Annotated in this window: 103 protein-coding genes and 1 pseudogene (1 of these 104 running past the window's edge); 49 read left to right on the forward strand and 55 right to left on the reverse strand. The window is 62.0% G+C overall.

Going from position 1 to position 111,908, the window contains the following annotated elements; genetic code table 11:
* The 3 genes from O9Z63_RS06410 to O9Z63_RS06420 all read left to right on the forward strand — a co-directional run.
* On the forward strand, positions 1–214 hold the 3' portion of the coding sequence (locus O9Z63_RS06410) for a S8 family serine peptidase (protein WP_270128483.1). 1,559 nt of this gene lie to the left of the window's left edge; 214 of the gene's 1,773 nt are visible here — the last part of the coding sequence; its start codon lies beyond the left edge, outside the window; it ends in the stop codon at positions 212–214.
* Positions 211–927: a hypothetical protein gene (locus O9Z63_RS06415; protein ID WP_270128484.1), complete on the forward strand. Its 717-nt coding sequence runs from the start codon at positions 211–213 to the stop codon at positions 925–927. The genes O9Z63_RS06410 and O9Z63_RS06415 overlap by 4 nt, the downstream gene beginning before the upstream one ends.
* Before the next feature lie 256 nt (positions 928–1,183).
* The gene (locus O9Z63_RS06420; RefSeq protein ID WP_270128485.1) at positions 1,184–1,783 is read left to right on the forward strand and encodes a hypothetical protein; all 600 of its coding nucleotides are present in this window, start codon (positions 1,184–1,186) and stop codon (positions 1,781–1,783) included.
* A gap of 326 nt (positions 1,784–2,109) precedes the next feature.
* Here the strand turns inward: O9Z63_RS06420 and O9Z63_RS06425 are convergent, their stop codons facing one another.
* Positions 2,110–3,453 carry a M23 family metallopeptidase gene (locus O9Z63_RS06425; protein WP_270128486.1) on the reverse strand — a complete coding sequence of 448 codons (1,344 nt, stop codon included), beginning with the start codon at positions 3,451–3,453 and terminating at the stop codon, positions 2,110–2,112.
* A 131-nt stretch (positions 3,454–3,584) separates the two neighbouring features.
* Between O9Z63_RS06425 and O9Z63_RS06430 the strand changes: the two genes are divergently transcribed.
* The 6 genes from O9Z63_RS06430 to O9Z63_RS06455 all read left to right on the forward strand — a co-directional run bounded on the left by O9Z63_RS06430 (position 3,585) and on the right by O9Z63_RS06455 (position 8,566).
* Positions 3,585–4,340 carry a helix-turn-helix domain-containing protein gene (locus O9Z63_RS06430; protein WP_270128488.1) on the forward strand — a complete coding sequence of 252 codons (756 nt, stop codon included), beginning with the start codon at positions 3,585–3,587 and terminating at the stop codon, positions 4,338–4,340.
* 248 nt (positions 4,341–4,588) lie between these two features.
* Positions 4,589–5,533 carry a hypothetical protein gene (locus O9Z63_RS06435; protein WP_270128489.1) on the forward strand — a complete coding sequence of 315 codons (945 nt, stop codon included), beginning with the start codon at positions 4,589–4,591 and terminating at the stop codon, positions 5,531–5,533.
* A gap of 81 nt (positions 5,534–5,614) precedes the next feature.
* Positions 5,615–6,466, forward strand: a complete 852-nt coding sequence (locus O9Z63_RS06440) for a hydroxymethylglutaryl-CoA lyase (protein WP_270128490.1) — start codon at positions 5,615–5,617, stop codon at positions 6,464–6,466.
* A 14-nt stretch (positions 6,467–6,480) separates the two neighbouring features.
* Positions 6,481–6,996 (forward strand): hypothetical protein, encoded by a 516-nt coding sequence (locus tag O9Z63_RS06445; RefSeq protein ID WP_270128491.1) that lies wholly within the window; start codon positions 6,481–6,483, stop codon positions 6,994–6,996.
* 19 nt (positions 6,997–7,015) lie between these two features.
* Complete coding sequence (locus tag O9Z63_RS06450) at positions 7,016–7,750, forward strand: (Fe-S)-binding protein (RefSeq protein ID WP_270128492.1); 735 nt, start codon at positions 7,016–7,018, stop codon at positions 7,748–7,750.
* A gap of 48 nt (positions 7,751–7,798) precedes the next feature.
* The gene (locus O9Z63_RS06455) at positions 7,799–8,566 is read left to right on the forward strand and encodes a hypothetical protein (RefSeq protein ID WP_270128493.1); all 768 of its coding nucleotides are present in this window, start codon (positions 7,799–7,801) and stop codon (positions 8,564–8,566) included.
* A 218-nt stretch (positions 8,567–8,784) separates the two neighbouring features.
* Here the strand turns inward: O9Z63_RS06455 and dapA are convergent, their stop codons facing one another.
* On the reverse strand, positions 8,785–9,651 hold the full coding sequence (gene dapA / locus O9Z63_RS06460) for a 4-hydroxy-tetrahydrodipicolinate synthase (RefSeq protein ID WP_270128494.1): 867 nt from the start codon (positions 9,649–9,651) through the stop codon (positions 8,785–8,787).
* A 124-nt stretch (positions 9,652–9,775) separates the two neighbouring features.
* Between dapA and O9Z63_RS06465 the strand changes: the two genes are divergently transcribed.
* The gene (locus O9Z63_RS06465) at positions 9,776–10,699 is read left to right on the forward strand and encodes a polysaccharide deacetylase family protein (RefSeq protein ID WP_270128495.1); all 924 of its coding nucleotides are present in this window, start codon (positions 9,776–9,778) and stop codon (positions 10,697–10,699) included.
* Between the two features lie 135 nt (positions 10,700–10,834).
* Here the strand turns inward: O9Z63_RS06465 and O9Z63_RS06470 are convergent, their stop codons facing one another.
* The 4 genes from O9Z63_RS06470 to O9Z63_RS06485 form a co-directional block, all read right to left on the reverse strand.
* Positions 10,835–11,224: a rhodanese-like domain-containing protein gene (locus O9Z63_RS06470; protein ID WP_270128496.1), complete on the reverse strand. Its 390-nt coding sequence runs from the start codon at positions 11,222–11,224 to the stop codon at positions 10,835–10,837.
* 160 nt (positions 11,225–11,384) lie between these two features.
* A complete protein-coding gene (ligA, locus tag O9Z63_RS06475; RefSeq protein ID WP_270128497.1) occupies positions 11,385–13,523 on the reverse strand; it encodes an NAD-dependent DNA ligase LigA in 2,139 nt (712 codons plus the stop codon).
* A gap of 184 nt (positions 13,524–13,707) precedes the next feature.
* Positions 13,708–14,226: a DUF4920 domain-containing protein gene (locus O9Z63_RS06480; protein ID WP_270128498.1), complete on the reverse strand. Its 519-nt coding sequence runs from the start codon at positions 14,224–14,226 to the stop codon at positions 13,708–13,710.
* A 34-nt stretch (positions 14,227–14,260) separates the two neighbouring features.
* Positions 14,261–15,079 carry a TapB family protein gene (locus O9Z63_RS06485; RefSeq protein WP_270128499.1) on the reverse strand — a complete coding sequence of 273 codons (819 nt, stop codon included), beginning with the start codon at positions 15,077–15,079 and terminating at the stop codon, positions 14,261–14,263.
* Positions 15,080–15,303: 224 nt separating this feature from the next.
* Here O9Z63_RS06485 and O9Z63_RS06490 point away from each other — a divergent pair, with 224 nt between their 5' ends.
* From O9Z63_RS06490 to O9Z63_RS06500, 3 genes are all read left to right on the forward strand, one after another.
* Positions 15,304–15,549 (forward strand): hypothetical protein, encoded by a 246-nt coding sequence (locus tag O9Z63_RS06490; RefSeq protein ID WP_270128500.1) that lies wholly within the window; start codon positions 15,304–15,306, stop codon positions 15,547–15,549.
* The gene (locus tag O9Z63_RS06495) at positions 15,542–15,880 is read left to right on the forward strand and encodes a hypothetical protein (protein WP_270128501.1); all 339 of its coding nucleotides are present in this window, start codon (positions 15,542–15,544) and stop codon (positions 15,878–15,880) included. Before O9Z63_RS06490 ends, O9Z63_RS06495 begins: the two co-directional genes overlap by 8 nt.
* Positions 15,881–16,119: 239 nt before the next feature.
* Positions 16,120–16,764 (forward strand): cytochrome c oxidase subunit 3, encoded by a 645-nt coding sequence (locus O9Z63_RS06500; protein ID WP_270128502.1) that lies wholly within the window; start codon positions 16,120–16,122, stop codon positions 16,762–16,764.
* 212 nt (positions 16,765–16,976) lie between these two features.
* Here O9Z63_RS06500 and O9Z63_RS06505 read toward each other — a convergent pair whose 3' ends face one another.
* Positions 16,977–19,244 carry a T9SS type B sorting domain-containing protein gene (locus tag O9Z63_RS06505; protein ID WP_270128503.1) on the reverse strand — a complete coding sequence of 756 codons (2,268 nt, stop codon included), beginning with the start codon at positions 19,242–19,244 and terminating at the stop codon, positions 16,977–16,979.
* Positions 19,245–19,394: 150 nt separating this feature from the next.
* Between O9Z63_RS06505 and O9Z63_RS06510 the strand changes: the two genes are divergently transcribed.
* Entirely contained in the window at positions 19,395–21,398 is a 2,004-nt protein-coding gene (locus O9Z63_RS06510; protein WP_270128504.1) for a M1 family aminopeptidase, read from the forward strand.
* An 84-nt stretch (positions 21,399–21,482) separates the two neighbouring features.
* On the opposite strand, the gene O9Z63_RS06515 is transcribed toward O9Z63_RS06510, so the two are convergent.
* From O9Z63_RS06515 to O9Z63_RS06530, 4 genes are all read right to left on the reverse strand, one after another.
* The gene (locus O9Z63_RS06515; RefSeq protein WP_270128505.1) at positions 21,483–22,115 is read right to left on the reverse strand and encodes a hypothetical protein; all 633 of its coding nucleotides are present in this window, start codon (positions 22,113–22,115) and stop codon (positions 21,483–21,485) included.
* 156 nt (positions 22,116–22,271) lie between these two features.
* Positions 22,272–22,706 (reverse strand): DUF2147 domain-containing protein, encoded by a 435-nt coding sequence (locus O9Z63_RS06520; protein WP_270128506.1) that lies wholly within the window; start codon positions 22,704–22,706, stop codon positions 22,272–22,274.
* A 134-nt stretch (positions 22,707–22,840) separates the two neighbouring features.
* Entirely contained in the window at positions 22,841–23,281 is a 441-nt protein-coding gene (locus tag O9Z63_RS06525) for a DUF2147 domain-containing protein (RefSeq protein WP_270128507.1), read from the reverse strand.
* Positions 23,282–24,046: 765 nt separating this feature from the next.
* A complete protein-coding gene (locus O9Z63_RS06530) occupies positions 24,047–24,592 on the reverse strand; it encodes a C40 family peptidase (protein WP_270128508.1) in 546 nt (181 codons plus the stop codon).
* A gap of 138 nt (positions 24,593–24,730) precedes the next feature.
* On the opposite strand from O9Z63_RS06530, the gene O9Z63_RS06535 reads away from it, so the two are divergent.
* A complete protein-coding gene (locus O9Z63_RS06535) occupies positions 24,731–26,530 on the forward strand; it encodes a M61 family metallopeptidase (protein WP_270128509.1) in 1,800 nt (599 codons plus the stop codon).
* A gap of 78 nt (positions 26,531–26,608) precedes the next feature.
* Here the strand turns inward: O9Z63_RS06535 and O9Z63_RS06540 are convergent, their stop codons facing one another.
* From O9Z63_RS06540 to O9Z63_RS06570, 7 genes are all read right to left on the reverse strand, one after another.
* The gene (locus O9Z63_RS06540) at positions 26,609–28,174 is read right to left on the reverse strand and encodes a S8 family peptidase (RefSeq protein ID WP_270128510.1); all 1,566 of its coding nucleotides are present in this window, start codon (positions 28,172–28,174) and stop codon (positions 26,609–26,611) included.
* 188 nt (positions 28,175–28,362) lie between these two features.
* On the reverse strand, positions 28,363–30,297 hold the full coding sequence (locus tag O9Z63_RS06545; RefSeq protein ID WP_270128511.1) for a KUP/HAK/KT family potassium transporter: 1,935 nt from the start codon (positions 30,295–30,297) through the stop codon (positions 28,363–28,365).
* A 122-nt stretch (positions 30,298–30,419) separates the two neighbouring features.
* Positions 30,420–30,974 (reverse strand): hypothetical protein, encoded by a 555-nt coding sequence (locus O9Z63_RS06550; RefSeq protein ID WP_270128512.1) that lies wholly within the window; start codon positions 30,972–30,974, stop codon positions 30,420–30,422.
* A gap of 96 nt (positions 30,975–31,070) precedes the next feature.
* Positions 31,071–31,703: an FKBP-type peptidyl-prolyl cis-trans isomerase gene (locus O9Z63_RS06555; protein ID WP_270128513.1), complete on the reverse strand. Its 633-nt coding sequence runs from the start codon at positions 31,701–31,703 to the stop codon at positions 31,071–31,073.
* Positions 31,704–31,959: 256 nt separating this feature from the next.
* Entirely contained in the window at positions 31,960–32,094 is a 135-nt protein-coding gene (locus O9Z63_RS06560) for a hypothetical protein (RefSeq protein WP_270128514.1), read from the reverse strand.
* Between the two features lie 156 nt (positions 32,095–32,250).
* Positions 32,251–33,249, reverse strand: a complete 999-nt coding sequence (locus O9Z63_RS06565; protein ID WP_270128515.1) for an alpha/beta hydrolase — start codon at positions 33,247–33,249, stop codon at positions 32,251–32,253.
* Between the two features lie 93 nt (positions 33,250–33,342).
* Positions 33,343–33,516 (reverse strand): hypothetical protein, encoded by a 174-nt coding sequence (locus tag O9Z63_RS06570; RefSeq protein WP_270128516.1) that lies wholly within the window; start codon positions 33,514–33,516, stop codon positions 33,343–33,345.
* Between the two features lie 6 nt (positions 33,517–33,522).
* On the opposite strand from O9Z63_RS06570, the gene O9Z63_RS06575 reads away from it, so the two are divergent.
* Positions 33,523–34,020 carry a hypothetical protein gene (locus O9Z63_RS06575; protein ID WP_270128517.1) on the forward strand — a complete coding sequence of 166 codons (498 nt, stop codon included), beginning with the start codon at positions 33,523–33,525 and terminating at the stop codon, positions 34,018–34,020.
* A 115-nt stretch (positions 34,021–34,135) separates the two neighbouring features.
* On the opposite strand, the gene O9Z63_RS06580 is transcribed toward O9Z63_RS06575, so the two are convergent.
* From O9Z63_RS06580 to O9Z63_RS06590, 3 genes are all read right to left on the reverse strand, one after another.
* The gene (locus O9Z63_RS06580; protein ID WP_270128518.1) at positions 34,136–35,197 is read right to left on the reverse strand and encodes an OmpA family protein; all 1,062 of its coding nucleotides are present in this window, start codon (positions 35,195–35,197) and stop codon (positions 34,136–34,138) included.
* A gap of 67 nt (positions 35,198–35,264) precedes the next feature.
* Positions 35,265–36,140 carry an aldo/keto reductase gene (locus O9Z63_RS06585; RefSeq protein WP_270128519.1) on the reverse strand — a complete coding sequence of 292 codons (876 nt, stop codon included), beginning with the start codon at positions 36,138–36,140 and terminating at the stop codon, positions 35,265–35,267.
* 120 nt (positions 36,141–36,260) lie between these two features.
* Positions 36,261–37,331, reverse strand: a complete 1,071-nt coding sequence (locus tag O9Z63_RS06590) for a serine hydrolase domain-containing protein (RefSeq protein WP_270128520.1) — start codon at positions 37,329–37,331, stop codon at positions 36,261–36,263.
* Positions 37,332–37,558: 227 nt separating this feature from the next.
* Between O9Z63_RS06590 and O9Z63_RS06595 the strand changes: the two genes are divergently transcribed.
* A complete protein-coding gene (locus O9Z63_RS06595; protein ID WP_270128521.1) occupies positions 37,559–38,437 on the forward strand; it encodes a DoxX family protein in 879 nt (292 codons plus the stop codon).
* A gap of 302 nt (positions 38,438–38,739) precedes the next feature.
* On the opposite strand, the gene O9Z63_RS06600 is transcribed toward O9Z63_RS06595, so the two are convergent.
* The 5 genes from O9Z63_RS06600 to O9Z63_RS06620 all read right to left on the reverse strand — a co-directional run bounded on the left by O9Z63_RS06600 (position 38,740) and on the right by O9Z63_RS06620 (position 46,162).
* Positions 38,740–41,082 (reverse strand): amylo-alpha-1,6-glucosidase, encoded by a 2,343-nt coding sequence (locus O9Z63_RS06600; protein ID WP_270128522.1) that lies wholly within the window; start codon positions 41,080–41,082, stop codon positions 38,740–38,742.
* A 433-nt stretch (positions 41,083–41,515) separates the two neighbouring features.
* On the reverse strand, positions 41,516–43,339 hold the full coding sequence (locus tag O9Z63_RS06605; RefSeq protein WP_270128523.1) for a peptidoglycan D,D-transpeptidase FtsI family protein: 1,824 nt from the start codon (positions 43,337–43,339) through the stop codon (positions 41,516–41,518).
* A gap of 125 nt (positions 43,340–43,464) precedes the next feature.
* A complete protein-coding gene (locus tag O9Z63_RS06610) occupies positions 43,465–44,565 on the reverse strand; it encodes a hypothetical protein (protein ID WP_270128524.1) in 1,101 nt (366 codons plus the stop codon).
* A 17-nt stretch (positions 44,566–44,582) separates the two neighbouring features.
* The gene (locus O9Z63_RS06615; RefSeq protein ID WP_270128525.1) at positions 44,583–45,218 is read right to left on the reverse strand and encodes an ABC transporter ATP-binding protein; all 636 of its coding nucleotides are present in this window, start codon (positions 45,216–45,218) and stop codon (positions 44,583–44,585) included.
* A 374-nt stretch (positions 45,219–45,592) separates the two neighbouring features.
* Positions 45,593–46,162 carry a transposase gene (locus O9Z63_RS06620; RefSeq protein WP_270128526.1) on the reverse strand — a complete coding sequence of 190 codons (570 nt, stop codon included), beginning with the start codon at positions 46,160–46,162 and terminating at the stop codon, positions 45,593–45,595.
* Positions 46,163–46,566: 404 nt separating this feature from the next.
* Here O9Z63_RS06620 and O9Z63_RS06625 point away from each other — a divergent pair, with 404 nt between their 5' ends.
* The gene (locus O9Z63_RS06625; protein WP_270128527.1) at positions 46,567–46,710 is read left to right on the forward strand and encodes a hypothetical protein; all 144 of its coding nucleotides are present in this window, start codon (positions 46,567–46,569) and stop codon (positions 46,708–46,710) included.
* 130 nt (positions 46,711–46,840) lie between these two features.
* Here O9Z63_RS06625 and O9Z63_RS06630 read toward each other — a convergent pair whose 3' ends face one another.
* From O9Z63_RS06630 to O9Z63_RS06655, 6 genes are all read right to left on the reverse strand, one after another.
* The gene (locus O9Z63_RS06630; RefSeq protein ID WP_270128528.1) at positions 46,841–50,314 is read right to left on the reverse strand and encodes a methylmalonyl-CoA mutase family protein; all 3,474 of its coding nucleotides are present in this window, start codon (positions 50,312–50,314) and stop codon (positions 46,841–46,843) included.
* Between the two features lie 141 nt (positions 50,315–50,455).
* Positions 50,456–51,331, reverse strand: a complete 876-nt coding sequence (locus tag O9Z63_RS06635; protein ID WP_333490336.1) for a carboxypeptidase-like regulatory domain-containing protein — start codon at positions 51,329–51,331, stop codon at positions 50,456–50,458.
* A 79-nt stretch (positions 51,332–51,410) separates the two neighbouring features.
* A complete protein-coding gene (locus O9Z63_RS06640) occupies positions 51,411–52,238 on the reverse strand; it encodes a carboxypeptidase-like regulatory domain-containing protein (RefSeq protein WP_270128530.1) in 828 nt (275 codons plus the stop codon).
* A gap of 123 nt (positions 52,239–52,361) precedes the next feature.
* Positions 52,362–53,213, reverse strand: a complete 852-nt coding sequence (locus tag O9Z63_RS06645) for a hypothetical protein (RefSeq protein WP_270128531.1) — start codon at positions 53,211–53,213, stop codon at positions 52,362–52,364.
* A gap of 130 nt (positions 53,214–53,343) precedes the next feature.
* Positions 53,344–54,576, reverse strand: a complete 1,233-nt coding sequence (gene fdhA / locus O9Z63_RS06650) for a formaldehyde dehydrogenase, glutathione-independent (RefSeq protein WP_270128532.1) — start codon at positions 54,574–54,576, stop codon at positions 53,344–53,346.
* Positions 54,577–54,645: 69 nt separating this feature from the next.
* A complete protein-coding gene (locus tag O9Z63_RS06655; protein ID WP_044017777.1) occupies positions 54,646–55,053 on the reverse strand; it encodes a GlcG/HbpS family heme-binding protein in 408 nt (135 codons plus the stop codon).
* A 278-nt stretch (positions 55,054–55,331) separates the two neighbouring features.
* On the opposite strand from O9Z63_RS06655, the gene lepA reads away from it, so the two are divergent.
* The 7 genes from lepA to O9Z63_RS06690 all read left to right on the forward strand — a co-directional run bounded on the left by lepA (position 55,332) and on the right by O9Z63_RS06690 (position 62,569).
* On the forward strand, positions 55,332–57,119 hold the full coding sequence (gene lepA, locus O9Z63_RS06660; protein WP_270128533.1) for a translation elongation factor 4: 1,788 nt from the start codon (positions 55,332–55,334) through the stop codon (positions 57,117–57,119).
* Between the two features lie 113 nt (positions 57,120–57,232).
* On the forward strand, positions 57,233–57,424 hold the full coding sequence (locus tag O9Z63_RS06665; RefSeq protein ID WP_270128534.1) for a hypothetical protein: 192 nt from the start codon (positions 57,233–57,235) through the stop codon (positions 57,422–57,424).
* Between the two features lie 13 nt (positions 57,425–57,437).
* Positions 57,438–58,349 carry a bifunctional 5,10-methylenetetrahydrofolate dehydrogenase/5,10-methenyltetrahydrofolate cyclohydrolase gene (locus O9Z63_RS06670; protein WP_270128535.1) on the forward strand — a complete coding sequence of 304 codons (912 nt, stop codon included), beginning with the start codon at positions 57,438–57,440 and terminating at the stop codon, positions 58,347–58,349.
* Positions 58,350–58,704: 355 nt separating this feature from the next.
* Entirely contained in the window at positions 58,705–59,286 is a 582-nt protein-coding gene (locus O9Z63_RS06675) for a 7-carboxy-7-deazaguanine synthase QueE (protein ID WP_270128536.1), read from the forward strand.
* Positions 59,287–59,297: 11 nt separating this feature from the next.
* Positions 59,298–61,238, forward strand: coding sequence for an OmpA family protein (locus O9Z63_RS06680; protein WP_270128537.1), 1,941 nt, complete (start codon positions 59,298–59,300; stop codon positions 61,236–61,238).
* A 304-nt stretch (positions 61,239–61,542) separates the two neighbouring features.
* A complete protein-coding gene (locus O9Z63_RS06685; RefSeq protein WP_270128538.1) occupies positions 61,543–61,905 on the forward strand; it encodes a hypothetical protein in 363 nt (120 codons plus the stop codon).
* A gap of 304 nt (positions 61,906–62,209) precedes the next feature.
* Positions 62,210–62,569, forward strand: coding sequence for a hypothetical protein (locus O9Z63_RS06690; RefSeq protein ID WP_270128539.1), 360 nt, complete (start codon positions 62,210–62,212; stop codon positions 62,567–62,569).
* A gap of 84 nt (positions 62,570–62,653) precedes the next feature.
* Here O9Z63_RS06690 and O9Z63_RS06695 read toward each other — a convergent pair whose 3' ends face one another.
* From O9Z63_RS06695 to O9Z63_RS06715, 5 genes are all read right to left on the reverse strand, one after another.
* The gene (locus O9Z63_RS06695; RefSeq protein WP_044017767.1) at positions 62,654–63,943 is read right to left on the reverse strand and encodes a citrate synthase; all 1,290 of its coding nucleotides are present in this window, start codon (positions 63,941–63,943) and stop codon (positions 62,654–62,656) included.
* 232 nt (positions 63,944–64,175) lie between these two features.
* Complete coding sequence (gene mnmE, locus O9Z63_RS06700; RefSeq protein WP_270128540.1) at positions 64,176–65,567, reverse strand: tRNA uridine-5-carboxymethylaminomethyl(34) synthesis GTPase MnmE; 1,392 nt, start codon at positions 65,565–65,567, stop codon at positions 64,176–64,178.
* Positions 65,568–65,659: 92 nt separating this feature from the next.
* The gene (locus tag O9Z63_RS06705) at positions 65,660–66,319 is read right to left on the reverse strand and encodes a metal-dependent transcriptional regulator (protein ID WP_270128541.1); all 660 of its coding nucleotides are present in this window, start codon (positions 66,317–66,319) and stop codon (positions 65,660–65,662) included.
* Between the two features lie 121 nt (positions 66,320–66,440).
* Complete coding sequence (locus tag O9Z63_RS06710) at positions 66,441–67,451, reverse strand: 3-oxoacyl-ACP synthase III family protein (protein WP_270128542.1); 1,011 nt, start codon at positions 67,449–67,451, stop codon at positions 66,441–66,443.
* A 94-nt stretch (positions 67,452–67,545) separates the two neighbouring features.
* Positions 67,546–68,649: a glycosyltransferase family protein gene (locus O9Z63_RS06715; RefSeq protein ID WP_270128543.1), complete on the reverse strand. Its 1,104-nt coding sequence runs from the start codon at positions 68,647–68,649 to the stop codon at positions 67,546–67,548.
* A gap of 183 nt (positions 68,650–68,832) precedes the next feature.
* Between O9Z63_RS06715 and O9Z63_RS06720 the strand changes: the two genes are divergently transcribed.
* On the forward strand, positions 68,833–69,657 hold the full coding sequence (locus O9Z63_RS06720; protein WP_270128544.1) for a 2,3,4,5-tetrahydropyridine-2,6-dicarboxylate N-succinyltransferase: 825 nt from the start codon (positions 68,833–68,835) through the stop codon (positions 69,655–69,657).
* 139 nt (positions 69,658–69,796) lie between these two features.
* Complete coding sequence (locus O9Z63_RS06725; RefSeq protein WP_270128545.1) at positions 69,797–70,588, forward strand: hypothetical protein; 792 nt, start codon at positions 69,797–69,799, stop codon at positions 70,586–70,588.
* A 94-nt stretch (positions 70,589–70,682) separates the two neighbouring features.
* On the opposite strand, the gene msrA is transcribed toward O9Z63_RS06725, so the two are convergent.
* Positions 70,683–71,225 (reverse strand): peptide-methionine (S)-S-oxide reductase MsrA, encoded by a 543-nt coding sequence (gene msrA, locus O9Z63_RS06730; RefSeq protein WP_270128546.1) that lies wholly within the window; start codon positions 71,223–71,225, stop codon positions 70,683–70,685.
* A 237-nt stretch (positions 71,226–71,462) separates the two neighbouring features.
* Entirely contained in the window at positions 71,463–72,353 is an 891-nt protein-coding gene (locus O9Z63_RS06735; protein ID WP_270128547.1) for a 3-hydroxybutyryl-CoA dehydrogenase, read from the reverse strand.
* A gap of 356 nt (positions 72,354–72,709) precedes the next feature.
* On the opposite strand from O9Z63_RS06735, the gene O9Z63_RS06740 reads away from it, so the two are divergent.
* Positions 72,710–72,880 (forward strand): lmo0937 family membrane protein, encoded by a 171-nt coding sequence (locus O9Z63_RS06740; protein ID WP_269560959.1) that lies wholly within the window; start codon positions 72,710–72,712, stop codon positions 72,878–72,880.
* 113 nt (positions 72,881–72,993) lie between these two features.
* Here the strand turns inward: O9Z63_RS06740 and O9Z63_RS06745 are convergent, their stop codons facing one another.
* Positions 72,994–73,827: a hypothetical protein gene (locus tag O9Z63_RS06745; RefSeq protein ID WP_270128548.1), complete on the reverse strand. Its 834-nt coding sequence runs from the start codon at positions 73,825–73,827 to the stop codon at positions 72,994–72,996.
* A 17-nt stretch (positions 73,828–73,844) separates the two neighbouring features.
* A complete protein-coding gene (locus O9Z63_RS06750; protein WP_270128549.1) occupies positions 73,845–75,467 on the reverse strand; it encodes an ABC-F family ATP-binding cassette domain-containing protein in 1,623 nt (540 codons plus the stop codon).
* Positions 75,468–75,824: 357 nt separating this feature from the next.
* Here O9Z63_RS06750 and O9Z63_RS06755 point away from each other — a divergent pair, with 357 nt between their 5' ends.
* Positions 75,825–76,229, forward strand: coding sequence for a hypothetical protein (locus O9Z63_RS06755; protein ID WP_270128550.1), 405 nt, complete (start codon positions 75,825–75,827; stop codon positions 76,227–76,229).
* Positions 76,230–76,503: 274 nt separating this feature from the next.
* Positions 76,504–76,908 (forward strand): hypothetical protein, encoded by a 405-nt coding sequence (locus O9Z63_RS06760; protein ID WP_270128551.1) that lies wholly within the window; start codon positions 76,504–76,506, stop codon positions 76,906–76,908.
* 149 nt (positions 76,909–77,057) lie between these two features.
* On the opposite strand, the gene O9Z63_RS06765 is transcribed toward O9Z63_RS06760, so the two are convergent.
* A complete protein-coding gene (locus O9Z63_RS06765; protein ID WP_270128552.1) occupies positions 77,058–77,450 on the reverse strand; it encodes a hypothetical protein in 393 nt (130 codons plus the stop codon).
* 208 nt (positions 77,451–77,658) lie between these two features.
* Here O9Z63_RS06765 and O9Z63_RS06770 point away from each other — a divergent pair, with 208 nt between their 5' ends.
* Positions 77,659–78,381: a murein L,D-transpeptidase catalytic domain family protein gene (locus tag O9Z63_RS06770; protein ID WP_270128553.1), complete on the forward strand. Its 723-nt coding sequence runs from the start codon at positions 77,659–77,661 to the stop codon at positions 78,379–78,381.
* Between the two features lie 80 nt (positions 78,382–78,461).
* Here O9Z63_RS06770 and O9Z63_RS06775 read toward each other — a convergent pair whose 3' ends face one another.
* Positions 78,462–78,656 carry a hypothetical protein gene (locus tag O9Z63_RS06775; RefSeq protein ID WP_044017754.1) on the reverse strand — a complete coding sequence of 65 codons (195 nt, stop codon included), beginning with the start codon at positions 78,654–78,656 and terminating at the stop codon, positions 78,462–78,464.
* A 191-nt stretch (positions 78,657–78,847) separates the two neighbouring features.
* Here O9Z63_RS06775 and O9Z63_RS06780 point away from each other — a divergent pair, with 191 nt between their 5' ends.
* Positions 78,848–79,657 carry a M48 family metallopeptidase gene (locus O9Z63_RS06780; RefSeq protein ID WP_270128554.1) on the forward strand — a complete coding sequence of 270 codons (810 nt, stop codon included), beginning with the start codon at positions 78,848–78,850 and terminating at the stop codon, positions 79,655–79,657.
* A gap of 112 nt (positions 79,658–79,769) precedes the next feature.
* Positions 79,770–80,681: a diacylglycerol/lipid kinase family protein gene (locus O9Z63_RS06785; protein ID WP_270128555.1), complete on the forward strand. Its 912-nt coding sequence runs from the start codon at positions 79,770–79,772 to the stop codon at positions 80,679–80,681.
* Here O9Z63_RS06785 and O9Z63_RS06790 read toward each other — a convergent pair.
* Both O9Z63_RS06790 and O9Z63_RS06795 read right to left on the reverse strand, forming a co-directional pair.
* The gene (locus O9Z63_RS06790; RefSeq protein ID WP_270128556.1) at positions 80,676–81,920 is read right to left on the reverse strand and encodes a metallophosphoesterase; all 1,245 of its coding nucleotides are present in this window, start codon (positions 81,918–81,920) and stop codon (positions 80,676–80,678) included. The genes O9Z63_RS06785 and O9Z63_RS06790 overlap by 6 nt on opposite strands.
* An 84-nt stretch (positions 81,921–82,004) precedes the next feature.
* On the reverse strand, positions 82,005–82,640 hold the full coding sequence (locus O9Z63_RS06795; RefSeq protein ID WP_270128557.1) for an LON peptidase substrate-binding domain-containing protein: 636 nt from the start codon (positions 82,638–82,640) through the stop codon (positions 82,005–82,007).
* A 140-nt stretch (positions 82,641–82,780) separates the two neighbouring features.
* Here O9Z63_RS06795 and mtgA point away from each other — a divergent pair, with 140 nt between their 5' ends.
* The gene (gene mtgA / locus O9Z63_RS06800) at positions 82,781–83,524 is read left to right on the forward strand and encodes a monofunctional biosynthetic peptidoglycan transglycosylase (RefSeq protein ID WP_270128558.1); all 744 of its coding nucleotides are present in this window, start codon (positions 82,781–82,783) and stop codon (positions 83,522–83,524) included.
* Between the two features lie 80 nt (positions 83,525–83,604).
* On the forward strand, positions 83,605–84,063 hold the full coding sequence (locus tag O9Z63_RS06805) for a YybH family protein (RefSeq protein ID WP_270128559.1): 459 nt from the start codon (positions 83,605–83,607) through the stop codon (positions 84,061–84,063).
* 183 nt (positions 84,064–84,246) lie between these two features.
* Here O9Z63_RS06805 and O9Z63_RS06810 read toward each other — a convergent pair whose 3' ends face one another.
* Both O9Z63_RS06810 and O9Z63_RS06815 read right to left on the reverse strand, forming a co-directional pair.
* Positions 84,247–85,425, reverse strand: a complete 1,179-nt coding sequence (locus O9Z63_RS06810) for an App1 family protein (protein WP_270128560.1) — start codon at positions 85,423–85,425, stop codon at positions 84,247–84,249.
* A gap of 124 nt (positions 85,426–85,549) precedes the next feature.
* Positions 85,550–86,326: a M48 family metalloprotease gene (locus tag O9Z63_RS06815; protein ID WP_270128561.1), complete on the reverse strand. Its 777-nt coding sequence runs from the start codon at positions 86,324–86,326 to the stop codon at positions 85,550–85,552.
* A gap of 318 nt (positions 86,327–86,644) precedes the next feature.
* Here O9Z63_RS06815 and O9Z63_RS06820 point away from each other — a divergent pair, with 318 nt between their 5' ends.
* Complete coding sequence (locus O9Z63_RS06820) at positions 86,645–87,760, forward strand: DNA topoisomerase IB (RefSeq protein ID WP_270128562.1); 1,116 nt, start codon at positions 86,645–86,647, stop codon at positions 87,758–87,760.
* 83 nt (positions 87,761–87,843) lie between these two features.
* Here O9Z63_RS06820 and O9Z63_RS06825 read toward each other — a convergent pair whose 3' ends face one another.
* Complete coding sequence (locus O9Z63_RS06825; protein ID WP_270128563.1) at positions 87,844–89,433, reverse strand: hypothetical protein; 1,590 nt, start codon at positions 89,431–89,433, stop codon at positions 87,844–87,846.
* A gap of 171 nt (positions 89,434–89,604) precedes the next feature.
* Here O9Z63_RS06825 and O9Z63_RS06830 point away from each other — a divergent pair, with 171 nt between their 5' ends.
* The gene (locus tag O9Z63_RS06830) at positions 89,605–91,206 is read left to right on the forward strand and encodes a hypothetical protein (protein WP_270128564.1); all 1,602 of its coding nucleotides are present in this window, start codon (positions 89,605–89,607) and stop codon (positions 91,204–91,206) included.
* Positions 91,207–91,293: 87 nt separating this feature from the next.
* Positions 91,294–91,731, forward strand: a complete 438-nt coding sequence (locus O9Z63_RS06835) for a hypothetical protein (RefSeq protein ID WP_270128565.1) — start codon at positions 91,294–91,296, stop codon at positions 91,729–91,731.
* Here O9Z63_RS06835 and O9Z63_RS06840 read toward each other — a convergent pair.
* From O9Z63_RS06840 to O9Z63_RS06850, 3 genes are all read right to left on the reverse strand, one after another.
* Entirely contained in the window at positions 91,728–92,165 is a 438-nt protein-coding gene (locus O9Z63_RS06840; RefSeq protein WP_270128566.1) for a hypothetical protein, read from the reverse strand. The two genes, O9Z63_RS06835 and O9Z63_RS06840, sit on opposite strands and share 4 nt — an antisense overlap.
* A 224-nt stretch (positions 92,166–92,389) precedes the next feature.
* Positions 92,390–93,955 (reverse strand): exonuclease domain-containing protein, encoded by a 1,566-nt coding sequence (locus O9Z63_RS06845; protein ID WP_270128567.1) that lies wholly within the window; start codon positions 93,953–93,955, stop codon positions 92,390–92,392.
* Between the two features lie 162 nt (positions 93,956–94,117).
* The gene (locus O9Z63_RS06850) at positions 94,118–94,588 is read right to left on the reverse strand and encodes a ferritin-like domain-containing protein (RefSeq protein ID WP_270128568.1); all 471 of its coding nucleotides are present in this window, start codon (positions 94,586–94,588) and stop codon (positions 94,118–94,120) included.
* A 264-nt stretch (positions 94,589–94,852) separates the two neighbouring features.
* On the opposite strand from O9Z63_RS06850, the gene O9Z63_RS06855 reads away from it, so the two are divergent.
* Both O9Z63_RS06855 and O9Z63_RS06860 read left to right on the forward strand, forming a co-directional pair.
* Positions 94,853–95,302 (forward strand): sugar 3,4-ketoisomerase, encoded by a 450-nt coding sequence (locus O9Z63_RS06855; protein WP_270128569.1) that lies wholly within the window; start codon positions 94,853–94,855, stop codon positions 95,300–95,302.
* A complete protein-coding gene (locus tag O9Z63_RS06860) occupies positions 95,299–96,279 on the forward strand; it encodes a GNAT family N-acetyltransferase (protein WP_270128570.1) in 981 nt (326 codons plus the stop codon). The genes O9Z63_RS06855 and O9Z63_RS06860 overlap by 4 nt, the downstream gene beginning before the upstream one ends.
* A gap of 47 nt (positions 96,280–96,326) precedes the next feature.
* Here O9Z63_RS06860 and O9Z63_RS06865 read toward each other — a convergent pair whose 3' ends face one another.
* Positions 96,327–97,508, reverse strand: coding sequence for an AI-2E family transporter (locus O9Z63_RS06865; RefSeq protein WP_270128571.1), 1,182 nt, complete (start codon positions 97,506–97,508; stop codon positions 96,327–96,329).
* Positions 97,509–97,700: 192 nt separating this feature from the next.
* Between O9Z63_RS06865 and O9Z63_RS06870 the strand changes: the two genes are divergently transcribed.
* The 8 genes and pseudogenes from O9Z63_RS06870 (at position 97,701) to rplT (ending at position 108,787) form a co-directional block, all read left to right on the forward strand.
* On the forward strand, positions 97,701–99,617 hold the full coding sequence (locus O9Z63_RS06870) for a DNA topoisomerase IV subunit B (protein WP_270128572.1): 1,917 nt from the start codon (positions 97,701–97,703) through the stop codon (positions 99,615–99,617).
* 109 nt (positions 99,618–99,726) lie between these two features.
* The gene (locus O9Z63_RS06875) at positions 99,727–102,690 is read left to right on the forward strand and encodes a DNA gyrase/topoisomerase IV subunit A (RefSeq protein ID WP_408613674.1); all 2,964 of its coding nucleotides are present in this window, start codon (positions 99,727–99,729) and stop codon (positions 102,688–102,690) included.
* 218 nt (positions 102,691–102,908) lie between these two features.
* Complete coding sequence (locus tag O9Z63_RS06880) at positions 102,909–103,781, forward strand: tetratricopeptide repeat protein (protein WP_270128573.1); 873 nt, start codon at positions 102,909–102,911, stop codon at positions 103,779–103,781.
* Between the two features lie 51 nt (positions 103,782–103,832).
* Entirely contained in the window at positions 103,833–104,984 is a 1,152-nt protein-coding gene (locus O9Z63_RS06885; RefSeq protein ID WP_270128574.1) for a tetratricopeptide repeat protein, read from the forward strand.
* Between the two features lie 162 nt (positions 104,985–105,146).
* On the forward strand, positions 105,147–107,093 hold the full coding sequence (thrS, locus tag O9Z63_RS06890) for a threonine--tRNA ligase (RefSeq protein WP_270128575.1): 1,947 nt from the start codon (positions 105,147–105,149) through the stop codon (positions 107,091–107,093).
* Between the two features lie 266 nt (positions 107,094–107,359).
* A pseudogene (gene infC / locus O9Z63_RS06895) lies at positions 107,360–107,917 on the forward strand (translation initiation factor IF-3); the annotation flags it as partial.
* Between the two features lie 186 nt (positions 107,918–108,103).
* Positions 108,104–108,298: a 50S ribosomal protein L35 gene (rpmI, locus tag O9Z63_RS06900; RefSeq protein WP_044017737.1), complete on the forward strand. Its 195-nt coding sequence runs from the start codon at positions 108,104–108,106 to the stop codon at positions 108,296–108,298.
* A gap of 144 nt (positions 108,299–108,442) precedes the next feature.
* Positions 108,443–108,787, forward strand: a complete 345-nt coding sequence (gene rplT / locus O9Z63_RS06905) for a 50S ribosomal protein L20 (RefSeq protein ID WP_044017736.1) — start codon at positions 108,443–108,445, stop codon at positions 108,785–108,787.
* Between the two features lie 152 nt (positions 108,788–108,939).
* Here the strand turns inward: rplT and O9Z63_RS06910 are convergent, their stop codons facing one another.
* Together O9Z63_RS06910 and O9Z63_RS06915 are read right to left on the reverse strand one after the other, a co-directional pair.
* The gene (locus O9Z63_RS06910) at positions 108,940–109,368 is read right to left on the reverse strand and encodes an STAS/SEC14 domain-containing protein (protein ID WP_270128576.1); all 429 of its coding nucleotides are present in this window, start codon (positions 109,366–109,368) and stop codon (positions 108,940–108,942) included.
* A 309-nt stretch (positions 109,369–109,677) separates the two neighbouring features.
* Complete coding sequence (locus O9Z63_RS06915; RefSeq protein WP_270128577.1) at positions 109,678–110,004, reverse strand: hypothetical protein; 327 nt, start codon at positions 110,002–110,004, stop codon at positions 109,678–109,680.
* A 199-nt stretch (positions 110,005–110,203) separates the two neighbouring features.
* Between O9Z63_RS06915 and O9Z63_RS06920 the strand changes: the two genes are divergently transcribed.
* Positions 110,204–111,301 (forward strand): acyltransferase family protein, encoded by a 1,098-nt coding sequence (locus O9Z63_RS06920; RefSeq protein WP_270128578.1) that lies wholly within the window; start codon positions 110,204–110,206, stop codon positions 111,299–111,301.
* 126 nt (positions 111,302–111,427) lie between these two features.
* Here the strand turns inward: O9Z63_RS06920 and O9Z63_RS06925 are convergent, their stop codons facing one another.
* Positions 111,428–111,754: a hypothetical protein gene (locus tag O9Z63_RS06925; protein ID WP_270128579.1), complete on the reverse strand. Its 327-nt coding sequence runs from the start codon at positions 111,752–111,754 to the stop codon at positions 111,428–111,430.
* Positions 111,755–111,908: the final 154 nt, after the last annotated feature.

Genomic DNA, 111,908 nt, shown 5'->3' on the forward strand with positions numbered 1-111,908 from the left:
GGCGGCGCCCCCGAGTGAGGCCGCGCCGGTGGCTGTGCCCGCCACCCGCTACCTCTACTGGCACGTGGCCGATGCCCGCGGCGTGCTGCGGCGCTACGAGGTGCTGGAAGTCAGCCAGCGGGCCATTCTGCGCATTCCGCGCCGCACGCTGCAGCCCGGCGACGTCGTGCGGGTGTATTATCTGGGTGCCACGCACAGCTTTCCGGTTTTATGAAGCAACTCTGTTTTAGTATGGTGCTGGCCGCCGCTGGTTTGGGGCCTGGTTCCGGATACGCCCAGCGCGTGCTCCTGCAGGCCACCGTCGCCAAAGACACGGTGTATGAGCAGTATGGGCCCAACCGGGCGTTTTTCAACCACCTATACTTCAACTACCTGCCGGTGGTAGGTGCGGCGGCCGGCCCGGGCGCGCCGCTGCGCTACGGCAGTTCGGCCGAGCTGGCGGTAGGCGTGCGCAACAAGTTTCGGCTGAGTGAGCCCCTGAGTGCGGGTTTCGACCTGCGCTTTGTGCGCCGCACCTACGACCTGGCCCAAAAGGCGGGTAAGCTGCTGCCCACCTCGGCACTGCACTACCGCGAGTCGCTGGCCACGTCGGAGGCGCATATGGAGGCGTTTGTGCGCCTGAACGTGGGGGCGCGGGGCAACGTCATCGGGCGCTACCTCGACCTGACCGGCTGGGGCGGCTGGGCCCTGAGCACCGCCCACCGCACCGAAGACCGGCCCGGCAGCGGCGCCAAAAAAGTGCGCACCGCCGAAACCGGCTTGCCCTACCTGCGCCGCTGGCCATACGGGGTGGGGGCCCGGCTGGGCACGGGCCGCTACGCCGCCGTGGCCCGCTACCGCCTCTCCGACACCTTCACGGCCAGTGCGCCCGCCACCTATCCGGAGCTTCCGCGCTGGACGCTAGGGGTGGAAATCGGGTGGCTATAGAGTAACAGATCCGCCAGCATCCCCCCCCAAAGCCGCCGTTCGCTCGGGCAGTATCTGCCGCTGGCATACTGGATTGGGGGCGGCGATGAAAAAGAAAAAAGTAAACCACCCCAACCCTGTTCTATTTTTTGGGTAGATAGGGGCAGAGCCGTAACTTTGATATAGAATTTCCTCGTTATGGCAGTTAGATACTTCCCGTATACTAGGAAGTTTTGCCCATAGCTGACTAGACTTGCTAATGGTTTCGCACCACCAAATGAAAAAAATCTTACTGGCCGCTGCCTGCACCGGAATTCTGCTCCAGACGACCTCCTGCCTCAACACGGAGAAGGAAATGGGCACTTCCCGCAACCCTGACCGGCCCTTCACGCCCACGCCCGAAGGAGCCCGTGGCCGCGTGAACGAGCGCACCGTGCTGCGCACGGTGAATGCCACCCATTACTTCTCGAATACCAAAACCAAGGATAATTTCGTGCTGCAGCTGCAAGGGACTAAAATCCTGAGCGCGCAGGCGCGGCTTATCATTATCAGCAGCGCCGGCGACACCCTCCGCAAAGAGTCGATGCCGGCTACCGCCCTGCTTGATCAGCGTGAGATGGACGACCCCCAGTCGGCCACGGTGCGCGACAAGGAAATTGCCATCCTGCAGGGCATGAATGCTTTCTTCCGCGAAGACCGGTTTATACAGCCTGCCGTGGCCCGCACGGCCACCCAGCCGGCTGAGGTAGATGCCGAAAGCTGGCAGGCCGTGAAAGCCGATAACAAGGCCTATGGCTTCGACTACATTGCCAACGGCAAAGAGCGCCGCCTGGCCTATGCCAAGAAGCTGCAAAAAGCCGTTATTGTAGCGCAGTAAAGCTGCTTTCAGCAAATAGAAAAAAGCCCCGTTCGAAACCGAACGGGGCTTTTTGTCTATGGATAGCCTCTGTTTCAGGAGACTTAGTAAGCAGTCCTGCGTTTAGCAGAGGTACTGCTACTTGTCCAATCACCGATGCAAGCTGCCACGCCGCCCATGAGTAATGCGTGAAGCAGTTGCGGCTATCCATTGCTGCGGCCTAGTGTCGGTACCTGATATGGCACGTGGCCTGCCGATGGTGCTACCAAGTGGCAAGACATGAGAAATGGGTATTTAGACGTTAGTCAAAAAGCTGTAAATCAAATTTTTGAACAACCCATGACTGCTTAGGAGCCCAGGTTGGCGTTCATCAGCCAGCCCAGCTGGCCGGCGGCGCTGCGCACCAGCCGATAACCGCCAAACTCGCCCAGTACGGCTACCGAGCTGCGCGCCGGCAACGAATCGAGGGCTGCGGCCCCGATGGCGGGGGCGGCGTAGAGGTCGGTGGCGGTGGGGAGGGCCAGGCGACGCAGGGCCGCGGCCGGCACCACGGCGCGGGCCGGCACATAGCCGATCTGGCCGTTGGGGTGCTGCACCCGGTACCAGTCGGCCTGGCTGCCGACTACTAGCAGGGGCGTATTGCGGGGCAGGGCGGCCACGGTGGCCTGTTTGGCTACTGGGCCGCGGCGCAGGTCGGTGCGTTTGTCCTGCACGCGCACCCACTCGCCGAGGCGGCCGGGGGCGGTGCGCGGGGCGGCGGGGTCGGTATCGGCGCGGCGCACAAACGGGAACGGGTCGACGGCGCCGCGGCCGCCGCGGTACACGCCAAAGTGCAGGTGCGGCGGGGTGGTGCGGGCGTTGCCGGTGTTGCCTACCAGCCCCAGCGTATCGCCGATGCGCACCTGCTGGCCGGGTTGCACCAGCTGCTTGTCAAGGTGGGCGTAGTAGATATGCTGACTGTGCTCGGTGTCCATGAGCCAGACCACGCGGCCGCCGCGCGGCGTCTCATTCACGCGGGTGATGTAGCCGTTGGCCGCCGCCACGGCCGGGGTGCCGCGCTTGGCGAAGATGTCGATGCCCTCGTGGCGGCGGGCGCCGCCGTCCCGATCAACGCCCCAGAAGCTGCCCACGGCCACGTCGTTTTTGCCGTGCACCGGAAAGCTCAGGCTGGGTGCCCGCTGAATCCGCAGTGTGAAGCGGCCGGTGCGCAGCAGCTCCGGCTGCACGCGCAGCAGGTGCTGACGGTCGTCCTCGGCCACGTAGCTGAAGGCCAGCGCCGTGGTGTCGGCGGAGGCCAGCGGGCGGGTAACACGGCGCTCGGGGTCCAGCTCGAAAGCATCGAGGAAGACGTGGGCGTCGGTGTTTTTGTCGAGGGTGAGGCTGATGCGGACGGTTTCGCCTTCGCGCACTTGGTAGCGGAAGGCGGCCGCCGTGGCGCGGTCGGCAGAGAAGTAGCCGGTTTCCTGGAAGGGCAGCGTCACCACCAGCGAGTCGCGCAGGGCGCGGTCGGCGGCGGCCAGCCAGTCGCGGCCCAGGGCGGTTTCCAAAAGGCCGGCCTGGCGCAGCTGGCGGGCGTAGGCTTCGTGGGGCGTGGTTTTCTGGAAGATGCCCTGCAGCGTCTGCTGCTTGCCGCAGGCGGCCAGCACTAAGCAGGATATAAAGAAGAGAGCGTAACGAACGGGGTGAGGCATGAAGCGCGGTTGGTTTCCTGCTCAACCCCAAAAACCGCACCGTAGTTCGCCGTAAATCAGCAGATGAGGGGCCACTGCGGTTGCGGAAACCAGTATACTTGGGGCGATTTAAGCCAACTACGCTTGCTGCTATGTTTTCTGCCGCCCGTATCATTACCATCCGCAAAAGCAGGGGTTTCTCCCAGGAAGTGCTGGCCGAGCAATCGGGCGTGAGCTTGCGCACCATTCAGCGGGTGGAGCAGGGCGACACCATGCCGCGTGGCCACACGCTGCTGGCACTGGCGGCGGCTTTGCAGGTACCACTGGAAGAGCTGCAGGTGGCTTCAACGTCAGCCACAGTCCCGGCCGATGCCTCAGTTGCGCCGCTACCCGAAGCTGCCGCGCCGCGCCATCCCTTGTTCCCAGAACTGCCCGTAACCTCAACAGCAATCCTGGCCACTGTTCCGGCTACGCTGCCCGCCAACCAGGCATCCGGCGCGGCCACCGTAGTACCGACGACCGGGCCGGCTCCCACGCCCATCCTGCGCGCCGACCCCGATTTTCTGCAACTGCTCAACCTGAGCGCGCTCAGCTTGCTGTTGCTGCCACTGCTCAATCTGGTGGTGCCGTTTGTGCTGTGGCGGAAGCACCGACACACCATTGCGCACGCGGCCGAAGTGGGGCGGCGGGTGTTGGGCTTTCAGGTGCTGTGGCAGGTGGGTTGCTTTTTCGCGTACGTGCTGCTGGCTGTGGGGCAGGTGGTGGCGGTGCAGTTTCAGCGGGCGCCCATAAAAGGCGGCTTCCTGCTGGTGATGGTCGTGACGTACCTGCTCAATGTGCTGACGGTGGCCTACTATGCCCGCCGCCTGCGGCAGGGCCGGCTGGATATCTATCCGGTGCGGCTGTAGCGGCAGTATCGCGGGGTGTTTTGTAACAGCTACAAGCAATGCGGCGCCTTGGAAACACTGCACTCTGCTAGCATCTGTATGATTGGAGAATTATGAAATGAATTGGCAGTAAGGTGCTTGCAAAAAGTGGCGGGCAAATGGCGGGGAAATGACGCACGGCCGGGTGAAGACAGCGGGTAGGTTTGCTGTCGTCTTCCAACCCCCATTTTCTCTCTATGAAAACCCTCGTCAGAATCCTGCTTTCAATAGTGCTATTGCTCGCTGTGATCGGTCTGGGTGGCTACTTCTACATGAAGCAGAAGTTCGCGCCGCCCGCCAATCAGCTTTCCATCACCAACCTGCCCGCCACCGGCCCGTTGCGCTGGACTGCCGACACCACGGCCAAGCCCGCCGTGCTGCACGAGGCGTTGCTGGTGCCCGTCCGGCTGCCGAACTGTCCGCGTACGCTCTACCTGCAGCTGGATACCGGCGCGCCCTATACGGTGCTCTACGCCCATCAGCTGGCAGTGCTGCGTCACCACTACCCGGCGTTACGTGCCGCGCTGCAGGCCCCGCAGGATACCGTCCGCAACTTCCGGTTCAGTTTGGGCGGGGCAGCCGTCACGATGCGCCGGAGCAAGGTGTTGCTGCTGGGCCGCCCGGAGTTGCTCGCCGATACCCTGGCGCCCTACATCATCGGAACGCTGGGCACGGATGTGCTGGAAGGCCGCGTGCTGCTGCTCGATTACGCTCGCAACCGGTTCACGCTGGACCAGCACGTGCCCGACAGTCTGGCGCGCCGCGCCGAGTTCGGGCCGCTGGCTTTCACCAACCGCCGCGTCCTGCTCGATGCCGGGCTGCAGCAAAAGCAACAGCAGCTTCTGTTCGACTCTGGTTCCAGCGCCAATGCCCTAATCACCAGCCAAACTATCTGGCAGGAGCTGGCTACACCGGGCGCGCCCACCCGCACCACGGCCTCCAGTTCTTGGGGTAAAAAGCTGCTCGTGCACACGGCCCCCACAGATGCCCAAATCCGCTTCGGTGCCATCGAGGCCCCGCTACGCACCGTCACGTACATCGAAGGCATGAACCTGATGCAGCGGACGCTGATGCGCTTTTCGGGCATGGCCGGGATGCTGGGCAACGAGCCTTTTCTGGGTGCTATGCTCATTCTGGACGTGAAAGGCGGCCGCTACGGCGTAGTACGGCATTAGCCCGCCAGAGTCGGGCGGGTCGCACCGGGCAGTTGTCGGGTAGGCTTCTACCTTTGCGGTTCCCCCCTCAGCTTGCTGCCCATGAAACTCATCGACTGCCCCCGCGACGCCATGCAGGGCTGGCCCACCTTCATCCCGACTACCCAGAAAATAGCGTACCTGAACGGGCTGCTGCGAGTGGGCTTCGACACGCTGGACTTCGGCTCGTTTGTGTCGCCGAAAGCCATTCTGCAGCTGGCCGACACCACCGAGGTGCTGGATGGGCTGGACCTGGCGCAGTCGGGCACGCGGCTGCTGGCCATTGTGGCCAACCTGCGCGGGGCCGAAACCGCCGCCCAGCACCCCCAAATCCGCTACATAGGCTTTCCGCTGTCGGTGTCCGAAACCTTCCAGCAGCGCAACACTAATAAGAGCATTGCCGAGGCCTTCGACGACGTGACGCGCATGCAAGAGCTGTGCGCCCGCACCGGGCAGCAGCAGGTGGTGTACCTGAGCATGGGCTTCGGCAACCCCTACGGCGACCCGTGGAGCCCCGAAATCCTGGGCGAGTTCACCCAGAAGCTCGACGCCCTCGGCGTGGGCATCGTGGCCCTGTCTGATACCATCGGGGCTTCCACGCCGGCCACCATCGCGCCGCCCTTCCGCGAGCTGACGGCGGCTTTCCCGCACATCGAGTTCGGGGCGCACCTGCACACCACGCCCGCCACTTGGCGCGAGAAGGTGCAGGCGGCCTACGAGGCTGGCTGCCGCCGCTTCGACGGCGCCCTGGGCGGCTACGGCGGCTGCCCCATGGCGGCCGATGCTCTGACCGGCAACATGCCCACCGAGCGCCTGATTGAGTTTGCCACCGAAAAAGGGGAGGAGCTGCACTTGAACACAGAAGCGCTGGCCGAGGCCATGCAGCTGAATCAGGAGATATTTGCCGGGCATTAGGACGAGCATATTTGATGGTGAAGCAGCGCAAGATGTCGGGCTGGCTAAATGCCAGTTGGCAACAGCGGTTACTGATGCTGGTTTTTCCTCTTGCATTGCTGAGCATGAGTGGGGTGCTGACCTACCGAGCCTTACGGCCTGCATCCTCACTGAATGTACTACGCGGGACTGTGGAAGATGCCCGAGTCATTCGGGACAATGGCCGAACCCGTCCTTATGTCACTGTTTTCAAGCTCAAGAACAACGAAACTCTTTTAGGCATCTATGCTGGGCAAAACGACCAGCAAGCGTATGCGTCTCTTGCCTTGCTGAAGCCCGGAAACCGTGCTGTCGTGTATTTCGACCAGGAAGGAGCAAAAAGCAATGGCGTCAATCTGCATGTCTACCAAGTGAAAAGCAACGAGAAAGTGGTACTGGCAAGGCTCGAAACACAGAACCAAGACGGGATTATGGCCGTGCTAATGGCGGCTATGAGCGCCCTGTTTCTATGTGCTGCGTACCTTTCCCGGCGGAATACTGCTTCCCAATAACCTTTCGTCTTTGCAACTCATGCCAACTGCCGTCGATATATTCATCCCCTGCTTTGTAGACCAGCTGTTTCCGCAAACTGCCATGAACATGGTGAAGGTGCTGGAAGCCGTGGGCTGCGAGGTGCACTACAACAGCAACCAGACCTGCTGTGGCCAGCCGGCCTACAACGCCGGCTACAAAGCCGAAAGCCGCGAGGTGGCGTGCAAGTTTCTGGATGATTTCCCCAACGAGCCGGGCCGCTACATCGTGAGCCCGTCGGCCTCGTGCGTGGGCATGGTGCGCAACTCCTACGCCGAGCTGTTCGACGGCAGCCCCGAGCAAAGCCGCTACCACGGTACCCAGCGCCGCATCTACGAGCTGACCGAGTTTCTGGTGGACGTGCTGGGCGTGCAGTCGGTGCCGAAGGCCCGCCTCAACGGCACCTACACCTACCACGACTCCTGCTCGGCGTTGCGCGAGTGCGGCATCAAGGAAGGCCCGCGCCGCCTGCTCGACGCCGTTCCGGGCTTGCAGCGGCTGGAAATGGTGGAAAACGAAACCTGCTGCGGCTTCGGCGGCACCTTCGCCGTGAAGTTCCAGGCCATATCCGTAGCCATGGCCGAGCAGAAGGTGGAGCACGCTCTGGCCACCGGCGCCAACTACATCGTCAGCACCGACACAAGCTGCCTCATGCACCTCGACGCCTACATCCGCCGCGAAAAGAAGCCCATCAAGACGATGCACATTGCCGACGTGCTAGCGAGTGGCTGGTGAATCACTGATTGTGTTGATTGCAGGAATTTCGCGGATTTGGGTGACTATATGAAGCAGACCTTGCGGAGTTTTATGGTAATTGTTCTACTTGGAACTGCTTCCTGCGGAACTCAGGCTGATACGTTGGAGTCACTTACCGCGGGAAGTAAGCCTGAATCGGCCAGGTCGGAAAAAATCTTCACCAAGAACAAGGAGTTTATCTATGCGGTGAGTTGCTACGACGACCAACGGCAGCTTAAGGCCACGGACACTATTGCGCTGACCTCTACTGGCGCTGTTTGGGAAAGCGACTCGACGCAAACGAAAATTGGGTGGGGCAGTAGAATGGCCAACAAGACGGCCAGTACTGAATGGAGCGGAGTGAGGGAAAACACTGTGGGCGTCTGGATACATCCGCCCCGTTTCGACAGATATGTTATTCTGAGAGTTAGTCCGTTTCCAGAAGTGAAGCTGCCATTTGTGAAAGGGCAGGAGTGGGATTGGGAACTAGCCGTAGGGGAGCAATGGGCGAACCCAGCTTGGGGTGTTTGGAAAGGTGATATGCTTGTGAAAAGCCATTATCGGGCAATAGGCGAACAGGTGGTAACGACTCCTTTAGGCCGCCTGGCGTGCCAACGGGTGGCGGCCGTATCCCGCTGCTCCCAAGGCAGCTCCACGCTAAACCTGTTGTTTCATCCGCGCTACGGGTTTGTAGAGTTGGACTACCAAACAATTGACAGCAAAATATTGAAAATCAGATTGCTGTCAGCAGGTGTGGAAAGTAAGTTTGATGGAGGTGAATATTTTGGGCCGAAGCATAGTGGGGTCAGCAACTAACGGTTGCCTAGTATACCAACGACCATCCAGGTTGAGCCCCAGCGGGGCGGCATATCGGTAGCATTTGGCATTGTCTGCAAACCAAAAGCCCCAGCGGGGCGACAACTTAGCCACGTAAGCAAGGTGCCGCCCCGCTGGGGCTTTGATCTTTCAAGGGACATGCTCACCAACCAAGATGCTGCCCCTCCGGGGCTTGCTATCGATTAGTGAGCATGTCCCTACATCAGCTGCTTCACCCGCTCCAGCAGGCCCTTTGAAGCCTCCAGCAGCGGCAGGCGCACGGCGCCGGAGCAGAGGCCCTGCGCGGCCAGGGCGGCTTTTACGCCTACGGGGTTGCTTTCCTCATACATCAGCGGGTTCAGGTCGGTGAAGCCGAACAGCAGCTGGCTGGCCTTCGGGAAGTCGCCGGCCAGGGCGGCGCGGGTCATGTCGGAGAAGCGGCGCGGGAAGGCGTTGGCCAGCACCGAGATGATGCCCACGGCTCCGAAGCTGATGAGCGAAGTCGTCATCATGTCGTCGCCGGAAATCAGCAGGAAGTCGGCGGGCTTGGTGGCGGCAATGGCAATGCACTGCTCCAGGTTGCCGCTGGCTTCCTTGATGCCGATGATGTTGGGGTGCTGGGCCAGGTGCAGTGTGGTGGCTGCCGTGAGGTTGGAGGCGGTGCGGCCGGGCACGTTGTAGAGGATGATGGGCAGGGGCGAGGCGTCGGCCAGCCGCTCGTAGTGCGCGATGATGCCGCGCTGGCTAGGCTTGTTGTAGTAGGGCGAGGCCGACAGGATGGCCGAAACGCCGGTCAGGTCGGTGGAGCGCAGCAGGGCCTCCGTGGCGGCCGTGTCGTTGCCGCCGATGCCGTACACCAGCGGTACGCGGCCGGCGGTATGCTCCCGGGCCACGCGCAGGATTTCCGCCTTTTCGTCGGCGGAAATAGTGGGCGACTCGGCCGTGGTGCCGTTGATGACGAGGTACTCCACGCCGCCGTCAATGACGAAATCGAGGAGGCGGCGCAAGGCCGGGTAGTCCACGGCGTGCGTATCAGAAGTAAAGGGCGTGACGAGGGCGACGCCGGTGCCGTGAAGCTTGTCCATGCGAGGAATTAGCTGTTGCTTTGTAGGGTAGGAGGTCGGGGGCGAAGGTACGCCGATGTTCTGCTGGACCTTCTTTCCACAAAAATACAGCATTTGCCGGCTCACCGGCCGCTTTCCCCTTTCCATGAAGCTTACCCCCTCCGTGCTGCTGACCGCAGCCGCCCTGGCCTCGGCCCTCACGCTGCCTTCCTGCAACGACGCCAAAACGGCCGCCACCGCCGAAACCAGCACCCCTGCCAGCACCGCCATGAGCGGCACCGCCGCCACCGCGGCCGCCGAAGACTCTGCTGCTAAAGCCGATACCACCGCCGCTCCGGACCCCAGCACCATTCCGGCCGGCAGCATCGCCGATGCCGCTACCATCACGGCCCGGCCGCAGGTGCCCATCCTGTGCTACCACCAGATCCGCGACTGGCGCGCCAAGGACTCGAAAGGCGCCAAAGACTACATCGTGCCCGTCGATGCCTTCAAAAAGCAGATCCAGATGCTGGCCGACTCCGGCTACCACACCATTCTGCCCGACCAGCTCTACGCCTACCTGACCACCGGCGCCAAGCTCCCGAGCAAGCCCATCATGCTCACCTTCGACGACACCGACCTCGACCAGTTCACGGTGGCCAAACCCGAGCTGGACAAGCACAACTTCAAGGCCGTGTACTTCATCATGACCGTGAGCCTGGGCCGGCCCAAGTACATGAGCAAGGCGCAGGTGAAGCAGCTTTCGGATGAGGGCAACGTCATCGGCTCACACACCTGGGACCACCACAACGTGAAGAAGTACCAGGGCGAGGACTGGGTGACGCAGATCGAGAAGCCCACCAAAACGCTGGAGGAAATCACCGGCAAAGACATCAAATACTTCGCCTATCCTTTCGGCCTCTGGAATCCCGAAGCCATTCCGGAACTGAAGAAGCGCGGCATGGTGGCCGCCTTCGTGCTGGCCGAAAAGCGCGACCCGCAAGACCCGTTGTTCACCATCCGCCGCATCATCGCCAGCGGCTACTGGAGCGCCCGCACCCTGCACAACAGCATCGTGCAGAGCTTCTAGGATCACGGATTAGCACGGGTTTTAGCTAATTGCACGGATTTTGTAGCTGGTTCGCTTCCTGATGCTTTCATGAAAACGCCCCGTCTGCTTGCGCAGGCGGGGCGTTTTGCGTTGTCGAGTTTTTGAGCCCGGAGGCTACTCGGTTTTGGCGCCGGCTTGCTTGAGGTTGGGCAAAGAACCGCCGTTTACCACTTTGCGCAGGCCCTGCTGGCGCATGAGCGTGGCGGCTTTGCTGCTGCGGTTGCCACTGGCGCAGTACAGGAGGTAGGTTTGAGTGCTGTCGAGCTGGCTGACCTGTTGGGCGAAGTCGGCGGCTTTGAAATCCACATTGCGGGCCCCCACGACGTGGCCGGTGGCGAATTCGGCCGGCGTACGCACGTCCAGCACCACCACTTTATGGCGCCGGATGAGCTTGGTGGCCTTGGCCGGTGCTACGTCGGGTGGGGGCGGCGTGGGCGCCTGGGCCAGCGCCGCGCTGCCCGTGAGCATGCTGGCCAGGGCCAGGGTGGAAAGGAAACGACGCATAAGCAGGGAAATGATTTTGTGAGAGAGCAGGCCGGTGATCCAGCCTGTCATGCAGAGCGAAGCATCTCGCGTGTTGATGCATATATACTGTTGCAACTTCAACACACAAGATGCTTCGCTCTGCATGACGGGTTTCTGGCTTACAGCCGACACGGTTACGCTAGAACAGCGAAGTCTGGGTTCCAGTGCCCTGGGTCGGCGCTGGGTTTGACGCTGACGGAGCAGAATCTTCTGTAGCGGCTGTTTCCGCGGGATTTGAAGTGGCTTCCAGGCCGGCGGGCAGCATGGCCAGCAGTTCGGCTTCGCTGATGATGGGCACTTTGAAGCCGGTGGCTTTTTCGCGCTTGGCCGGGCCCATCTTGTCGCCGGCCACCAGGTAGCTGAGCTTCTTGCTGATGCTGCCCGTGATTTTGCCGCCGTGTGCCTCAATCAGGGCCTGCAGCTCGTCGCGTGAATGCAGCTCAAACACGCCCGATAGCACAAAGGTGAGGCCTTCGAGGCGGTTGCTCATGGCTTGCGGTGCTTCGCCGGTTAGCTCCAGCTGCACGCCTGCCGCCCGCAGCCGCGCCACCAGCTCTTGGTTCTGCGGCTCCTGAAACCACGCCGCCGCCGACTCGGCAATGACGCCGCCCACTTCCGGCACGGCGGCCAGCTCGGTGGCCGTTGCGGCCATCAGGGCCTCCATGGTGCGGTAGTGGTTGGCTAGCTTCTCGGCCACGGTTTCGCCCACGTACCGGATGCCCAGCCCGAACAGCACCTGATCAAACGGCACCAGCTTGCTTTGCTCCAGGCCTGCCAGCAGCCGCTGCACCGACTTCTCGCCCATCCGGTCGAGCTGGGCCAGCTCTGCGGCTTTGGCGGGCAGGTCGTAGAGGCTGGCCGCGTCCGTCACAAGGCCCAAATCGAAGAAGCGGCCCACAGTTTCTGCGCCCAGCCCGTCGATGTTCAGGGCCTTGCGCGATACGTAATGCTCCAGCTTGGCCTTGCGCTGGGGCGGGCAGCCCCGGTCGTTGGGGCAGCGGAAGTGGGCCTCGCCCTCGGGCCGGATCAGGGGCGTGTTGCAGGCTGGGCACGTCGTGGGGTACACGATGGGCTGGCTGTCGGCGGGGCGGGCGGTGAGGTCCACGCCGGTGATTTTGGGGATGATTTCGCCGCCTTTCTCCACAAACACCATGTCGTTGAGGCGGATATCAAGGGCGGCAATCTGGTTGGCGTTGTGCATGGAGGCGCGCTTCACCACGGTGCCGGCCAGCGGCACGGGGTCGAGCAGGGCCACGGGCGTGACGGCGCCGGTGCGGCCCACCTGGTACTGCACGTCGCGCAGGCGGGTGCGGCCGGCTTCCGCCGGATACTTGTAGGCAATGGCCCAGCGGGGGCTTTTGGCCGTGTAGCCCAGCAGCTCCTGCTGCCGGAAATCGTCAATCTTGATAACGATGCCGTCGGTGGCGACGGGCAGCGTGAAGCGCTTTTTGTCCCACTCGTGCACAAAATCCAGTACCTCGGCCAGGGAGTTGCACCGCCGCCAAGTGTCCGATACGGGCAAGCCCCAGGCACTCAGCGCCTCCAGCGAGGCGCTGTGCGTGGGGAAGCTGCTGCGGCCCGGCATCAGGAAGGAGTAGGCGTAGAAGCGCAGCCGCCGGGCGGCCACCAGCGCCGAATCCTGGAGCTTGAGGGCGCCGCTGGCGGCGTTGCGCGGGTTGGCCAGCAGGGCCTCGCCGTTTTCCTCGCGCTCAGCGTTCAGCTCCGCGAAAACCGGCTGGGGCATGAAGATTTCGCCGCGTACCTCAAACTCCGGCGGCTGAGTTGGGCCGGCGGTGCGCAGGTGCAGCGGCAGGTTCTTGATGGTACGCACGTTGCTGGTCACCACGTCGCCGCGGGTGCCGTCGCCGCGCGTGACGCCCTGCGTGAGCTGGCCGTTTTCGTAAGTGAGGCTCATGGCCACGCCGTCGAACTTCAGCTCGCAGACGTAGGCGTATTCCGCACCTTCCAAACCCTTTTGCACCCGCTCGTCGAACTCGCGCAGGTCGGCTTCGGAGTAGGTGTTGCCGAGGCTGAGCATGGGGTAGCGGTGCACGGCCGTCGGGAACTGCTTGGTGATGGTGCCGCCCACGCGCTGGGTGGGCGAGTTGGGGTGGGCCAGTTCGGGGTGCTGTTTTTCCAGGGCGGCCAGCTCTGCCAGCAGCTGGTCGAACTCCTGGTCGGGAATCTCGCTGATGTCGCGCTGGTAGTACTGGTAGTTGAGGTGGTGCAGGCGCTCGGTGAGGGCCGTGATGCGGGCCTGGAGGTCGGTGGTGGACATAGAGAAGTAGGTAGCAAGGGCTTCCGCCTGGGCCAGCGCCCACTCGAAAAAGTAGAGCTGCCGGCCATGGTGCAAGCTACGGCTTTATGGGTATTTGGAACAGAAAAAGCCCGCCTGAAATCAATCAGACGGGCTTTCTAGTACCTGAAAACAGTCGGCTGCGCGGCCCAGCCGCAAACCTATGCTACAGCGTTTTGTCGGCTACCAGCACGCCGTCGGCCTCGAAGTTGAGCTGCTCCTCGGGCGTGGTAATGGCGGCTACTTCCTTTTCGGACTTGCCAGCATCCTTGGCATAGTGCTGCAGGTCCGACACGGGTACTACCTCGCGGTGCGCCCAGCCGTTTATCACCACCGTTTTGCCGCTGATGTCTTTAGGCACGAAGAAGGCGTAATCCTTGAACCGCACCCGCATTTCCTGGCCTTCGGGCGTTTTCATGGTCAGCCAGCAGCCCTTGGCCTGGCACACGGCGTCGGCCTTGCCAATCAGCTTCACCTGGGCCGAGTCCTGGGTGCCCAGCACCTGCTTCAGTTCCGAAAGCGGCTTGGCGCCTTCGGCCGTGACGGCCGCGCCGTAGGTTTTGCCGGTGAGGGCCACCGTAGTAGCCGGGGCGGCGGTGGTAGCGGCCGTTTCGGTGGTGGGATTGGTCTGGCAGGCGGCCAGCGCCAGGAGGGAGGCGGCCAAACTGAATTGCTTGATGGTCATGGGGATGGGCGAGGATAAGGTCTCGGCCCGGAAATTACGACTTTTTTATCTTGACCTTCACCTTGTCGTAAGTCTGGGTGGAAGCGGCCGTGCGCGAGGTCAGCTCGCGCACTTCGCTGAGCTTGCCGGTTTTGGTGTAGCGCTCGGTGCGCACGATGCCAACGCCGGGGGCGTAGAAATCAATCTGCTTGGTGCTGCTGCGCATGGCCATATCGGGGCGCGGAATGGTGGCTTCCTCGCGCTCGGCCTCCACCTTGTAGACCTGAAACGTGCCGGCCGGCGTGGTGAGGGCCATGGGCCCGCTCACTACGCGCCGCTTTTGCAGCGTAGTGCTGACGGTGGCAATGCTCACCACCGAACTGCTGATTTTGATGCTGACGCCGCCGGCCGGCAACTCCGTGCCTACGGTGGGCTGGTTGGGCCATGCCAGCGGCGTGGCTTCGTAGGCGAGCTTCCGGTCGCGGAAGGAGCGCAGGGCGTCGTTGTTGATTTCGCCCATGCCGTCGGTGAAGCTGGTGTCGCGGCGGGCGCGGAAGGTGAGGTCCTGGATATGGTCTAGGGTGTTTTTGCGGGCGTAGTGGCCGCTTTTGAGCAGCATGGTGTTCTCGGCGACCTTGCTTTTTTTGCCTTCCTCCCGCTCCCCGGTTTTCAGATCCACCACCCGCTGGCGCACTTCGCCCACCGGCTTGCCCCCGGCATCGAGGACGCGGTACACGAGCTCCATGTTATCGGCAAGGCCGAATGGCTGGCCGGGGCTGGGGGCGGGGGCGTCGGGAGCCTGGGCGGAAACGGAAGAGGCGGCAGCGGCCAGCGCGGGCAGCAGCAACAGCGAACGGAAAAAGGAGAGGGGCATAAGCCAGCAGAACAACAAAGGATGGAACGGGCCAACATACGCAATCCGGCATATTTTGATTGCCAGGGCCCATGCTGCCTACGCAAAAGTGCGGCCAGAGTGTTTGCCTGTCTGCTCCGCCATTGCCCCGAATCCGGCAGGGGCATGTAACTTGCGGGCCGCCGCGCCGTTTTCCGGCAAGGCTGGCCTGTGTGCGCCGCTACTTCCCCTAACCACCCTTTCTCATGCCCGATTCTTCGCAACAACCCGCTTCCTGGGCCGATACGGCCGCTTCGCTGCTGTCCAAAATCTCGGGCGGCGTAGAGCTGGCCCTGGCCTTCGACCAGATGGAGCTGCAGGTGCCCAACCCCCAGAACCCCGCCGCGCCGGCTGCCACCTGGCGCCTCAATGGCTCGTTGCGCATCCGCACGCGCGGCGAAAAGCCGGCCGAGGCCGCCCTGCCACCTGCTACGCCCCCGTCCGTTGGCTAGCGGCCTCGAAATAGAGGCGCAGCTGGTGATTTCGCTGGATGGCTACGACGTGCAGGTAGCGGCTTCGGGCACCTACCTGATTATCAACGTGCCCAGCCAACGGGTGCTCGACAAGCTCACCAGCGGCCCGCCCAAAGACCCCAACGCGCCGCCCAAGCCCAAAAACGCCGCCGACCCGCTGCAGCAGCTCAACGACCTGGCCCTGCGCCTGGGCCTGGTGCTGGATCTGCGGGTAGCGGGCAAAACCTACGTCACGTTCGGCACAGGCCGCAGCCCCAAAATCACGCTCAACGCCGTGCTGGGCAAAATCGGGTCATTCTTTAAAAGTTAGGGCTCAGGGCATAGCACTTAGGGCATAGGGCTTGGGTCGTCTAGCTAAATGAACTACCTAAGCCCCAAGCCCTAAGTGCTAGGCCCTGAGCCCTAAAATACCCCGAATCCTGCTTGTCGGAGAGTGGGGGTTTTACGTATCTTGGAAGAAGGCTGAAAGCCTGGGCAGCGCCATTATACCGGAACTAAAGGCGGTTGGAATGGTTTGCCCTACAACCATTGCCACTTCCGCTGCCGCGCATGAACTCCGACAAAGAACGCAAAGACAAGGTGGGCGCCAACCAGCCGGCCACCTCCTTCCAACGCATGGAGCGGGTGCCGCCGCTGCAGATGATGCTGTACCTGGGTTTGGTGGGCATAGGCGTGCTATTTCTGTTCCTGACAGTGGCCTACATCAGCACCCGCTCGGCCACCCAGCTGCCGGCCGGAATTCAGCAGTTCCCCAAATTCTTTTCCATCAGCACCATCGTGCTGCTGCTTAGCAGCTACGTGGTGGCACAGGCCCCACGCCTCTACCGCGCCGACGATGTGAACGGGCTGGCGCGCTGCCTCGGGGCCACGCTGCTGCTGGGCAGCATCTTCGCGGGCCTGCAGGTGCTGGGCTGGCGCGAGCTGATGCTGCAGGGCGTGTTTTTCGAGGGCAAAGCCAGCGGCACCTACGTCTACCTGATTTCGGCGCTGCACGTGCTGCACCTGCTGGGCGGCATGCTGTTTCTGCTGGCCCTGCTGCTGCGCACCCTGCACGCCTCCCGCGACGCCGTGCGCAGCCTGGTGTTCATCCGCAACCCCTACCGCCGCCTGCAGCTCCGGATGCTGGGCATCTACTGGCACTTCATCGACGCACTCTGGGTACTGCTGTTCGTGGTGTTCGTGTTTATGTATTAAGTGTTTTCGGGTGATGGGGTGAATGGTGATGGGGTGATGAAGTGAATAGTGATGAAGTGAATCGTGACAGGTCATAAGCAAAGGAGGGTATGAAGTAATAGATGTGCGTGCACCATCCCAGTTACCTCATACCCTCTTTACTTTATTACCTGTGGCCTGTGACCTGTCACCTGTCACCTCATCACCATTCACCTCATCACCTGAAAAAACACTTACCGCGCCAGCGTGACGGGGCCTTTGAACTTGCGGCCGTCGGTGAATTCGATGAGGTAGAAGTAGGTGCCGGGCGCCAGCTGGCTGCCGTCCCAGCGAAAGTTGCGGTCGGTGCTGCGGTAGACTAGGTTGCCCCAGCGCGAGAAAATCTTGATATCGGCGAAGCGGGAGTCGCAGAAGTCGGGCGGCAGGTTTTCCAGCTGGAAGTACTCGTTGAGGCGGTTGGGATCGTTATTGGGCGTGAAGATGTTGGGCGGCGTGAAGGCCACGGTGTCGGGATTGATCAGCTCGAAGCGCACCACGCGGGAGCGGGGCTCGGGGCGGCAGGTTGTTTCCTGCAGCCGGAATGTCACTTCCAGCGCCCCGTCGGGCAGCTTGAGGCCGGTGCAGTTGGGGTCCCAGCGGAAGGTGGCGGTGGCACGGCCGTTGCCGTTCTGCGGCCGGAAGCTCATGCCCGCCGCCGCCAGGTCGAACCCGTTGCCGGTAGCCGACAGCACCAGCGGATCGGTATCGGCGTCGGTGCCGGTGAAGGTGGCCTCATAGGCATTCCCGATCAGGCGCCGCACCCGTACCGGCGCATCAATCGGGCCGGTAGTGCTGGGCGCGGGCAAACTGGAAACCAGCACCGGCGGCGTGTTGGAGTAGTCGATCTGAATGGGAATGCGCAGGCCGACGGCCGTGGGCTCGGAGCAGGGGCCGGCGCTGGCCGTAAAGTCGAACTCGTAGGAAGTGCGGGCCGCGGCCCGGCAGTCGACGCGCCACGTGAAGCGGCCCTGCAGCTGGTTGCCGCTGGCCTGCTGCACGAAGGTGATGCCCAGGTCGGCGGGCGAGAAGCCACGGCCGGCCATGCTCAGCGTCATCGGGTCGTTATCGGCATCGAGGCCCGTTACGTCGAAGGTTATCAGGTCGCCGATGCGGGCGCGCAGGGGCAGCGCCGCTGTGCTGCTGATGGTGGGCGGGCTGTTGGGGTCCGGCACGGCCGTGAAGGCCAGCCGCACGGTGTCGCGCTTGGGCAGGCTGCAGCCGTTGTCGGCCACAATCAAATCCAGCAGATATACCCGGCCGCGCGTGTTGAAGCAGGCCGGAAAGCACAGCTGCGACACCAGCGTGTCGGGCGCGCCGGGGCTGCGCACCGTGCCCTGGGTGGTGCTGATGGTGGGCAGCTGACCGGCCGTGAAGTTCACGGGCCGCAGCGACATGGTAAGGCGCGAGGGCGAATCGGGGTCGGAAACCTTAAGTGTAAGGCAGCGGCTGAACCCCGGGCGCAGGCGCAGCGTGTCGCGGCCGGGCCGGAAGGTGCCCGCGCCGCTGGGCAGCGTCACGCGCATGGTGGGCGCGGCATTCTGGGCGCACCGGATGACTTTGAGCTGGAAGTCGCGCCGCGCTTCGCCAATCTTCATACCCCGCCGGTATTCTGCGCAGCGGATGCCGAACACAAACAGGCCCTCATCGGTGGGGCGCACCTGCAGGCGGCCGGTCTGGCGGTTGATGGTCAGGGTAGGAGCGCCGGGAATCTGGTTGAGCGTGCTCAGGCCGGCACTCCAGCGCACCGGCTGGTAGGGCTGCGGGTCGGCTACGGGCGGCTTGGGCAGGCCGGGGGTGGAGTGCCCGTTGAGCGGCGTGGCCAGCTCATACACCAGCGAGTCGCCATCGGCATCCTGCCCCCCGAAGTCGTAGTAAAACAGTTCCCCCAGGCAAGCATAGTCGCCGAGGGGCGGGAAGATGCGGGGCGTGGAGTCGCGGAAGGGCTGACCGTTACGCACCACCGGCGGAAACTCCAGGTAGAAGGTCTGGCCGGCGTCGGCTGGGTCCTGGATGTTGCGGATGCCGCTGTTGCGGCAGCAGCGCTCCACGGCCGCGTAGTAGCCGGCCGGGTTGGTGTACACGTTGGCCGGCAGCTCCAGCCGGCCCGAGTACACAAGTTTGCGCGTCACGAGCGAAGTGGGCAGCGCGCAGGCCGGGCTGGTGTAGTTTACCAGCGTGTTGGCGCCCAGCGGCAGCGTCAGGTTCTGCATGCGGCGGTCGGTGCCCTTCTCAAAAATACTAACCGTCAGGTCGTTGTCAAGAGCGCCGGAGCTGCCGTTGATGGCGTCAAAGTACAGGTTGAGCGTGAGCTGGTAGGTGGCATTCTGCAGGTATTGCAGGTCCATTTCGCCGCCCACAATGTGCGTGGCCCGGACTGGCAGCACCAGCAGCAGCAGAAGGGCCAGCAGCAGCCCCCGGAACGGGCCGGCCGTGCGGCGCCGGGTAAGTAGAAGTGTAGGCATAATACAAGGGCGATGGATAGCGCGACTAGTCATCGAATATACGATACCCTGCCGGAACCTGAGTTCCGCTGGTGGCCGTTGTCTGCAACAGGCTCTGTATCTTGGGTGCCATATTCTTCACTTGCCACTCTTTCACTCATTTAGCCTTTCATGCTGCGATTTTACTCTTTCCTGACGGGGCTGCTCCTGCTGGCTCCGGGCCTGCGGGCGCAGGCCCAATCCCCGGAAGCCACCCGGCTGGCCCCCGACGATGCCGCCCTGCTGTGCAGCCAGGCCCACACCCGCACGGCCTTGCGCGGCCCCGCCACCACCGTAACGCACCGCCGCAAGATGGACCGCTACGATGTGAAGTATTACAAGCTCGACATTGCGCTGGAAAACAACTCGCGCAACGTAGGCGGCAACGTGCGCATGCTGGCCCGTACCCTCGCCCAGCCCCTCGACTCGGTGGCGTTTGAGTTGTATCCGACCTTCACCATCGACTCGGTGGTGGTGAATGGGCGCCGGGCCAGCGGCATCCGCCGGGCCGCCTCCGACGTGACCGTGGCCCTGCCGCAGGTGGTGCCTGGCAATACGCTCTTCAATACGCTGGTATACTACCGCGGCACGGCGCCCAACGGCAACAGCGCCGCCATCGGCAACGCCCTGAACACGCAGCTGCAAAGCACTTACGGCGTCAACGTGACCTGGAGCCTCTCGGAGCCGTTTTCGGCCCACGAGTGGTGGCCCTGCAAGCAGGTCCTGACCGACAAGGCTGACTCGCTGGATGTATGGGTGACCACCAGCAACATCAACAAAGTGGGCTCCAACGGCGTGCTGGAGCGCGTAACGGCGCTGCCCACCGGCAAGAGTCGCTACGAGTGGAAGCACCGCTCTAAGCCCATTGCCTACTACCTCGTGTCGGTAGCCGTGGCGCCCTATCTGGAGTACGTGAACTACGCCAACCCCGTAGGCGGTCCGCGCATTCCTATCGTCAACTACGTCTACAACCAAGCGGCCCTCAATGTCTTCCGCGCCGAAATAGACCGTACGCCGGGCTTCGTCGAAAACTTCTCCAGTCTGGTAGGCCTCTATCCGTTTGCCAGCGAGAAGTACGGCCACAGCATGGCACCCATCGGCGGCGGTATGGAGCACCAGACCATGACCACCCAGGACGGCTTCAGCTTCACCCTGACGGCCCACGAGCTGTTCCACCAGTGGTTCGGCGACAACGTAACCTGCGCCTCGTGGGAGGATATCTGGCTGAACGAGGGCTTTGCGTCCTACGGCGAGTACCTATCGCTGCAGCGGTTTTCCACCGAAGCCAATGCCCGCAGCTGGATGAACAGCGCGCAGGCTACGGCCCGGCAGCAGCCTGGCGGCAGCATCAAAGTAGCCGATACCACCAACGTAGGCCGCATTTTCAGCTCGCGCCTGAGCTACAAGAAGGGCGGCGCCGTGATTCATATGTTGCGCTATCTGCTCAACGATGATGTGAAGTTTTTCCGGGCCCTGCGCACCTACCAGAGCACCTACAGCGGCAGTACGGCCCGCACCATCGATTTGCAGCGCATCTTTGAGGCCGAAGCCGGCCGGCCGCTGCAGTATTTCTTCGACCAGTGGTATGCCGGCCAGGGCTACCCTAGCTTCAATGTGCGCTGGAACCAAGTGGGCCAAAGCCTCTACCTGAGCACCACCGAAAACGTTTCGATGGCCTCGGCAACGCCGTTTTTCGATACCGAGGTGAATTACACCATTCGATTCTCCGATGGCACCGAGCAGGTGTCCCGCTTGCGCCAGGGGCAGCCTGTATCGTCGTTTTCCGTGCCGGTCAGCAAGGTGGTGTCCTCTGTAGATGTTGACGTGGAAGGCTGGCTGCTGAAAGGCCAGGGCACCACCGTGCGCGACAATACGCTGGTGCTGGCTACGGCCGCCGCCCGCGCCGCCCGCCTGAGTGTGTACCCCAACCCCTGCCGCGAAACGTTGCGCCTGCCCGACCTGACGACCCGCGCCACCGCCGAAGTGACGGATGCTACCGGCCGCGTGCTCCTGCGCCAGACCGTAGACCCGCAGCACGCTCAGCTGGATACCCGCACGCTGGCAGCCGGGCTCTATCATCTGCGCCTCACCTCAAGCGCCGGCAACGTATCCGTGGCCCGCTTCGTGCGCGAGTAGCAGCAGCTGGTTGCTGAAACAAAAAAGCGGCTCACTTGATCAGGTGAGCCGCTTTTTTGTGTGAATAGCGTCGGAAAAGCAATTTTAGTCCTTCCAGTAGTCTTTTACCAAGGCCTGCACCTCGGGCGGCGCGGGCGGCATGTCCAGCACGGCCGCCATCAGCTCATCAAAGCTGTGGGCCGGCGTGAAAATGGTGTCCTGATAGGGGTTGCTGACGAAGCGGATAAACCCTGGCTGGTCGTTTACGCGCACCAGATCCACCGTGACGTTACCGTAGCGCTGGTTGCAGCGGCCGGTGGCGGTGCAGTCGTTGGGCAGCGGCTTCAGGAAGTACTTTTCCACGGTTTCCGAGTACCGCTCGTGGTGCAGTGTGCGCTGGTCGGCGGCCGAGATGTTGTAGCCCAGCGCCTGCACCCGGTCGCGCAGCAGGTCGAAGAAGTGGCGGAAGTTGCCGGGGCCCATGCTGGGGTCGTACAGGAGCACTGCTCCCTGCCGACCGGCTTCTTCCAGCAGCTGCACCCGAAACTGCTGCCCCGTGATGCCGGCCTTGCTGAAGTGGTAGGCTTTGAAATACGGACCCGCCCAGTTCAAATACACCTGCTGTTCCAGCCAGCGGGCACGGGTGCGCTCCTGCGCCGGCGTGCGGTGCAAGGGTTGCCAATCCGTGGTTTTGGGGGCGGCATCCGGCGAAAACAACTGTTTGAGAAAGTCGAGCAAAACGGTAGAGGTGTATGAGGGAAGAACACCCGCCGCCGCAAATGGTTTTAAAGGGCGAGGTGCTTTAGCGGTCAATGAAAAGCGAATTTCAGTCCAAAAAATAAAGGGCAAACCCCGCCAGGAGCCCACCCTTCAGACTGCCGGTCCGCGCTGCCGCTACTTCACCCGCTGCCAGTAATGGGCCTTGCCAATCAGCGAAAACCCGATGTAGCCCTTCACCTCCAGCCGGTCTTTGCCGGCCGCGGCCACGTAGCAGGAGTAGGTGCGGCCGTTGTCGGGGTCGTAGATTTCGCCATCCTCCCACCGGTCGGTTTCGGCGTTGTAGCGCAGGTTCTGCAGCACCGTCAGGTTCAGCAGGGGCTGGGTGCGCCGTTCGGGAGTAGGGTGGTGCTCATCTAAGCGGGGCTTGCCGTTGGCATCGGTGGGGGTGCGCAACCATACAATACGGCCGCACAACTGCTCGCCACAGCGGTACAGCTCAATATGCGAATCGCCGGTATCGTCGGCCCACACGCCCAGCGGGGGCGTTTGCGCCGCGGCCGGCAGCTGTGCCAGCAGGCCTATCAGTAAACTCAGCAGCAGGTATTTCAAGCGCGAAAGAACCGTTAAGGAAACAGGATACTTTGCCCGCTGCCGGAGTTGGGCAGCAGGCGCAGACCACAAAAAAACGACGCCTCCGCAGTGCGGAAGCGTCGTCAAGTATACGCAATCAATGGCAGACAGGCCTATTTCACGCGGGTCCAGGTCTGCGACTTGCCAATCATGGAGAAGCCGATGTAGCCTTTCACTTCCATGGAATTGGCGTTGAGCATCTTCATGTAGCAGGAGTACGTTTTGCCGCTTTCGGGGTCGTAGATTTTGCCATCGTCCCACTTGTTGTCGTCATCATACTCAAAGCCCTGCATAAACACCATGCCCAAGCGTGGGCGGGTGCGCAGCTTGGGGTTGGGATTCTGCGAGTCGGTTTTGGGCTTGCCGGTGGCGGGGTCGTTTGGTACGGTCAGCGTCACGATCTTGCCGCAGAGCTTATCACCGCACTTATAGATTTCGAACGTGGCTTTCTTCTCCGAATTGGTCCATGTGCCCAGCGGAGACAGGGTTTGCGCCGAAGCCAGGCCGATGGCCCCGAACAGGAAGGCGAGAGAAAGGAACAGGAATTTTTTCATGGTGTAAAATGAGGAATTGGGGTAAGGGTGGGAAAAGATAGGAGAAAACTCCTACATGGCAGCATCCGGCCATTACGAAAATGTTGATCTGGTGGATGGCAAGTTTGAGGCCAGGCTTTTAGCGGATAGGCTATGCAAAAGAAAGCGGCTGATCATCAGGGCGCTGGCCCCGAAACCCCGGTGGGGCCCTAAAAAAAGGGGTTTTTATTTTGAACCATCCGGCAGGCTTATAACTTTACCTATCGTAGTGAGTGCTACAGCCCCGCCCAAGCAGCCCTAAGGTGCTGGGAGGCGCGGCCGGGGTTATGTCGAACGTAAAGAAAGGAGGTACAAAATGTCTAGTAGTCCCAAACAAATCCTGCCAAGCCTGTCGAATGTAGTTCGCCTCACCGCCGAACGCGCTTAACAACAGCTTTCGCGCGGAAAAACGCCCCATTTGGCTTTTTCCCGCATTCTGGCAAGGTCTTACACAACAGATGGCGGGGCTGTACCCCAGACTCGTCGCTTGGTAAGATTTGAAGGATTAGATGCCCGGTCCGCCCAGCAGCCTCTCAATTGAGGACTGCATAGGCGGCCGGGCATCGTTTTTTTACGGAGTAGCTGAGTAGCGGAGCAACTGAGTATCTATGTTCGATACAACAGAACGATTACTCACTGCTGTTTCGCAGTATGATGGTTTCAGTGGCGCAGGGACGCGAACTGCAAAGTTCGCGCTACTACCGTTGCCTAACAGCAGTTACTCAGTTACTCCACTACTCAGTTGCTCTACAGCACCCGTCGCACCTGCATGAAGCGCCGCTCATAGTCGGTGCCTTCCACCTGGCTGATTTTGACGCCTGACTCGCGGCGTGCCGACGAGGAGTGAATGAACTTCAGCGGCTGGCCCGGCTCCGAAACCACAATCCCGGCGTGCCCGGGCGTGGCAGCACCAGGCGCCGTACCCGTAAACACCACAATGTCGCCGCGGCGGGCCTGCTCCCGGGTCACGGGCCTGCCTACCGCAATCAGCAGGGCCGTGGAGTGCGGCATGGCCACCCGAAACTCCTGAAACACATACTGCACGAAGCCTGAGCAGTCGAAGCCGGTGGCGGGGGTGCTGCCGGCGTAGCAGTAGTTGGTGCCCAGCTGGCGCATGGCAAAGGCCACGACGCTGTCGGGCGTGGGGCGGGTGCCGGTGACCAGCGCCACTTGGTGCGTCGGCAGGTTCGATTGTTGGCTGGGGCCGGGAGCTGAGGCCGGGCGCGAAGTTCCGGCAAAGTAACCAACCAACAGGGCTGCCAGCACAAGAAAGCAAATCCAGACGTAGCGCATACCAAATAGCAGGGGTGAAGGCTTCGCTAACGGTGGAGCCAGGCCGGTAGTTTCCGCGGCGGCACCCTGCGGCTTGCAGCCCTGCCCGTTTTTCGCCGTTCTTTGCCCCAACGATAACCTCTCACTCACTTCCTTTTCATGACCCATTCTCGTACCCGAGTGCTGCTGGCGCTGGTGCTGGGGCTGCTGCTGAGCCAGTTTGGCCCGGCTATGGCGGCTCCCGTGCTGCGCTACACGCTGGCCATGCCGGCGCCCCAAACCCATTATTTCGAGGTCGAAACCAGCCTCAGCGGCTTCGGCAAGCCCTATACCGACCTGAAAATGCCGGTGTGGGCACCCGGCTCGTATCTGGTGCGCGAGTTTGCCCGCCATGTGGAAGGCTTCACGGCCCAGGCCGGCAGCGAAACGCTGCGCACCGAGAAAATCACAAAAAACACCTGGCGCGTATTTCACCCCAAGGCCAGCAGCTTCACGGTGCGCTATAAGGTGTACGCCTACGAGCTGAGCGTGCGCACCAGCTTCCTCGACGCGGCCCACGGCTACGTGAACGGCACCAGCGTGTTTATGTACCCCGCCGAGGCCAAGCAGCTGCCCAGCACGCTGGAAGTGAAGCCCGCCACCGGCTGGGCCCAGGTTTCGACCAGCCTCAAGCCGGCCGGCGCCCCCAACACCTTCCGCTCGGAGAGCTACGACGAGCTAGCCGATTCGCCTATTGAAATCGGCAACCAGAAGGTGCTGAGCTTCGAGGCCAACGGCACGCCGCACACGGTGGCCCTGTTCGGCGCCGCGAAAATGGACGAAGCCAAGCTGCTGGCCGACATGAAAAAGGTGTGCGAGGAAGCGCACCGCGTGGTGGGCAAAAACCCGCTGGACCGTTACGTATTCATCGTGCACAACATCGACCGGGGCACGGGCGGCCTGGAGCACCTGTATTCCACCACGCTGTCGGTGTCGCGCAACGCCTATGCTTCCGATGCCGGCTACAAGGGCTTCCTGGGGCTGGTGGCGCACGAGTACTTTCACCTCTGGAACGTGAAGCGCATCCGCCCCGTGGCCCTCGGCCCGTTTGACTACGACAACGAAAACTACACGCACATGCTGTGGGTGAGCGAAGGCGGCACCAGCTACTTCGGCGACCTGATTGTGCAGCGCGCCGGCTTTGTGAGCGTGGATGACTACCTGGCCAGCACCAGCAACGGCATCACCCGCGTGGAAAACACGCCCGGCAACAAGCAGCAGTCGGCCGCCGAAAGCAGCTTCGACGCCTGGATCAAGGGCTACCGGCCCAACGAAAATTCCAGCAACACCGGCATCAGCTATTACGACAAGGGCGAGCTGATCGGGGCCGTGCTGGATCTGATGATCATCAACGAAACCAAGGGCCAGAAGCACCTCGACGACGTGATGCGCTACCTCTACGATGAATATTACGTGCAGAAGAAGCGCGGCTTCACCGACGAGGAATACCAGGCCGCCGTGGCCAAAGTAGCCGGCCGCCGCTTCGACGACTTCTTCCGCCGCTACGTGTACGGCACCGAAACGCTGCCCTACGCCACCGCCCTTGGCTATGCTGGCCTGAAGCTGACCGTGTCCCCGGCTCCGGCCGAACCAGCGCTGGGTGCTACCATCAGCGGCGCCAACGGCAAATACACCGTGACCAGCACCACCCGCGACGGTAGCGCCTGGCAGGGTGGCCTGAACGTGAATGACGAAATCCTGGCCCTCGATGGCGCCCGCCTCACCGCCGACCCCACCCAGCAGCTCAGCAGCCGCGCCGTGGGCTCGGAAGTGAAGATGCTGGTGTCGCGCGACGGGCAGCTGCAGGAGCTGCGCTTCCCGCTGCTGGCCAGCACCACGCAGCGCTACCGCATCGAGCGGATGGAAAACCCCACCGCCGAGCAGAAAACCGTACTGGCTAAGTGGCTGGCGGTGAAATAAGCGCCAGCCAGCCATCAACTAAAAAAGCCTCTTCCGGAATTCCGGAAGAGGCTTTTTTAATGCCCAGGCAAGATTACTCTACAGCGGCTGTGCCCCAATGGCGGTAGCCACGTTCACGCGGCCCCAGCCGAAGCTGCTGCTGCGGGCGCTGCGGTTGGAGCTGGCTGCCACCAGCCGGCTCATGATCTGGGCGCGGGTTTCGGTGGGGTAGCGGGCCCACACCAGGGCCGTGAGGCCGGCCATGCTGCTAGTAGCCACGCTGGAGCCGCCTACGGTGCTGGGCGCATCGCCGGACATGGCCAGCGTGAGCGGCCGCCGGTCGACGCTGGTGCGCTGCATCACTACCGTAAACTCCACGTCGGAGCCCACGTGGCACTCGTCGCAGCGGGTGGTGAGGTTGTCTTTTACGCCCGTTACGGCCACGGCTTCGGGCAGCGAGGCCGGGTAAATGACGCCTACCAGCCCCGCGCTCCAGTCGAAGGACGTGCCGGCGGCGCAGAAGATCAGCTTGCCACGGTCGTAGGCGTAGCGGATGGCGTCGGCCATCTGCGAGGAGCTGGTCAGGCGGCCCATGCTCATGCTGATGATGCGCACGTCGGCGCGGTTGCCGGCCAGAATAAAGGCGTCAGAAACACCTTTCACTTCGCGGCTGGCGTCCAGGAACACGTCTTCGGCGGCGCGGACCGTAATCAGGCTGGCGTTGTAGGCCATGCCCACGGCGGCGCCGTCGGTGCCGCGGGGGGCGGCGCAGGCGCCGGCCATGCTGGTGCCGTGGCCGCAGCCGTCGTTGGGCGTTTCGGCGTCGCCGTACGGGATGCCGAAAATGGTGTTGCGGGGCATGGTCACGAGGCGCTCAATGGTGCGGCCTGAGCTGAGGCCCTGGTTGAAGGCTGAGCCAAGGTTTTCCTGCGCATCCGAGCAGCCCGAGTCGATGATGACCACCTTCACGCCCCGGCCGGTGCTCTGGTTCCAGGCCGTGCGCACGCCGTGGTACTGGTCGGCCTGGTTCCACGACGACTTGCTGCCGTTGCTGAGCACCGTGTAGTCGGAGCCGGCTACGAGGCCGGCGGTGGCCGTGTTGCTGCCGCAGCCGCTGCTGCTCAGTACCGACTCGCCCCGGTTGGCCTCGGGGCGGTTGGGCTCGTAGCCCATGGGCTCGGCGTAGCGCACCAGCCCGGATGCCCGCAATGCTTTGATGGTGCTCAGCTCCCGCACGGTCACGTCCAGCACGGGCAATATGCTTTCATCGTAGGCCACCAGGTCGGCGGCTGTTAGGCCGGGGTGGGTTTTCTGCTCTTCGGCCAGAATGAGGGCCAGCACCTGGGCGCGGGCCTGCTGCCAGGCCGGGTTGCCGGCCGCATCGGCGGGCAGCTGACCGGAGAAGCGCGCCGGCCGGTAGCCCACCGACAGCACATAGTCGGAGCGGCGCAGGGCGCTCCACACAGTGTGGGCGCTGGCCTGGTTCCAGTCGAACTTGCCGGTTTCGCGCAGCCGCGCCATGATCTGGTCGTCGAGCTGCTGGGTGGTGAGGGCCTCGGTGGGCTCGGCTTCCAGCTGGGGAGTGGGTTGTTCGTCGGGCTGGCGCTGGCAGGCCGCCAGCAGCAAAGCCGCCAGCACCGCGCCGGACAGGGTAGAAGTACGCATACGCTTGTGGGAGTTTGGGTTGTGGAAAAAGAGCGAGTCCTGAAGAGAAGGAAAATCTGCGCAAAATGCAAGTATTCGGCTTGCCTAATTTTCGGGAGAACCTACGCTAGATAGCCGAAACGCAAAAGCGCCTCACTGACTGGCAGTGAGGCGCTTTTTACAGGGAGAGCAGCCGCAATTGGGAAGCGTTATTGAATCCGCTTCAGGGCCACGTCGCGCACCGGCGTGATGACGAGCGGCACCTTTTCCACTTTCACCGAGCTGGTATCGAGGCCGAAGTATTTGTCTTCGGAGGCAATGAACTGCTTAATGTAGAAGTACGCCTGCATCACCAGCTTCTCGGCCCACGGAAACTCGTTTTCCACCGACAGGAACTTCTCCAGCACCACAAAGCGGAAGTCGCCGGTCACGTGCTGCTTGCTCAAAGACTCGTAGCGGGAGGTGATATCCACCTCTTTGTTGCGCACCAAGTCTTCCACCACCTTGCGGAAGTACAGGTTGATGCGCTGCTCCACCCGGAAACCCAGCCGGAACGTGATGCGGAACACGTCGTCCTGGGCCAGCTCCGTTACCTTATACTCCATGGTATACGGCTCGTCGGTGGTGTCTACGTGCACAAACCAGTAGATATCGGCGCGCTTGGGGCGCTTCTGAAAGATGGAGTAGATGATCTTGCTTTCAATTTCCGACTGCCGCTCGGCCGACGACATGAACACGAGGTGCGTGGCGTATTTCGAGACGGTTTCGTCGTTGCTGAGCTCCTTGAGGGCCTCCACGTACGGCTCAATCTTCACAAACTCTGTGAGGCGGCGCTTGATGTAGAACGCCCGCAGCCACACGTACATCACGCCCATCAGCGTGGCGCCAATGGCCAGCGACACCCAGCCGCCGTGCGGGAACTTGATGAGGTTGGCAATCAAGAAGGAGCCTTCGATGGCGCCGTACACCAGCACAAACAGCGCAATGGCCGGCAGCGGCACCCGCTTAGTGCGCAGCCAGATGGTGAGCAGAATGGTGGTCATGAGCATGGTCAGCGTGATGGCCAAACCGTAAGCCGCTTCCATGTTTTCCGACTTCTGGAAGTAGAGCACCACGGCAATGCAGCCCAGCAATAGCAGCCGGTTCATGCTGGGCACGTAGAGCTGGCCTTTCACGTCGGTGGGGTAGTTGAGCTTCACTTTGGGCCACATGTTGAGACGGATAGCCTCGGCTACGAGCGTAAACGAACCCGTAATCAGGGCCTGCGAGGCAATGATGGCCGCAATGGTGGCAATGCCGATGCCGATGAGCAGGAACCACTCCGGCATCAGCTCATAGAACGGGTTGCGCTTGTTGAGCATCTCGCCCTGGTGCGCCAGCAGCCAGCCGCCCTGGCCCATGTAGTTGAGTACCAAGCAAGTCTTGACGAACACCCAGCTGATGCGGATGTTGCCCTTGCCGCAGTGGCCCAGGTCGGAGTAGAGCGCCTCGGCCCCGGTGGTGCACAGGAACACAGCGCCCAGCAGCCAGAAACCGCCCGGGTAGTTCACCAGCAGGTCGTAGGCGTAGTAGGGGTTGAGGGCTTTCAGAATTTCCGGATGATCCAGAATGCCGTTTACGCCCAAGGCAGCCAGCATCGAGAACCAGACGAACATGATGGGCCCAAATGCCTTGCCTACAATCTGAGTACCAAAGCTCTGGAGCAGAAACAGCCCCGCAATAATACCGATGACAATGGGCACGGTGGGAATATTCGGGTACACCGTTTCCAACCCTTCAATGGCCGAGGAAACTGAAATGGGCGGCGTAATCACTCCGTCGGCCAGCAGGGCCGAGCCCCCGATGATAGCCACAGCCGAAAGCCAAGCCCCGCGACGCCGCACCAGCGCATACAGCGAGAAGATGCCGCCCTCGCCGTTGTTGTCGGCGTTGAGGGTGAGCATCACATACTTGATGGTGGTCTGCAGCGTCAGGGTCCAGAATACGCAGGAGATGCCGCCGTAAACCAGCATGGGCGTAATCTGCTCCGGAACAATGGCCTTCATTACGTAGAGCGGCGATGTACCGATGTCGCCGTAGATGATGCCGAGGGCAATGAGCAGACCTGCCGTAGAAATGGCCGTGTGCGAATGTTTGGCGTCCATGTGTGGAATAAGAGAAGGAAATGGTGCCGTAAAAAGCGCCCAAAGGTAGGGGAAGGCGCGCAAACGAGCCCTTACGCAATACGCGGAAAGAAAGCCGGAGTAAAAGAGAAAATCAGCGGCGGCTATTCCGGGGCCGGCAGCTCAGGGGGCAGCATAGCGGCCTGGGCGGCCCACAGCGCCTCGGCAGCCGCGCGGGCCGCTTCATCGTGGCGGCGCTGAATGCGGCGGTTGGCTTCGGCTACCAGCTTCTGCCAGCCAGGCAGCTCGCCGGGCAGGGCAAAGTTGGCGGTTTCGCGGCCCAGGCGGTGCAGGCGCAGGCGGTTGGTGCCGCGCTGGCCCCAGGCCAGCAGCACGGCGCCCACGGTGAGGCCCAGCGCGGCCGGCATGGTGCGCACCCAGTTTTGCAGCAGCCCCAGCAGGAAGCCGGCCAGCGTGAAGCCGCCCAGCAGAAACCACAGCAGCCACCGCACGTGGTGCACCTCCACGGCTTCCAGCTCCAGCAACGCATAGCGCTGCCCGTTCACCTGTAGCGAGTCGTCGGTGAGCACCAGGCGGCCATCGTCGCTGCGGAGGGTAGGCAGGGGCGGGGGCGCCGGCAGGGGTAGTGCCGGCGAGTAAGCCGGCTGCTGCGGCGCGGCGGGGTCGGGAGAAAGTTCTTCGGCAGGGAAGGCAGACACGGCAGGGCTATAACAGGTTCGCCCGGCTACCCCGGAGCCGTCCGCCCCAATAGGGCGGCACCGATTCCACAGTAGCCGGGCGAAGGACTGGTTACACTAGTTGTTGACTTTCAGCAGCTCAACGTCGAAGATGAGCGTCGAGTCGGGGCCGATGTCGCGGCCGGCGCCACGCTTGCCGTAGGCCATATCCGATGGGATGTAGAGGCGCCACTTCGAGCCTTCGGGCATCAGCTGCAGAGCTTCTGTCCAGCCCGCAATTACTTGGTTTACGCCAAACGTGGCCGGCTGGCCGCGCTGGTAGGAGCTGTCGAATACGTTGCCGTTGAGCAGCGTGCCGTGGTAGTGGGTGGTTACCTGCGAGGTAGGGCCGGGCTTGCGGCCGCTGCCTTCGGTCAGGACTTCGTATTGCAGGCCACTGGGCAGCGTCGTGATGCCGGGCTTGCTCTTGTTTTCGGCCAGGAATGCCTCGCCTTCTGCTTTGTTGTTGTTCATGGCTGCGTCGTTAGTGGTGTCGTCGTCTTCTTCGGGGCCACCCATCTGCTGCTGCAGTTGCATCATGGCTTCCTGTACCTGCTCCTGGCTGAGGCGGCTGGGCTCGCCGCTCAGGGCCTCCTTCATGCTGCCGGCCAGAATGTCGATATCCAGGTCCAGGCCCTGCTGGGAGAAATTGCGGGCCATGTCGCGCCCGATGATGTAGCTGATCTGCTCTTTGAGGCTACTCAGGTTCATAAATCAGTGGTTTTGGCTGTTTCCGGCCCGCCGTGGCGCTGCGCCACCCGGCCGGAGTGGTAGCCGATGAAAGATACCCGGGGCCCACCACGGGCTTCCGGACTGTGAAGTACCGAAAACAGCTGAGAATAGATGTGGTTTTTTGCCGCTAATCTGCTAAGCCCCTGATTCTGAATCGGGCTTTGTTTACGGGCCCAAACCAAACGAACCCTGCTGGGGGGCAGGGTTCGGGCAAAACGGCGGAAAAGGCAGCTGCCTAGAAGTGCAGCTCCTCCTCGTCGCGGAGGTCAAAAAACAGGTTCAGATCCAGAACCTGCGCGGCCAGATAGCTCAGCGAGCCAAGGCTTCCGAGTACCAGCAGCGAAGAAAGGGCGGCGTTGCGCTTGTTCATAACAAAGAGGGTATGTAGATGCAGATCAGCTTGATGGCTGCAAAGATACTACGGCCTGCTCGATAATTTGTTATGCAAGCATCATATTTTTGTTAGGCTTCTGTTACCGGTACAGCCGCGCAGGCAGCAAGCTGTACGCTACCAGTGCCCGAGTATTCAGGGCTGCGGAAATACCTTGTTCAGGAAACTGACCGTGTAATCCAGCGTGGGCGTGAACCAGGGATGAAAGAGCGGAAACGGATGCGGCGCCTCCGGAAAATAATGGAGCTCGGTGTAGATGTGCAGGCCCGTGAGCTGGCGCATCATGTCGTCGCGGCCGGCGTGCATGCGCGCCACGCCGCTGTTGATGAACAGGGTGGGCGGGGTGTTGGGGCTGAGGTGGCTGAGGGCGGAGCCCTGCTGCCACAGCTCGGGGCGGGTGAGCTTGTTGCTGCCAAACCACTGCGTGGCGGCCGAAAGGCTCTTGCTGTCGTCGCCCTCGCCGGATTCCGGGTGCAGGAAGGCCAGGATGCCATCCACATCGACGATTGCCTGCACGCTGCTGGAGCGGCTGCGGAAGCAAGCGCCGGCTTCGTAGAGCGGGTCGTGGTTGGTGGTGCCCACGAGGGCCGCCAGCTGGCCGCCCGCCGAGAAGCCCCACACGGCCACCCGGCTGGTATCGAGGGCGTAGGGGCGGGCGTGGGCGCGCAGCCAGCGCAGGGCGGTTTTCAGGTCCTGCACGGCGGCCGGGTAAGGGGCTTCCGGGCTCAGGCGGTACTCGGCTGTGACGGCCACGAAGCCCCGCGCCGCCAGCTGCTGGGCCATTGGCACGTGCTGGCTTCGGTCGCCGGAGCGCCAGCCGCCGCCGTGCACCAGCAGCACACCCGGAAACCGTTGGCGCCGCTTGCTCTTGGGGTAGAAGACGTCCAACTGCAGCGCCCGGCCGTTTTCGGTGCAGTACGTGAGGTTGGTCTGGCTGCGGATGGTGGCCGGCACCGGCGGCCGGGCGATGCTGATGTATGGATGCTGGACTTTGGCTTTGGTGTAGGCGCTGTGTACCGTGAACGAAGTGTCGCGCTGGGCGGCTGGCTGCTGCGCCACAGCTGCCGATGACCAGAGGGCGCCGGCCAGCAGCAGCGTTTTTAGGAAGCCTGAACAATAGGTAGGGCGCGGCATACGGGAGGTGATGAAGAGCGGATAGAACTGGCCCTAAGCTACGGCGCATACCCGTTTACGAATGCATAATAAGCCGGCAAAAACCCGGGCAACTCAGTAAACAGCCATTGCGGCCGCCGTACCTGCTTCCAAGTAAAGTGGGCCCGCGGCGGCTGACAGGCCGGTGATTTCGCCATGAATGAGTTTACTGTGCTCAGGTGCGCCGACAGATACTTCGAGTGTAGGATTCTTCCGTAGCTTGCGCCCTTCTTCAATTACCTCTTTCATTTTATTATGAAGTATATTCTTACCCTGGCAGCGGTGCTCACTATTCAGCAGGCGCAGGCCCAGATCGGGCTGATTATGGGCGGAACCCGGGCCGCGGTTTCGGTGGCTACGCTGGCCGCCCGCCAGAAAAAGGCGAAGGCCGGCGCCCCCAAATCAGAAGGAGCTGCCGCCACGCCAACGCTGGGCCGGGGCGTTACGCTGTTCAATTACCGCGGGCAGAGTGTCCAGCGCAAACGCACGGCCCCCGAAACCTTCAAAGGCAAAGGCGGCCCCGAAATCCAAGCCCTCGAAGCCCTGCTGGAGCAGCGCCACCAGGCCTTGCTGGCCGACTCCACCGCCTCGGTGCTGAGCCCAGAGCAGCTGACGGCCCTCACCACGGCCGCCCGCACCGCCGCCACCGCCCGCCCCGACTGGAACTACGCCCCTTACCAGCAGGAGCTGGCTTTCTACCAGAAGGAAGAAGAGCGCCGCCACCCGGCCGCCCAGCCGGTGCCAGCTAAATAAAGCGCCTGCGTCAGGCGTATTCCTGAATGAAAGTGGCCGCCTCTGAGCTCAGAGGTGGCCACTTCCCCTTTATAAAGCTGGCCAAGTTTAGCCACGGTTCTTGCGCTCAGCAGCGTCACTCTGCTTCGGCTGATACTTCTACGCGGCGGTTGCGGGCGTCGGGCGAGGGGTGTAGGGGGCGGGCGTCGCCGTAGCCGGTAGTGCTGATGCGGGCCTCTTCCACTCCCAACTGCACCAGACGCTGCTTTACGGCCTCGGCCCGCTGCTCACTCAAGACCTGGTTTTTCTGGGGTTCCCCGATGCGGTCGGTGTGGCCGGCTACGCGCAAGCGCAGGCTGGGGCGGGCTTTGAGCTCGGCTGCCAGCTGCTGCAGGGCCGGCTGCGCTTCGGGCAGCAGCTCGGCCGTGCCCAGCCGGAACAGCACCGTGGGCAGCACTACCGGCCGATCGGCTACCAGCGGGGCCGGGCGGGTGGTGTCGGGGGGCGCGGTTGGGGTGGGGGGCGTCGGGGCCGGGGTGGCAGCGGGGGGCGTGCCACTCACCCGGATGGTGATGGGCACGGCTGTGCTCTGGCGGGTGGGGTAGTAGCTCTGGCGCAGGTAGAAAGTGGTGGTTTTACTGAGCTTGGTGCGGTAGATGTTGCCGGTAGCCACGGGCTGCTTCAAACTAGCGTCGGTGTACCACAGCACGTTGCGGCCCGACACGCGCAGCGTGGTTTCGACGCCGGCCGGCACGGTGGCGTCTGATTTCAGCCGGACCCGGTAGAACGTGAGGGTGCCTTTGTCGCAGTCGTTGAGGGGGGTGTAGGTGGCGCGCCCGGTCAGCTTTTCCAGGGCCGGGTCGTAGGTGAAGGTGATAGAGCCTTCGCACCAGTAGGAAAAGGGCGTGCGGCCGGTTTCGGTGAGCTTGCGCACGTGCTCCAGCCGCAGGCCGGCGGCCGTGCGCGTGCCGGCCATCTGAAACGTGGCCGATACGCCCGGCTCGCCGCCCACTTCCTGATACAGCACCCCAAATACGTTGGTGCCGGAGCTTTTCTGGAGCCGAAGCACCGCCGGCCACACGGCCCCGGGCTCCCCGGTGTCAGTTTCTACGCCCTGCCATTCGCCCGTCAGGGATTGGGCCTGCGTGGAAGCCAGGCTCAGCAGAGTCAGCACCACCAACCAAAAGCTGCGTTTCATGCCACGAAGTAAAATCAGATTCGCCGAAAAGAGTCGGGCTTGGCGGCGGGAGGTTGCAACCGGCCCGCTACTCCAGATACGCCATTTCCTCGGCGCTCAACCGGATAGTGGCGGCGGCCAGGTTCTCGCGCAGGTGAGTTAGCCGGGAGGTACCCGGAATCGGCAGCAGCCAAGGCGACTTGTGCAGCAGCCAGGCAATGTTGAGCTGGGCCTCCGTAACGCCGTGGCGGCGGGCTACTTCGGCCACGCGGGTATCGGCCTGGGGCAAAGCGTGAAGCAGCGAGAAGAACGGAATGAGCGGGATGCCATGCTGCTCGCACAGGTCCAGCACCTCCTCGCCGCCAGGGTTAGTGCCGTGGGCGTGCACCAGGGTGATGCGCTGGGCGTGGCCGTACATGTTCTCGACGGTGGCAATGGGTCCCTGCTGCAGCCCCGCTTCCAGCTCCGCCCGCGTGACGTTGCTCAGGCCCACGTGCAACACCTTGCCTTCGCGCTGCAGCTCAAACATGGCGCCCAGCTGCTCGTCGAGCGGCACCGGGCCCGCGCCCATCAGCCGCAGGTGTACCAGCTGAATCTGCTCCTGGCCCAGGGTGCGCAGGTTGTTGTCGATGCTGGCCCGCAGCTGCTCGGGGCGGTTATAGGGCACCCAGCTTTTATCGGGGCGGCGGGTGGCCCCCACTTTGGTGCAGATAACCAGTTCGGCCGGGTAGGGGTGCAGGGCCTCGCGGATGAGGCGGTTGGTCACGTCCTCGCCGTAGTAGTCGGCCGTGTCGAGGAAGGTGACGCCCGCGTCCACGGCTTCGCGCAGAATCTGCAGGGCCTCGGGGCGGTTAGCCGGCTCGCCCCAGATGTCGGGCCCGGTGAGGCGCATGGTGCCGTAGCCCAGCCGCGAAACAGTAAGCGGGTGGGCAGAGCGCGGGGCAATGGTGATAGTGGACGTCATAGCAGGAAAGGATGAGGGGGTAGGATTACCAAAGAATCAGCTGAGTGCCGGGCGCTGGCAATCTGTGTTACGTCAGATTAAACGGTGCAGCCGTTGGTGCTTCGGCAGTGGGATGAGTACTCAACGAGCCGCCTTGTAGATCTTATCGGCCAGCACTTCCAGGTCGGCGGCGTCGGTGTTGGTCAGTAGAATAATGACATGGCGGAATTCCGGGTCGGTAAGCAGGACGGAGTTGAAGCCCTCGATGCTGCCGCGCCGTTCCAACACGGGCTGGGACAGGGTTTTGTCGTTGTAGTAAAAGCCGATGGTGGGGTAGCCCCGGGCGTAGTCGATGAAGGCTGACTGCTGCGGCTGCCGCACCAGCGCGGCCGTGGTAGCGGCCGACAGCAGCGTGTGGTGGCGCAGGGCTTCCGTCAGGCGCAGCAGGTCGGCGGCGGTGGAGTAGAGGGCCCCGGCCCCGGCGTAGTTGGAGAGGTAGCGGGGCGCGTCGTTGCGAAGCGTGTCGCGGGCGGTGCCGGCCCCGAAGGTGTAGTTGTGGTAGCCATAGGCCAAGCGCGGTATCACCCGTTCTTCCTGCACCACGCCCGAGTCATACATCCGTAGCGGCGTGAGGATGCGGGCCTGCAGCAGGCGGGCAAACGGCTGCTGCGTTACTACCTCCAGCACCCGCGTCAGCACCACGTAATCCACGTTGTTGTAATGAAACGTGCCGGGCCGGCGGGCTTCGTCGTGGCGCACAAAGCGGCTGACGTACTGGGCCGGCGAGTACGGGGCGGCGTAGGCATCCTTGGGCTCATTCTGCAGGCCCGAGTGGTGGGTGAGCAGGTCCAGCAGGGTAATATCTTGGCAGTTGGCCGGCAGCTCCGGCAGGTACACACCAACTTTATCCGTGAGGCGGAGCCGGTTCTGCTCGACCAGTTGCAGCACCAGAATGGCCGTGAACGTCTTCGACAGCGACGCAATGGGAAAGCGGGTCTCGGGGCCGATGGGAACGGCGAACTGCTGGTTGGCTAGGCCGTGGCTGATGCGGGTGGTGGGCCGGCCCTCGCGGGCCACCAGCACCGTACCGCTGAAACGCCCGGCTTCGTATTCGGCCCGGAGCAGCCGGGTAATAGAGCCCTGCGCGTAGCCCCCGACGGGCAGTACCATCAACCCCACCACTAGCACCCGATACCAGAATAAGAAGGACATACTTACAAGTTGATACGATAGGAAAAGCCTGGGTTATGGGTGCAGGCGGTGGTCCAGAACCAGGCTCCAACCGGCGCAAATGCGCGAAAAAGGTCCTATATCAACCCGGTTGGGGTGTCAATATATGAATTGAAGCACCTGAAGGTGGGTAGTTACCGTGCTTTGGCTCACATCCTGGCTGATTCCGCCCAGACAAGTCTTTCCATTCACCCCCAACCCCCGCTGCCATGCTCCGCTCCCTACGCCCGCTTCTCGAACCCGTTGTGCTGCCCCATTGGTGGCAGGATGCGTTGCTGCTGCTGCCCCGCGTGGTGTGCGGCTATCTGCTCACCGCCGAGTTCGGAGCCGCCAAGTTCGGCCTGCCCTGGTCACCGCCCGACAACAACCTAGGCTTGTTTGAAGTAGCCTTCTGGTTCCCGAACGATGTGGCGGAGTATGGTGGCATCTTCGCCCTGCTGCCCGCCTTCTTTGCCTGGATGGGGGCCTTCAGCGAAGCCGTGGGTGGCCTGCTGCTGCTGGCCGGGCTGGGTACGCGGGTGTCGGCCTTCCTGCTTAGCTGCACCATGCTGGTGGCTATCTTCATGCAGCAGCTGCCGCAGGGCATGTGGAATACGCTGCCGGCCGCCGGCTTTCTATGGGTCAGCCTGATGGCGCTGGTGCTCGGCTCGGGCCGCTTCGGCCTCGATTACCTGCTGGCCCGCTGGCTCAGCCGCCGCCCAACCGCCCCGGCAGCGGCCCCGGGGCGCCCCGCCGCGGCCCTGCTGCTGCTGCCCCTGCTGGCGCTGCTGCTTCCCGGCTGCGTGCAGCCCGCCCACGACAAAACCGTGGTGTACCTGCTCAACGTGAGCGGCCACGGCCCGGTGAAGCAGGTGGGCCTGCGCGGCCGCGACAAGCCCCTGAGCTGGGAGCAGGACCTGGTCCTCACGCCCGTAGTGCCCGACAGCCTCTACCGCGCCGTCGTGACCACCTACACCGGCTACCGCACCACGGAAGTCAAGTTCACCCTCAACGGCGACTTCGAGCTGGCCGGGGCGGATAACCGCCGCATCGAGTTCGGCCTTGGCGACACGGTGACCTACCGGGCCCGGCTGGGCGTGGCGCAGTAGCGGGACCTCACCCCCCGGCCCCCTCTCCTTGGGGAGAGGGGGAGCCTAACGATGCGTATCCGTCGGCCTTCTGTATCTAATGGATCTGTCATTGATGCTCTAACAGGTTTGTCGAAACAACACTACCGTTTCGTCTGCTTTGGCTCGATGAAGCGGTAGAGATGCTTCGCGGGGCTCAGCATGACTGTTCTGAACTTTCTAAATAGCTTCAACTGCAAATAACTCCTGTTCACAACTCCGGCACCTGATCATCTCATCCAGAACGCACCCCTCTCCCCCGGAGAGGGGCCGGGGTGAGGCATCTATTCCTTCTTGCCCACCTGCATTATGGGGTGGCGGCTGAGGTCGAAGGGCTGGGCGAAGGGCACGCCGGCCAGGGCGGCATCGTCCTGCTGCTGTTGGGCTTGGCGGGCCGCGTTGGGGCGCAGGGTGTGGGTGGCGAGGGGGCGGCCCTGGGCATCCAGCACCTGCACCCGCAGCTCCCGGGACGACTGGTGCAGGTGCAGCGTGGCCCCGTCGGGCAGCTGCACTTCCTGGGTGGGGAAGGGCGCTACGTCTACCACGGCGGTAGTGCTGAAGCCGTGCAGGATGTAGCTGTGGGCGGCGGTGGGGCCGGGCTGGTACTGGGCATCGAGCTGGCCCGCGCCGAGGCGCACGGTGTAGCGGAGGGCCGGGCAGGCCTGGGGCAGGCGCGGGGCCAGGGTGAGGCGGCCGGTACCCAGGTCGGGGCGAATGCCGAGGAAGTACTGGTACCACACGCGCAGCTGCTCGGCGTTGGACCAGGCCTGCAGATAGGTGCCGGTGAGGCGGGGCCAGGCTTCGCCGGGGTGCGGGTAGGCGTCCATGTTTTCGCTCAGGCCGCCCACCACGCCGCGGGTCAGGGTTTGGCGGTTCATGTTCGCAAACAGCTGCCAGGCCGTGGCCGACTGCCCGGCCTCCAGCATGCGCTGCATGGCAATGCCGTTGTTCCAGAGCCACACGGCCCCGCGGTGGTAGGCCGCATCCTTGTGGTACACGCCGGGGGCGAGGTGGTAGGGGTGGAAGGCCGGGGCCTGGCGGTTGAGCGAGGCCACGCCCCATGGGTACACCAGCTCCTGCCAGCACTGGCGCACCACCTGGCGGCGCAGGGCGGCATCGGGCACCAGGTCGAGGGCGTAGAGCTGGTTGGGGCGTAGGGTGAAATCGGGGCGGTTTTGGGCGTCGAGGCGGTCGGCCAAGTAGGGGTGCCGGGCGTCGGGGGCGAAGTCGCGGGCGAAGTGGGCCTGCACCCGGTCGGCCAGCTGCTGCCACTGCTGCTGGCGGCCGGCGTCGTGCAATAGAGCGGCGAAGGCCGCGCCGGCCCGCAGCTGCTCTACCCACAGGGCCTGGATGTCGTTGGCGCGGGTGCCGCGGGGCGTGTAGGCCACCAGGTTCTGGTCGCGGGCATCCATCCAGGTTTCGTTGTCCTCGTGCAGCAGGTAGCCTTTGTCGTCGGTCCAGTACTTCAGAGCCCCCTCAATGCTGGCCCGCACGTTGGGGTAGAGCTGCCGCACCAGGGAGGTGTCGCCGGAGTAGCGCACGTAGTCCTGCAGGCCCAGCACGAAGCGCGGGGTGCCGTCGGTGGTGTGGTAGTCGATGTTGCTGGGGTTGACGATGTTGGGCACCCGCCCGTAGTAGCGCGAGGTGGGGTCGAGCTGCTGGTACTGGGCAAACGACAGCAGGATGCGCCGGGCGGGCCCGAACTGCCCCGTCACCAGGGCCATGCCGGGCAGGGAGATGAACTCGTCGCGGCCCCAGTACTCGTTGAACCACGGCAGCCCGGCGTAAATGCCCTCGCCCTGCTGGTGGGTGATGAGCTGGTCGGTGGTGGCGTGCAGCCAGCGCAGGGCTTGGGTCAGCGAGTCGTGGGGGCTGTGCAGGTACACGGGGCCGCGCAGGTACTCGCCCATGCGCGTGCGGCGGGCCTGCTTCAGCTCCTCGCCCCGCTGCTGCGCCTCCCGAATCAGGGCCGTGGCCTCGGCCTCATCCTTGCCCACGGCCACCAGAAAGCCGGTGCCGCCGGTAGTCTGGGCGCGTTGGTTCTGTACCGTCAGCGCCTGCCCGGCCTGGCGCGGGGCCACGGCTATGAGGAAGTTGCCCTCCCGCGCCGAGAAGAACGCCACGTCGGCCTGCTGGCGCAGGAAGTTTACTTTTTCGCCTTTCAGGTGCAGGGCCAGGGGCGCGTTGTGGGTCTGGTCGAGGTCCACGGCCAGCACGTTGCGCTCATCCAGCAGCCACAGGGTTTCCACCGCGCCGCCGGCGTGTCGGCGCTGCAGCAGGTGCGGGTACACGGCCACTTCGGTAGCGGCGGCGTTGTCGAGGGGCTGGCCGTTCACCCACAGCTCGTAGCCGCCGAACACGCGGTTTTTGGCTACGTTCAGGCCCTCAAACCAGCTCCACTCGGGGTGGTCGGTGCGGTGCGTCTGGGTGAAGTAGTAAGCGGCGGCTTTGTTGGTAAACGACACCGGGCGGTTGGCTGCGCGGGGCACCACCATGCGCATCTGCGCCAGCAAATCGGGGGCCGAGGGACGGGACATGGCAGTGGGGCGGCCGGGGCGGCCAGCGGTGCAGGCGGCCACGGCCAGCAGCAGCAGCGGCGCGGCCCGGCGAACCAGGAAGGAAGACATAAGCAACGGACTAGGGGCGGTAAAGGTAAGTCCTCAGGCCCGCCCGCCGCGCCCACCGTCGTCGAAAAGCCGTTTGCAGTACAGCTCAACAATGCCTCTGGAGCGGAATCAGGCCCAGTATCCCGGTCCGACGGGCGTAGCTCGTCCGACCGGTTGTCGGCCGAGTTTGTTAGCGCATCGTCGTTCCTGCGTCAGCACGCAGCTAACCGGTCGGACGAGCTACGCCGTCGGACCGGGGCACCGTTTCAAAATTCACCTGGCTTTCCCCGGCGTCACCCGTGTTCCATCATCATGAAGCGGCTTAAAAACTGTCATCCTGAGCAGCGCGAAGGACCTTAACACGCTTGAACAACCCGTTTCAACGTGATAAGGTCCTTCGCGCTGCTCAGGATGACAGACAACTTGTCAAAGCCACCGGCTTGCTACATATCTGTTACTCCCGCCGCGCCCGGCTCATGATGCGCCGTTCCCAATGTTTGCGCTTGGGCGCTACGTAGCCGCGCAGGTATTTTTCCATCACCATCACGGCGCAGGGGGCGGCGGCGGTGGCCCCGAAGCCGCCGTTTTCCAGGTACACGGCCACGGCAATTTTGGGGTTGTTGGCCGGGGCGAAGCCCACGAAGGCGGCGTGGTCGTCGCCCTCGTCGTTCTGCACGGTGCCGGTTTTGCCCGCTACGGTAATGCCTACGTCGGCGAGGCTGGAGGCGTCGGCGGTGCCGCCGCGCTCCATTACAGCCACCATGCCGGGTATCAGGGCCGCGAAGTGGGCGCTGTCGATGAGGGTGTGGCGCTTCTGCCGGAAGCGGGGCAGCGGGCCGCCCGCGCCCACGCCGCGCACCAGGTGGGGCGGATAGTACCAGCCCCGGTTGGCCACAATGGCCGCCATGTTGGCCATCTGCAAACCCGTCAGGTTGATTTCGCCCTGGCCGATGCTGAGTGAGTAGATGGAGCGGTAGGTCCAGCGGCGGCTGCCCCGGGTTTTGTCGTAGTAGGCGGCCGTGGGCAGGAAGCCTGGGGCCTCCCGGGGCAAATCCACGCCCAGCACCGAGTCGAGGCCGAAGGAGCGCACGTAGCGCCGCCACTGCGTCAGGTTGACGTGGCGGGCTGCCACGGTGTCCTGCACCAGCGAGTCGGGCACGTGGTTGATGACGCCCTGCATCACCTGGTAGAAGTAGGGGTTGCAGCTGTACTTGAGGCCTAGCGTGAGGCTGGTGGCCGGCCGGTGGTGGTGCACGCAACTCACCAGGCTCTGGTCGCAGCGGAAGGCGGTGCCGGGGCTGATGGCGCCCAGCTGCAGGGCCACGGCCGCATTCACCAGCTTGAATACCGAGCCGGGCGGGTTGGCCAGCATGGCCGGCCGGTTCAGCAGGGGCATATCCTCGTGGGTTAGCAGCTCGGCCCGCACCCCAGCCTGGTCGGGGGCGGTGAGGGCGCTGGCCGGGTACACCGGCCCCGACACGTACGCCAGGATTTCGCCGGTGCGCGGGTCGAGGGCCACCAGGTAGCCCTTGCGGCCGCCCAGCAGCTTCTCAGCGTAAGTCTGCAGCTTCACATCCAGGGTGAGGTGCAGATCCTGGCCCTGCTGGAAGGCGGTATCCGGGGCCCAGCTGCCGTGCTGGCGGCCCTGCTTATCGAGCAGCGGGTGCTGGTAGCCGCGGTGGCCGCGCAGCAAGCCGTTGTAGTAGCTTTCCACGCCGCCGTTGCGCAGGCGGTAGAAGCGGCCCCGCCCGGTGCGGCGCGCCTGGCGGTAGAAACTCTGGGCCTCGGCGCTGAGGTAGCCCAGGGCATGGGCCGCGGCCGGAGAAGTGTACACCCGGCGGCGCTGCTCCACCAGCTTCAGCTGGGGCCAGGCGGCACTGTCCTGGCGCACGCGCTGCACTTCGGCGGCGGTCAGGCGCAGCAGGCCGGGGTAGCTGGCGGGGCCGGCGCCCGGGTAGGGCAGGGCGTCCTGGATGCGCCGCCGCACGGTGGTGGAGTCCCAGCCCAGCAGCACGCCCAGGGCCAGGGTATCGAGCGGGTAGCGGCGCGGCAGCTGCAGCAGAAACTGCGGCCGGGTAGCTACCAGCACTGAGTCGTGGCGGTCGAGGATGCGGCCGCGCTCCGGCACTTGGGGCAGCACCACGCGGCGGGCGGTGTAGCGCACGCGCACGTCGGGGGCAGTGGGAGGGTGATTTGGCTGGTCGGGAGAGGAGCAGGCGGCCAGGCTGGCCAGCAGTGCCAGCAGGCTTATCCGCCAGCTGATAAGGGCAGTGCGCATGCGGTAAAGCTAGCCAATTGTCGGGCTTCTGCGGCGTGGCTTTCGGTGAACGGGGTTCGGTGCCACCCGAACAGGTCCACGGGCCGGAACAGCCCACGCGAAAGCCATAACCGCTCCAACAGAGCCTACTCGGCGTAGCGGTGGAAGTACAGCATACCCCAGGCGGCCAGGAAGCTGCCGGCGGCCAGCAGCCCGGTCAGGCCAAACAAATCAATCAGCAGAAAACCGATAAACACGCCGAATACCATCCGTAGATACAACTTCATGCGCAGCCCCAGCCAATACAGCACGGCCCGGAACAGCAGCGTAACGCCGAGCATCAGCAGGTTGCCGATAAGCGCCTTGGGCGCGGTGGTAATGCAGAAAAGCCAAAGTGCCTCGGGCAGCAGCAGGATGCCGTATAAAGCGACCTGCTGGGCGTATAGCCGCATTTTGCTGTAGGGAAAGTTGCGGGCAAAACGCAGATACGTCAGCTCGAACTCGCTGGCCTGATACACCAGCACCGCGTGACTCAGGGCCACGCACAGGCCCAGCAGGCCGATGAGCCGGAGGTCGGCATGGGAAGCGGGAAATACGGTGATAATAAGCGCAATACTGATGAACGAAGCGGCTTTGGTAACGGCGTAAGGAATCCGTTTGCGCAGAAGCACTTCATACAGAAAAACGCTGAACAACGGCTTGGGCCAGGTGCTCAGCCACGTAAGTCCGGCCGACCCAGCGGGAGTGGTGGTCAGGTTGTTGGTCAGGCCTACGTAGCGCCAGGCGCTGTACATGGTGAGGGCCAGCAGGTACCCCGGGAGGAGCAGCGGCACCAGCCAATACCCGTAGGCCAAACCCACCACCATGGCATATCCGCCCAGCACCACCAGCGGCAATGTCATCGTAAGCTGCACCACCGCCCACGCCCGCAGCTGCCGGGCCCGGCTCAGGGCATTGATGCTGTAGTACAGAAACGTAGTGTCCGGGGCCTGGAGGCGCGCCCCAACATACTGCCAGGTTTTGGCGCTGTAGAAGAACAGCACAGCAGCAAACAGCAAAACGCCCAGCGGCTCACTGACAGTGGATATGACCAGTTTCAGCGCCGTTTCGAGGAGCTGCTCGGGCGTCAGGTGGCTTTGGTTGAGGACATTGGTGTAGAAGAAGTTGCTGAAGACAAGGATGAACAGCGAGAGCAGCAGACCGGTGTGCGCCTGGTAAAATCCTTTGGCCAGAAGCCTGGTCAGCACGCGTGTGTGGGCGCTGCTCATAGGGCGTGCCGCAGCGTCTGGCGGTCCACCACAATTTCCCGCACATCGGGCAGCAGTTCCCCCTCAAACGCCTGGTGCGACGACAGTACAAACGTGGTGCCTTCCTGCCGGTGCTGGTCGGCAATCCAGGCGTAGAGCACTGGCAGCGACTCCACGTCCAGGGTGGTGAGGGGCTCGTCGAGCAGGATGCAGGCCGGCCGCCCCAGGAAGGCCAGCGCCAGCGACAGTTTCTTGAGCATCCCGCTGGAATAGGTGCTGATCCGGTCGGAGAGGTAGGCGCTCATGCCCATGCTCTCCACATACTGTTCCTCCTGCCGCGCTGGCGCCTCTTTGGCCGACTTAAACAGTTGGATCAACTCGGTGCCGGTCAGGAAATCGGGAAATACGGGTTCGGCCTCGGCGAAATTCACCGCGCTGCGGTAGTCCGTCGGGTGCTTTTTGATGGAGAGCGTGTTGTGCAGGCTGATGTCTCCCTCGAAGGAAATAATGCCGGCTACCGTTTTCAGGAAGGTGCTTTTGCCGGAACCGTTGTGCCCGCGCAGCCAGTGAACACCGGAGTCAATGGTGAAAGCAGGGATGTCAAGAATCAGGTGGCCGTTATACGCTTTGTGATAGTTGTGTAGCGTCAGCATAAAGTAGTAGAAGCAGGGTGCAGGTTCCGGAGCAGACCTGCCCAGCAGAGGTCATATTTTTCCGTCAGCAACGCCCGAACCGCCTGCTTGTTGTACTATGCTCAAATGCGTGGCAGATGTAGAGACGCGTATTCGCGTCTCAATCGTTGCTGACGTTGTTTAGGCGGCGGAGTGCGGCGTGGTACTGGCCGCGTTCAACGACGAGGCGCTAATATGCGTCTCTACACCGGCGGTGATGTTGTTTAGGCAGCGCGGTTCGGTGCGGTACCGCCCGTTCAACGACAAGACTATGCGTCTCCACACCGTTGGCGATGTTGCTTGGGTGACGTGGTACCGGTTGTTCAACTACGTGACGCGAATACGCGTCTCTACACCTAGCGGAACAGGCCTTCTTCGCCGGATTGCTCGTGCTGCCAGCGGGTGGGGTTAGTGAGGATGTAGTGGCGGATTTTGTCCAGCTCCTCGGGGCTGCGCACTACCCGGTCGTAGAAGCGGGGCTGCCAGGCGAGGGGCAAGCCGGCGCGGCGCGCCTGGGCAGTGGTGCCGGCCTTGAAGCCGCGCAGGACGGCCGCCAGGTTGTCGCGCTGCGGCGCAAAGCGGTTTTCGTAATGCAGAGACGGAGTAGGTTCGGTAGGCTTATCGAAGAATAACAGGCCGTGCAGGTGGTCGGGCATGAGGACGAAGGCATCCAGCGTGACGAAGGGAAAGCGAGCTGGAATCTGCTGCCAGCCGTCCAGTACCAGTGTGGCCACGGGCGTGAGGTCCAGGCTGGCCTGGTCCCAGTCGTGGTTGGGCACGATGATGTCGCCGAAGAAGCGGGTGCGGTGCTGGGTACAGATGGTGACGAAGTAGGCCCCGTTCTGCCCGTAGTCGTAGCCCCGTAGCCGGGCCGACGCCACCCGGTATCTATCGTGGTATAATTCGCTATCTATGTAGAGACGCATATTTGCGTCTCGTCGTTGAACGAGGACGCCGGGGTTCGTTCACAGTAAATAACATCAGCAACGATTGAGACGCAAGTATGTGTCTCTACATCCGGTGGTACTGCTCAACAGAACGCCGCCCGGATTGCTTAGCGTGGAGCTTTATGGTTTGCATTATTTAAGCGAATAAAATGATGTAGTAGTACATCATATATCCCAAGAAAGCTATTGGCAAAGCTGAGAGGAATACTTGTAATCTAGAGGAGATGCGCTTTACGCTATGAAATGACTTAATATGGTTTCGTATTAGTAAGACATTGATAAAAATGGGTAGGAAGTAAAGTAGAGCAGTAGCAAAATCACTGTTTATGGCGTACCCAATACAAGCGTATGTCGGCCATAGGCACATGATAATTGCTGTGGCTATGGCAACTGATTTTCCTGATTTAGGAAATATTAAAAACAACCAGCTACTTATTCCAATATGCAATATGCTTCCTGCGAAGCTGGCAATTGGTATCAATGTAATGCCTGCTGCTACTGCTGACATAGCAGCAAACATGAAATAGAGTAGCAATCCTGAAATTATTGTCAATGCATAAGATGTGTAAGTTCGGATCATGTATGAAAAGCTCTGGAATAAAAAAAGGGCGCTACCCCGACAAGGTAGCGCCCTTTTAACTTAGTCCGAAAGAGGAATTACATATTCCGGCGGTACTGCCCGCCAACCTCGAACAGCGCATTCGTAATCTGCCCCAGGGAGCAGAACTTCACGGTTTCCATCAGCTCGGCGAAGAGGTTGCCGTTGGCAATGGCGACTTGCTGAAGCTGCTTGAGGCGCGCTTCGGTCTGGTCGGCGTTGCGGGTGTGCAGGATGTTGAGCATCTCGATCTGGTACTGCTTTTCCTCGTCGGTGGCGCGGATAACCTCGGCGGGCACCACCGTGGGCGAGCCTTTGGAAGACAGGAAGGTGTTCACGCCGATGATGGGGTACTCGCCCGTGTGCTTGAGCATCTCGTAGTGCATGCTTTCCTCCTGGATCTTGCCGCGCTGGTACATGGTTTCCATAGCGCCCAGCACGCCGCCGCGCTCCGTGATGCGGTCAAACTCCAGCAGCATGGCCTCTTCCACCAGGTCGGTCAGCTCCTCGATGATGAAGGAGCCCTGCAGCGGGTTTTCGTTTTTGGCTAAGCCCAGCTCCCGGTTGATGATGAGCTGGATGGCCATAGCCCGGCGCACCGATTCCTCGGTGGGGGTGGTGATGGCCTCATCGTAGGCGTTGGTGTGCAGGGAGTTGCAGTTGTCGTAGATGGCGTAGAGGGCCTGCAGGGTGGTGCGGATATCGTTGAAGTCGATTTCCTGGGCGTGCAGGCTCCGGCCGCTGGTCTGGATGTGGTACTTCAGCATCTGGCTGCGGGCGTCGGCGCCGTACTTCAGCTTCATGGCTTTGGCCCAGATGCGGCGCGCCACGCGGCCAATCACGGCGTACTCCGGGTCGATGCCGTTGGAGAAGAAGAACGAGAGGTTGGGGGCGAAGTCGTTCACGCTCATGCCCCGGCTCACATAGTACTCCACGAAGGTGAAGCCGTTGCTGAGCGTGAGGGCCAGCTGGGTGAGCGGGTTGGCGCCGGCCTCGGCAATGTGGTAGCCGGAAATCGACACCGAGTAGAAATTGCGGACCTTCTCCTTGATGAAGTATTCCTGCACGTCGCCCATCAGGCGCAGGGCGAATTCGGTGCTGAAGATGCAGGTGTTCTGGGCCTGGTCTTCCTTGAGGATGTCGGCCTGCACGGTGCCGCGCACCTGGCTGAGGGTGCGCTTCTTGATGGTGTCGTACACGTCGGCGGGCAGCACCTGGTCGCCGGTCACGCCGAGCAGCATGAGGCCCAGGCCGTCGTTGCCGGCAGGCAGCTCGCCCTGATAGCGGGGGCGGGTCTGGCCCTGGTAGAGAGCGTCGATTTTCTGGTTTACCTCGTCTTCCAGGCCGTTCTCCTTAATGTACAGCTCGCACTGCTGGTCGATGGCGGCGTTCATGAAGAACGCAGCCAGCGTGGCAGCCGGACCGTTGATGGTCATCGACACCGAGGTGCTGGGGTTGGCCAGGTTGAAGCCCGAGTAGAGCTTCTTGGCGTCGTCGAGGCAGGCGATGCTCACGCCGGCGTTGCCGATTTTGCCGTAGATGTCGGGCCGCACGTCGGGGTCTTCGCCGTAGAGCGTCACCGAGTCGAAGGCCGTGCTCAGGCGCTTGGCGGGCAGGCCCATGCTCACGTAGTGGAAGCGGCGGTTGGTGCGCTCGGGGCCACCCTCGCCGGCAAACATACGCGTCGGGTCTTCGCCCTCGCGCTTAAACGGAAACACGCCGGCCGTGTACGGGAACTCGCCGGGCACGTTTTCCTGGAGCTGCCAGCGCAGCAAGTCGCCCCAGGCCGTGTAGCGCGGCAGGCTCACCTTAGGAATCTGCTGGTTGGAGAGGCTGGTGGTGTGGGTCTGGATGCGAATTTCCTTGTCGCGCACCTTAAACACAAACTCCGGGGCCTTGTAGGCGGCTACTTTTGCCGGCCAGGTTTCCAGGAGTTTCCAGTTCTGCCCGTCCAGCCGGAGTTTGACCTCCTCGAAGGTGCTCTCCAGGCCGGCCACGAGTGCTCCGGGCTCGGGTTGGTGGCTGCCGTTCCCGCTGCCAGGTCCGCCAGCGGGGTTTCCTGCGAGACTTTGGACGGCTCCGACGGCTTGTCGGATGCCATAGAGCTGTTGAGCAACGTCAGCTTGTTTTTGAACCCACTGGTCATATTGGCGGTTGGTTTCGGCGATTTCGGAAAGGTAACGCGTGCGATGCGGCGGGATGATATAAATCTTCTCGGAGTCCTCCTTGCTGGTGGCTAGCTGCGAGGCGAAAGGAACCCCGGTCTTGGCTTCTACGGTGCTCAGGATAGCGCGGTACAGGCGGTTCATGCCCGGGTCGTTGAACTGCGAGGCGATGGTGCCGAACACCGGCATGTCATCGAGCGGCTTGTCCCAGTGGCCGTGGTTGCGCTGGTACTGCTTGCGTACGTCGCGCAGGGCGTCGAGGGCGCCGCGCTTGTCGAACTTGTTGAGGGCAATGACGTCGGCGAAGTCGAGCATGTCGATTTTCTCCAGCTGGGTGGCCGCCCCGTACTCGGGCGTCATCACGTAGAGGCTGGCGTCGGAGTGCTCGATGATTTCGGTGTCACTCTGCCCGATGCCGGAGGTTTCGAGGATGATCAGGTCGAACTCGGCGGCGCGCACCACGTCCACGGCGTCCTGCACGTACTTGCTCAGGGCCAGGTTGCTCTGGCGCGTGGCCAGGCTGCGCATGTACACCCGCGGCGAGTTGATGGAGTTCATCCGGATTCGGTCACCCAGAAGCGCCCCGCCAGTCTTGCGTTTGCTGGGGTCTACGGAGATGATGGCAATGGTCTTCTCGGGAAAGTCCATCAGAAAGCGCCGCACCAGCTCATCCACAAGGCTCGACTTGCCCGCGCCGCCGGTGCCGGTGATGCCGAGGATTGGGGTTGGTTTAGTGCCTGGTGCCTCGTGCTTGGTGCTTAGGTCATTCTGGCTGCTGTCCGTCTTCTGGAAGTCGGCAACAAGCTGCTGACGCACCTTTTCGAACTCTTCGGGGAAGTTTTCGGCGGCCGAAATCAGGCGGCCGATGCTGCGGGCGTCTTTCTCCTTGAGGTGCTTTACTTCGCCGTTCAGGTTCTGGCCGGTAGGGAAGTCGCAGCGCTGGAGCAGGTCGTTGATCATGCCCTGCAGGCCCATGGCGCGGCCGGCGTCGGGGGAGTAGATCTGCTCGATGCCGTAGGCGTGTAGGTCCTCGATTTCGGTGGGCAGAATCACGCCGCCGCCGCCGCCAAACAGGCGGATGTGGCCCGCACCCCGCTCCTTGAGCAGGTCGTGCATGTACTTGAAGTACTCGTTGTGGCCGCCCTGGTAGCTGGTAATGGCAATGGCCTGGGCATCTTCCTGAATGGCGCAGTCCACGATTTCCTGCACCGAGCGGTTGTGGCCCAGGTGAATCACTTCGGCGCCGCTGCTCTGGATGATGCGGCGCATAATGTTGATGGCAGCGTCGTGCCCGTCGAAGAGCGCGGCGGCCGTGACGATGCGGATGTGGTTCTGGGGCTTATAAGGAGCAGCAGGAGCAGCTTGCATAGCGCGGAGATGTTGGGTGGAATTTGGGGTAGCGAAGGTACGCAAAAAGCCCCGGCGCGGTAGCGTCGGGGCCTTCAGGAGAAACTAAGCTAAGTGCCTGACAGATTTATTATCCTCCAATTTAAGCAACTAAGAATGGCACTAGCCTTTGGGACTCAGTGCCGTGACGTACAGGCTCACATTGACAAGTTGTACTTTCCACTGGTCTTCGGACTTATCGCGGAAAACCATACGATGGGTAGTTGACAAAGCCGCCGGGATGGTCAGGCAGTACCAGTCTTTTTTCACGTCGGGGGCGCCCCCCAGCCATTCCAGGGTGATGGCCACCCGCTTTTGCTGCGCCACATTCACCTCATAGGGTTTTAGGTCGATGTGCTGCCATCCGGTAGCATGGTTAGCTACTGTGAACAGAATATCCTGGGTCAGTAAGCTGGCCGCTGGATGATCCTGGGCATCCAGTGCGCGCACGTTGAGCCGAAAGCGCAGGTTTTTGAAGTCATTCTGCCCAAAATGAACATAGGCATCTTCCAGGTAGCTGCCGGGCGCAACGTGCAGAATGGTGCCTACTTCCCGGCCCAGCTTCTGGGCAGGATCTTTATCAGCATTCAGATGAAAGTTGTAGAAGGTGATGCCCCAGGCTCCGTCCCGGCCAATGCGGTGTCGTTTCCAGCTTTTGGCACTCACCTTAACTTCTTGCAGCGCGTAGACCTGCGGCTGTAGCTGCACAACCGGCTGCCGACTGAACGCCGCGGCCAGCACCTTCCGCGACTGATACCCGACGCAGGAAACAACCACTGTATCGGTAGGGGCGGCGGCAGTGAATGGGGCAAGCGAAACTGCGCCCTGCGCATTGGCTACCGTACCGATGGGTTTGCCCAGCACGCCCACAGAAGCATACGCTACCGGAGTTCCGCTTGCAGTGCTGATCAGGCCTTGGTCGGGATTTTGAGCTGCCGCTCCCACAGGTATAGCGAGGGAAAGCAAGCACAGGCGCGAAGCGCAAATCAAAGAATTCATGCAGATAGGATGAATAGAGGTATAAGTTATATAGCAATAGAGGCCATTTACTGGCTGATGGGTTGCACCTGCGTACAGCCTACTCCTCCAGCACCGTAAAATACAGGCTGGGCTGCAGCGGGTGCAGCGTCCAGACGGCCTCGCTGTTCTCGCGCTCTACCATCACCTGCTGACGCTGGCGCGTGACCGGGATGGAAAAGTACTTGTCCTCCGGAGCGGTTTTCTCGCTTTGCAGCCACTGGATGGTGACCACTACCGGCTGGGCGGCCAGTTCCAGGGCGTAAGGGCGCAGGTCGATGGTGTGCCAGCCGCGGGCCTTGTTCGTGCAGGTAAGCTGAATGTCTTTGGTGAGCAGCGGCCGGCCCGGCCGGCCGTTTTCCAGGGTATACAGGTTCAGGCGGAAGCGCAGCTGCTCGTAGGTGTTGGCCGACAGGAACACGTGGAATTCCTCCAGGTAGGTGCGGTGCGCGGGCCGCAGGATGGCGCCCAGCTCCCAGCCCCACTCATCGTCTACGGTTTCCTTGCCGCTGGAGCCGCCGGTCCAGGGCAGGTCGCCGGTGGCGGTGCTGCGGCCCAGCTGGGCCGGGTGCATCCGGGCGTGCTCGGCCACGGCACCGTCCAGCGCCACCGCCAGCGGGGCCACCTGAAACACCCGTTGCCCACGGGCCAAAGCGGCCGGCGCTACGGTGGTGCGTGCAAAGCCCACGCTGGTTACTACCAGCGTGTCGGAGAGGTTGGGAGGGAGGCGGAGCAGGTAGCGGCCCTGCTCATCGGCCACGGTGCCGAGGCCGCGGCCTGGAAAGCCCAGCGTGGCGAAGGGCACCGGCTCGTTGGTATGGGCGTTCAGCACCTGGCCTTCCACCACCTGCACCGGAGCCGTCTGTGCCGACGCGGAATAAGGGGCCATGCCCAGCGCCGCCGAGCACACTATAGCTAGTAATAACCTAATCATACGAAATGGGCCCGCCGCTGGCAGGCTCCGGTAAGCAATGAAGTAAAAGAAGTGCCGCTGGTAACGGCCTGCCGCATATCAGCCGAAAGGCACGCCGCGGGCCAGCACCAGCCGGCCCACTACCAGCGCCCCGGCCAGTAGCAGCAGCAACCCCAGCGCCAGCCGCGGCCGGCCGGGCTGCGCGATGGTGCCCTCGAAAAACTCGGTGCTGCTGGCCATCCCCATCGGGCCCAGCAGCAGGAGCAGCAGCACGGCGTGGAGCTGCTCGGTGAGGGTTTGGGCGGGGAAGTAAAAGGCCGCCAGCAGGAGGGAGCCCACCACCCACGGCACCACCACGGTAGCCAGCAGCAGGCGGCGGCGGTTGTGGTGCTGCATCAGCGTGATGGAGTCGTGGCTTTGCAGAAACACCCGCGCCGCCAGAAACCCCAGGCCAATCTGCGCCGCGGCGGCCAGGATGGCCACTCCCACGTTCAGGCCGTTGCCGGCCCGGAACAGCCAGCTCGGCACGTACCACGCCCCCGACTGCGTAAGCGTATCGGCGGCCAGCACGCCCAGCGAGAGGTTGCAGCCGTGCAGCATCACCCACAGCAGAAACTGCTTGAACAGGCCCCGTTGCAGCCGCGCCCGTTTCCAGAACCACGCCAGCGCCGCCAGCGCCATCCCGCCGCACACCACCGGCCCGATGCCGTACACCGCCAGCACGGCCGCCTGCCACCATTCCGCATCGGCCATTTGAAACTGAACCCGGCCCAGCTGCCAAACGCCCCGGATGCCCAGCCGCGCCGCCATGCAAATAGTAGAGAGCTGGTACAGGCCCTGCAGCAGCAAATAGGCCAGCAGGTAAAGAATAGTGGCGTTGGCCGCCGCCAGCGTGGCTTTGCCGGTATCCGACTGGGCGAGGGGGTGATGGGTAGAAGACTGGATATCCATATGGCAGCAGCAAGCACTAAAAGTAGAAACTTGCCGCCAGATGCAGTGCGTTGGAAATCCCCTAAAACAGAAACAGCCGAACTGCCATCAGGCAGCTCGGCTGTTTCGGGTAGTTAGAAGGAGCCCGGCGTTATGCCTTTTCCTTCTCTTTCTTCTTGGCCTTAGGCTTCACGTCCGGAATCAGGTTGTGCGGGTTGATGACGAACTTCTTGGCCACCCCGCTGTCGAACTCGGCGTAGCCTTTCGGAGCGTCGTCGAGGCTGATAACTTCCACGTTCACGGCTTTGGCAATCTGCACCTTGTCGTATAGGATGGCCTGCATCAGCTGGCGGTTGTAGCTGAGCACCGGTGTCTGGCCGGTGTGCAGCGAGTGGCTCTTGGCCCAGCCCAGCCCGAACCGGATGGACAGGCTGCCTTTCTGCGCGGCCTTATCCTTGGAGCCCGGGTCCTCGGTCACATACAGGCCGGGGATGCCGATGGAGCCGCCCGCGCGGGTGATTTCCATGAGTGAGTTGAGCACGGCGGCCGGTACTTCCGTTTTGGAGTCGGTGCCGTGGCCGCTGGCCTCGAAGCCCACGCAGTCGATGGCGCAGTCGATTTCCGGCACGCCCAGAATCTGGGTGATTTGCTCGGTGAGGGTGGCGTCCAGCGTCAGGTCCACGGTTTCGCAGCCGAAGGAGCGGGCATGGGCCAAACGGGCCTTGTTCATGTCGCCCACAATCACCACGGCGGCACCCAGCAGCTGGGCCGAAGCGGCAGCAGCCAGGCCTACGGGGCCGGCTCCGGCCACGTACACCGTCGCGCCCGGGCCCACACCGGCCTTCACGGCCCCGTGGAAACCAGTCGGGAAAATGTCGCTGAGCATGGTCAGGTCCCGGATTTTTTCCATGGCCTGGTCTTTATCGGGGAAGCGCAGCAGGTTGAAGTCGGCGTAAGGCACCATCACGTACTCGGCCTGCCCGCCAATCCAGCCGCCCATGTCCACGTAGCCGTAAGCGCCACCGGCGCGGCCTTCGTTCACGGTCAGGCAGATGCCGGTTTTCATCTCGCGGCAGGTGCGGCAGCGGCCACAGGCCACGTTGAACGGCACCGACACCAGGTCGCCCTTCTTAAGGAACTCCACGTCGGCCCCCATTTCAATCACCTCGCCCGTGATTTCGTGGCCCAGCACCAGGCCCGACGGGGCCGTGGTCCGGCCGCGCACCATGTGCTGATCGGAGCCGCAAATGTTGGTGGAAACCACCTTCAGTACCACACCGTGCGTGATTTTCTTGCCTTTCGGGTTCTTCAGCTCCGGAAATGCAATGTTCTGCACTTCCACTTTGCCGGGACCGGTATAGACTACGCCTCTGTTATCAGCCATCTGAGTAGGAATTTTGGGTGGAGAGATAAAAAAAGCCCGCCCCCAGAGCTGGGAGCGGGCGGGTAGGCGTTAGCGGCCTTCCACGGCCTGTACGCCGGCTTCGGCTACCGTGTGGTCGTTCTCTACCGAGTCGCCCGACACGCCGATGGCGCCGATGACTTTGCCCTCGGCATTCTTAATCGGAATGCCGCCGGGGAAGGTGATGAGGCCCAGGTTGGAGTGCTCGATGCCGAAGAGCGAGCCGCCGGGCTGGGAGAGACCCCCGATGGTGCCGGTAGGCATATCGAAGTAGCGGGCGGTTTTGGCTTTCTTGATAGAAATGTCCAGCGAGCCGAGCCAGGCGTCGTCCATGCGGGCGAAGGCCGTCAGGTTGGCGCCGGCATCCACCACGGCAATGTTCATCTTCACGCCCATTTCCAGGGACTTTTCGTGAGCGGCCTTCACGGCGGCCTGGGCTTGTTCGAGGGTGATACCCATAATGCTTGGTTGGGATGGTTAGGTGAAAGAACAGTCCTCGTTACAACGGGGATTCTCTCACCTTGTTCAGTTCCAGGCTCGCAGTTGCGACGATCCGTGCGCTTTTTGCGACGATACTGTACCGTTGCGCCGGGTTTGCCACTGCCGTTAGCCACCAGGCCGGGCCCAATCCAACCGAAACCGGGTTGAGAAGGACGGCCGGCATGCATAGAGAGTTGGCCATTTTAGCTTTTCCCGGGCCTTTCCCGTATCTTCGCCACTGCAAAAAACCGCCTCTAGTGAAGAACATCCGCAATTTCTGCATCATCGCCCACATCGACCACGGCAAGAGCACCCTGGCCGACCGCCTGCTGGAATTTACCAGCACCGTCTCCAAGCGCGATATGCAAGCGCAGCTGCTCGACAACATGGACCTGGAGCGGGAGCGGGGCATCACCATTAAGAGCCACGCCATTCAGATGCAGTACCCCTACAAAGGGGAAATGTACACGCTCAACCTGATTGACACCCCCGGTCACGTCGATTTCAGCTACGAAGTATCGCGCTCCATTGCCGCCTGCGAAGGCGCTTTGCTGATCGTGGACTCGTCGCAGGGCATCGAGGCCCAGACGATTTCCAACCTCTACCTGGCCATCGGCTCCGATCTGACCATCATCCCGGTCCTCAATAAAATCGATCTGCCCCACTCCATGCCGGAGGAGGTCAGCGACGAAATCGTGGACCTCATCGGCTGCGAGCGGGAGGAAATCATTCCCGCCTCGGGCAAGTCGGGCATCGGCATCGAAGCCATCCTGAACGCCATCTGTGAGCGTATTCCGGCCCCGAAGGGCGACCCGGACGCGCCGCTGCAGGCCCTCATCTTCGACTCGGTATTCAACTCTTACCGCGGCATCGAAGTCCTGTTTCGCATCAAGAACGGCACCATGAAGAAGGGCGACAAGCTCCGCTTCATGGCTACCGGCAAGGAATACGGCGCCGATGAAATCGGTATCCTGGGCCTCAACCAGGAGCCCCGCCCCGAAATCGGGGCCGGCAACGTGGGCTACCTCATCTCGGGCATCAAGGAAGCCCGGGAGGTGAAAGTGGGTGATACCATCACGCACGTAGCCCGGCCTACGCAGGAAGCCATTGTTGGCTTCGAGGACGTGAAGCCAATGGTATTCGCTGGTATTTATCCGGTAGATACTACTGAGTATGAAGAGCTTCGCTCCTGCATGGAGAAGCTGCAGTTGAACGACGCTTCTCTGGTGTGGGAGCCGGAAACTTCGGTGGCTCTGGGCTTCGGCTTCCGCTGCGGCTTCCTGGGCATGCTGCACATGGAAATCGTGCAGGAGCGCCTGGAGCGCGAGTTCAACATGACGGTGATTACCACTGTGCCCTCGGTGCAGTTCCACGCCACCGGCACCAAAGACCAGCGGCTGACCATCAACGCGCCGAGCGAAATGCCCGAGCCGAACATGATCAAGCACATCGAGGAGCCATACATCAAAGCCCAGATCATCACGGCGGCCGACTACGTGGGGCCCATCATCACGCTGTGTATGGAGAAGCGCGGCATCATCAAAGGCCAGAGCTACCTGACTTCCGAGCGGGTGGAGCTGACCTTCGAGCTGCCGCTGTCGGAAATCGTGTTCGATTTCTTCGACAAGCTCAAGACCATTTCGCGCGGCTATGCCTCGCTGGATTACGAGCTGATCGGCTTCCGCGAGTCGGATATGGTGAAACTGGATGTGATGCTGAACGGGGAGAAGGTGGATGCCCTTTCGGCCATCGTGCACCGCTCCAAGAGCTACGAGTGGGGCCGCCGCCTCTGCGAAAAGCTCCGCGAGTTGCTCCCGCGCCAGCAGTTCGAAATTGCCATCCAGGCCTCCATCGGGCAGAAAATCATTGCCCGCGAAACCGTGAAGGCCCTGCGCAAAAACGTAATTGCCAAATGCTACGGCGGCGACATCAGCCGCAAGCGCAAGCTGCTCGAAAAGCAGAAGGAAGGCAAGAAGCGGATGCGTCAGGTCGGCTCCGTAGAAATTCCGCAAGAGGCCTTCTTGGCCGTCCTCAAAATCGACTAACGAAGTGGAACGCGCCCCATCGGGGCGCGTTTTTTTTGTGCTCACACCGAAAACGCATTTTCCACCTCATACACTTCTTGACACGGCGTGCTATGATTTACTCATTCTAAGACATGTCCTCAACCCTTCTCAAGAACTGTACGAGCCAGGAACAGCTGGAAAAAATCATCAAAGGCCAGGAGCGTAAGTTCCGGTGGAGAGATGACTGGCCCACGATGGAAGCCGCCCTGCAAGCCGCCGGCGCCGCCGCCATTGCCGCCCACGAAAGCAAGAAAACCTCCGACCAACCCCAGGACCCTGCTTAATACCAACTACCCCATGACCACTGCCCCCGACGCCACCACCTACCGCCTCATCGACGGCAAGCAAACCGCCGAGGCCATCAAGGAAGAAATTGCTGCCGAAGTAACCCAGCGCAAAGCCGCCGGCCAGAAGACGCCGCACCTGGCCGCCATTCTGGTGGGCCACGACGGCGGCTCGGAAACTTACGTGCGCAACAAAGTGCTGGCCTGCGAGCGGGTGGGCTTCGAGAGCACGCTGCTGCGCTACGAAGACACCATCACGGAGGCCGAGCTGCTGGCCAAGGTGCAGGAGCTGAACGAGGACGACAGCATCGACGGCTTCATCGTGCAGCTGCCGCTGCCGCGCCATATCGACACCAACAAGGTGATTGAGGCGGTGCGGCCGGAGAAAGACGTGGATGGTTTCCACCCGATGAATATTGGGCGGATGGTGGCCGGCTTGCCGGCACTGCTGCCCGCCACGCCCTCGGGCATCGTGGAGCTGCTGCGTCGCTACGAGCTGCCTACCGACGGCAAGCACTGCGTGGTAATCGGGCGCAGTAACATTGTGGGGACGCCGGTTAGCATACTGCTGGCCAAGAACTTGGAGCCAGGTAACTGCACCGTGACTTTATGCCACTCGCGCACCCAGAACCTGGCCGACATCACCCGCACCGCCGACATCCTGGTAGCCGCTCTGGGCCGCCCGGAGTTCGTGACGGCCGATATGGTGAAGCCTGGCGCAGTGGTCATCGACGTGGGCACCACCCGCGTGGAAGACGCCGACAAGAAGTCGGGCTGGGCGCTGAAGGGCGACGTGAACTTTGCCGAAGTGGCGCCGCTCACGTCCTACATCACGCCCGTACCGGGTGGCGTGGGGCCGATGACCATTGCCATGCTGCTGCTCAACACGCTGAAAGCCGCCAAAGGGGAGGTGTACCCTAAGTAGTTGATAGTTGTCTGTTGTTCGTTAATAGTTGTCCGTTGTCAGTTGCTGGTTTGTTTGCAAAAGCACCTCATCAGATACTGACAAAAGACAACTATCAACGGACAACTCCTAACCGACAACTCACTTCCAGCACTCAACTGTAAAATCCAATAAAACCTGCCCCGGGCTTTTGAATTTCGGGGCGTTGTACTACTTTTAAAGTCGGGCCGACGGGGAAGGGGCCGAATCGGTTGAGATTCGGCGTGCCTGCCGGCGGCCCGGCTTTACCTGTTTTCTACCCATTTTGCTGCACGAACTTCCTCTTGTGTCGGCGGCCTCAAGCAACTCTGAGGTTCCGGCCGCTGCGCTGCCCCTCATGGAGCAGTTTTATACCATTCAGGGCGAGGGCTACAACACGGGCCGCGCCGCCTATTTCCTGCGTCTGGGCGGCTGCGACGTGGGCTGCGTCTGGTGCGACGTGAAAGAGTCGTGGGACGCCGACAAGCACCCGCGCGTCGCTATTGCGGATATGGTGGCTGCTGCTACCGCCCACGCGGGCCGCAACGTTGTGATTACCGGTGGCGAGCCGCTCATGTACGAGCTGGGGCCGCTGACGCAGGCCCTGCACGCTGCTGGCTGCCAGAACTGGATTGAAACCTCCGGCGCCTATCCGCTCAGTGGCGAGTGGGACTGGATCTGCGTATCGCCCAAGAAATTCAAGGCCCCGCTGCCCGAAACTCTGCGGGAAGCACACGAGCTTAAGATTATCGTTTTCAATAAGTCGGACTTTGCCTGGGCCGAAGAGCACGCCGCGCAGGTAGGCCCCGACTGCCGGCTGTACCTGCAGCCGGAGTGGAGCAAGGCCTCGCAGATGATGCCGCTGATTGTGGACTATGTGAAAGACAATCCGCGGTGGCAGGTGTCGTTGCAGACCCATAAATTCCTCGATATCCCGTAGTATCCCGCTCTATGCGCCTATCCCTGTCTGCTGTGCCGCTGCTGGCCTGTATGCTGCTCCCACTAGGGGCGGCGGCGCAAGCCACCCTGGCTACCGCCAATACCAAAGCCCGCAGCCTATGGGACAAGGCGCAGACCCAGGCCAAGGAGCGCAACTTTGCCAAGGCCATCGAAACCCTGACGGTGCTCAACCAGAAGTTTCCGTCGCTGGGCGAGCCCTATGTGCTGCGAGGCTCCCTGCTGAAGGCCATGGGCGAAAACCGTCCGGCCTTCGAGGCCTACCGCGACGGGCTGGCCAAGCTGCCCGCCGACGCCAACCGCGCCAACGACTACTATACGCTGGGCGAGCTGGCCATGAGCTTCGGTGAGTACCAGACGGCCGCCGAAAGCTACCGCCGCCTGCTGAAGTCGGGGCCCAAAGCCCAGCGCTTTGCCCCGCGGGCCCATCGCCAGCTGCTCAACTGCGAATTCGCCGCTAAGGCCATGGCCAGCCCCATCGGGGTGCAGCCCGAGCGCCTCGGGGCCCCGCTCAACACGTTCCGGTTTCAGTACTTCCCGGCCCTCACCGCCGACAACCGGTTTCTGCTCTATACGGGCCGGCCTACCTCCGAAAGCGGGGAGGACTTGTTCGTTTCGAAGATGAACAAGGATGGCAGCATCGGCGACCCGGCTTCCATCTCGCCCTTCATCAACACGCCCTACAACGAAGGCGCCGGCACGATTTCCGGCGACGGCAAAACCCTGGTATTTGCCTCCTGCGACCGGCCCAACTCGGTCGGCAACTGCGACCTGTATATCTCGCGCCGCACCGGCAACAACTGGAGCAAGCCGCAGAACCTGGGTCGCACCGTCAACTCGGTGGAGTGGGACTCGCAGCCCACGCTGTCGGCCGATGGGCGCACACTGTACTTCACGTCCACCCGGCGGGGCGGGCAGGGGCAGGAAGATATCTACGTGACCACCCTCGACGCCAACGGCAACTGGACGCCGGCCCGCAACCTGGGCCGTCCCGTGAACACGCCCGGCAAAGACATGGCCCCCTTCATCCACGCCAGCAGCAGCACGCTCTACTACGTGACGGACGGGCTGGTAGGCATGGGCGGGCTGGACGTGTACCGCTGCGAGCAGCAGAGCGCTACCACCTGGAATGAACCCATGAATCTGGGATATCCGCTTAATACACACGAGAATGAGGCCTCCCTGTTCATCTCCTCCGATAACCGCCGCGGCTTCTGTTCCCGCTCCCGGGCCGCGGAGCCGGGTGTGCGCAAAGAGCAGGACCGTCCGGTAGAGCTGTTCAGCTTTGAGGTGCCCCAGCAGGTGCGGGCCCGCGAAACCAGCACCTACACCCAGGGTCGCGTCTTCGATGCCGTCACCAAAAAGCCTATTCAGGCCGACGTGCAGCTCTACGACCTAAACACCGACGAGCTGACCCAGTACGTCACGTCCGACTCGGAAAACGGCGACTATACGGTGGTGCTGAACGAAGGCCGACAGTACGCCATGTACGCGGCGGCCGACAAATACCTGATGAGCAGCCTTAGCTTCGATTACAGCGACAAGCGCAGCTTCGATCCGCTGGTGCTGGACATCTACCTGGAGCCGGTGCGCTCCGGCCGCAGCATCGTGCTCAACAACCTGTTCTTCGACACCCGCGAGTACGCCCTCAAGCCGAAGTCGCGCACCGAACTGAACCGGCTGGTGGGCTTCTTGAAGCAGTACCCGGAAGTGCAGGTGGAAATCATCGGCCACACCGACGACGTGGGCTCCGACGACGACAATCTGGTACTCTCACAGAACCGCGCCAAGTCGGTGTACAGCTACCTCATCAGCCAGGGAGTGAAGGTAAACCGCCTGCGCTTTAAAGGCTATGGCGAGAGCAAGCCGTTGGTAGCGAACGACACAGAAAGCCACCGCCAGCAAAACCGGCGGATCGAGCTTAAAATCCTGTAGCAACAGACCGAAAACAGGAGAGGGGCCGGCCCTGAAACGGCCCGGTAAAAGTCCGACAGCATAGGCTGTCGGACTTTTTTTGTTTGCATTATCTCTTTCTGCCAGGACTTTAAGTGGCTGATAATCAAAGGCAGGATAGGGGCCTGAAAAAGCTAGAAATTAGAATAGTTATAAAAATAATTTGTATTATTAAATTTTGATTGTACATTTGGTTATCCCGAGGGCCTAGCTCCTCCCCCCTACTGCCGGGCCCCGGGTATCAAAATCAGCATTCACATCTTTCACCTTCCAAACCCCTAGTAGTATGAAACACGTTTTTCTCACTGGTGTGGCAGTGGCCCTGTTCTTCGTAGCACAGGCCAAATCGAATGGCGACGCCGCCCTAGTGGCCCGCGCCACGGCGCTGACCCGCATCCAGGCCGAAAAGGCCCATCTCGATGAAGGACAATACCTGCGGGTGAAGCAGCTCAACATCCGCATGTTCTCGGAAATGGAGGACCTGAAAACCCGCTTCGCTGCCGACCCGGCCATTATGGACGAGCGGCTTGCCGTAGCCCAAGCCCGCTACGAAATGGCGCTGACCGCCCTGATGCGCCCGGCGCAGCTGGCCGTATTCCAGCAGTCGCGCTCCACCATGACGGCGCTGAGCACACCGGCGCCGCGCTAGCCGCTGGTAGATTACCGCCACATAGAAAAGCCCGTTTATGCGGGCTTTTCTATTGTAAGGAGGCTGTCGGCCGCAGCTCCTGTTAGTTGCATCGTTTGACGGGTAGCCTTCCTGCTTAGGTACAGCGAGCAAGCCGGGATAGTGCTATAAAGGCGGTTTTGTAAATAAATCGTTAAAATATGTGGATATTCATTTAATAAGTATTATATTCAATAGTGCCTTACCGCAGCCAGCCGCCTTGGATGCGCTGGGTGGCACCATCCCTGATTGTTACCGTTCAACCTCCACCAAAATCCCAACCATCATGAAGAACCTCTCCGCATTTCTCCTGCTTGTGCTCCTGATGACTGTTGGCGTAGCAAAAGCCGGCCCTGGTGATCAGCAGAAGCTCACTTCGCGGGCTACCGCGCTTACCCGGCAAATGGCCCGCGTAACGCCCCTCAACGAAGGTCAATACGTGAAAGTCCGCCAGCTGAACCTGCGCCTGCTCGGCGAAGTGCAGGCCCTGCAGACCCGCTTTGCCAACGATGCCGCCACCCTCGACCAGCAGATGGCCGAAGTACAGGCCCGCTACGAGTGGGACCTCGCCACGATTCTGTGGCCCCGCCAGATGGTGGCCTACACCCAGGCCAAAGCCGACCTCATGGCCTTCGGTAGCCGCTAAGCTGCTTTCCGGATTAGTAGAACAAGAAGAAGGCCCACTCTCAACCGAGAGTGGGCCTTCTTCTTGTTCTAGTGCAGTTTGCTATTAGCTACGCTGCGCGATGGGCTGATAGTCGCGCTCCAGTTCGCCGGTATAGATCTGGCGTGGGCGGCCGATAGGCTCCTTGTTTTCGCGCATCTCCTTCCACTGGGCAATCCAGCCGGGCAGGCGGCCCAGGGCGAACATCACCGTGAACATCTCGGTAGGAATACCGATAGCGCGGTAGATGATGCCGGAGTAGAAGTCGACGTTCGGATACAGCTTACGCTCAACGAAATATGGATCGGTGAGGGCGGCCTGCTCCAGCTCCTGCGCAATCTTCAGCAGCGGATCATCAATGCCCAGGGCGGTCAGCACTTCGTCGGCGGCCTTCTTGATGATCTTGGCGCGCGGGTCGAAGTTCTTGTACACGCGGTGGCCGAAGCCCATCAGGCGGAACGAGTCGTTCTTGTCTTTTGCTTTAGCAATGAACTTGCTGGTGTCGCCGCCGTCCTTCTGGATAGCCTGCAGCATCTCCAGCACTTCCTGGTTGGCACCGCCGTGCAGCGGGCCCCACAGCGCGTTGATACCGGCCGAAACCGAGCCGTACAGGCTTGCGTTGGCCGAGCCTACCAGGCGCACCGTCGAGGTGGAGCAGTTCTGCTCGTGGTCGGCGTGCAGGATGAGCAGCTTGTTGAGGGCGCTAACTACCACAGGGTTGATTTCATACTTCTCCGTAGGGAAGCTGAACATCATGTACAGGAAGTTTGAGCAGTAGTCGAGGTCGTTGCGCGGATAGTTCAGCGGGTGACCCATGTTGTTTTTGTACGTCCAGGCCGCAATGGTCGAAATCTTGGCCATCAAGCGGATGACGTTGAGGTCGATTTCTTCCTTGCTCAGGTCTGGCGACACGCTTTCTGGATAGAAAGCGGTGAGCGAGCAGATCAGGCTGCTGAGGATGGCCATCGGGTGGGCCGCCGACGGGAAGCCGTCGAAAATCTTGCGCACGTCTTCGTGCACGAGCGTGTGCTTGGTAATCTGGTGCTGGAAGTCGTCGAGCTGGGCCTGGGTGGGCAGCGCGCCGTAGATCAGCAGGTAGGCTACTTCCAGAAAGCTGGACTTCTCAGCGAGCTGCTCGATTGGATAGCCCCGGTAGCGCAGAATGCCTTCCTCACCATCCAGAAACGTAATGGCGCTTTTGGTGGCCCCGGTGTTCTTGTAGCCCGAGTCGAGGGTTACGTAGCCGGTCTGGTCGCGCAGCTTACCGATGTCGAATGCCTTTTCGTGTTCGGTGCCTTCGATGACGGGAAGGGAATAGGATTTCCCGTCGAGGATCAATTCAGCAGACTCTGCCATAAAGGAGGATTAGAGGGTGGTTCGGGGGCGAAGCTAAAGAATTACCGGGTAGCCGGAAAGCTTGAGCTTGTTTGAGTACTGCTACTACAAACCGTACCCCTGGGTTGTTTGAGAATGAATGTATCCGCAAAGAAAAGCAGTCCGGCCGTACGGGTAGTATGCTAAGCGGCAATTTAATGCAGATTAAATGTGGCTGCCAGCGAAAATTCGCCTGCAAGATACTGGCTCCGCCTTATTTACCGATGCAGAACTGAGTGAAAATACTGGTCAGCAAATCGTCGGAAGAAATTTCGCCAGTGATTTCGCCCAGCGCCGCCAGGGCGTGGCGCAGGTCGGCGGCCAGCAGCTCGGTGCCGGCGCCTGTCGCCAGGCCCGTCAGCACGGCGTTAAGCGCCAGCGCGGCCGCTTCTAGGCTGCGGGCGTGGCGCAGGTTCGTGACGATGGTGCTGCTGCCCAGCCGGTCGAGGCCTTCGCCACGCACCAGTTGCAGCAGCGCCTGCTGCAGCTCGTCGAGGCCGTCGCCGCGGCTGGCCGCAATGAGCACGGTGCCGGGGCGGCTGCGGAAGGCATCCAGTTCGGGGTCGGAGGCGGTGTCGAGCTTATTGCCGACGGCCAGCACCGGTACGCCGGGGGCCAGTCCCAGGGCCTGAATCTCCGCTTGAAGCTCGGTGGGATTAGTGGTCGTAATATCAAATAGATATACCACCAAAGCGGCCTGCAACACCCGCTTCATAGTGCGCTCCACGCCCATGGATTCCACCACGTCGGTGGTATCACGCAGGCCGGCCGTGTCTACAAACCGGAACCGGATGCCGTCGATGCTGACCTCGTCTTCGATCAGGTCGCGGGTGGTGCCGGCAATGGCCGAGACGATGGCGCGCTCCTCGTGGAGCAGGGCGTTGAGCAAGGTACTTTTGCCGGCGTTGGGCCGCCCGGCAATGACGGTGGTGACGCCGTTCTTGATGACGTTGCCGAGCTCAAAGGAGCGGAGCAGCCGGCGAACCAGCGCCTGCACTTCCTGGAGCAGCGTCACCAACCCGGTGCGGTCGGCAAACTCTACGTCTTCCTCGCCGAAGTCCAGTTCCAGCTCTAGCAGGGCGGCGAACTGCACGAGGCGGCCCCGCAGGTCTTTCAGCTCGCGCGAGAAGCCGCCGCGCATCTGCTGCATGGCTACCTGGTGCGAAAGCTGCGAGTCGGCGGCAATCAGGTCGGCCACGGCCTCGGCCTGAGCCAAGTCGAAGGCGCCGTGCAGAAAGGCGCGCTTGGTGAACTCACCGGCCTCGGCCAGCCGCGCGCCGCGCCGCGTGAAGAGGCGCAGCACCTCCTGCACGATGTAGTCGGAGCCGTGGCAGCTGATTTCCACCACGTCCTCGCGGGTGTAGGAGTGCGGGGCCCGGAACAGCGACACCACTACCTCGTCCAGAATCCGGTCGGCGTCGCGGATGGTGCCGTAGTGCAGGGTGTGGCCCGGCTGGTCGCGCAGGCGCTTGCCGGCAAAGGCGCCGTCAGTGAGGGCAATGGCCTCGGGGCCGGAAAGGCGCAGCACCGCAATAGCCCCCGCGCCGGGCGGGGTAGATAGGGCAATGATGGTGTCGGAAAGCGCGGGAGGATGGGCTAGGGCCACAGGCAAAACAGCTGGTTCGGGCGCAAAGGTACGCAACCCTGGCCGGGCATAAATCTTCCGGCAAACCAGCCCGCCACCAGCCGACCGGACTCCTAACCGGCCACGAACAGGTTGCGGCTTACCTCCGCCGAAAGCATGGTGGTGATGGAGTTGTTTATTCTGACTTCCAAAGAATTATCAAACTCTACCTTGTCCAGTACTTCAATATAGGAACCCAGCTTAAGCCCCGCTTTGTCGAGGTACTGCAGGAAGGCCACCGACGTGTTCTTGACGGCTACCACCGGGCCCTGCTCGCCGGGCAGCAGGTCGGCCACGAGGCGGTGGCTGGGGCGCAGCATGGCGCCGTCCTCGGTCGGGATTGGGTCGCCGTGCGGGTCGAGACGCGGGAAGCCCAGGAACTCGTCGAGGCGGCGCACGAGCAGCGGCGAGTCGATGTGCTCCATCTGCTCGGCCACTTCGTGTACCTCATCCCAGTTGAAGCCCAGCTTCTGCACCAGAAACACCTCCCACAGGCGGTGCTTGCGGATGGTAAGCAACGCCAGCTGCCGGCCCTCGGCCGTGAGCGACACGCCCTTGTAGCGCTGGTAGTGCAGCAAGCCTTTTTCGCCGAGGCGGCGCAGCATATCCGTGACGGAGGCCGGGCGGGTCTGCAGGACCTCGGCAATGCTGTTGGTGCTCACGTCGGAGCCCGGCGCCGCTTCGGCCAGCTTGTACACGGCCTTCAGGTAATTCTCCTCGGTGAAGCTGGGCATCTGTCTGAATTAAAAATTAAAAATTGAGAATCAGGAAGTAAGAACGGCCGCTTCTGAGCTGTAGTAGCGTCAGAAAACGGCCATTCTTCAATTCTTAACTCTCAATTTTCAATCGTCTTCTTTACCATTTGATGAGCGCCGAGGCCCAGGTGAAGCCCGAGCCAAAGGCGGCCAGGCACACCAGGTCGCCGCGCTTGATGCGGCCTTCCTGCACGGCTTCGCTCAGGGCGATGGGCACGCTGGCGGCGGTGGTGTTGCCGTAGCGCTGGATGTTGCTGAAAATCTTGTCGTCGGTGAGGCCCATTTTCTGCTGCACAAACTGCGTGATGCGCAGGTTGGCCTGGTGCGGAATCAGCATGTCGATGTCCTTGGACTCGTAGCCGTTCTGGTCGAGGGCCTCCTTGATAACCTGCGGGAAGCGCACTACGGCGTGCTTGAACACGTTCTGGCCGTTCATGTAGGGGTACATGTCGAGCTCGTTGGCCACGACGTAGTCCACCCGGTTGTTGCGGTTAGAGCCGGGCTCCTTCACAATCAGCTCCTCGGCGTGCTCGCCCTGGGAGTGCAGGTGGGTGCTGAGAATGCCGTGGCCTTCGCGGGTGCTGGGCCGCAGGACCACCGCGCCGGCGCCGTCCCCGAAAATAACCGACACGCCCCGGCCGCGGGTGCTGATGTCGAGGCCCGAGGAGTGAATCTCGGAGCCGACTACCAGCACCGTATCGTACATGCCGGTTTTGATGAACTGGTCGGCCATGCTCAGGGCGTACACGAAGCCCGAGCACTGGTTGCGCACGTCGAAGGCCGGAATGGGGGCCACGATGCCCAGCTCGCGCTGCAACAGCACGCCCGAGCCCGGGAAGAAATAGTCGGGCGACAGGGTGGCAAACACAATCATCTGCACGTCGTCGGGCGTGAGGCCCGCCATTTCCAGGGCCTTGCGGGCCGCGTTGGCGCCCATGTTGGCCGTGGTGTCTTTGCCCTCCTCAAACCAGCGCCGCTCCCGAATGCCGGTGCGTTCCTGAATCCACTCGTCGGTGGTTTCCATAAGTTCAGTGAGGTCGGCGTTGGTTACGACCCGCTCGGGAACGTAGTGGCCAACGCCGGCAATTTCAGAATGTCGGAGAGTAGACATGAGGAAGGGAATTAGGCAGAGAAACGGGGCAGGAGGTGCCGAAAGTAAGAAAAAACAGGCTATCCGCTCTCTAACGGCCGGCAAAGGTCGGCAGTTACCGGATAGAATCCACCACGGCGCCTAATTTTATGGCTTCGGCAGCCCACAGGGCCGCGGCCGGCGGGCCGTCTGGGTAAAACTGGCGAGTGGTCAGCTCCGCTACAAACTCGCTGGAAACGTGAGGGAAATCGACGGTTATGGCCGATGCGTAGGGCGCGGCCACCTGCTGCCACAGCGGATTGGGCGGCATCAGCAGGGGCAGGGCATGGGCCAGATACTCGTAGAGCTTGGTGGGTACGCACTGCGCCGAGCTGGGGTGCGGCCGATACGGCAGCAGGCCCAGGTGGCTGCGTTGGATTTCGGCCACGATGCGGGCGTGCGGCACCGGCACGTCGCCGCCGATGAGCACGACGCCCGGCTCTGTGGCCACCAACTGCAGCAACCGGGCTAGGACCGCCGGCTGCTGGCAGAACCCGATGATGGTGAGCTGCGCCGTGGGCCAGTGCTGCCGCAGGTTCTGCGCAAAGGCCACGGCCTCAAACACGCCGTTCAACTCGGAAATAGTGCCTGAGTACAGCAGCCGCAGCGGCTGGCCTGGAGCCGGCATCGGGCCAGCCTGGGCCGGGAGTGTCTCGCCGGGCTGGGGCTGGTACTTGTTTTCCAGCACTATGGTGTTTTCGGGCTGGGCAAAGGGCAGCTCGGCCGCGTAGCTGCGCTCGGCCAGCAGCACGCGGGCGGCGCGGCGGGCCGCCAGGGTTTCCAGGCCCCGCACCGCGCCGGCCAGCAGCCCGCGCAGCCAGGCCGGGTACACGCGCTGCGTCCGGATATTGAGGGCGTAGTTTTCGCGCACATCGTAGAGGAAGTGGCGGCCACGGCCCAGCGCCTGCCACAGCAGCGTGAGTGGCAGCAACTCCGGGGCGTGCACCACCACCAGCCGGGGCTGCAGCTGCCGCAGCAGCTGCCCGTAGCGGAGCTGGGCCTGCAGCCGGTCCAGGCTCAGGCGGGTGCCACGTAGCAGCGTGTGGGTGTGCAGGTTGGCCGGAGCATCGGCCGGGTGGGGCGCCGCCCGCCCGGCTATGTGCACCACCGTATCCGGCCGCCCGGCCAGGGTGCGCCCGAACTTCCCGAACATGCGGGTATCGTCCAGGGGCTTGAGCACTGAGGCCAGTAATATGACGGTTGGGGGCGGCAGATGCGGCATTGTGGCAGCGAAGATGGTAAGTTTGCGGCTGAGTGGTTGAATTGTTTGATGGTTAACTGGCTGGTCGTTCTGTTGGGCGCGCTACACACTTCTTGAACAAACAGCCATTCAACCATTAATTAATTCAACCATTCAGTAAGAATGACCGACCTGCAGCAAACCATCGAAGCAGCCTGGAACGACCGCAGCCTGCTCACTAATGCCACCACCACTGAGGCCATCCAGCACGTAATCGAGGAGCTCGACAAGGGCCGCCTGCGCGTGGCGCAGCCCGCCGCCGACCAGGAAGGCGGCTGGCTGGTAAACGACTGGGTGAAGAAAGCCGTCATCCTATACTTCCCCATCCGCCAGATGGAAACCATCGAGGTGGGCCCGTTTGAGTTTCGCGACAAGATGCGCCTCAAAACCAACTACGAGCAGCAGGGCGTGCGCGTAGTGCCGCCGGCCGTAGCCCGCTACGGCGCCTACCTGGCGCCCGGCGTTATCATGATGCCGAGCTACGTGAACATTGGCGCCTGGGTAGGCGAGGGTACCATGGTGGATACCTGGGCCACGGTGGGCTCCTGCGCTCAGATCGGGGCCGGCGTGCACCTGAGCGGTGGCGTGGGCATCGGTGGGGTGTTGGAGCCGGTGCAGGCCGCGCCGGTTATTATTGAGGACGGCGCCTTCGTGGGCTCGCGCAGCATTCTGGTGGAAGGCTGCTTTGTGGGCCGCGAGGCCGTTATCGGGGCCGGCGTGACCATCACGGGCAGCACCAAGATCATCGACGTGACGGGCCCCGAGCCGGTCGAGTACAAAGGCACGGTGCCAGCCCGCTCGGTGGTTATCCCGGGCTCCTACACCAAGCACTTCCCGGCCGGCGACTACCAGGTGCCCTGCGCCCTCATCATCGGGCAGCGCAAGCCCAGCACCGACCTCAAAACCAGTCTCAACGACGCCCTGCGCGAGCACAACGTAGCGGTGTAAGGTGCTGAAGGGACGAGGGGAAGGCTGAAAATGATGGATAACCGGGCCCCGCAAAGTGTTGCGGTTAGCCGGCAAGTCGCTATCATTGGCTTTCCCCTCGTTCCTTTATCCCTGTTTACCTCATCACTTCACCACCCCCATGAACACGAAATCTGGGCCGGTATCGGCGGCGGAAGCCCGCGATGAAATCCGGAACTACATTGCCGCCGAATACGAGAAGCCTGCCGCTGAGGTGCAAACCAAGGTGGTGTTCAATATGGACCTGCCCTGGGTGGATGGGGCGGTGCAGCCCTGCTACTTAGTAGAGTGGTTTGCCGGCCTAGCCAACGGCGTGGCCGTAACGGGGCCGTACACCTACAACCTGCCCGAGCTCAACGTAGGCGACACGCGCCAGCTGGGCGGCCTCAACGAGTGGCGCCAGCAACTGCTCAACCTGTATGCTGGCTGCGAGATGGCCACCGCTGCCCGCCTCACCCAGCCCCTCACCGACTTCTCGGACCCCACGCGCACCCGCCTGATCCTGGAAAACCTGCAGGACCGCCGGGCCCCGCGCTTTGTCATCAACTGCTCGGTGCGGGAGTTCCTGCGCGTCGGCACCGACGAGTACTATGTGTTCAACGGCGATTGGGTGCACAATCCGCACTATTCCTACTCGGCTACGTTCGGCTTCAAGCCCCGGCAGGAAAACACCACTCTGGTGCTACCCGAAGACGAAAGCACCATCCGGATTGCGCCCCACAAGTTCCTGACCCCGGTGCCCGAGGTGGGAGCTGACGGTGCTTATCCGGGCGAGCCATCCGGCTTCATCATGATGAAAAACGGCCGCATCGTGGAATATATGGCGGCACCCGCCACCCGCGCCGTGCTCGACAAAGTGGCCATGTACTATCTGCTGGGTCAGGAAAACGGCCCGTTTGCCATCAAGCGGTAAGAGCCAGCACCGATGGGCCTTACCTGATAACGCCCACGAAAAAGCCCCGACCTGCATATGCAGGTCGGGGCTTTTTCGTGAAAGCTCCGTGCGTCTATTGCAGGGCGCCTTTTTTTAGCTTGTCGCCGAATACGGCCCGCACTTTATCTACTTTGGGCCGCACCACAAACTGGCAGTAAGGCTCGCGGCCGTTCTGCTTGTAGTAGTTCTGGTGATAATCCTCGGCCGGGTAGAAGCTCTTGAGCGGCTCAATCTCCGTCACAATAGGCTGGTCGAAGGCTTTGGCCGCGTTGAGCTTCTGCTTGTATTCTTCGGCCAGGCGCTTCTGCTCCTCGTTGTGGTAGTACACACCGGAGCGGTACTGCGTGCCGGTATCGGCGCCCTGGCGGTTGAGGGTGGTAGGGTCGTGGGTTTTCCAGAATATCTCCAGCAGCTGCTCGAAGCTGATGATAGCCGGGTCGTAGGTAATCTGAATCACTTCGGCGTGGCCGGTCAGGCCACTGCACACTTCGCGGTACGTAGGGTTAGCGATGCGCCCGTTAGAATAACCGGACACTGCTTTTTCCACGCCTTCGAGGTCCTGAAATACGGCCTCGACGCACCAGAAGCAGCCAGCTCCGAAAGTTGCCTTTTCCATTGGTTGGGATGTCGTAGTTAAGAGAGAAAATTCTGCACGTAAGCCTGCGGTACAAAGCACGGCGCGGCTGAGAGTTGCATACGGTTAAAAGGTAATTCGGGCCGAAAAAGTTTGTTTTTCGTCGGAGTTACCGCCCTGTTAGCCAAGCTAACATCAGGCAGGTGCCTATACGCAAAAACTGCCTCTCAAGTACTTGAGAGGCAGTTTAAAAAAGGTACTAAGCGGGCAGCGGCCGATCTACTTGCGGAAGCGCTCGGCCACCACCAGGTCCTTGGTGCCGTGGCCCCAGCTGTAGAAACCTTCACCCGACTTCACACCGAGGCGGCCGGCCATCACCATGTTTACCAGCAGCGGGCATGGGGCGTATTTGGGGTTGCCCAGGCCGTCGTGCAGCACGCGCATGATAGCCAGGCACACATCCAGCCCGATGAAGTCGGCCAGCTGCAGCGGGCCCATAGGGTGAGCCATGCCCAGCTTCATCACCGTGTCGATTTCCTCTACGCCCGCCACGCCTTCGTGCAGGCTGATGATGGCCTCGTTGATCATCGGCATCAGGATGCGGTTGGCCACAAAGCCGGGGTAGTCGTTGACTTCCGTCGGGGTCTTGCTGAGCTGCCGCGACAGGTCCATGATGCGGGTCGTCACCTCATCCGACGTGGCATAGCCGCGGATAACCTCCACCAGCTTCATCACCGGCACCGGGTTCATGAAGTGCATGCCAATCACCTTGTCGGGCCGCTGCGTGACGGCCGCAATCTTGGTGATGGAAATAGACGACGTATTGGAGGCCAGAATAGCGTCTTGGGGCGCGTGCTGGTCCAGCTCGCGGAAGATATTGAGCTTGAGGTCCACGTTTTCGGTGGCGGCTTCCACCACCAGCTGCACGTCGCGCACGCCCTCGGCAATGCTCGTGAATGTGCGGATCCGGCCTACGGTGGCCGTTTTATCGTCCTCGCTGAGGCTGCCCTTGGCCACCTGGCGGTCCAGGTTTTTGGCGATGGTGCCCAGGGCCTTGTCGAGGGCTGGCTGGCTGATGTCGATGAGGGCAACCGGGAAACCGTGCTGAGCGAATACGTGGGCAATGCCATTGCCCATGGTGCCCGAGCCAATAACGGCGACGTTGATCATACTAAACAAGAAGGAAAGGGTGGGAAAAGGAGCGCTGGCGGGCCGTGGGGCCGGCCGGCCGCAAAGCTACTCTGAAAAACGCGCCTGCTCCAATCAAAACCAAGGCGCGTCACGGTCAGGGGCCGGCATTAACAGCCGGAATGCTAAAAAGTTTGCGCTAGTAAAATGCTCTTTCCGGGCTTACAGGCAGGTTTTTGATAATCATAGTAGTAGCGGGTTCGGATTTTTCCAACAAGATTATATCCTTTTGATAACCCCCGCGTACAAATCCGCAAATCAGCTTGCTAATGTGGCCCTACTGCATTACAGGCCCAAAAAAACTTCCAAACTCTCTCCACCAACTCAATCCAATCACCATGGGCAATTTGCTGTACATCATCGCCGTAATCCTCATTCTCATCTGGGCACTGGGCTTCTTTGGCGTGCTGGGCACCGGCATGGCTGGCAACAACCTGATTCACATCCTGCTGGTTATCGCCATCATCGCCATCCTGCTGCGGGTTATCCGCGGTGGCCGCGTAGTCTAGCTACGCGCAGCCTGCCGCTGGCAGGCTGGAAATAGTCTGAAAACCTTAAAAGGGCCTCCCATTCAGTTGGGAGGCCCTTTTCTGTTGGTGCTTCAGCTACGGAAAGCCAGTGGCTATTTCAGGTCGTAGAGAAAGCTGAACCGGATAACCGGCTGCCCATACGGCGACAGAGGATAGCCCTGGGTATCGTAGCCATTGTTGAAATTGTACAGCAGCACGATGTCGGCGGCTATCCGGTCGCTGATCTGGTTGCGGTAGCCGGCCCCGGCCAGCGGCGTTTTCATGGTCCGGTTGGTCTTCACGACCTCAAACCGCTGCGCGCCGGTCTGGTAGATATCGTAGCTCTGGGCTTTGGTTACCTCGTACTCGGCATGAAAGAAGAACTGGTCGAAGAGCGTATACTGCAGAAACGCCTTCACCCCCAGACTGTTCAGGTTGATGCTGCGGGGCAGCCCCAGTGCCTGGTAGTCCTGCGGAAAAGAAATGTTGTTGTAGGCGTAGCTGATGCCGGGGCCTACCGACAGCTTTTCGTTGACCCGGTAGCCGATAGAAGGGCTGAGGCTGGCGCTGAACTGCCCGCCGCTGTAGGGGTTGCTGCTGTAGCCCAGGCCGAAGTTGGAGTACAGAAAGTACCGGCGCAACGGCTTGGGCTGCTCACTGGCCCGGCTGCCGGCCGGAAAGTCCAGCCCCGACGGGCTATCCGACGAAGGCTGCGGGGTTGGCAGCGGCGCATTAGTAGGCGCCGGGGCCGGTACGGGCACCGCCTGCTCCTGCGGGCGCGGGGCCGGCGAAGCGGGGCGGGGCGCCGTACCGGGCGGGGCCGTGTTCAGCTGCGGCTTCACGGTAGAAGTACTATCGGTGCGCTGGGCGGAGGCGTTGGGGGCCAGCGCCAGCCCGGCCCCCGTGGTGAGGGCTGCGGCAAGCAGAAAACGGAAAGAGACGTTCATACCGGAAGGTAACGCAGTTAGGAGACGAGTTGATATTTGCGCTGGCGCAGGGCCTTGATCTGCTCATCGGCCAAGTATTCCTCGTAGTTCATGCGCCGGTCGATGATGCCGTCGGGCGTAAGCTCGATAATACGGTTGGCAATGGTTTCGATGAACTGCAAGTCGTGCGACACGAACAGCAGCGTGCCCTGGAAGTCACGTAGGCTGTTGTTCAGAGCCGTAATGCTTTCCAGGTCCAGATGGTTCGTCGGGTCGTCGAGAACCAGCACGTTGCCCGATTCCATCATCATCTTGGAGAGCATGCAGCGCACTTTCTCGCCCCCGCTCAGCACGTTGCTCTTCTTCTGCGACTCCTCGCCCGAGAACAGCATGCGGCCCAGGAAGCCCCGGATAAACGATTCGTCCTTCTCGGTGCTGTACTGGCGCAGCCAGTCTACCAGGTTCAGGTCGGTATCGAAGAACTCGGAGTTTTCCTTGGGGAAGTAGCTTGGCGTGATGGTGGTGCCCCACTTGAAGTCGCCGGTGTCAGGCCGGATCTGCTCAAACAGGATATCGAACAGCAGGGAAGGGGCGCGGTCGTCGCGGCTGATGATGGCCACCTTGTCCTTCTTGTCCAGCGAGAAGCTGGCGTTGCGGAACACCACTTGCCCGTCTACCGACTTGCTCAGGTTTTCCACGGTCAGCAGCTGGTTGCCGGCTTCGCGTTCGGGTTTGAAAGCAATGTAGGGGTACTTGCGCGAGCTGGGCTTGATTTCTTCCAGCGTCAGCTTCTGCAGCAGCTTCTGGCGCGAGGTAGCCTGCTTGCTCTTGGAAGCGTTGGCCGAGAAGCGGCGCACAAACTCTTCCAGCTCCTTGCGCTTGTCCTCGGTCTTTTTGTTGATGTCTTGGCGCTGGCGCAAAGCCAGCTGGCTGCTCTCGTACCAGAACGAGTAGTTGCCGGGGTACATGGTGATTTTCGAGAAGTCGAGGTCGGCCATGTAGTTACACACCGCGTCAAGGAAGTGACGGTCGTGGCTTACTACAATAACGGTGTTCTGGAACGAGTCGAGGAAGTTCTCCAGCCACAGCACGGTTTCGGCGTCGAGGCCGTTGGTGGGTTCGTCCAGCAGCAGCACGTCAGGGTTGCCGAACAGAGCCTGGGCCAGCAGCACCCGCACTTTGTCGGAGCCGCCCAGGTCGCCCATCAGGGTGTAGTGCTTGTCTTCGCCGATGCCCAGGCCGGAGAGCAGCTCGGCCGCCTCGTACTCGGCGTTCCAGCCTTCGAGGTCGGCAAACTCGCCTTCCAGGGCCGCGGCCCGCTCGCCGTCAGCGTCCGAGAAGTCGGCTTTGGCGTAGAGGGCGTCCTTTTCTTCCATCACCTTCCAGAGGCGGTGGTGGCCCATAATTACCGTCTGAAGTACGGGCTGGGCATCGTAGGCAAACTGGTCCTGGCGCAGCACCGACAGGCGCGAGCCGGCCGGCATCATCACCGAGCCCGTGTTGGCCTCAATGTCGCCGGCCAGGATTTTTAGAAACGTGGACTTACCCGCGCCGTTGGCGCCGATGAGGCCGTACACGTTGCCGGGCATGAACTTGATGGTAACGTCTTCAAACAGCACGCGCTTACCATAGCGCAGGCTGACATTGGAGGTGCTAATCATAGAAAGAGAAAGGACGAAAAATCAGGCAAAACAGGGACAACCGGTCCGCGGGCCCGCAAAAATACAGAAAATGCCCCGCGCCTCCGCACCGGAGCCCGTAGCAACAGGCAAAGCCGGCCAAAACGACCGGCAGGAACTACAAAATTAGGCCCTGCGCGCAACAACACCGCCGCAAAACGGTATAGAATAAGGAGCGGCGCCTGGGACAAGCTACTGACAAACAGCAGCTAGTGTGCTTCCGGTTCCGCCAGATGCCCGGGTTTTCTCTTCCAACCTTAACCATTTTGCTACATGAACGACGCACGCATAACCCCCGAGACCAACGGTGTCCGCTACGGCCTTTTCACTTCGGTTGGCATGATGCTTTACTTTGTAGTAGCCTCTCTGTTTGGCCTCACCAGCCGCATAGAGTTTAGCTTCCTCAACTTTGGCATCATGGCGATTGGGATTTGCTTGGCCATTGCCAACTTCAAGCGTTACAAACACGACCGGATGCCTTATCTGCAGGGATTTGGTACTGGCATTATCACGGCCGCCGTTTCCTCACTGGCATTTGGGTTCTTCTTTATCGGCGTCACGGCGCTGCGGCCCGACATCATGGACCAGATTCATGCCCGCGACCTGTTCGGGCTGGAGCTGTCGGCCCTGATTGCGTTTCTGGCCATTCTGCTGCAGGGCGCCATGGTTGGCGTAATCATTTCGCTGGTGGCCATGCAGTACTTTAAAAGCCCTGACCATAAGCCCATTGAGGGAATTGAGTAAGCAGAGATAAAGCTGCGGAAAGGCCGGTCCCGGAAGGGGCCGGCCTTTTTTTGTATCTACAAGCACATTTTTTTCAGTTAGCCGGCACTTTCCAGAAACGATACGGGTTGTCCCAAAAATGAAAATGAAAAAATACCCGGAAAAATTGTTGTTGTAATTATGCTAACATATATTTGTATTAAATATAGTGCTAGCATATACTGCGTGCAGAGCTTACTCCCTGTTTTTCCGAGTGCCTTTTCTTTCTGATTCCTACAGTTTTTTTGCCCTTTTTATGAAATCCGCTGTCTTTACTCTGTTGCTGACTGTAGGCTTGGCCAGCTCTGCTGCCGCGCAGAAGCAGGACCGCCATGCTGAGCTGCCGGGCATCGGCGACCCGCCGGCAGCTCGTGTGGAGGAGATGACTCGTCAGATGTCCAACTCTCTGCATCTGAATGAGGCCCAATACATCCGCTTGCGTGCTGTCAACCACATCAAGCTGGCGCGCATGGACGAAATCAGCTGGCAATACAAAGATGACGTTGCCCAGCAGCGGGCCAAGCTCGGTGAGTTGGAGGCGCAGTACGAAGACGAGTGCAGCCGCATTCTGACACCTTCGCAGCTGAGCATCTACCGCGCCGAGCAGCATCAGGACACCGTTCCGGCAACACCAGATCCGCAGGAGGGAGGCCTGGGCTAAGCGCCTGCTGACACTCACTCTACATCAACGAAAAGCGGCATCCCCAGCCTGGGGATGCCGCTTTCTTTGTTGCTAGGGCTGATGGCAAGCACTTCAGTAGTGCCAGCAGATAAAGGGAACAGGTAAAGTGAATATTGAATAAATTATATTTAAAGACTGTTGGGGCGAGCCGTCAGCACTTCCGTGACGGTGCCCAGCGGTCCGAAGCGGATACTGAGCTTATTGGCGCCCGAGCGTTGGTGCGGGGGCAGGCAGTGTGGGCCCGACTCCAGGTAGTAGTTGTAGATTTTTTCGGTTTGCTCCGCCAGCTCCTCTTCATCGGGGCGGCCCAGTAGCTTTTCGATGGTGGCGGTGCGGAGGCCATAAAGCTGCTCTTTGGCCTGCAAAAGGCTTTTCAGCTGCCCTGGGCGTAGGTCCTGGCAGCCGTAGGTATCGCGCCGCCACACGGTAGCGTCGAAGCCGGGAAGCTCCGGAGTTGCCGGGCTGCAGGCCGCCAGAAGTGGCACGAAAATGACAGTGTAAGCGAACCGACGGAAGAACATAAGCGGGAGGTACGGAACTGAGTGCCTGTTAAAAAGGGTTGACGGCAGCAGGGATGAATGCGCTAAAATACTATTTTTGTAAACCCGAACCCGGGCCCGGAATGTTCGCTTGCTTTTTTGACTTGCTTCGCCTGTTCAGCCGATGACCTTTGCACCGACTGCCGTAGCTACGCTACTTCTTGCCGCCAGCCTTTTCACTACTTTGCCGGTGGCAGGTTCCCGCCCCGACACCGAGCCCACAGGCAACATCAGCAACCAGGCGTTGCGGATGCAGTATCTGGCCGCTTTCGAACAGTACACGCTCAGGAGCTATGCGGAAGCCCGGCTTACCAACTACGGCCTTTCCCCGAATGTTTACCGCGAGGCGCTGCTTGGCTACTACAGCCTGCACCGCAGCGGCGTGGCCAGCCAGCCGGTGGTCACCATCATCGACTTTTCGCTGCCCAGCACTCAGAAACGACTGTGGGTAATTGACCTCAAGCAGCAGCGGGTGTTGTTTCATACGCTGGTGGCGCATGGCAAAAACACCGGCGACAATATGGCCCAGCGGTTTTCCAACGTGGAAGGTTCGGAGATGAGCAGCCTGGGTTTCTACGTAACCGGCCAGACCTACCAGGGCAAGCATGGCTTGTCGTTGAAGCTGCACGGGCAGGATGCGGGCCACAATACCAACGCTGCCAGCCGCGCCGTAGTGGTGCACGGTGCCGACTACGTGAGTGAGCAGTTTGTGCGGCAGCACGGGCGTCTGGGCCGCAGCCAGGGGTGCCCGGCGCTGCCGGTTGCGCAGGCGCCCACCATCATCCGGGCCATCCGGAATGGCTCAGTGGTGTACGCGCACGGACCCAGCAAAGCCGCCTACGCCTCGGCATGGCTGCAGCTGGACCCGGCCCTGACGGCCTTCGCGCAGTGGCGCGGCCTGCCTGGGGCTTAGATCTACCGGCAATTACCTGATAAAAAAAGGGCCCGCCTGATTACAGGCGGGCCCTTTGCATGGCAGATGTGCCGTCTTAGTTATGCCCGGTCGCCGGTGGCTTTCACCAGGTTGATACCGGCAAAGAAGAAAATCAGGCCCACTGCGAAAGGCACGATAGAATTTACCTTGCTCAGCGAGACGCCAGCCATATGCAGGAAGCCCAAAGCGCCATAAATGATGCCGACGATGCCTAGGATAGTGAGGATGGAGCCGAAAGTGCGTTTCTGATTCATGACCGAAGAAGATGTGAGGTGGAAGGAGAGTAGGGAGAGTGGCCGTGAGGCCTGATGGGGACACATACGGCGAAGCGGGCCTTTTGGGTATAGCGGCCAGGCAACCCTGCCTGCCCCGGCCCGTTACAAGCCCAAATAGCCGTTAGAACGGCCTATTCCCCCTTTCGCTCCCTTTTCAACCAACTCCAATCATGAGAGGAAATCTCCGCTACATTATCGCCCTGCTGATGGCTGGCGTGACCCTGCTGACATATTACTGCAAACGCTCTGTGAATGAGGTGACCGGCGAAGTGCAGCACGTGGACATGACAGCCGAGCAGGAAATTGCCCTCGGCCTCCAGGCGGCCCCCGAAATGGCCCAGCAGTACGGCGGCCTGCACCCCGACCGCCAAGCCAGCGCCCGCGTCGAGCAGATCGGGCAGGACATCGTGCGCAGCACCAAGGCCGGCCAGAGCCCCTATAAGTTTCAGTTTCATTTGCTGGCTGATGAGAATACCATCAACGCCTTTGCGCTGCCCGGCGGCCAGGTGTTCATCACGGCCGGTCTGCTGAAAAACCTGCGCAGCGAGGGCCAGGTGGCCGGCGTGCTGGCCCACGAGGTCGGCCACGTGGTAGGCCGCCATTCGGCCGAGCAGATTGCTAAGTCGCAGCTGACGCAGGGGCTGAGCGGGGCCGCCGCCATTGGCATGTACGACCCCGACCGGCCGGCCACAGCTGCTGGCTCCGCGGCCGCTGCCATGGTAGGCAAGCTGCTCACGCTACGCTTCGGCCGCGAAGACGAACTGGAATCGGACCGGCTAGCCGTGGACTACACGGCGCAGGCCGGCTACGACCCCCGCTCCATGATTCAGGTGATGCAGATTCTGGAGCAGGCCGGCGGTGGCGGCGGGCAGCCCGAGTTTCTGAGCACGCACCCCAACCCCGGCAACCGCATCGGCGAGCTGGAGCGGGCCATAGCAACGGAGTTTCCTCAGGGCGTGCCAGCGGGCCTGAAGCCGTAGGCGCTGCCAACCTGTTTTCTCTACCATTGCATGAGGCCGGCCATTTGGTCGGCCTCATGTCGTTTAGAAGACGCATATCTTCGCCCTCATACCTATAATTTCCTTCCGCAACATGGCAGTTCCCACCTCCGCGACGCTCCGCACCTTGTTGTTCGTGCTGAATCCCGTGTCAGGTGATATCAGCAAGGCCGAGCTGGAAAGCGCCATCACGGCCTACTGCACGGAGCGCGGCCGCCGGGCCCGGTTCTACCACACCACCGGCAAAAACGACCTGCAACACCTGCAGCGGCATCTGCAGCAGCATGCCTACGATGCCGTATTTGCGGCCGGTGGCGACGGCACCGTGAGCCTGGTGGCCGAGGCCCTGCTCGGTGGGCTGGTGCCGCTCGGGATTCTGCCGCTGGGTTCCGGCAATGGCCTGTCGAAGGACCTGGGCATTCCGCAGGATCCGCAGGAGGCCCTAAAGCTGACGTGGCAGCACGTGGTGCGGCCCATCGACACGCTGCAGATCAACGGCCGGTTCGCGGCGCATCTGGCCGATCTGGGCTTCAATGCCCTCATCGTGGAGCGTTTCGACCAGGGTGATACCCGCGGGCCGGGCGCGTACGTCCGTATTGCCACGCAGGAGTACCTGAGCTACGTGCCGGCCACCTACCAAGTGCGAACCGAGCACGAGCAGTGGGAGGGCGCGGCCTTCATGCTTACCATCGCCAACGCCCGCACCTTCGGCAGCAACGTCATCATCAACCCCGACAGCCAACTCGATGACGGGGAGTTCGAGATTTGTGTGATTGAGCCGTTTCCCGGCACGGCCGCGCCCGGCATCCTCTACAACCTCTACACGGCCGGGTTCGATGCCTCGGAGTATACGCGGCGGCTGCAGGGGCGGCAGGTGAGCATCAGGGTGCCCGGCGCCACACGGGTGCTGTGCCAAATTGATGGCGAGCCGTGCTACCTAACTACCCCGATTGAAGTGACAATCCGGCCGCGCAGCCTGCGGGTGCTGGTGCCGGCCGCGCTATAGCGGCAGCTCCGCCGTAACTGGCAGCCTCACCGACCGAACGAGCGGCGCCGCCACCACAGGCCCCGGGTACAGGCGCTGCCGAAACACCTCGGGCAGCGGCGCCCCGGCTGCGTCGGGCTCCAGGGTGCGCAGCCACGTTTCACCGTTGGCGTAGTAGTCGAGGCTGAAGAATCCTTTGTGCTCGTGCACGAAGGTGGCCTGGCCGCCCTTCTGCACAAACGCCGTTTTGCTGCCCGCGCCACTCACCAGGTAGTGGCTGCCGTGCTGCTCGAAGTACTGCAGGTTGTGGTCGTGGCCGGCGGCGTAAACCAGGTGGGGGTGCTGGTGCAGCACGCGCAGCAGGCGGCGGCGCATTTTGCGGTAGCGGGGGTGGGCCATGTCCTCGGCAGCCCCCACCAGCTTGCGGTAGAGCGGCAGCAAAGACCCGATAAATGGCAGCGGCACGTAGGCCCGCTTGTGCACGGTGGTGAGCGGAAATACGTGCTGCTTGGCCGTGAACTTGCCGCCGTGCAGGGCATTGGAGTACAGCGGATGATGGCCCGCCACTACAATGCGCTGGTGCTGATTTTCGGTGAGCAGCCGCTGCAGCTGCCGGAAAGGCTCCTTGGAGTCGGAGGTCGGGCGCGGGCCCTGCTGCACCCACCACTGCGTGTTGAGTACCAGCAGCAGCAGCCCATCGGCCAGCTGCAGCGCCACCGGGCCGGGCGTGCCACCCGCCGGCAGGTAGTGCGCCGTCGGCAGCTGCTCGCGGATGTAGGCTTCCTGGCGCAGCAGGTACTCGTAGCCGTCGGGGCGGCCTTTGTTCCAGTCGTGGTTGCCGCTCAGAAACACTACGTTTCCGGGGAAGGGCCGCAGCACGTCCAGCAGGGCATTGAGGCGCTGCTCGGCGGCGGCGCGGCCGGGGTGCTCCGGGGCGGGCAGGCCGGTGGGGTACACGTTGTCGCCGAGGATGATGACGGTGCCGGCCGGGCCGGTTTCGTGCTGCCAGTGCTGCAGCAGCCGGAGCAGATTGTCGGTGCCATCAGTGGCGACGGCGCCCGGGTCGCCGAGCAGGGCCACGCGGTGCTGCAGCGGCGTCAGCGGGTCGGGCTGGTGGAGTTGCCAGTCGTTGTGGGCGGGGGCCACGTAGGGGCGCCGCCGGTAGTGCCGCTCCTGGCGGTAGCGCACCAGCAGCCAGGCCGTGAGAGCCGCCGCCAGCGCCGCCGCTATATAAAAAAACAAGGTCGAAGGAGAAGTCACAGGCACACCAATAAAACGCTACTTACCATACGTATACGGGCGGCCCAATCGTTCGGCCCAGCGCCGACGGCTGACGGCATCAAATCAGAAATTCGGCGGCGTCAGGTTTTTGAAGTGGCCATTGAGGCGCACCCGCTCCTTGAGGCGCTCGGTTTCGAGCAGCACGGGCAGAATGTGCTCCAGGTGCTCCAGCACCAGCTCCTGGCGCTCGGTTTCGGTTTCAGCCTCTAGCAACTGAAACTCCTGCTCGGTGCTCAGCCCCAGGTGATGCGCCACGTCATACACGCGGTAGTCGGCCGGCAGCTCCTGCATCAGCTTGCGCAGCCCCAGCACATCGTAGAGCCGCTCCACGTGCGCCGTGATGCGCGCCTGCAGCAGCACGTCGGGCGTGTTGTCGTCGGCTACTTCCTCGATGAGGCCCCCGGCGTAAAGCTTGCCCGGGGCCTGCCGGTAGAACTCCTCGATGCGGAACACGCCGATGGCGCGGGTGCGGATGTCCAGCTCGCCGCTGTCGTAGCTTTTCTCGACCCCAATGAGCTGCATCTCGGTGCCCAGCATACTCACGGCCTCGTTGCGGTAGGGCGGAATGCCGAAGGTGATGCCTTCGCTCAGGCAGTCGCGCACCAGCTGGCGGTAACGGGGCTCGAAGATGTGGAGATTGAGTTTTTCGCCGGGAAAAACCACCAGATTAAGCGGAAACAGGGCTAGCAGTCGTGACATGGCTTGTTAACAACGATACGGCGAAAAGGTAGGCGAAAACCGGAAACATGCCGGCCTATGACCCCGAAAATGCTACTTTTACGGGTGCTACGGCCATCTGGGCCGCTGCAATCCTCGCAGATTTTTACTTATCTCCGGAAGTGACAACGGATTATACCAAGGTATGGCGGCAGGCCCGGCAGGTGGCCCTGCAGGTAGTAGTGGCCTTATTTCTGGCCTCGATTGCCTGGGTGCTACTCTACCGCTGGGTGGCGCCGCCGGCCACCTGGCTGATGCTGGACCGCCGCGCCCACGCGCCGGTGGGCCTGGGCTACTACGGCATTCAGGAAGACGACCGCACCATCAACTACCATTTCAAAAGCCTCGACGAGGTATCGGCGGAAGTGCCGCTGGCCCTGATTGCGGCCGAAGACCAGCGCTTCCTGCTGCACCACGGCTTCGACGGCAATGCGCTCTGGAAGGCGGCCAAGTACAACTTCGGGGGCGGCAAGCAGCTGCGCGGCGGCAGCACCATCACGCAGCAGGTAGCCAAAAACGTGTTTCTGTGGCACGGCCGCAGCTACATCCGCAAGGCGGCCGAAGCCTACTTCACGGTGCTCATCGAGCTGCTCTGGGACAAGCGCCGCATCATGGAAATGTACCTGAGCGTGGCCGAAATGGGCGACTGCACCTTTGGGGTGGAGGCCGCCTCGCAACGCTACTTCCGCAAGCCCGCCAGCCGCCTCAACCGCCAGGAAGCTGCGCTGCTGGCCGGGGTGCTGCCCAACCCATTGCGGTTCCGGGCCGGCAACCCGGGGCCCCAGGCCCGCGCCAAGCAGCGCCGCGTGGTCCGCAACATGCGCCGCCTGGGCGGCACGGCCTACGTGCGCGAATTGCTGGACTAATTCCGGTGCCAACGCGGTGCCGAATTCGCCGGTAGTTTGCACCTTGGGGCCTTCCGATGTACCTGCGTTACTCTTCCTGTATGAAACGATTTGCACTCCTGCCGCTGGGCGTTCTGCTGGCTTGTTCTGCCAGCCGCCCAACTTCCCCGACAGGCCCGCCGGATGCGCCGGCCGAAACGCGCCGTGCCATCGAGCGGCTGCTGACCACCCAAACCGCCGCCTGGAACCGCGGCGACGTGGCCGGGTTCATGCAGGGCTACTGGCAGAACGATTCGCTGGTGTTCATCGGCAAGAGCGGCCTCACCTACGGCTGGCAGCGCACCCTCGACAACTACCGCCGCAGCTACCCCAGCCCTGAAGCCATGGGCCAGCTCCGCTTCGACGGCCTGCGCATCACGCCCCTGACCCCGGAAACGGCGCAGGTAGTCGGCCGCTGGCACCTCACGCGCCCCACCGCCGGCGACCTGCAGGGCCACTACCTGCTGGTGCTGCGCCGCCTGAACGGCCAGTGGGTGATTGTGGCTGATCATTCGAGTTAGGGCACTTTTTGTCATTGCGAGCGAAGCGAAGCAATCCTTCCTCTCTGTGCGCTAAGAGTGAAGTAAGCAGAAAGCCTTCCGGCTCCAGCGCAGTCATTGCGCTGGAGCCGGAAGGCTTTGCTGTAAGGAAAGTTTAGAACACGAGAGGAAGGATTGCTTCGCTTCGCTCGCAATGACAGGGAGTTACTGCATCACCGGTTTGCCATCTCCTTCGCCGTCGAGGTCGTCTTCGGTGTCGGCGGCTTCGTCTTTCTGCTTTTCCTGCTGCACGGCCGGAATGGCTTCATCGAATATAAAGCCGGCCTTGGCCGCGTGTTCGGCGGCCTGCACAGTGTCCTGTACCAGCAGCATCTCCACTTTTTCGTTGTGCAGCTCTTCAGTCACGCGCTGCACAAGGTTGGCGCGCTCGGGCAAGTTTACGTCGCGGATGTATATGGCTAGCACACGTCCGGGGTGGCGGCGCACCACTTCGCGGTATATGTTGGCATCTTCCTGGCCTGAGTCGCCGATGAGGATGAACGGCAGCGTGGGGTAGGTGAGCAGCAGGTTGTCGATTTCCTTGAGCTTGTGGCCATGGTGCGAGGAGGCCTCGCCCGACTTCTTGGCGGCCAGCGCGGCGTCGCGTAGCAGCAGTGGGCCGGGCGGAATGTCGTTGAGCTGCAGGAAGTCTTCCAGCAGGTCGTACAGGTTCCAGGGCGAGCTGCTGACGTAGAAAAACGGGTTGTTGCGCTTGCCGTTGCGGCCCAGCTGCAGCTGCCGGTAAAATTCGGCCACGCCCTTGAAGGGCAGGCGCGAGCGGGCGTTGCGCACCAGCACCGTACGCGCCATGCGCAGCAGGTTGGTGGCCGAAGTCTGGATGACGGTGTCGTCAAGGTCGGAGATGATGCCATACTCGGCGTCGGCGGGCGGAATCAAGACCGGCGCCATGGCCCGCAGGTCGGTGGTGGTGTAGGGGTGAGGCACCTGCTGGAGCAGCACTTCCACCGGATACCAGAGGTAATCCACCGGCTCGGGCAGACTTGTGGGCTCTAGGTTCAGGGTGAAGTAGCCTTCCTCATCGGTTACTACCGGGTGCTGGGAGCCGTCGGCGGGCTGCACGAGCAGTTGCGCGCCGCTGATTTCGTTGCTGTCGAAGCGGCGGTACATATTCAGCAGGTTGTGCAGGCGCGAGTCGGAGGCGTCGGGCTCGGTAATGCCTTTGTCGGTGAGCAGGCGGCCTTTCACGTAGAGGCGCGTGGGCGTGCCGTAGCTGCGGTAGGGAAGGAGTTGCAGCGGATGCAGCAAACCCAGGCGGGCCCGGGCCCGGGTTAGCAGAGAATCAGCGCGTTCGGCCAGATTGCCGAGGTGGTTGAGCAGGGACATGCAGGCAAGTACGCGCAAATCACCTGATTTGATGCTTTAACGTGCGTTTTTGGGACCTGCAGACATAAAAAAGCCGGCCGCGTATGCGGCCGGCTTTCCGTATAGCCTGGAGATTGGGGCCGGGTTAGATGATGCGCTTCAACTCCTCGAAGTTGCTGTTCGACACCGAGCGGCTGCGGCAGTTGAGCTGCTCAGCCTTGGTCTGGATTTCCTGAATGCGGGTGGCCGGGGCGGGGTGGGTGCTCAGGAAGGCGGGCGGGTTGCCGTTCTGGTTCTGGCTTTCGGCCTTGATGAAGAAGCCCGCCGCGCCGTCGCAGGCGTACTGGGTTTTGTTGAGGTAGATAACCGAGTATTGGTCGGCCTCACTCTCATCGTCGCGGCTGAACTTGAGCTGGCCGAGGCCGGTGGCAATCTGCACCAGCTGGTTGGGGTTGTCGCCGACCAGCAAGCTCAGCAGCAGACTGATGCCGTATTGCTGCTGCAGCTGCTTGGAGGTATGGCGGCGGTCGGCGTGGGCAATTTCGTGGCCCAGGATGCCGGCCAACTCACTTTCGGTGTCGAGAAACTTGATCAGGCCCGAGTACACGTAAATGTGGCCGCCGGGCGTGGCAAAGGCATTCTGCACGGCGTCGTCCTTGATGATTTTCACATCCCAGGGAAACTCGTTGCGGTAGCGCACCTCGCCCGAGTTTAGCACCTTGTTTACCACGCCATCAAGCAGCTGGTAGGCGCGGGCGTTGCGGGTGTTGCGCTCCAGCAATTGGCCTTTGGCGCGGTAGGTGGAGTCGGTCTGGTCGGCCACCTGCTGGCCCAGGGTTTTGTCGTCTTCCACCGAAAACAGTACCACGCCGTCGCCGCCGTCGGAAGAGCAGGCGGCCGTGCCGCCGAGGGTGGCAGCCAAAGAGAAAAGAAGCCAGGGTTTGCGCAGTAGGTGTAGCATCGGAAGGAAAAAGAACAGTGGAAATGAAACAAGGAAACCGTGAGCTGCCGAAAGAAAAAACGGTGCCAGAATCACGCAGGACGGTACGCTTTGGCTCCGCGGGTAGTTGCTGAGGCCGGAAAAACGGCGGCATCTGACTGCAGATCAGCCGAAAAAAAATCTGCTTTAAGCTGCTGCCCGGGCGCAGTGCCTCGCGTGGAGTTTCGCTCACCTTTCCCGGCTGCTTTGCGTACATGCAGGCTACCCGCGCTGTTCTGGCCGGGATTTACCGGCCTATCTATGTCTGCTACCACTGCCCGCCCCAAAACCAAAAAGAAGCACCTGCCGCCGCTGCAGGAAGCCCACGAATTGTATAAAGACCCCGCCCGCCAAGCCGAGCTGGCCGGCCTGCGCTACTTCACTGACGCCAAACCGGGCCTGACCCGCAAAGCCACCCGCGCCGGCAGCTTCAGCTACCACACCGTAGCCGGCGAGAAAATCACCGACGAAAAAGTGCTGACTCGCATCCAAGGCTTCGTGATTCCGCCGGCCTGGACGGAAGTATGGATTTCGCCGTCGGCCAACACGCACCTGCAAGTAACGGGCCGCGACGCCAAGGGCCGCAAGCAGTACCTCTACCACCCAGCCTGGGACCAGGCCCGCAGCCTCACCAAGTTCAGCCGCCTGCGCGCCTTCGGCGAGAAGCTGGCCGAGCTGCGCGCCCAGATGCAGAAAGACCTGGCCCGCCCCGCGCTCGACAAGCCCAAGGTGATGGCCCTAGTGCTCACCCTGATGGACAAGTCGTTTATCCGGGTCGGCAACCGCGAGTACGCCGAGAAAAACAAAACCTACGGCCTCACCACCCTCCGCGACAAGCACGTGCAGGTAACCGGAGGTGATGTGCGGTTTGCCTTCGTGGGGAAGAAGGGCGTGGCCCACGACCTCACGCTGCACGACCGGAAGCTGGCCAAGCTGGTGCAGAAGTGCAAGGAAATTCCGGGTCAGCACCTGTTCCAGTACTACACCCCCGACGGCCACCGGCAGGAGCTGGAATCCGGCGACGTGAACGAGTACCTGCAGCAGGTAACGGGCCTCAAGCTTTCGGCCAAGGACTTCCGCACCTGGGGCGGCACCGTGAAGATGGTGGAGTGCCTGGAGCGGGTACTGGATGAAGAACCCGACTTCCCAAAGCCCAAAACGCTGAAACGCGCCCTCAAAGATGTGGCCCACGACCTGGGCAACACGCCCACGGTCTGCTCGAAATACTACATCCATCCGCAGGTAGTAGAGCTGTTTAACTCCGACAAGCTCATCGACTACCTGCGCCGCCACGATGCCAACCCCGCCAAAAACGACCTGCTGACTCCCACCGAGCACATGGTGCTGGATATGCTGGCCGAGCTGGAGGGAAAATAGGAGAAGTAAAGATTGGGCCGTTCAACCTCTCCCGCAGGAGGCGTTGAACGGCCCAATCTTTACTTCTCAATTTCTACTTGAAATCATCTTCCCGAGCCGTCCCGGTCGAAGGCGTGGCTTTCGACGCCGTGCGAGGTCTTGTCTTTGAGCTCTGGGGCGGGTTCGAGGTCGTTGTTTCGGCTGGTGTCGTAAAAGCGGGTCATGTGGCGCAGGCCGGCTACACGGGAGGCGTCACGCACCTGGTCTTCATCGGGTCCGCCGTAGATGCTGATGAGCGGACTGCGCCGCACCGAGCCCCGCAGCTCAAATACGTCGTCGCCTTTAAGGCCGTGCAGCAGCACCTGGTGGGTGTCGGTGGGGTTGAACACGCGGCGGTACAGCAGCGAATCGGCCCGTTTGGCCGGCGGATCAATTTCGTACACCGATACTACGGTGGTTGAGTCGGTGAGGCGTTCCACCACAAACCGCTCGTCGGCGTCGGTGCCGGCTACCAGCACCTCCCGGGCGCGCAGTGTGTAGTAGTCGGCAGCGGCCTGTGGCAGCTGGTCGCGGCGGGCGCGCAGGGCGGCTATCATCTGGGGGCCTTCTTGCGCGTACACCTCGCGGGGCAGACCTTGGCGTACCGCCTGCTCAATCACGGCATCCGTAAGGCGGCGCTGCAGGTCGCGGGCCGTGCTCATGTAGGCGGCCCGGTCCAGCTCCGTCAGCACGTGCTCGTCGATGTAGCGGGAGTTGCGGGTGTAGCCCTCAATGCTTTGGTAGCGCGGGCCGAAGGTGCGGAACTTGGCTACGGCCTTGCTGGCCAGCCAGGAAATCAGCCCATCATCAAACCGGAAAAATACCTGGTCGCGGTCCTGTGGCACCGGCTCCCAGCGGGTGCGGCCGTCGGCCTGCGGATAGGCGGCCCAGGTCCACTGGCCTTCGTGCCGGTCCCAGTCGCCGAGCCACAGGTCGAGCAGGCGGGCCCGCAGAAAGGTGGCCTCGTCTATGCGGTGCTTCGGCGACTGATAGCGCTCGGCCAGCATATTGTCGCTTTCCTCCAGCTCATTGGCACCCGGCAGGCGGCCGGCAATATTCTGCCGGCCTTCCAGCTTTTCTTCCAGCAGCACCACCCGGCCCCGGTAGCGCTCCGAAGCCGGACCTAGGCCAGTTTCGTCGTTGCGCACGTAGTAGGCGCGTGGGTTGGTATGATGCAGGCCAGCGGCTTCGGCCAGCGGCGGTACCACAAAGGCACCGTATGGGTGGCCGGCCGCCGTAGCGTCGCGCACCAGATTCAGCACAAACGTGTGGCGCAGCACCTTGGGCAGCGTGCGGTAGGGGTCTTTATCCACGGAGCGCAGGGCGTAGCCGCGGCCATCGGCCCCCACTACCGTCATGCTGATGGTCTGGAAGCCACCGCCCACCTTGCCGGCCCGCAGCCCGCCCGGGATGGTAGTGGCCGGGTCGAGCACAGGCAGCGTAACCGGCCGCACCCAGGCCGGGCGGTGGTGGCGGCCCAGCAAAGCGCGGCCCAGTGCCCCCCGCCGGTAGTGGCGGCCGGCCGTTACCCGGGCGCTATCGGCACCGGGCCGAAGAGCGGAAGCATCCGGCCGGGCATCCGGTTGAAAAAATGTTTGGCGGGCGCAGCCAACCGTAGTCAGCAGCAGAAAAGGCAGAGCGTAGCGAGAAATCATGCGGGGCGGAAAGCGCGGCTGGAGTCCTTCAACGAAGATATGCCGCAGTGGTTAGGGCAAGAGAAGCGGAAATACCTGCCCGGCAGACCGGCGCCCGATGCCAACCCCCACGGCCGGGTTTACGCTATAAGGGCGGCCATTCGTTCGGCCGTCATCTTACCGTTTTGCCGCGTGTCGTTTTTCCTGCTGAATTCCCGCATCCTGATGCCTGCCGGGCTTTGCACGGCGCTGCTGTGCCACGCCTGCTCGGCTCCGGCCGCGCCGCCGGCCCGGCCTCAGGTCAGGATTCTGTCCGACTCTACGGTGCAGGTGGCGGCCGGGCCGCAGTACGCCCGTTCGGGCATGCATAACTTTTTCTGGGGCCGGCACTACCGGGCGCTGTGGGCGCTGCCCGTCACGGTGCCCGTTGTGCAGTTGCGCACGGCCGTGCCGGGGGGGCTCACGCCGGTGCAGGAAGGCGGCTCGTTTCAAACCAAAAACCTGCGCCTCGTCGACCGCAACGGGGTGCAGTACGTGCTGCGCTCCGTTGATAAGGACGCTACCAAGGCTCTACCGGAAGGGCTACAGGACGGCCCGATTGGCCGGCTGATGAAAGACCAGACCAGCGTCATCAATCCCTACGGGGCGTATATCGTGCCACGGCTGGCGCAGGCGGCCGGCGTCTACCACACCAACCCGCGGCTGGTGTACCTCGCCGACGACCCTGGCCTGGGGGAATTCCGGCAGAGCTTCGCCAATGCGCTGTATCTGCTGGAAGAGCGGCCCGAGGGCGACCAGAGCCTGGTAGCCAGCTTCGGCAACTCCACGCGGGTGGAAAGCTCCCGCAAAGTATTCACCAACCTGCTGGCTAGCCCCCAGTTCCGGGTGGATGCCCGCAACTATCTGCGCGCCCGGCTCTTTGATATGTGGCTCGGCGACTGGAGCCGCCGGGAAGACCAGTGGCGCTGGGCCAGCTTTGCCGCCCCCGACGGCGGAATCCGCTACCGGCCCATCCCGCGCGACCGGGACCACGCATTTTTCAAGTTCAACGACGGCTTTTTCACCCACATCATCGGCTGGGTGAAATCCAACTACCAGACGTTTGATGAGCAAATCCGGCTCGCCGACGTGGAAGGCCTCAACCGGGCCGCACGGCCTATGGACAAGTCGCTGCTGGTGTACCTCTCGCGCGAGGATTTCCGGCAGATTGCCGATTCGCTGCAGCAGCAGCTCTCGCCGGCCGTGATTCAGCAGGCGCTCAGCGTCTGGCCCAAGGAGGTGTATGGGCTGGTAGGGCAGGAGTTCGAGCAGAAGCTCAACGGCCGCCGCAACCAGCTGCCGGCCGTGGCCGATAAGTTTTACACGCTGCTGGCGCGCAACGTAGAGCTGCCGGGCACCGACCGGCCCGAGCGGTTTGTGGTGGATATGCCGGCGCAGCAGCAGGTGCGCGTGCGTGTGTACCTGCGCCACACCACCCGCCCCGACAGCCTGGCCGGGCAGCGCACCTTCCGCACCGGAGAAACCAGCATCCTGAAGCTCTTTGGCCTGGGCGGCAACGACGTATTCGAGTTGCGCGCCCTGCCGCCGGCCGGCATGACGCTGCAACTCTACGACGGGGCCGGGCAGGACGTGATGCTGGGGACTGCCCCGCCCACTTCCACGCGCACTACGGTGTTCGACAGCGGCGACGGCAACACTCTGACCTTGCCCCGCACCGTGAAAGTGAAAAAATATATGCCGGCGGCCAACGAGTTTGATGCCGCCGGCTGGCTGCTGCGGCACCGGCTGTATTAGCCGCGGCCCGGGCTCCAAAAGCTGCTGCTGACGGGCGGATAGCAGAAGTGTATTTCCAGTGTACATTTGCGCCCCCATCTGGTTGCTATGTTCTCACTTGCCGTTTCAGATTACCTGTCCGTTTCCTTTCGTCCCGACCTTAATATGCTGGTGGCCCGCTGGCTGCGGGAAGTTTCGGCGCCGGAAACGCGGGAGGGCTACCACCAGATTCTGGCCGCCGCGCGCCAGACCAATTGCCCCTATTGGCTGCTTGATGGCCGTCGCCGCAAGCCGGCCGATGCCGCCACAACCCAGTGGGGATTCCAGGAGTTTTTTCCCACGCTGCGTGGCCAGCTGGGGCAGGATGCCTTCCTGAGCCAGCTGCTCTCGCCCTACTATCAGCAGATCACGCAGGAACTGCCGGTGTTTCAGGAAAACGAAACCAGCCCCACCCAGACCTACCACATGCGGCGCTTCAACGACGAAGCCAGCGCGGTGCAGTGGCTACGGGAATGCCAGCAGGCGGCCGGCCATAGCCCAGCCTAAACCATGGTGCTGCTCAGCAGCCAGCGGGCTGCCGAGTCGTAATCCTGAAAGTGAGAGACGCGCAGTGCCACGCTGCCCCGGACGCGGTGGACCAGGTCGGTGGTAGCCAGCCGGTTGTATACATCGTGCGAGTTGATGATGGCACAGTAGCGGTAGCCGCTTTCCTGCACGGCCCGCGGCGCCCAGTCGGTGGCCAGCCAGTCCTGGTCGTGGGGCATAATGGCCGGCATCATTTGGTTATCGGACAGGACTTTGCTGAGCTGCGACTCCTTCAGCAGCTGTAGCAGCTGCTCATGCACCTCGCGCAGGCTGACGCTGAACATAGGCGTGGGTTGCCATTCCACCTGCACGTACCGGCCCGGATGCTCGATGATGTTTGCCAGGCTGTTATGAAAATACAACGACTTCTGGTAAGGGTATACTAGCTTATTCATAGGTAGAGGTAGGTTAAATAAGTTCAGCCATAGAAAACGACGGGTAAGTGGCAAAATACAGGGAGGCGCGTCCTGACTTAAAACACAGCTTCTGCTGCAGGCAGGCTCATAGGTACAATTTATTTTTGTAAAATTTAAATAATAAATAGTAATAAGGTGGTGATTGGGTAAAAAAAACTCCGCCGGGAGGGCGGAGTAAGAAGGCTGGCGGCTCCTAATAGGTGCTATTTAAACACCTTAACCTTGTCTTTGTGCGAGGTGCGCAAATACTGCCGAATGATTTGCTGGGCGTCTTTATTGTCGTTGTAGCGGGTGATAACCTCCTTGAAATCATCGAGGCGGCGGGCCGTAAATGTTTCGGTATCCACATAGCCAAAGCCGAGGTAGCGGCCATGCTCCACCACCACCACGGTCTTCTCGTCGGCGCGGCGGCCCTGCCCGATGACCACGAACGAGCCGTGCTCATACGTGAAGCTCTCAATGGCTTCTTCCACCCGCTTGTTGTACTCCTCGGCTGGCTCCAGGCCCAGGCAGGCGCCTTTGCAGCGGTGCACCTGGTAGTCGAAGCACGAACCGTTGGTTTTGTACAGGTCGCAGAGCTTCTGACACAGGTTGAACTTGGAAACCTTGTGAAACAGGAAACCCTTAGCCTTGAACTGGTTGCCGAGCGCAATCAGCGGGTGCGAGTTGGAGTGGTCGTCGGCGCGGCCGTAGTAGAGGTGCTTGTAGCCCTGCTCGTCGGTGCGCAGGAAGATGCCGGCCGGAAACACCGAGCGGCGCAGCTTGCGGTTGTAAAGCGGCTTGAGGCGCTTGATTTCGTGCGACTCGTAAAGCAGCGCCACCAGCTCCGAGCCCGTCAGCTCCCACGTAATATCCGAAATCGAGTTCTTGAACTCTATACTCTTGCGCGACTTGTAGTCGATGGCAAAGTGCTGCTGAATCCGCTTGTAGATGTTGATGCTCTTGCCCACGTAAATCACCTCGCCCTTCTCGTCGTGGAAGTAATAGACGCCGGCCTCGTGCGGCAGCGAGGCCACTTTTTCGGGCGTGATGTTGGGGGGCAGCAGCGCCGTCCGGATGGCGTCCTGCACGGCTTTCACCTTGCGGGCCGAGGGCTTTTTGGTGGCCACTGCTACCGGGGCTTCGTCAGAAGCGCTGGCCGGCACGGCGCTGGGGGCGGGGTGGCTGGCGCGGGCCGGGGCAGCCACGGGCCGGCGGCCGGCTGGGGCGTTGGCGTCTACGGCGGCCAGCGTGTCGGCGGGGGAGAGGCCGGGCTGGGTCAGGGCTTCTTCCTGCTGGCTGATCTTAAGCAGCCGGTCGAAGAGGATGGCCGTGGCGGCGGCGTCGCCGGCGGCGCGGTGGCGGCCATTGAGCGGAATCCCGATGTTCTGGCACAGTTTGCCGAGGCTGTAGCTGGGTTGGCCGGGCATTAGGGAACGGCTCAGGCGCACCGTGCACAGCGTTTTGCGCGAGTACGTGTAGCCCAGGTCGCCGAACTCCTTTTTCAGAAACGAGTAGTCGAACCGCACGTTGTGGGCCACAAACACGCAACCTTCCGTCATCTCCACCACCTTGCGCGCCACCTCATGGAACTTGGGCGCATCCTTCACCATCTCGTCGCTGATGCCGGTGAGCTGGGTGATGAAAAACGGAATCGGGCGCCCCGGATTCAGTAGGGTGTCGAACTGATCGACCACCTTTTCGCCATCATGAATAAAAATGGCAATTTCGGTGATGCGGTCCTGCGTGGGCTGGCCCCCGGTGGTCTCAAGGTCGATGATGGCGTACAAAAGCGGCGCGGTATCGGGTAAAAAAGGATGCTAAGCTAATTGGTAACAAAGATACACGCCCGGAAGGTTGCACGCGCCGCCGCCGCGCAAAGGGCAATGGGCTGAAACGCAAAAAAGCCCGCACGAGGCGGGCTTTTTTATCATTAAGGGCCGGGCCGGCTACTAGCGGCTGGCTTTCTGTTGGGTCACCCAGTTCTTATCGGACAGGATGGCGCCGTGCTGCTTCTGGATTACGTCACGGGCACCGGCGGGCAGTTCGTTCGACTTCAGCGCCGTCTCATACGACTCCAGAGCCATGGCGTCGCCGGTTTCGCACTCGCCCAGGATGGCCGAGTCGTCTTGGCCGGTTACGGCCGACTTAAGGTTGATCCAGCCGCGGTGTACGGCGGCGGCAGCTTCGGCCAGTACGCCTTCCACGGTGCCTTCCTGCTCGGGGTTGATGCCAAACTGCTGGGCATGCTGGGTGAGTTCTGCGGCGAATTGGGCGCGGTGCTGGCTCATCTGGCTCAGCTTGGCTTTCAGGTCGGCGTTGGTTACCGCTTCAGCGGCTTCCTGGTAGCCTTTAGCAGCCGTGTTGTTGATTTCTACGAGGTCGTTGTATGCGCGGGCGGTTTCGCCGGTAATAGCAGCCATGTCGGTGTTTATTAGAGTGGGAAAGGAAAATTCCGGAGCCTGCCGGAGCAGATGCGGAACTGAGGGCGTATACTAAGTTGCCGCAACGGTAGTTGTGCGCAGGCCGAACAAAATTCTGGCCTGTTGCCGCTCAATTGTGGGCCCGGGGCAGGCGGCGGCCAGAGTCGGCAGTTCCCGGGCCGGGTTGGGCGGCAAGGCCAGAACCACTACTTTTGGCTGATTGGGCCGGCTGTACTGCCGGCCGCTGTTGCCTTTCCAACACTTATGTCCCCGACGCCTGCCGCGCCTTCTCTGCCGTGCCTGCTGCCGCTGCCCCGCGCCGGCAGCGCCGATACCGGCTTCACGGTGAGCGTGGCGTCTGAGGGGCTGCTGCCCTTTGCCGTGGCGCGCTCCTACTGGATTTACCACACGCCCAGCCAGGTGCAGCGCGGCCACCACGCCCACCACACGCTGCAGCAGCTGCTTATCGCCGTGAGTGGCCGGCTGGATATCACGCTGGAAACGCCTGCCGGCGAGCAGCAGCACTTTGTGCTGGACCGGCCCGATGTGGGCCTGTACCTGCCGGGGCTATACTGGCGCACCGTGGGCTTTCAGGAGCAGGCCGTGCTGCTGTGTCTGGTGTCGGAACCCTATTCAGCGGCCAGCTACATCCGCGACTACGCGGCATTTCGGGCGCTGGCTGCTGCCGGCCACTCAGCGGGCGTGCCGATATGAGCGGCGCGCTGCCCGTGGCTATCCAAGTGGAGCGGTACCAGCCCGGCCACGCCGCCGCCTGGGACGCCCTGGTAGCGGCCTCGGTGAACGGGCCGTTCCTGTTCTGCCGCTCCTATCTGGACTACCACCAAGACCGGTTCGAGGACTGCTCGTGGCTGGTGTGGCAGGGCGAGCGGCTGCGGGCCGTGTTTGTGGCCGGTCGCGCCCGTACTGCGGCTGATTCCGCCACGCTGGTGGCCCATCCCGGCCTGGCCTACGGCGGCCTCGTGACGGCCGGCCTCGCCAAAACGTCCGATACCTTAGCCTGGCTGGACGCTTTGCGCGTGGCCTGGCGGGCCGCCGGGTTCCGGCAGCTGCTCCTCAAGCCGGTGCCCCGGGTGTTCTGCCGCCAGCCATCCGACGCCGTGCTGTTCTGGCTGCACCAGCAGGGCGCCCTCCTGACGGGCCGCGAGCTGAATTCCGTTATCGACCTGACCCAGCCGTTCCGGATTGGCACCTGGCGCCGTGGCAACCTGCGCAAGGCCCGCCATCACGGCGTAGCCGTCGCCTGCACCGCCGCTGATGCCGACTACGCGGCCTTCTGGGAGCTGCTGACGGCCAACCTGCACCACACCCACGGCCGCCTGCCGGTGCACAGCCTGCCGGAAATCTGCCGGCTGCGCGACCAGAACCCCGGGCATCTGGAGCTGTGGGTGGCCCGCCTGGGCGCCGAGGTGGTGGGCGGGGTGCTGGTTTTCCAGGATGTTTGGCAGGGCTTCGTGCACACCCAGTACATCGGGGGCAGTCCGCGCGGCAAGCAGGTGGGCGCCGTGGATGCCGTGCTGGCCGAGCTTCTGCGCAGCAAGCCGGCGGCTTTCCGGCGCCTGTCGTTTGGCATTTCCACGGTGCAGGGCGCCCTTAACCCCGGGCTGTTAAACCAAAAAGAGGGCTTCGGCGCTGCGGCCGAAACCACAGATACCTACACCCTCGATTTGTAGACTTAAGCCTTTAAGCCGGCTGACTGCGCGGCTTCAACCCAAAGCCCTCAGGCTTGGTTGGTGACGCGGTTCCAGAGCTTGCGCAGGCCGCCCGGCTCCTTGCTGCCAGCCTTCGCCGAGTCTTCGCCGTCGGCTGTATCGCCAAGCAGGAAGCCCCAGGGCTCGGTGGTTTTGTTGGCATCCAGCACTACCTTAATCACGGCCATGAGCGGAATGCTCAGAATCATGCCCGGGGTGCCCCAAAGCGCCGCGCCCAGAATCAGGGCCAGAATGGCGGCCAGCGGGTTGATGCTTACCTGCGAGCCGGTAATCATGGGCGTGATGAAGTTGCCTTCCAGAAACTGCACCACCACAAACACCCCGATGACCAGGGCTGCCTGCACCGGCGAGCCGGTTTCCACCAGCGTAATGATGGCCGGCACCGTGGCCCCGATCATGATACCGATGTACGGGATGATGGCCAGCACCGAGGCGAAAATGGCGAAGAAGATGGCGAATTTCACTCCCAGCACTAGCAGTCCGACGCCGTTGAGAACAGCCACGATGATAATCACCTTAATCAGGCCCGAAATGTAAGCCTGCACCACCGTCTGGATGTTGTCCACGGTGTGCAGCACCGACGTGCGCTTGTCGGGGGCCACGAAGCGGAACATGAACTGCCGCAGATGGTCGCGGTAGAGCAGCAAGCAGAAGATGTAGATGAGCACCTGCGCCAGGTTGCCGAGCACGGCCGAAGTGGTGTTGAGCGTGGTGCCCAGGTACGAGCCGCCCGACTTCTTGAGCGCCTTGATGGAGGTTTCCTTCAGGTCGTCGATGCTCATCGGCTCGTAGCCGAACCGGTTGTGCGCCCATTGCTGCGCGTTGTTGAAGAATTCCATCATCTTCATCTGCAGCTTCGGAATCTCGCTCTGAAACTGCGTCAGCTGTGAGCCGAAGCCCAGGATGATGCCGGCGAAGATGAGCAGTACCAGCAGCAGGCACAGGATAATGGCCAGGATGCGCGGGACACCCCGCGCCTCAAGCCACCGGCAGATGGGCAGCAGCAGCAGCGTGAAAACCGCCGAAAACAGCAGCGGCAGCAGAATATCGTCCAGCACTTTCAGCGAATACACCAGCAATACGGCGCCCAGCATGAAGAAAGCAAACTGAACAATGGGCGTCTGCCGCACTTCCGGGCTGGGTTTGTGGCCGGAAGGCGGCAAATGGTGTTGGGTAGCGGGAGGAAACATTTGCTAAAAAAAATGGGAGTGAGAGAGAAGGGCAATGGCCTGTCAGGCCGTGTATTCGCAAAATGTCCGGGAACGAACCGGGCCAGGGCTGGGTTTTGACGCCATGAATTGCTAACTTCGCTAGCGTAAACAGTGCGCGGAAAACGCCGGTTTTCTGTGTTATTTTACCTCAAATTTCGATTTCCTGATTTCATGGCTGAAGAACTAGTACCCGCCGCTACCCCCGACCACGGCTACACCGAGGACAGCATCCGCTCCCTGGACTGGCGGGAGCACATCCGGCTGCGGCCCGGCATGTACATTGGCAAGCTCGGGGATGGGTCGGCATACGACGATGGGATTTACGTGCTGGTCAAGGAGGTAATCGACAACTCCATCGATGAGCACGTGATGGGCCACGGCCGCACCATCGAAATCAAGATTTCCGACCAGCGCGTGCAGGTACGCGACTATGGCCGGGGCATTCCGCTGGGCAAAGTGGTGGAAGTGGTGAGCAAGATTAACACGGGCGGCAAGTACGATTCCAAGGTCTTTCAGAAATCTGTGGGCTTAAACGGGGTCGGCACCAAAGCGGTTAACGCGCTGAGCAATTACTTTCTGGTGCAGAGCGTCCGGGAGGGGCTGATGAAGTCAGCGGAGTTTGCCCAGGGCATCCTCACCAGCGACCCTAAGCCGGTGAAAACCAGCCAGCGCAACGGCACGCTCTTCACGTTCCAGCCCGACGACTCCATCTTCCGCAACTACCGTTTCATTCCGGAATACCTGGAAAACCAGATCTGGAACTACGTGTACTTGAACGCGGGCCTGACCATCAATTTCAACGGCCAGAAGTACTACTCCGAAAACGGCCTGCTGGATCTGCTGGCCCGCAAAATCGACCAGGAAAGCCGCCGCTACGACATCATCCACCTCAAAGGCGAGGATATCGAGCTGGCCCTGACCCACGGCAACGACTACGGCGAGGAATACTACTCGTTTGTGAACGGGCAGTACACCACGCAGGGCGGCACGCACCTGGCGGCCTTCCGCGAAGCCGTGGTGAAAACCCTGCGCGAGTTCTACAAGAAGGAGTACGACGCCACCGACATCCGCGGCTCCATCGTGGCCGCCATTTCGGTGCGCGTGCAGGAGCCGGTGTTCGAGAGCCAGACCAAAACCAAGTTGGGCTCGATGAACATGGGCCCCGACGGCCCCACGGTGCGCGGCTTTATCCTCGACTTCGTCAAGGAGCACCTCGACAACTACCTGCACAAGAACCCCGCCGCCGCCGAGGCCCTCAAAAAGCGCATCGAGCAGAACGAGCGGGAGCGCAAGGACATGGCCGGGGTGAAGAAGCTAGCCAACCAGCGCGCCAAAAAAGCCAACCTGCACAACCGCAAGCTGCGCGACTGCCGCTTTCACTTCGGCGAAGGCAAGCAGGACGCCGAAGCCCTGACCACGCTCTTCATCACCGAGGGCGACTCGGCGTCGGGCTCCATCACCAAGAGCCGCAACGTGGAAACCGAGGCCGTGTTCAGCTTACGCGGCAAGCCTTTGAACTGCTTCGGGCTGAAGAAGAAGATTGTGTACGAAAACGAGGAACTGAACCTGCTGCAGCACGCCCTCAACATCGAGGAAGGCATTGAGGGGCTGCGCTACAACCGCGTGGTGATTGCCACCGACGCCGACGTGGATGGCATGCACATCCGGCTGCTGCTGCTCACGTTCTTCCTGCAGTTCTTCCCTGACCTCGTGCGCAACGGCCACGTGTTCATTCTGGAAACGCCGCTGTTTCGGGTGCGCAACAAGAAAACCACTATCTACTGCTACACCGAGCAGGAAAAGCAGGCCGCCATGCGCCAGCTGGGCCGCAACCCCGAAATCACGCGCTTCAAGGGCCTCGGCGAAATCAGCCCCGACGAGTTCGGCAAGTTCATCGGCGACAACATCAAGTTGGAGCCTGTGATTCTGCAGTCCGACCGCTCGATTCAGCAGGTGCTGACCTACTACATGGGCAAGAATACGCCGGCCCGCCAGGAGTTCATCATCGACAATCTGCGCCTGGAAAAAGACCTGGTGACCAGCGACGTGCTGCCGCTGGCCGAAGTGGCCGAGGAAGACCTGGCGTAACGCAGAACGTCGTGCGGAGCGCAGCCGAAGCATGACGCGCTAACTAAGTAATTCAACCTTCGGGCGCTTGCCTGAGCCCCGGAGAGAGGTACAAGAGCAATAATTCCCCATGTCAGAAGAAACCAATCCCCAGACCCCTGATTCCGAAGAGCAGCCCAACCTGTTTGGCGCCGGCGACTCGCTGGAATTTGGGGCCACGCCGGCCGCGCCGGCCGATGCGGAAACCCCGGCCGACGAGGCCGCGCCGTCCATGGTGAACGAGTCCGGCGAGCTGCTGCTGGCCGAGTCCAGCGCCGACGTGCACGCCGTGACCGAGCCGGAGCCGATTGCGCCGGCCGAGGAAGCCGAGGAGGAGCCCAAGTTCGCGCCCGGCGAAACTATCCACGACGTGGCCACCGTGAACGGCATGTACCAGAACTGGTTTCTGGACTACGCCAGCTACGTGATTCTGGAGCGCGCCGTGCCGGCCATTGAGGATGGCCTCAAGCCCGTGCAGCGCCGCATTCTGCACGCCATGAAGGAAATGGACGACGGCCGCTTCAACAAAGTGGCCAACGTCATCGGGCAAACCATGCAGTACCACCCCCACGGCGACGCCAGCATCGGCGACGCCATGGTGAACCTGGGCCAGAAGGACCTGCTGATTGAAACCCAGGGCAACTGGGGCGACATCCGCACCGGCGACGGCGCGGCGGCCCCGCGTTACATTGAGGCCCGCCTAAGCAAGTTTGCGCTCGACGTGGTGTTCAACCCCGACATCACGGAGTGGCAGATGAGCTACGACGGCCGCAAGCGCGAGCCCACCACGCTGCCCGTGAAGTTTCCTCTGCTGCTGGCGCAGGGCGTGGAAGGCATTGCCGTGGGCTTGAGCACCAAGATCATGCCCCACAACTTCCGCGAGCTGTGCAAGGCCAGCATCGACGTGCTGAAGGGCCGGGAAATCCAGCTGTTTCCGGACTTCCCGACCGGCGGCCTTTGCGACGTGACCAACTACAACGGCGGCTTGCGCGGGGCCAAAATCCGCCTGCGCGCCACCATCGAGAAGGCCGACAAGACCATGCTGGTCATTCGCGACATTCCGTACGGCACCACCACCACGGCGCTGATGGAAAGCATCGTGAAAGCCTCGGAAGCCAATAAAATCAAGATCCGGAAGGTGGTCGATAACACGGCCGCCGAGGTGGAAATCCAGGTGCACCTGCCCACGGGCGTGTCGCCGGACCTCACCATGGACGCGCTGTACGCCTTCACCGACTGCGAAATCAGCATTTCGCCCAACACCTGCGTGATTATCGAGGATAAGCCGCGTTTTGTGGGGGTGGAGGACATGCTCAAGCTCAGCACCCAGAAAACGGTGCGCCTGCTGGAGCGCGAGCTGGAAATCCGGCAGGACGAGCTGCAGGAAAAGTGGCATTCGGCGTCGCTGGAGAAGATTTTCATCGAAAACCGCATCTACCGCAAAATCGAGGAGTGCGAAACCTGGGAAGATATTCTGCAGACCATTGATGCCGGCCTGAAGAAGTTCGTGCGCATTGAAGGGGAGAAGCCCAAGGCCAACGACACCCGTATTGTGCTGCGCCGCGCCATCACCGAGGACGACCTCACGCGCCTCACCGAAATCCGCATCAAGCGCATCAGCAAGTTCGACGGCTTCAAGGCCGAGGAGTACATCCAGCGCCTGGAAACCGAGCTGGCCGAAGTGGCCGACCACCTCGTGAACCTCACGCGCTACGCCATCAACTACTTCGAGGGGCTGCTGAAAAAGTACGGCCAGAATCGGGAGCGGAAAACCCAGCTGCGCACCTTCGACGTGGTGACGGCCCAGAAAGTGGCCGTGGCCAACCAGAAGCTCTACGTGAACTACACCGACGGCTTCATTGGCTACGGCCTCAAGAAAGACGAGAAAGCCGTGACCGTGTGCGACTGCTCGGACCTCGACGACATCATCGCCATCCGCCGCGACGGTACGTTTACGGTCACGAAAATCGCCGAGAAGACTTTCGTGGGCAAGGACATCCTGCACGTGGGCGTCTACAACAAGAACGACGACCGGCTGGTGTACAACATGGTGTACCAGGACGGCGCCTCGGGCATCAGCTTCGCCAAGCGCTTCCTCGTCACGGGCATCACCCGCGACAAGGTGTACGACCTGACCAAGGGCACCAAGGGCACGAAAACGCTCTACCTGACGGCCAACCCCAACTCCGAGTCGGAAATTGTGGGCATACAGCTGTCCGACAAGGCGCCGGCCCGCGTGAAGCAATTCGACTTCGACTTTGCCGAGCTGGCCATCAAAGGCAAGGGCTCGATGGGCAACATCGTCACCAAGCAGCCCATCAAGAAAATAGTCCAGAAAAGCCTCGGCGACTCCACGCTCGGCGGCCGGGAAGTGTTCTTCGATTCGGTGGTGGGCCGCCTCAACACGGCCGGCCACGGCCGCTACCTAGGCACCTTCGACACCGACAACACCATTCTGGTGGTGTTCAAGGATGGCTCCTACGAGCTGACCGCGCCCGACCCGGCCATTCACTTTGACGTGCCCAACATTGTGCTGCTGCGCAAGCTGGAGCCCGATACCGTGCTCAGCACGGTGTACATGGAGGGTGAAACCAAGGTGCACTACGTGAAGCGGTTCAAGATTGAAACCAGCACGGTGGCCAAGCGCTTCACGTTTATTTCCGAAACCAAAGGCTCCAAGATGCTGGCCGTAACGGCCAACCCCGAGCCGCAGGTGGAAGTGAAGCTGCAGCGCGACAAGAAGGCCGACAAGGAAACCGAGAAGATCAGCCTGCACGAGTTCATCGACGTGAAAGGCTGGAAGGCTATGGGCAACAAGCTCAACTACTTCAAAATCCACGGCCTCACACTGCTCACCGACGAAGGCCCCGAGCCCGAACGCCGCGAGGTGAAGCGCAAAGCCGGCCCCGCCACGCTGCCCCGGCCGGCGGCCAGCCCCGCCCCGCCGGAAACGCCGCTGCCTGAGCCCACCGGCGACGTGGATATTTCGGAAGCCGACATTGCGCAGGCCCAGGCCATTCTCAAAACGCCCAAGTCGCAGCTCAAGCTGTTTTAAGCGTTGGAGTAGCAGCAATCCGCGGTTCGCTAACTGATATCGGCCATAACTCCGGGCCTGCTGCCTGTCTTCTTAAAAGCCTCACCAGCCCGGCTGGTGAGGCTTTTCTGCGTTTATGGCCGGCGGTTGGGCCAAGAATGGCCGCCGGGGCGGGCGGGTATTTGGAGCTTTGCCCTGAAAACTCCCAGCTTTACAGTTCGGATTGTAGCTGCTTAGGAATGGGAATGCCGATTGGCCGGATGATTTTGCTGGTGAGTGTGCTGCTGGGGCTGCAGCTGGCGCCCGCGGCAGCGCAGTTCCGCAAGCCCAAACCCAAGCCGATGGTGGCTCCCCAAACCCCGCCGCCCGCCGAGGTGGTGCGGCTGCTGGCAGAAGCCCAGGCGCTGCAGGCGCAATACAAGGAGTCAGAGGCGCTGGGCAAGTACGAGCAGGTGCTGGCCCTGGCGCCTGCCACCTACGAGGCCCTGTGGCAGGCCGCCGTGCTCAGCGTCCGGATTGGGGCGCGCTACACCGACGAAACCCGCAAAACCGCCTACTTCTCCACGGCCCGCCTCTACGCCAACCGCGCCCTGGTGGTGCGGCCCGATGGCGCCGAAAGCAACTACGCCGAGGCCCTGGCCCTGGCCAACCAGGCTACGCTGCTCACGGCCCGCAGCCGGCTGCTGTCGTACAAGGTGATGAAGCCGCACGTGTTTCTGGCCGTGCAGCAGCGGCCCGACTTCGCGCCGGCCTGGCAGCTGCTGGGCCGCTGGCACTACCGCGTCGACCACTACAATGTCCTGGAGCGAATCTTCAGCCGGGTATTTCTGGGCGGTATGCCCACGGGCGCCAGCACCGGCGCGGCGCTGGAAGCCCTGACCAACGCCCACACCCTCGACCCGCAGCAGATTCAGTACGCCTACGACCTGGCCCGCGTGCACCTCAACCGCGGCCACCACCGGCAGGCCGTGGCCGCCCTGCAGGATGCCGTGGCCCTGACGCCCGTAACGGCCGAGGAGCTGGAAGTAAGCCGCCGCTCCCGCAATCTGCTCACCCAGCTCAACCGGCGGCTGGTGAAGCAGGTGCAGCGCCATATCCGGGCGGTAGAGTAGGGGCAGGGACCCTGGCTGGCTGCCGGGGCCGGCTGCGTATCTTTGCTGCTGATGCCTGCTTTTTCTTCTGCCTTTGCCTTTCTTGCGCGGGCCGCCCGGCCGCTGCTGCCGCTGGCAGCGCTGCTGGCCACGGCCTGCGGCACCCCCGAGCCCGACCAGCCCGAAACCATGGTGAACCTGGCCACGGTGCAGAGCGGCCCCCGCATCCAAGCCGAAGAGCTGGAGGGCGCCATTGCCCGCCAGCCCCGCAATGCCTCGCTCTACGCCCGCCGCGCCGCTTTCCGGCTCGATGCCGGCCAGCTGGAGCCCGCCCTGCGCGACGTCAACGAAGCTCTGAACCTTGACGACACCAAAGGCGAGTTCTACTTCATCAGGGCCCGCGCCCTGCGGCTGCAGGGCAAGCTGCAAAGCGCCCTGGCCGCGGCCGACGTGGCCTCGCGCCGCGGCTACGCCTCTGCCGAGCTGAACCTGCTGGTAGGCGAAACCCACCTGGCCGCCCGCGAGTACCAGACCGCCATCGACTACCTGGACCGCGCCCTGCAGCAGGAACCCGACCACACGGCAGCCCTTTTCTACAAGGGCATGGCCTACGTGGGCCTGCAGGACACCACCCAGGCCCTAGACTACCTGCGCGCCAGCCTGGCCCGCGACCCACGCCAGCCCGAAACCCTGCACCAGCTGGCGTTTCTGTCGAATGCCTACCGCCAGCCGGCCAATGCCGCCGTGTATGCGGCCCGCGGCCTGAAAGTGGCCCCCACCTTTGGCCCGCTCTGGTACGACTACGGCCGGCAGTTTGAGCTGCAGAACCAGCCCGACAGCGCCGTGCGCATCTACACCCGCGCCGTGCAGCTCGATACCACCTTCTACCGCGCCGACTACCGGCTGGGCCTAGCTTCTTACAAGGCCCGCCGCTACGCCGAGGTGGTGCCGCACCTGCAGCGGGCGCTGCGCCGCTCGCCGCGCCTGGCCGGGGCTCGGCAGATGCTGGCCGAGAGCTTCGAAAGCCTGGGCCGCTATCCTGAAGCCGCCGCGCAGTACCGCCTGCTGGTGCAGGAAAACCCCGGCAACCGCCACTGGACCTACAAGGCCTGGAAAGTGGGCAACCGGGCCCGCGGCATCATCGTCAACGAAACGCCGGTCAGCCGGCCGGCCGTGGAGGCCGTGGAGCCCATCAGCACCCAGCGGCCGCTGTCGGGGTTTTAGGCGGATAAAGGGCTAAGTAAGGAGGCAAATTAGCGGGTTGATTGAGCCATTCAGGGCGGTCAGCCTACCTGATCGGGCCTCTTTTCTGTTTTTCGATTTCCCCATTTCCGTACCTTGCGGGCTCACGGCTGCTTGTATAGCCACAATCCCCCTTCTTTTTTTATGCTCAACATCACCCTCCCCGACGGCTCGGTGCGCCAGTTTGTAGATGGCGCCACGGGCTACGACGTTGCCGCCGGCATCAGCGAAGGCCTCGCCCGCAATGCCCTCGGCGTGCGCGTCAACGGCGAAGTGCGCGACCTGCACCGCCCCATTGAACAGGATGCGCAGGTTGCCATCCTGACCTGGAATGATCCCGAAGGCAAAGCCTCGTTCTGGCACTCTTCGGCTCACCTCATGGCCGAAGCCCTGGAGGCGCTGTATCCCGGCGTGAAGCTGGGCATCGGCCCCAGCATCGAAAACGGCTTCTACTACGACATCGACCTCGGCGAAGGCCGCACGATTTCCACCGACGACCTGCCGGAAGTCGAGAAGAAAATGCTGGAGCTGGCCAAGAAGAAAAGCCAGTTTGAGCGCAAGGAAGTAAGCAAGGCCGACGCCATTGCCTACTTCACCGAAAAACAGGACCCCTACAAGCTGGATCTGCTGGAGCGCCTGGAAGACGGTTCCATCACCTTCTATACGCAAGGCGACTTCACCGACCTCTGCCGCGGCCCGCACATCCCCGATACGTCGCCCATTAAGGCCGTGAAGCTGCTCAACGTGGCCGGAGCCTACTGGCGCGGCGACGAGAAGAACAAGCAGCTCACCCGTATCTACGGCATCACCTTCCCCAAAGCCAAGGAGCTCACCGAGTACCTGGAGCGCCTGGAGGAAGCCAAGCGCCGCGACCATCGCAAGCTGGGCAAGGAGCTGGAGCTGTTCACGTTTTCGGAGAAAGTAGGAGCGGGGCTGCCCCTGTGGCTGCCCAAAGGCACGGCTCTGCGCGAGAAGCTGGAGCAGTTTCTGCGCCGCGCTCAGCTCAAAGCCGGCTACCAGCCCGTCGTGACGCCCCACATCGGCTCCAAGGAGCTCTACGTGACCAGCGGCCACTACGAGAAGTACGGCGCCGACTCGTTCCAGCCCATCAAGACGCCCAACCCCGGCGAGGAGTTCTTCCTCAAGCCGATGAACTGCCCTCACCACTGCGAAATCTACAAGAGCAAGCCCCGCTCGTACCGCGACCTGCCGGTGCGTCTGGCCGAGTTCGGCACGGTGTATCGCTACGAGCAGAGCGGCGAGCTGCACGGCCTGACCCGTGTGCGCGGCTTCACCCAGGATGACGCCCACATCTTCTGCCGCCCCGACCAGGTGAAGGAGGAGTTCCTGAAGGTGATTGACATCGTACTCTACGTGCTCAAAGCCCTCGATTTCCCCGATTTCACGGCTCAGATTTCACTGCGCGACCCCGAAAACAAGACCAAGTACATCGGCTCCGATGAAAACTGGGCCCGCGCGGAGCAGGCCATCATTGAAGCCGCGGCCGAGAAAGGCCTGAGCACCGTGACGGAGCTGGGCGAGGCGGCCTTCTACGGCCCCAAGCTCGATTTCATGGTGCGCGACGCCATCGGCCGTAAATGGCAGCTGGGCACTATTCAGGTAGATTACAACCTGCCCGAGCGGTTCGAGCTGGAGTACGTAGCCCCCGACAACTCGCGTCAGCGCCCCGTCATGATTCACCGGGCCCCGTTTGGCTCGCTGGAGCGTTTCGTGGCCGTGCTGATTGAGCACTGCGGCGGCAACTTCCCGCTCTGGCTCTCGCCCGAGCAGTTTGCCGTGCTACCTATATCGGAGAAATACCACGACTACGCCCAGCAGGTGTACGACCAGCTTACGCAGGCCGAGCTGCGCGGCACCGTAGACCACCGCGACGAGAAAATCGGCCGCAAGATCCGCGACGCGGAGGTGTCGAAAGTGCCTTACATGCTCATCGTGGGCGAGAAGGAGCAGGCCGAAGGCATCGTCTCCATCCGCCGCCACGGCCAAGGCGACGTGGGCGCCATGCCCATTGCGGCCTTCATTGCCGACTTTCAGCAGCAGGTCCAGGACATGATGGACGGCAAAAAATAGCGCAGTTCCACTTTTCTGCCCCGAGCAAACAGGCCGCTGGTGCAGCACGCATCAGCGGCCTGTTTGCTGCCGGCACCACCCGCAATTCAGCCGTTTCGGCGGCGCGTAGGACCGAGAAAGGCAGCCTTTTCCGGCAATTTTATATAGTCTTTCTTGAGCGTTCAGAAAAAATGCCGGATATTCGCACGCTGATTGAACCCATCAGGCACCCCTGGTGTCTTGTCAATCCTAGCTAAAACCGACGTTCACCTAAAGGAGAAACAGCCATAGCAACCCCCAACCGCCGTTATATTCCTCGCGCCCAGGTCGAGGAGCCGTTCAAAATCAATCAAAAGATTACGGCCCGCGAAGTCCGTCTTGTTGGCGACAACATCGAACAAGGTATCTATCCAATTGAGCAGGCCCGGCGCTTTGCTCAGGAGCAGAACCTCGACCTCGTGGAAATTTCGCCCACGGCTGTACCGCCCGTGTGCCGTGTTATCGACTACTCGAAATTCAAGTACGAGCAGAAGAAAAAGACCCGCGAGCTGAAGGCCAAGCAAACCAAGGTTGTCATCAAGGAAATCCGTTTCGGACCCAACACCGACGACCACGACTTTGCTTTCAAGCTCAAGCACGCGCAGGAATTCCTGCGCGAAGGGGCCAAGATCAAGGCGTATGTGCATTTCGTAGGCCGGAGCATCGTGTTCAAGGAGCGGGGTGAAATCCTGCTGCTCAAGTTCGCTCAGGCCCTCGAAGACCTTGGCAAAGTAGAGCAACTGCCCAAGCTGGAAGGCAAGCGCATGTTCCTGTACCTGGCGCCCAAGGCCATCGTGCCTGCCAAGCCCGCCAGCAAGCCCGCTGCCCCGAAAGAAGGTGGCAAGGAAGCTCCGAAAGAAGCCAAGCCTGCTGCCGCCCCGGCTGAAAAGCCCGCTGAATAGCTTTTGCGGGGCTTCGGCCCCATTGTACGCTGGCGCACCGGCCCTAGGCAGCCGACCGCCGCAGTTTTTCACCCTTTTTTCATCACCACAATGCCGAAAATGAAAACCAAGTCCGGTGCCAAGAAGCGTTTCTCGCTGACGGGTACGGGCAAAATCAAGCGTAAGCACGCTTACAAGAGCCACATCCTGACCAAGAAAACCACCAAGCAGAAGCGTGCCCTCACGCACGTTGGTCTGGTTAGCTCGGCTGATATGAACCGCGTAAAAGACATGCTTACGATTTAATTAGTAATTAAGAATCAGCAGTTAAGCGCGCTTTGATGCCTGATTGTTGATTGTCAATTATTAATTCATTTTTTCCACCAGGCGTCCGGCTGAAATAAAAGATGCGGCATTAACCCGCCGCCGGCCGCCAAAAAACAACTGGTTATGCCAAGAAGTGTCAACCACGCGGCCTCGCGCCACCGTCGGAAAAAGATTATGCGTTTGGCGAAAGGCTATTATGGCCGTCGCAAAAACGTTTGGACCGTTGCTAAAAACGCCGTTGAGAAAGGCCTGCTCTATGCTTACCGTGACCGTAAGGTTAAGAAGCGTGAGTTCCGTGCCCTCTGGATCCAGCGTATCAACGCTGGTGCCCGTGAGCATGGCATGTCCTACTCGCAGCTGATGGGCGGTCTGAAGAAGGCTGGCATCGACCTGAACCGTAAAGTTCTGGCCGACCTCGCCCTGAACCACCCTGCTGCTTTCAAAGGCATCGTGGAGAAAATCAAGTAAGCTCCCCGGAGCCTATTTGCCAAAAGAGCCTGATCGGATAGATCAGGCTCTTTTTTTATGCAGCTAGTTTTTAGTTTCTGCTGCCACGGGCAGGGGAGCCCGTAAGCGTAGGCAAGTAGTAGTGGGGGCCCGTGCAGCAGCGGCAGGGCGCTTTATCTGGTGCGCCCTGCCGCTGCCTGTGCCGCCCGAAGCCATTCCTGCGCTTCGTCTACATTGCCGAACATGTGCATGTGCAGGCGGCCGCCGATGCCTAAAAACATGGAGCGGGCCGAATCAGCCGCTAATGACTCCGTACTGACAACATGGGCAAAGTGCGTGAGGCCGGCTTCCGTGGCGCGCGGCGCCCAGTTGTTTGCAATCCAGTCCACAGCGTGGTCCCAGGGGCCCAGCACCTGCCGGTTATCATTGAGCAGATACGCGCACTGATTTTCGCGGATGGGAAACAAACACGCATCGGCCCCCGCCAGCACCCCGGTGTAGGTCTGGTAGCCAATCCAGTTGTTGTGTACCCACTTATTAGCGGCATCGTAATCGATGGTCAGGTAGACCTTGCCGAAGCCATTAGTTAATTCAGTGAGCATGGGTGTGGTGCAGAAGGTGGACAGCTGTTGTCGATAATGTGGAATTTACCAGTCAAGCTGGGCCCAAAGAGGTATTCGGTGCCCTAAGCTCGCGGCCTGTTGCAAATCTACACCTAGCTGAATGGATTACTACTATTGGAAAAGCACATTTGCAGGCCGAAAAAGCGGTTTTACTAGCTGCGGCGATGCAGGTTTTGGGCACGTTTATGATAAAAATGTGCCGTTCTCACAGCCCGTTTGGCGGACCGTCGGGGGAAATTCTATCACTTGTTTGGGCAATTCAGTCAAATACGGTGCTGCCGCCGAAATTTAAGAACTGGCGAGGTCGTCATCCAGTGTTGTCATGATGGCTGCTCGTAGCGCGGAATTGATGGACCGCCATTTCGGGCAGCCATGCTCGTCAGAGCGCAACTCGGATAGGGAGGAGAGCTGCTGCTCGAGCATTGACAGATTCTGCAGCAACTGGTGCCGCTGCCCTGCTGAAAGCAGGCTGGGATAGAGTAGGTGCAGTAGCGGGATGGTGGAGGCGAGGGCGGCGCGTAGTGCCTTGCGTTCGGCCGACCCGTAACAGACAGTTGCGTGGGGTGCCAGGTCAACTACAATGCGGCGCAGGTCAACGAAAATGGTGTGTGGCATGGGGAGGAGCGGTAGGCTAGGAAGCAACCCATGCGGCGCGAGGGCACAGTACACTTCCTGCTAACGGGGATTGGCAATGGGTGGGCAAGAACCTGCAAAAATATAGGGCCCACCCGACTAGAGGGCGCAAGAAACTGTGCTGTTTGCGGGTGTAAGGGGATTGAGCGGTATTTTGCGGCTTCCTTTCCTGCACTTACCTATGCCCGCTGCAAACAATACACCTGCTTCGCTACCGCTGCCCTCCCAGCATTTCGCCGTGCTCGATGGCCTGCGCGGCATTGCTGCCCTGGCCGTGGTGGTGTACCACTTCATGGAAATCGTGGTGCCCGATTACGAGCACCTCTTCATTGCCCACGCCTACCTGGCCGTCGATTTCTTTTTCTGCCTCTCCGGCTTTGTGATGGCCTGCGCCTACGACACGCGCCTGGAGAAGATAGGCATCGGAGCCTTCCTGTGGCGCCGGCTAATTCGCCTGCATCCGCTGGTGCTGGTGGGCTCGCTGCTCGGCCTGCTCACGTTCCGCCTCGACCCCTTCAGTGACGTGTACGCCGCATATGCCGGCCGGGCCTGGCAGGTATTTCTAGCCTCATGCCTGCTGATTCCTTTCCCGGTGATGCCCGAGCGCACCTTCAACCTGTTCCCGCTCAATGCGCCCACGTGGTCGTTGTTCTGGGAGTACTTGGCCAACATTGTCTATACGCTGGTGCTGGTGCGCGTGCGGCCGCGCCTGCTATACGTGCTCACGCTGCTGGCCGCCGCAGTCCTGATCTACCAGGCCACGCTGGTGCCGAACCTGAGCATTGGCTGGGACCGGAATACGTTTTGGGGCGGCGCCGTGCGCGTGAGCTACTCGTTTCTGATGGGCTTGGTGCTGTACCGGGCCCGCTGGATCCTGTCCAACCGCCTCGGGTTTGTGGGCGTAGGGCTGCTGCTGCTGGCGGGCCTGCTGTTTCCCTACCGCAGCAACCTAACCGGGCTCACGGACTCGCTGACCGTGCTCGTATATTTTCCCTTGTTGGTGGCTCTGGGGGCAGGCACGCATCTGGCCCCGCGCCTGGCCAAGGCCTGCCACTGGCTCGGGGAGCTTTCCTACCCGCTCTATATGGTGCACTACCCGTTTGTGTGGGTCTTTTTAAGCTACGTGGCCACGCAGAAGCCGCCTATGAGTACGCTGGCTTGGCTGGTGCCAACCGCCACGCTGGCCCTGGTGGGACTGGCCTACCTGCTGCTGGTGACCGTGGACGCGCCGCTGCGCCGCTACCTGAGTAAACGCCAGGCCCTGACAAAGGCAGGGTAAGGCTGCTGGGCGCCATCACCGGCGCGCAGGTTCAGCTTACCTTTGGCTAGACCGGAGTAGCGCATACGTATAAAAAGGCCTGCCAGAAACTCTGGCAGGCCTTTTTGTGGGGGAGGCCTGCACCAGCTACTGGCGCGGGCGCTTAAGAAAGTAGCGGTTGGGCTCGTTAGCCAGCGGGGAAACTTCCCAGCCCTGGGTGGCCAGAAAGTTGAGGGCGGCGGCCTCATTAAGGAACTCCTTATCGCGGCCGCCCTCTTGGTAGCGTCTGAGCTTGGGGTTGGGTGTGATGCCATCGACGATGATGAGCTTGGCGCCACCGCCGAGCTGGCTGACGGTGTAAGCGAAACCGTACTGCGTGGTGGCAGCAGCAGCGGCGGGCGTTTCGCTTGGCGTCTGGGCCAGGGCGGCGAGCGGCGCGGTTAGCAGCAGCAGGCAGAGATAATGACGACGCATAACAGAAGACGGGTTAGCGGATAAAGAATCATGTGAGGAACGCACCTACGCGCAAATACTGCTCCAGAGTCCAGGAATGCCGAGCGATTCGGGGCGGGCACGGTGTGCTTCGCGGCTGCCATGCCGGGGAAAGAGAACTACGTGCTGCTCTGAG

Source organism: Hymenobacter yonginensis (assembly GCF_027625995.1).
In the GTDB taxonomy this organism is placed as follows: domain Bacteria; phylum Bacteroidota; class Bacteroidia; order Cytophagales; family Hymenobacteraceae; genus Hymenobacter; species Hymenobacter yonginensis.

Coding starts and splice junctions, on each gene's coding strand:
- O9Z63_RS06415 (WP_270128484.1), top strand. CDS start 211: ATGAAGCAACTCTGTTTTAGTATGGTGCTGGCCGCCGCTGGTTTGGGG.
- O9Z63_RS06420 (WP_270128485.1), top strand. CDS start 1,184: ATGAAAAAAATCTTACTGGCCGCTGCCTGCACCGGAATTCTGCTCCAG.
- O9Z63_RS06425 (WP_270128486.1), bottom strand. CDS start 3,453: ATGCCTCACCCCGTTCGTTACGCTCTCTTCTTTATATCCTGCTTAGTG.
- O9Z63_RS06430 (WP_270128488.1), top strand. CDS start 3,585: ATGTTTTCTGCCGCCCGTATCATTACCATCCGCAAAAGCAGGGGTTTC.
- O9Z63_RS06440 (WP_270128490.1), top strand. CDS start 5,615: ATGAAACTCATCGACTGCCCCCGCGACGCCATGCAGGGCTGGCCCACC.
- O9Z63_RS06445 (WP_270128491.1), top strand. CDS start 6,481: ATGGTGAAGCAGCGCAAGATGTCGGGCTGGCTAAATGCCAGTTGGCAA.
- O9Z63_RS06450 (WP_270128492.1), top strand. CDS start 7,016: ATGCCAACTGCCGTCGATATATTCATCCCCTGCTTTGTAGACCAGCTG.
- O9Z63_RS06455 (WP_270128493.1), top strand. CDS start 7,799: ATGAAGCAGACCTTGCGGAGTTTTATGGTAATTGTTCTACTTGGAACT.
- dapA (WP_270128494.1), bottom strand. CDS start 9,651: ATGGACAAGCTTCACGGCACCGGCGTCGCCCTCGTCACGCCCTTTACT.
- O9Z63_RS06465 (WP_270128495.1), top strand. CDS start 9,776: ATGAAGCTTACCCCCTCCGTGCTGCTGACCGCAGCCGCCCTGGCCTCG.
- O9Z63_RS06470 (WP_270128496.1), bottom strand. CDS start 11,224: ATGCGTCGTTTCCTTTCCACCCTGGCCCTGGCCAGCATGCTCACGGGC.
- ligA (WP_270128497.1), bottom strand. CDS start 13,523: ATGTCCACCACCGACCTCCAGGCCCGCATCACGGCCCTCACCGAGCGC.
- O9Z63_RS06480 (WP_270128498.1), bottom strand. CDS start 14,226: ATGACCATCAAGCAATTCAGTTTGGCCGCCTCCCTCCTGGCGCTGGCC.
- O9Z63_RS06485 (WP_270128499.1), bottom strand. CDS start 15,079: ATGCCCCTCTCCTTTTTCCGTTCGCTGTTGCTGCTGCCCGCGCTGGCC.
- O9Z63_RS06490 (WP_270128500.1), top strand. CDS start 15,304: ATGCCCGATTCTTCGCAACAACCCGCTTCCTGGGCCGATACGGCCGCT.
- O9Z63_RS06500 (WP_270128502.1), top strand. CDS start 16,120: ATGAACTCCGACAAAGAACGCAAAGACAAGGTGGGCGCCAACCAGCCG.
- O9Z63_RS06505 (WP_270128503.1), bottom strand. CDS start 19,244: ATGCCTACACTTCTACTTACCCGGCGCCGCACGGCCGGCCCGTTCCGG.
- O9Z63_RS06510 (WP_270128504.1), top strand. CDS start 19,395: ATGCTGCGATTTTACTCTTTCCTGACGGGGCTGCTCCTGCTGGCTCCG.
- O9Z63_RS06525 (WP_270128507.1), bottom strand. CDS start 23,281: ATGAAAAAATTCCTGTTCCTTTCTCTCGCCTTCCTGTTCGGGGCCATC.
- O9Z63_RS06530 (WP_270128508.1), bottom strand. CDS start 24,592: ATGCGCTACGTCTGGATTTGCTTTCTTGTGCTGGCAGCCCTGTTGGTT.
- O9Z63_RS06535 (WP_270128509.1), top strand. CDS start 24,731: ATGACCCATTCTCGTACCCGAGTGCTGCTGGCGCTGGTGCTGGGGCTG.
- O9Z63_RS06540 (WP_270128510.1), bottom strand. CDS start 28,174: ATGCGTACTTCTACCCTGTCCGGCGCGGTGCTGGCGGCTTTGCTGCTG.
- O9Z63_RS06545 (WP_270128511.1), bottom strand. CDS start 30,297: ATGGACGCCAAACATTCGCACACGGCCATTTCTACGGCAGGTCTGCTC.
- O9Z63_RS06555 (WP_270128513.1), bottom strand. CDS start 31,703: ATGAACCTGAGTAGCCTCAAAGAGCAGATCAGCTACATCATCGGGCGC.
- O9Z63_RS06560 (WP_270128514.1), bottom strand. CDS start 32,094: ATGAACAAGCGCAACGCCGCCCTTTCTTCGCTGCTGGTACTCGGAAGC.
- O9Z63_RS06565 (WP_270128515.1), bottom strand. CDS start 33,249: ATGCCGCGCCCTACCTATTGTTCAGGCTTCCTAAAAACGCTGCTGCTG.
- O9Z63_RS06570 (WP_270128516.1), bottom strand. CDS start 33,516: ATGAAAGAGGTAATTGAAGAAGGGCGCAAGCTACGGAAGAATCCTACA.
- O9Z63_RS06575 (WP_270128517.1), top strand. CDS start 33,523: ATGAAGTATATTCTTACCCTGGCAGCGGTGCTCACTATTCAGCAGGCG.
- O9Z63_RS06580 (WP_270128518.1), bottom strand. CDS start 35,197: ATGAAACGCAGCTTTTGGTTGGTGGTGCTGACTCTGCTGAGCCTGGCT.
- O9Z63_RS06585 (WP_270128519.1), bottom strand. CDS start 36,140: ATGACGTCCACTATCACCATTGCCCCGCGCTCTGCCCACCCGCTTACT.
- O9Z63_RS06590 (WP_270128520.1), bottom strand. CDS start 37,331: ATGTCCTTCTTATTCTGGTATCGGGTGCTAGTGGTGGGGTTGATGGTA.
- O9Z63_RS06595 (WP_270128521.1), top strand. CDS start 37,559: ATGCTCCGCTCCCTACGCCCGCTTCTCGAACCCGTTGTGCTGCCCCAT.
- O9Z63_RS06600 (WP_270128522.1), bottom strand. CDS start 41,082: ATGTCTTCCTTCCTGGTTCGCCGGGCCGCGCCGCTGCTGCTGCTGGCC.
- O9Z63_RS06605 (WP_270128523.1), bottom strand. CDS start 43,339: ATGCGCACTGCCCTTATCAGCTGGCGGATAAGCCTGCTGGCACTGCTG.
- O9Z63_RS06615 (WP_270128525.1), bottom strand. CDS start 45,218: ATGCTGACGCTACACAACTATCACAAAGCGTATAACGGCCACCTGATT.
- O9Z63_RS06620 (WP_270128526.1), bottom strand. CDS start 46,162: ATGCGTCTCTACATAGATAGCGAATTATACCACGATAGATACCGGGTG.
- O9Z63_RS06625 (WP_270128527.1), top strand. CDS start 46,567: ATGGCAACTGATTTTCCTGATTTAGGAAATATTAAAAACAACCAGCTA.
- O9Z63_RS06630 (WP_270128528.1), bottom strand. CDS start 50,314: ATGCAAGCTGCTCCTGCTGCTCCTTATAAGCCCCAGAACCACATCCGC.
- O9Z63_RS06635 (WP_333490336.1), bottom strand. CDS start 51,331: ATGAATTCTTTGATTTGCGCTTCGCGCCTGTGCTTGCTTTCCCTCGCT.
- O9Z63_RS06640 (WP_270128530.1), bottom strand. CDS start 52,238: ATGGCCCCTTATTCCGCGTCGGCACAGACGGCTCCGGTGCAGGTGGTG.
- O9Z63_RS06645 (WP_270128531.1), bottom strand. CDS start 53,213: ATGGATATCCAGTCTTCTACCCATCACCCCCTCGCCCAGTCGGATACC.
- fdhA (WP_270128532.1), bottom strand. CDS start 54,576: ATGGCTGATAACAGAGGCGTAGTCTATACCGGTCCCGGCAAAGTGGAA.
- O9Z63_RS06655 (WP_044017777.1), bottom strand. CDS start 55,053: ATGGGTATCACCCTCGAACAAGCCCAGGCCGCCGTGAAGGCCGCTCAC.
- O9Z63_RS06665 (WP_270128534.1), top strand. CDS start 57,233: ATGTCCTCAACCCTTCTCAAGAACTGTACGAGCCAGGAACAGCTGGAA.
- O9Z63_RS06670 (WP_270128535.1), top strand. CDS start 57,438: ATGACCACTGCCCCCGACGCCACCACCTACCGCCTCATCGACGGCAAG.
- O9Z63_RS06675 (WP_270128536.1), top strand. CDS start 58,705: ATGGAGCAGTTTTATACCATTCAGGGCGAGGGCTACAACACGGGCCGC.
- O9Z63_RS06680 (WP_270128537.1), top strand. CDS start 59,298: ATGCGCCTATCCCTGTCTGCTGTGCCGCTGCTGGCCTGTATGCTGCTC.
- O9Z63_RS06685 (WP_270128538.1), top strand. CDS start 61,543: ATGAAACACGTTTTTCTCACTGGTGTGGCAGTGGCCCTGTTCTTCGTA.
- O9Z63_RS06690 (WP_270128539.1), top strand. CDS start 62,210: ATGAAGAACCTCTCCGCATTTCTCCTGCTTGTGCTCCTGATGACTGTT.
- O9Z63_RS06695 (WP_044017767.1), bottom strand. CDS start 63,943: ATGGCAGAGTCTGCTGAATTGATCCTCGACGGGAAATCCTATTCCCTT.
- O9Z63_RS06705 (WP_270128541.1), bottom strand. CDS start 66,319: ATGCCCAGCTTCACCGAGGAGAATTACCTGAAGGCCGTGTACAAGCTG.
- O9Z63_RS06710 (WP_270128542.1), bottom strand. CDS start 67,451: ATGTCTACTCTCCGACATTCTGAAATTGCCGGCGTTGGCCACTACGTT.
- O9Z63_RS06720 (WP_270128544.1), top strand. CDS start 68,833: ATGACCGACCTGCAGCAAACCATCGAAGCAGCCTGGAACGACCGCAGC.
- O9Z63_RS06725 (WP_270128545.1), top strand. CDS start 69,797: ATGAACACGAAATCTGGGCCGGTATCGGCGGCGGAAGCCCGCGATGAA.
- msrA (WP_270128546.1), bottom strand. CDS start 71,225: ATGGAAAAGGCAACTTTCGGAGCTGGCTGCTTCTGGTGCGTCGAGGCC.
- O9Z63_RS06735 (WP_270128547.1), bottom strand. CDS start 72,353: ATGATCAACGTCGCCGTTATTGGCTCGGGCACCATGGGCAATGGCATT.
- O9Z63_RS06740 (WP_269560959.1), top strand. CDS start 72,710: ATGGGCAATTTGCTGTACATCATCGCCGTAATCCTCATTCTCATCTGG.
- O9Z63_RS06745 (WP_270128548.1), bottom strand. CDS start 73,827: ATGAACGTCTCTTTCCGTTTTCTGCTTGCCGCAGCCCTCACCACGGGG.
- O9Z63_RS06750 (WP_270128549.1), bottom strand. CDS start 75,467: ATGATTAGCACCTCCAATGTCAGCCTGCGCTATGGTAAGCGCGTGCTG.
- O9Z63_RS06755 (WP_270128550.1), top strand. CDS start 75,825: ATGATGCTTTACTTTGTAGTAGCCTCTCTGTTTGGCCTCACCAGCCGC.
- O9Z63_RS06760 (WP_270128551.1), top strand. CDS start 76,504: ATGAAATCCGCTGTCTTTACTCTGTTGCTGACTGTAGGCTTGGCCAGC.
- O9Z63_RS06765 (WP_270128552.1), bottom strand. CDS start 77,450: ATGTTCTTCCGTCGGTTCGCTTACACTGTCATTTTCGTGCCACTTCTG.
- O9Z63_RS06775 (WP_044017754.1), bottom strand. CDS start 78,656: ATGAATCAGAAACGCACTTTCGGCTCCATCCTCACTATCCTAGGCATC.
- O9Z63_RS06780 (WP_270128554.1), top strand. CDS start 78,848: ATGAGAGGAAATCTCCGCTACATTATCGCCCTGCTGATGGCTGGCGTG.
- O9Z63_RS06785 (WP_270128555.1), top strand. CDS start 79,770: ATGGCAGTTCCCACCTCCGCGACGCTCCGCACCTTGTTGTTCGTGCTG.
- O9Z63_RS06795 (WP_270128557.1), bottom strand. CDS start 82,640: ATGTCACGACTGCTAGCCCTGTTTCCGCTTAATCTGGTGGTTTTTCCC.
- O9Z63_RS06805 (WP_270128559.1), top strand. CDS start 83,605: ATGAAACGATTTGCACTCCTGCCGCTGGGCGTTCTGCTGGCTTGTTCT.
- O9Z63_RS06810 (WP_270128560.1), bottom strand. CDS start 85,425: ATGTCCCTGCTCAACCACCTCGGCAATCTGGCCGAACGCGCTGATTCT.
- O9Z63_RS06820 (WP_270128562.1), top strand. CDS start 86,645: ATGTCTGCTACCACTGCCCGCCCCAAAACCAAAAAGAAGCACCTGCCG.
- O9Z63_RS06825 (WP_270128563.1), bottom strand. CDS start 89,433: ATGATTTCTCGCTACGCTCTGCCTTTTCTGCTGCTGACTACGGTTGGC.
- O9Z63_RS06835 (WP_270128565.1), top strand. CDS start 91,294: ATGTTCTCACTTGCCGTTTCAGATTACCTGTCCGTTTCCTTTCGTCCC.
- O9Z63_RS06840 (WP_270128566.1), bottom strand. CDS start 92,165: ATGAATAAGCTAGTATACCCTTACCAGAAGTCGTTGTATTTTCATAAC.
- O9Z63_RS06850 (WP_270128568.1), bottom strand. CDS start 94,588: ATGGCTGCTATTACCGGCGAAACCGCCCGCGCATACAACGACCTCGTA.
- O9Z63_RS06855 (WP_270128569.1), top strand. CDS start 94,853: ATGTCCCCGACGCCTGCCGCGCCTTCTCTGCCGTGCCTGCTGCCGCTG.
- O9Z63_RS06860 (WP_270128570.1), top strand. CDS start 95,299: ATGAGCGGCGCGCTGCCCGTGGCTATCCAAGTGGAGCGGTACCAGCCC.
- O9Z63_RS06865 (WP_270128571.1), bottom strand. CDS start 97,508: ATGTTTCCTCCCGCTACCCAACACCATTTGCCGCCTTCCGGCCACAAA.
- O9Z63_RS06870 (WP_270128572.1), top strand. CDS start 97,701: ATGGCTGAAGAACTAGTACCCGCCGCTACCCCCGACCACGGCTACACC.
- O9Z63_RS06875 (WP_408613674.1), top strand. CDS start 99,727: ATGTCAGAAGAAACCAATCCCCAGACCCCTGATTCCGAAGAGCAGCCC.
- O9Z63_RS06880 (WP_270128573.1), top strand. CDS start 102,909: ATGGGAATGCCGATTGGCCGGATGATTTTGCTGGTGAGTGTGCTGCTG.
- O9Z63_RS06885 (WP_270128574.1), top strand. CDS start 103,833: ATGCCTGCTTTTTCTTCTGCCTTTGCCTTTCTTGCGCGGGCCGCCCGG.
- thrS (WP_270128575.1), top strand. CDS start 105,147: ATGCTCAACATCACCCTCCCCGACGGCTCGGTGCGCCAGTTTGTAGAT.
- rpmI (WP_044017737.1), top strand. CDS start 108,104: ATGCCGAAAATGAAAACCAAGTCCGGTGCCAAGAAGCGTTTCTCGCTG.
- rplT (WP_044017736.1), top strand. CDS start 108,443: ATGCCAAGAAGTGTCAACCACGCGGCCTCGCGCCACCGTCGGAAAAAG.
- O9Z63_RS06910 (WP_270128576.1), bottom strand. CDS start 109,368: ATGCTCACTGAATTAACTAATGGCTTCGGCAAGGTCTACCTGACCATC.
- O9Z63_RS06915 (WP_270128577.1), bottom strand. CDS start 110,004: ATGCCACACACCATTTTCGTTGACCTGCGCCGCATTGTAGTTGACCTG.
- O9Z63_RS06920 (WP_270128578.1), top strand. CDS start 110,204: ATGCCCGCTGCAAACAATACACCTGCTTCGCTACCGCTGCCCTCCCAG.
- O9Z63_RS06925 (WP_270128579.1), bottom strand. CDS start 111,754: ATGCGTCGTCATTATCTCTGCCTGCTGCTGCTAACCGCGCCGCTCGCC.